At 51.6% G+C, this 115,343-nt stretch carries 98 protein-coding genes, 1 tRNA gene and 3 pseudogenes (2 of these 102 cut by a window edge); 56 read left to right on the top strand and 46 right to left on the bottom strand.

All coding sequences use genetic code 11. The annotated features are described in order from the left end of the window. Both FGL10_RS03450 and mltB read left to right on the top strand, forming a co-directional pair. Positions 1–717: pseudogene (locus FGL10_RS03450) on the top strand (acyl-CoA dehydrogenase family protein) (it extends 712 nt beyond the left edge of the window). Positions 718–862: 145 nt separating this feature from the next. Continuing rightward, a complete protein-coding gene (gene mltB, locus FGL10_RS03445; RefSeq protein ID WP_036469554.1) occupies positions 863–1,954 on the top strand; it encodes a lytic murein transglycosylase B in 1,092 nt (363 codons plus the stop codon). A 226-nt stretch (positions 1,955–2,180) separates the two neighbouring features. Here the strand turns inward: mltB and FGL10_RS03440 are convergent, their stop codons facing one another. After that, a complete protein-coding gene (locus FGL10_RS03440) occupies positions 2,181–4,178 on the bottom strand; it encodes a site-specific recombinase (RefSeq protein WP_495664075.1) in 1,998 nt (665 codons plus the stop codon). 297 nt (positions 4,179–4,475) lie between these two features. Here FGL10_RS03440 and FGL10_RS03435 point away from each other — a divergent pair, with 297 nt between their 5' ends. Next, positions 4,476–6,503 carry a BCCT family transporter gene (locus FGL10_RS03435; protein ID WP_036469551.1) on the top strand — a complete coding sequence of 676 codons (2,028 nt, stop codon included), beginning with the start codon at positions 4,476–4,478 and terminating at the stop codon, positions 6,501–6,503. Positions 6,504–6,592: 89 nt separating this feature from the next. On the opposite strand, the gene FGL10_RS03430 is transcribed toward FGL10_RS03435, so the two are convergent. From FGL10_RS03430 to FGL10_RS03410, 5 genes are all read right to left on the bottom strand, one after another. Continuing rightward, on the bottom strand, positions 6,593–8,146 hold the full coding sequence (locus FGL10_RS03430) for a fatty acid--CoA ligase (RefSeq protein WP_003708556.1): 1,554 nt from the start codon (positions 8,144–8,146) through the stop codon (positions 6,593–6,595). 204 nt (positions 8,147–8,350) lie between these two features. Continuing rightward, positions 8,351–9,541, bottom strand: a complete 1,191-nt coding sequence (locus FGL10_RS03425; protein ID WP_036475074.1) for an SGNH/GDSL hydrolase family protein — start codon at positions 9,539–9,541, stop codon at positions 8,351–8,353. Then, positions 9,538–10,524 carry a peptidoglycan O-acetyltransferase PatB gene (patB, locus tag FGL10_RS03420; RefSeq protein WP_036469570.1) on the bottom strand — a complete coding sequence of 329 codons (987 nt, stop codon included), beginning with the start codon at positions 10,522–10,524 and terminating at the stop codon, positions 9,538–9,540. The genes FGL10_RS03425 and patB overlap by 4 nt, the downstream gene beginning before the upstream one ends. A 10-nt stretch (positions 10,525–10,534) precedes the next feature. Then, positions 10,535–11,971 (bottom strand): MBOAT family O-acyltransferase, encoded by a 1,437-nt coding sequence (locus FGL10_RS03415; protein ID WP_003708548.1) that lies wholly within the window; start codon positions 11,969–11,971, stop codon positions 10,535–10,537. A 128-nt stretch (positions 11,972–12,099) separates the two neighbouring features. Next, entirely contained in the window at positions 12,100–13,257 is a 1,158-nt protein-coding gene (locus tag FGL10_RS03410) for a sugar transporter (RefSeq protein ID WP_036469548.1), read from the bottom strand. Between the two features lie 146 nt (positions 13,258–13,403). Here FGL10_RS03410 and FGL10_RS03400 point away from each other — a divergent pair, with 146 nt between their 5' ends. Next, positions 13,404–13,616 (top strand): heavy-metal-associated domain-containing protein, encoded by a 213-nt coding sequence (locus tag FGL10_RS03400; protein ID WP_002232550.1) that lies wholly within the window; start codon positions 13,404–13,406, stop codon positions 13,614–13,616. 90 nt (positions 13,617–13,706) lie between these two features. Here FGL10_RS03400 and FGL10_RS03395 read toward each other — a convergent pair whose 3' ends face one another. Then, positions 13,707–18,932, bottom strand: coding sequence for a RecQ family ATP-dependent DNA helicase (locus FGL10_RS03395; protein ID WP_003708543.1), 5,226 nt, complete (start codon positions 18,930–18,932; stop codon positions 13,707–13,709). Positions 18,933–19,233: 301 nt separating this feature from the next. Here FGL10_RS03395 and FGL10_RS03390 point away from each other — a divergent pair, with 301 nt between their 5' ends. The 8 genes from FGL10_RS03390 to FGL10_RS03355 all read left to right on the top strand — a co-directional run bounded on the left by FGL10_RS03390 (position 19,234) and on the right by FGL10_RS03355 (position 29,773). Then, the gene (locus FGL10_RS03390; protein WP_415087388.1) at positions 19,234–20,772 is read left to right on the top strand and encodes a methyltransferase regulatory domain-containing protein; all 1,539 of its coding nucleotides are present in this window, start codon (positions 19,234–19,236) and stop codon (positions 20,770–20,772) included. 81 nt (positions 20,773–20,853) lie between these two features. Further along, positions 20,854–21,960, top strand: a complete 1,107-nt coding sequence (locus tag FGL10_RS03385; RefSeq protein ID WP_003708539.1) for a hypothetical protein — start codon at positions 20,854–20,856, stop codon at positions 21,958–21,960. A 64-nt stretch (positions 21,961–22,024) separates the two neighbouring features. Then, positions 22,025–22,480 carry a low molecular weight protein-tyrosine-phosphatase gene (locus FGL10_RS03380; RefSeq protein ID WP_114936080.1) on the top strand — a complete coding sequence of 152 codons (456 nt, stop codon included), beginning with the start codon at positions 22,025–22,027 and terminating at the stop codon, positions 22,478–22,480. 229 nt (positions 22,481–22,709) lie between these two features. Then, a complete protein-coding gene (locus tag FGL10_RS03375) occupies positions 22,710–23,186 on the top strand; it encodes a Fur family transcriptional regulator (RefSeq protein ID WP_003708536.1) in 477 nt (158 codons plus the stop codon). Beyond that, entirely contained in the window at positions 23,174–24,100 is a 927-nt protein-coding gene (locus FGL10_RS03370) for a CobW family GTP-binding protein (protein ID WP_036469543.1), read from the top strand. The genes FGL10_RS03375 and FGL10_RS03370 overlap by 13 nt, the downstream gene beginning before the upstream one ends. Positions 24,101–24,163: 63 nt before the next feature. Then, a complete protein-coding gene (locus FGL10_RS03365) occupies positions 24,164–24,721 on the top strand; it encodes a peptidylprolyl isomerase (RefSeq protein ID WP_003708532.1) in 558 nt (185 codons plus the stop codon). A 237-nt stretch (positions 24,722–24,958) separates the two neighbouring features. After that, positions 24,959–26,821 carry a site-specific DNA-methyltransferase gene (locus FGL10_RS03360; RefSeq protein WP_415087387.1) on the top strand — a complete coding sequence of 621 codons (1,863 nt, stop codon included), beginning with the start codon at positions 24,959–24,961 and terminating at the stop codon, positions 26,819–26,821. Positions 26,822–26,833: 12 nt separating this feature from the next. Then, positions 26,834–29,773, top strand: coding sequence for a type III restriction-modification system endonuclease (locus FGL10_RS03355; RefSeq protein WP_003708527.1), 2,940 nt, complete (start codon positions 26,834–26,836; stop codon positions 29,771–29,773). A gap of 93 nt (positions 29,774–29,866) precedes the next feature. Here FGL10_RS03355 and ttcA read toward each other — a convergent pair whose 3' ends face one another. The 3 genes from ttcA to FGL10_RS03340 form a co-directional block, all read right to left on the bottom strand. Beyond that, positions 29,867–30,826, bottom strand: a complete 960-nt coding sequence (gene ttcA, locus FGL10_RS03350) for a tRNA 2-thiocytidine(32) synthetase TtcA (protein ID WP_003708525.1) — start codon at positions 30,824–30,826, stop codon at positions 29,867–29,869. Between the two features lie 92 nt (positions 30,827–30,918). Continuing rightward, positions 30,919–31,782: a CAF17-like 4Fe-4S cluster assembly/insertion protein YgfZ gene (gene ygfZ / locus FGL10_RS03345; protein WP_036469540.1), complete on the bottom strand. Its 864-nt coding sequence runs from the start codon at positions 31,780–31,782 to the stop codon at positions 30,919–30,921. A gap of 34 nt (positions 31,783–31,816) precedes the next feature. Continuing rightward, positions 31,817–32,179 carry a RidA family protein gene (locus FGL10_RS03340; RefSeq protein ID WP_036469538.1) on the bottom strand — a complete coding sequence of 121 codons (363 nt, stop codon included), beginning with the start codon at positions 32,177–32,179 and terminating at the stop codon, positions 31,817–31,819. Positions 32,180–32,253: 74 nt separating this feature from the next. Here FGL10_RS03340 and ybaK point away from each other — a divergent pair, with 74 nt between their 5' ends. From ybaK to FGL10_RS03325, 3 genes are read left to right on the top strand one after another with little or no spacing between them, the layout of a single operon-like run. Beyond that, positions 32,254–32,733 (top strand): Cys-tRNA(Pro) deacylase, encoded by a 480-nt coding sequence (gene ybaK / locus FGL10_RS03335; RefSeq protein ID WP_002246942.1) that lies wholly within the window; start codon positions 32,254–32,256, stop codon positions 32,731–32,733. 21 nt (positions 32,734–32,754) lie between these two features. Further along, entirely contained in the window at positions 32,755–33,447 is a 693-nt protein-coding gene (locus FGL10_RS03330) for a DUF4870 family protein (RefSeq protein WP_003708518.1), read from the top strand. Position 33,448: 1 nt separating this feature from the next. Then, positions 33,449–34,324 (top strand): DMT family transporter, encoded by an 876-nt coding sequence (locus FGL10_RS03325; protein WP_003708514.1) that lies wholly within the window; start codon positions 33,449–33,451, stop codon positions 34,322–34,324. 195 nt (positions 34,325–34,519) lie between these two features. Here FGL10_RS03325 and aspA read toward each other — a convergent pair whose 3' ends face one another. The 9 genes from aspA to leuC form a co-directional block, all read right to left on the bottom strand. Further along, positions 34,520–35,917 carry an aspartate ammonia-lyase gene (gene aspA / locus FGL10_RS03320; protein WP_003708512.1) on the bottom strand — a complete coding sequence of 466 codons (1,398 nt, stop codon included), beginning with the start codon at positions 35,915–35,917 and terminating at the stop codon, positions 34,520–34,522. Positions 35,918–35,992: 75 nt separating this feature from the next. Continuing rightward, a complete protein-coding gene (locus FGL10_RS12005) occupies positions 35,993–36,205 on the bottom strand; it encodes a hypothetical protein (RefSeq protein WP_003708510.1) in 213 nt (70 codons plus the stop codon). Between the two features lie 53 nt (positions 36,206–36,258). After that, complete coding sequence (locus tag FGL10_RS03310) at positions 36,259–36,822, bottom strand: YceI family protein (RefSeq protein WP_003708508.1); 564 nt, start codon at positions 36,820–36,822, stop codon at positions 36,259–36,261. A 162-nt stretch (positions 36,823–36,984) separates the two neighbouring features. After that, on the bottom strand, positions 36,985–38,055 hold the full coding sequence (gene leuB / locus FGL10_RS03305; RefSeq protein ID WP_003708506.1) for a 3-isopropylmalate dehydrogenase: 1,071 nt from the start codon (positions 38,053–38,055) through the stop codon (positions 36,985–36,987). Between the two features lie 33 nt (positions 38,056–38,088). Beyond that, complete coding sequence (locus FGL10_RS03300; RefSeq protein WP_003708504.1) at positions 38,089–38,820, bottom strand: NgoBV family restriction endonuclease; 732 nt, start codon at positions 38,818–38,820, stop codon at positions 38,089–38,091. 15 nt (positions 38,821–38,835) lie between these two features. After that, the gene (locus FGL10_RS03295) at positions 38,836–40,107 is read right to left on the bottom strand and encodes a DNA cytosine methyltransferase (protein WP_003708503.1); all 1,272 of its coding nucleotides are present in this window, start codon (positions 40,105–40,107) and stop codon (positions 38,836–38,838) included. Positions 40,108–40,280: 173 nt separating this feature from the next. Continuing rightward, complete coding sequence (leuD, locus tag FGL10_RS03290) at positions 40,281–40,922, bottom strand: 3-isopropylmalate dehydratase small subunit (protein ID WP_003708501.1); 642 nt, start codon at positions 40,920–40,922, stop codon at positions 40,281–40,283. Between the two features lie 61 nt (positions 40,923–40,983). Continuing rightward, positions 40,984–41,238, bottom strand: coding sequence for a hypothetical protein (locus tag FGL10_RS03285; protein WP_003708499.1), 255 nt, complete (start codon positions 41,236–41,238; stop codon positions 40,984–40,986). Between the two features lie 90 nt (positions 41,239–41,328). Further along, on the bottom strand, positions 41,329–42,738 hold the full coding sequence (gene leuC / locus FGL10_RS03280) for a 3-isopropylmalate dehydratase large subunit (protein WP_003708497.1): 1,410 nt from the start codon (positions 42,736–42,738) through the stop codon (positions 41,329–41,331). A gap of 259 nt (positions 42,739–42,997) precedes the next feature. Here leuC and gshA point away from each other — a divergent pair, with 259 nt between their 5' ends. From gshA to FGL10_RS03265, 3 genes are all read left to right on the top strand, one after another. Beyond that, on the top strand, positions 42,998–44,347 hold the full coding sequence (gene gshA, locus FGL10_RS03275; RefSeq protein WP_003708495.1) for a glutamate--cysteine ligase: 1,350 nt from the start codon (positions 42,998–43,000) through the stop codon (positions 44,345–44,347). Positions 44,348–44,433: 86 nt separating this feature from the next. Then, a complete protein-coding gene (gene radC, locus FGL10_RS03270; protein WP_003708494.1) occupies positions 44,434–45,111 on the top strand; it encodes a RadC family protein in 678 nt (225 codons plus the stop codon). Positions 45,112–45,183: 72 nt separating this feature from the next. Then, positions 45,184–45,909 carry an epoxyqueuosine reductase QueH gene (locus FGL10_RS03265; RefSeq protein WP_002222552.1) on the top strand — a complete coding sequence of 242 codons (726 nt, stop codon included), beginning with the start codon at positions 45,184–45,186 and terminating at the stop codon, positions 45,907–45,909. Positions 45,910–45,931: 22 nt separating this feature from the next. On the opposite strand, the gene FGL10_RS12755 is transcribed toward FGL10_RS03265, so the two are convergent. Next, positions 45,932–46,060, bottom strand: coding sequence for a hypothetical protein (locus FGL10_RS12755; RefSeq protein ID WP_258551580.1), 129 nt, complete (start codon positions 46,058–46,060; stop codon positions 45,932–45,934). 1 nt (position 46,061) lies between these two features. On the opposite strand from FGL10_RS12755, the gene FGL10_RS03260 reads away from it, so the two are divergent. From FGL10_RS03260 to FGL10_RS03250, 3 genes are read left to right on the top strand one after another with little or no spacing between them, the layout of a single operon-like run. After that, the gene (locus tag FGL10_RS03260) at positions 46,062–47,342 is read left to right on the top strand and encodes a CAP domain-containing protein (RefSeq protein WP_003708491.1); all 1,281 of its coding nucleotides are present in this window, start codon (positions 46,062–46,064) and stop codon (positions 47,340–47,342) included. Positions 47,343–47,346: 4 nt separating this feature from the next. Next, a complete protein-coding gene (gene hflX, locus FGL10_RS03255; RefSeq protein WP_036475071.1) occupies positions 47,347–48,525 on the top strand; it encodes a GTPase HflX in 1,179 nt (392 codons plus the stop codon). After that, positions 48,522–51,002, top strand: a complete 2,481-nt coding sequence (locus FGL10_RS03250) for a heavy metal translocating P-type ATPase (protein WP_036475069.1) — start codon at positions 48,522–48,524, stop codon at positions 51,000–51,002. Before hflX ends, FGL10_RS03250 begins: the two co-directional genes overlap by 4 nt. Before the next feature lie 661 nt (positions 51,003–51,663). Here FGL10_RS03250 and FGL10_RS03240 read toward each other — a convergent pair. From FGL10_RS03240 to FGL10_RS03220, 5 genes are all read right to left on the bottom strand, one after another. Further along, positions 51,664–52,440: a ferredoxin--NADP reductase gene (locus FGL10_RS03240; RefSeq protein ID WP_002213456.1), complete on the bottom strand. Its 777-nt coding sequence runs from the start codon at positions 52,438–52,440 to the stop codon at positions 51,664–51,666. Positions 52,441–52,627: 187 nt separating this feature from the next. Then, a complete protein-coding gene (locus FGL10_RS03235) occupies positions 52,628–53,422 on the bottom strand; it encodes a BUD32 family EKC/KEOPS complex subunit (RefSeq protein WP_138251420.1) in 795 nt (264 codons plus the stop codon). A 46-nt stretch (positions 53,423–53,468) separates the two neighbouring features. Continuing rightward, positions 53,469–54,878, bottom strand: coding sequence for a threonine synthase (gene thrC / locus FGL10_RS03230; RefSeq protein ID WP_036470031.1), 1,410 nt, complete (start codon positions 54,876–54,878; stop codon positions 53,469–53,471). A 72-nt stretch (positions 54,879–54,950) separates the two neighbouring features. After that, positions 54,951–55,322, bottom strand: a complete 372-nt coding sequence (locus FGL10_RS03225) for a hypothetical protein (RefSeq protein ID WP_003710052.1) — start codon at positions 55,320–55,322, stop codon at positions 54,951–54,953. 303 nt (positions 55,323–55,625) lie between these two features. After that, positions 55,626–58,406, bottom strand: coding sequence for an autotransporter outer membrane beta-barrel domain-containing protein (locus FGL10_RS03220; RefSeq protein ID WP_138251473.1), 2,781 nt, complete (start codon positions 58,404–58,406; stop codon positions 55,626–55,628). Between the two features lie 1,492 nt (positions 58,407–59,898). Between FGL10_RS03220 and FGL10_RS03200 the strand changes: the two genes are divergently transcribed. From FGL10_RS03200 to FGL10_RS03175, 6 genes are all read left to right on the top strand, one after another. Beyond that, positions 59,899–61,209: a replication-associated recombination protein A gene (locus FGL10_RS03200; RefSeq protein WP_003710047.1), complete on the top strand. Its 1,311-nt coding sequence runs from the start codon at positions 59,899–59,901 to the stop codon at positions 61,207–61,209. 113 nt (positions 61,210–61,322) lie between these two features. Further along, positions 61,323–64,328, top strand: coding sequence for a type I restriction endonuclease subunit R (locus FGL10_RS03195; protein ID WP_003710045.1), 3,006 nt, complete (start codon positions 61,323–61,325; stop codon positions 64,326–64,328). Positions 64,329–64,376: 48 nt separating this feature from the next. Further along, a complete protein-coding gene (locus tag FGL10_RS03190; RefSeq protein ID WP_003710042.1) occupies positions 64,377–65,366 on the top strand; it encodes a virulence RhuM family protein in 990 nt (329 codons plus the stop codon). A gap of 93 nt (positions 65,367–65,459) precedes the next feature. Then, on the top strand, positions 65,460–66,758 hold the full coding sequence (locus FGL10_RS12465; RefSeq protein WP_003710039.1) for a restriction endonuclease subunit S: 1,299 nt from the start codon (positions 65,460–65,462) through the stop codon (positions 66,756–66,758). 48 nt (positions 66,759–66,806) lie between these two features. Continuing rightward, positions 66,807–68,408: an HsdM family class I SAM-dependent methyltransferase gene (locus tag FGL10_RS03180; RefSeq protein WP_003710038.1), complete on the top strand. Its 1,602-nt coding sequence runs from the start codon at positions 66,807–66,809 to the stop codon at positions 68,406–68,408. Between the two features lie 31 nt (positions 68,409–68,439). After that, positions 68,440–68,556, top strand: coding sequence for an ABC transporter (locus tag FGL10_RS03175; protein ID WP_231844333.1), 117 nt, complete (start codon positions 68,440–68,442; stop codon positions 68,554–68,556). Between the two features lie 159 nt (positions 68,557–68,715). Here FGL10_RS03175 and ribBA read toward each other — a convergent pair whose 3' ends face one another. Both ribBA and FGL10_RS03165 read right to left on the bottom strand, forming a co-directional pair. Then, a complete protein-coding gene (gene ribBA, locus FGL10_RS03170) occupies positions 68,716–70,053 on the bottom strand; it encodes a bifunctional 3,4-dihydroxy-2-butanone-4-phosphate synthase/GTP cyclohydrolase II (protein ID WP_003710031.1) in 1,338 nt (445 codons plus the stop codon). A 216-nt stretch (positions 70,054–70,269) separates the two neighbouring features. Beyond that, positions 70,270–71,283, bottom strand: a complete 1,014-nt coding sequence (locus FGL10_RS03165; protein WP_003710028.1) for a glycosyltransferase — start codon at positions 71,281–71,283, stop codon at positions 70,270–70,272. 81 nt (positions 71,284–71,364) lie between these two features. Here FGL10_RS03165 and FGL10_RS13015 point away from each other — a divergent pair. Beyond that, positions 71,365–71,469 (top strand): annotated as a pseudogene (locus tag FGL10_RS13015) (IS5/IS1182 family transposase); the annotation flags it as partial. Positions 71,470–71,550: 81 nt separating this feature from the next. Here FGL10_RS13015 and ribA read toward each other — a convergent pair. Further along, entirely contained in the window at positions 71,551–72,144 is a 594-nt protein-coding gene (gene ribA / locus FGL10_RS03160; protein WP_036475066.1) for a GTP cyclohydrolase II, read from the bottom strand. Continuing rightward, the gene (locus FGL10_RS03155) at positions 72,137–72,811 is read right to left on the bottom strand and encodes a hypothetical protein (protein ID WP_003710021.1); all 675 of its coding nucleotides are present in this window, start codon (positions 72,809–72,811) and stop codon (positions 72,137–72,139) included. Before FGL10_RS03155 ends, ribA begins: the two co-directional genes overlap by 8 nt. Positions 72,812–72,958: 147 nt before the next feature. On the opposite strand from FGL10_RS03155, the gene FGL10_RS03150 reads away from it, so the two are divergent. The 4 genes from FGL10_RS03150 (at position 72,959) to FGL10_RS03135 (ending at position 78,125) form a co-directional block, all read left to right on the top strand. Further along, positions 72,959–73,043, top strand: a tRNA-Leu gene (locus FGL10_RS03150). 140 nt (positions 73,044–73,183) lie between these two features. Then, on the top strand, positions 73,184–73,336 hold the full coding sequence (locus FGL10_RS11995; RefSeq protein ID WP_169740410.1) for a hypothetical protein: 153 nt from the start codon (positions 73,184–73,186) through the stop codon (positions 73,334–73,336). A gap of 228 nt (positions 73,337–73,564) precedes the next feature. Then, positions 73,565–74,599: a phosphoribosylformylglycinamidine cyclo-ligase gene (purM, locus tag FGL10_RS03140; RefSeq protein WP_036470024.1), complete on the top strand. Its 1,035-nt coding sequence runs from the start codon at positions 73,565–73,567 to the stop codon at positions 74,597–74,599. Positions 74,600–74,774: 175 nt separating this feature from the next. Then, complete coding sequence (locus FGL10_RS03135; RefSeq protein WP_036470027.1) at positions 74,775–78,125, top strand: autotransporter family protein; 3,351 nt, start codon at positions 74,775–74,777, stop codon at positions 78,123–78,125. 139 nt (positions 78,126–78,264) lie between these two features. On the opposite strand, the gene FGL10_RS03130 is transcribed toward FGL10_RS03135, so the two are convergent. Further along, positions 78,265–78,921, bottom strand: coding sequence for a response regulator (locus tag FGL10_RS03130; protein ID WP_003710012.1), 657 nt, complete (start codon positions 78,919–78,921; stop codon positions 78,265–78,267). Continuing rightward, on the bottom strand, positions 78,918–80,690 hold the full coding sequence (locus tag FGL10_RS03125) for a histidine kinase (protein WP_003710008.1): 1,773 nt from the start codon (positions 80,688–80,690) through the stop codon (positions 78,918–78,920). Before FGL10_RS03125 ends, FGL10_RS03130 begins: the two co-directional genes overlap by 4 nt. A 208-nt stretch (positions 80,691–80,898) precedes the next feature. Here FGL10_RS03125 and FGL10_RS03120 point away from each other — a divergent pair, with 208 nt between their 5' ends. The 3 genes from FGL10_RS03120 (at position 80,899) to FGL10_RS03110 (ending at position 83,168) form a co-directional block, all read left to right on the top strand. Then, the gene (locus tag FGL10_RS03120; protein WP_003710006.1) at positions 80,899–81,513 is read left to right on the top strand and encodes a molybdenum cofactor guanylyltransferase; all 615 of its coding nucleotides are present in this window, start codon (positions 80,899–80,901) and stop codon (positions 81,511–81,513) included. A 166-nt stretch (positions 81,514–81,679) separates the two neighbouring features. Beyond that, positions 81,680–82,297: a riboflavin synthase gene (locus FGL10_RS03115; protein ID WP_003710002.1), complete on the top strand. Its 618-nt coding sequence runs from the start codon at positions 81,680–81,682 to the stop codon at positions 82,295–82,297. A gap of 7 nt (positions 82,298–82,304) precedes the next feature. Continuing rightward, positions 82,305–83,168 (top strand): ATP-binding protein, encoded by an 864-nt coding sequence (locus FGL10_RS03110; RefSeq protein ID WP_036470021.1) that lies wholly within the window; start codon positions 82,305–82,307, stop codon positions 83,166–83,168. Between the two features lie 12 nt (positions 83,169–83,180). Here FGL10_RS03110 and FGL10_RS03105 read toward each other — a convergent pair whose 3' ends face one another. Next, on the bottom strand, positions 83,181–83,615 hold the full coding sequence (locus FGL10_RS03105; protein ID WP_003714100.1) for a Spy/CpxP family protein refolding chaperone: 435 nt from the start codon (positions 83,613–83,615) through the stop codon (positions 83,181–83,183). Between the two features lie 147 nt (positions 83,616–83,762). Between FGL10_RS03105 and rpe the strand changes: the two genes are divergently transcribed. Beyond that, positions 83,763–84,446, top strand: coding sequence for a ribulose-phosphate 3-epimerase (gene rpe / locus FGL10_RS03100; RefSeq protein WP_003709996.1), 684 nt, complete (start codon positions 83,763–83,765; stop codon positions 84,444–84,446). A 212-nt stretch (positions 84,447–84,658) separates the two neighbouring features. On the opposite strand, the gene ruvB is transcribed toward rpe, so the two are convergent. From ruvB to FGL10_RS03080, 4 genes are all read right to left on the bottom strand, one after another. Beyond that, on the bottom strand, positions 84,659–85,690 hold the full coding sequence (gene ruvB / locus FGL10_RS03095; RefSeq protein ID WP_003714105.1) for a Holliday junction branch migration DNA helicase RuvB: 1,032 nt from the start codon (positions 85,688–85,690) through the stop codon (positions 84,659–84,661). Between the two features lie 81 nt (positions 85,691–85,771). Then, positions 85,772–86,080 carry a hypothetical protein gene (locus FGL10_RS03090; protein ID WP_036470016.1) on the bottom strand — a complete coding sequence of 103 codons (309 nt, stop codon included), beginning with the start codon at positions 86,078–86,080 and terminating at the stop codon, positions 85,772–85,774. Between the two features lie 118 nt (positions 86,081–86,198). Then, positions 86,199–87,452, bottom strand: a complete 1,254-nt coding sequence (locus tag FGL10_RS03085; RefSeq protein WP_003709986.1) for a multifunctional CCA addition/repair protein — start codon at positions 87,450–87,452, stop codon at positions 86,199–86,201. 79 nt (positions 87,453–87,531) lie between these two features. Further along, complete coding sequence (locus tag FGL10_RS03080) at positions 87,532–89,160, bottom strand: ABC-F family ATPase (protein ID WP_003709984.1); 1,629 nt, start codon at positions 89,158–89,160, stop codon at positions 87,532–87,534. Positions 89,161–89,310: 150 nt separating this feature from the next. Between FGL10_RS03080 and FGL10_RS03075 the strand changes: the two genes are divergently transcribed. The 3 genes from FGL10_RS03075 to recR all read left to right on the top strand — a co-directional run bounded on the left by FGL10_RS03075 (position 89,311) and on the right by recR (position 91,967). Continuing rightward, a complete protein-coding gene (locus FGL10_RS03075) occupies positions 89,311–89,664 on the top strand; it encodes an arsenate reductase (RefSeq protein WP_003709982.1) in 354 nt (117 codons plus the stop codon). 80 nt (positions 89,665–89,744) lie between these two features. Beyond that, on the top strand, positions 89,745–91,283 hold the full coding sequence (locus FGL10_RS03070; RefSeq protein WP_003709980.1) for a SurA N-terminal domain-containing protein: 1,539 nt from the start codon (positions 89,745–89,747) through the stop codon (positions 91,281–91,283). Positions 91,284–91,349: 66 nt separating this feature from the next. Continuing rightward, positions 91,350–91,967 (top strand): recombination mediator RecR, encoded by a 618-nt coding sequence (gene recR / locus FGL10_RS03065; RefSeq protein ID WP_002237005.1) that lies wholly within the window; start codon positions 91,350–91,352, stop codon positions 91,965–91,967. A 55-nt stretch (positions 91,968–92,022) separates the two neighbouring features. Here recR and FGL10_RS03060 read toward each other — a convergent pair whose 3' ends face one another. After that, positions 92,023–92,301 (bottom strand): hypothetical protein, encoded by a 279-nt coding sequence (locus FGL10_RS03060; protein WP_003709976.1) that lies wholly within the window; start codon positions 92,299–92,301, stop codon positions 92,023–92,025. Between the two features lie 204 nt (positions 92,302–92,505). Here FGL10_RS03060 and FGL10_RS03055 point away from each other — a divergent pair, with 204 nt between their 5' ends. The 3 genes from FGL10_RS03055 (at position 92,506) to recD (ending at position 96,253) form a co-directional block, all read left to right on the top strand. Continuing rightward, complete coding sequence (locus FGL10_RS03055) at positions 92,506–93,753, top strand: lipoprotein-releasing ABC transporter permease subunit (protein ID WP_003709971.1); 1,248 nt, start codon at positions 92,506–92,508, stop codon at positions 93,751–93,753. Further along, positions 93,746–94,441 carry a lipoprotein-releasing ABC transporter ATP-binding protein LolD gene (gene lolD, locus FGL10_RS03050; protein WP_003709970.1) on the top strand — a complete coding sequence of 232 codons (696 nt, stop codon included), beginning with the start codon at positions 93,746–93,748 and terminating at the stop codon, positions 94,439–94,441. The genes FGL10_RS03055 and lolD overlap by 8 nt, the downstream gene beginning before the upstream one ends. A gap of 66 nt (positions 94,442–94,507) precedes the next feature. Next, entirely contained in the window at positions 94,508–96,253 is a 1,746-nt protein-coding gene (recD, locus tag FGL10_RS03045; RefSeq protein WP_003709968.1) for an exodeoxyribonuclease V subunit alpha, read from the top strand. Between the two features lie 27 nt (positions 96,254–96,280). On the opposite strand, the gene FGL10_RS03040 is transcribed toward recD, so the two are convergent. Then, positions 96,281–97,384: a methyltransferase gene (locus FGL10_RS03040; protein WP_003709966.1), complete on the bottom strand. Its 1,104-nt coding sequence runs from the start codon at positions 97,382–97,384 to the stop codon at positions 96,281–96,283. Between the two features lie 483 nt (positions 97,385–97,867). Between FGL10_RS03040 and lon the strand changes: the two genes are divergently transcribed. Together lon and FGL10_RS03015 are read left to right on the top strand one after the other, a co-directional pair. After that, a complete protein-coding gene (gene lon / locus FGL10_RS03025) occupies positions 97,868–100,318 on the top strand; it encodes an endopeptidase La (RefSeq protein WP_036475062.1) in 2,451 nt (816 codons plus the stop codon). A 183-nt stretch (positions 100,319–100,501) separates the two neighbouring features. Further along, the gene (locus FGL10_RS03015; RefSeq protein WP_003710331.1) at positions 100,502–100,771 is read left to right on the top strand and encodes an HU family DNA-binding protein; all 270 of its coding nucleotides are present in this window, start codon (positions 100,502–100,504) and stop codon (positions 100,769–100,771) included. Between the two features lie 152 nt (positions 100,772–100,923). Here the strand turns inward: FGL10_RS03015 and FGL10_RS03010 are convergent, their stop codons facing one another. Beyond that, positions 100,924–101,358 (bottom strand): hypothetical protein, encoded by a 435-nt coding sequence (locus FGL10_RS03010; RefSeq protein ID WP_036475059.1) that lies wholly within the window; start codon positions 101,356–101,358, stop codon positions 100,924–100,926. Beyond that, positions 101,351–102,658, bottom strand: a complete 1,308-nt coding sequence (locus tag FGL10_RS03005) for a homoserine dehydrogenase (protein ID WP_003710328.1) — start codon at positions 102,656–102,658, stop codon at positions 101,351–101,353. The genes FGL10_RS03010 and FGL10_RS03005 overlap by 8 nt, the downstream gene beginning before the upstream one ends. A gap of 193 nt (positions 102,659–102,851) precedes the next feature. On the opposite strand from FGL10_RS03005, the gene FGL10_RS03000 reads away from it, so the two are divergent. From FGL10_RS03000 to FGL10_RS02975, 6 genes are all read left to right on the top strand, one after another. Further along, positions 102,852–103,223, top strand: a complete 372-nt coding sequence (locus FGL10_RS03000) for an Mth938-like domain-containing protein (RefSeq protein WP_003710326.1) — start codon at positions 102,852–102,854, stop codon at positions 103,221–103,223. A gap of 75 nt (positions 103,224–103,298) precedes the next feature. Beyond that, positions 103,299–105,221 carry an ATP-binding cassette domain-containing protein gene (locus FGL10_RS02995; protein ID WP_003710324.1) on the top strand — a complete coding sequence of 641 codons (1,923 nt, stop codon included), beginning with the start codon at positions 103,299–103,301 and terminating at the stop codon, positions 105,219–105,221. Next, entirely contained in the window at positions 105,133–105,627 is a 495-nt protein-coding gene (locus tag FGL10_RS02990) for a DUF4124 domain-containing protein (protein WP_232043720.1), read from the top strand. Before FGL10_RS02995 ends, FGL10_RS02990 begins: the two co-directional genes overlap by 89 nt. A gap of 52 nt (positions 105,628–105,679) precedes the next feature. Beyond that, a complete protein-coding gene (locus tag FGL10_RS02985) occupies positions 105,680–106,195 on the top strand; it encodes a hypothetical protein (RefSeq protein ID WP_003710320.1) in 516 nt (171 codons plus the stop codon). Positions 106,196–106,358: 163 nt separating this feature from the next. Further along, positions 106,359–106,613, top strand: a complete 255-nt coding sequence (locus tag FGL10_RS02980; RefSeq protein WP_036475053.1) for a hypothetical protein — start codon at positions 106,359–106,361, stop codon at positions 106,611–106,613. 81 nt (positions 106,614–106,694) lie between these two features. Then, positions 106,695–107,024, top strand: coding sequence for a hypothetical protein (locus tag FGL10_RS02975; protein ID WP_003710316.1), 330 nt, complete (start codon positions 106,695–106,697; stop codon positions 107,022–107,024). 20 nt (positions 107,025–107,044) lie between these two features. Here the strand turns inward: FGL10_RS02975 and FGL10_RS02970 are convergent. From FGL10_RS02970 to ung, 5 genes and pseudogenes are all read right to left on the bottom strand, one after another. Then, positions 107,045–107,251, bottom strand: a pseudogene (locus tag FGL10_RS02970) (M48 metallopeptidase family protein); the annotation flags it as partial. Continuing rightward, on the bottom strand, positions 107,233–107,712 hold the full coding sequence (locus FGL10_RS13105; RefSeq protein ID WP_003710312.1) for a type I restriction enzyme subunit R domain-containing protein: 480 nt from the start codon (positions 107,710–107,712) through the stop codon (positions 107,233–107,235). The pseudogene FGL10_RS02970 and the gene FGL10_RS13105, both read right to left, overlap by 19 nt. Continuing rightward, entirely contained in the window at positions 107,709–108,377 is a 669-nt protein-coding gene (locus FGL10_RS13100; RefSeq protein WP_003710310.1) for a type I restriction enzyme subunit R domain-containing protein, read from the bottom strand. Before FGL10_RS13100 ends, FGL10_RS13105 begins: the two co-directional genes overlap by 4 nt. Further along, positions 108,374–108,484, bottom strand: coding sequence for a type I restriction-modification system subunit M (locus tag FGL10_RS12455; protein WP_118783806.1), 111 nt, complete (start codon positions 108,482–108,484; stop codon positions 108,374–108,376). Before FGL10_RS12455 ends, FGL10_RS13100 begins: the two co-directional genes overlap by 4 nt. 74 nt (positions 108,485–108,558) lie before the next feature. Continuing rightward, the gene (gene ung / locus FGL10_RS02950; RefSeq protein WP_036475050.1) at positions 108,559–109,218 is read right to left on the bottom strand and encodes a uracil-DNA glycosylase; all 660 of its coding nucleotides are present in this window, start codon (positions 109,216–109,218) and stop codon (positions 108,559–108,561) included. A gap of 80 nt (positions 109,219–109,298) precedes the next feature. Between ung and FGL10_RS02945 the strand changes: the two genes are divergently transcribed. Further along, positions 109,299–109,706 (top strand): NfeD family protein, encoded by a 408-nt coding sequence (locus tag FGL10_RS02945; RefSeq protein WP_003710305.1) that lies wholly within the window; start codon positions 109,299–109,301, stop codon positions 109,704–109,706. A gap of 14 nt (positions 109,707–109,720) precedes the next feature. Beyond that, positions 109,721–110,668 (top strand): SPFH domain-containing protein, encoded by a 948-nt coding sequence (locus tag FGL10_RS02940; protein ID WP_003710304.1) that lies wholly within the window; start codon positions 109,721–109,723, stop codon positions 110,666–110,668. A 196-nt stretch (positions 110,669–110,864) separates the two neighbouring features. Here FGL10_RS02940 and FGL10_RS02930 read toward each other — a convergent pair whose 3' ends face one another. After that, positions 110,865–111,935, bottom strand: a complete 1,071-nt coding sequence (locus tag FGL10_RS02930; protein WP_002213526.1) for an AI-2E family transporter — start codon at positions 111,933–111,935, stop codon at positions 110,865–110,867. A gap of 184 nt (positions 111,936–112,119) precedes the next feature. Between FGL10_RS02930 and FGL10_RS02925 the strand changes: the two genes are divergently transcribed. The 4 genes from FGL10_RS02925 to FGL10_RS02910 all read left to right on the top strand — a co-directional run. Further along, complete coding sequence (locus FGL10_RS02925) at positions 112,120–112,395, top strand: HP0495 family protein (protein ID WP_003710298.1); 276 nt, start codon at positions 112,120–112,122, stop codon at positions 112,393–112,395. 1 nt (position 112,396) lies between these two features. Then, entirely contained in the window at positions 112,397–113,020 is a 624-nt protein-coding gene (lipB, locus tag FGL10_RS02920; protein ID WP_003710296.1) for a lipoyl(octanoyl) transferase LipB, read from the top strand. Beyond that, positions 113,013–113,996: a lipoyl synthase gene (lipA, locus tag FGL10_RS02915; protein WP_002240516.1), complete on the top strand. Its 984-nt coding sequence runs from the start codon at positions 113,013–113,015 to the stop codon at positions 113,994–113,996. The genes lipB and lipA overlap by 8 nt, the downstream gene beginning before the upstream one ends. A 78-nt stretch (positions 113,997–114,074) precedes the next feature. Continuing rightward, positions 114,075–115,343, top strand: partial view of a Tn7-like element transposition protein TnsE gene (locus FGL10_RS02910; protein WP_003710294.1) — the 5' portion only. The gene runs 465 nt beyond the window's last position; the window shows 1,269 of its 1,734 coding nt (coding positions 1–1,269); it begins with the start codon at positions 114,075–114,077; its stop codon lies off the right edge, out of view.

Raw genomic sequence — 115,343 nt, 5'->3', positions numbered from 1 at the left:
GCGTTCCAAAACATCTTTATCCGCAGCCGCCTGCAACTGGTCGGTATGACGCACGGCATCATGGAATACATCCTTGAAAACCTGAACCGATACGTCCGCAACGACATCAGATTCGTCGATTACGAACGCCGCGAAATCCAACGCCGCCATCAGGTTTCCGAAATCCTTTACCGCTACGTCTACCATTCCGTTTCGCCCGTCTCGCCTGTCGCCCATCAATTGATGGAGGCAAACATCGTCAAAACCCTCGCCACGGAATACACTTACGCCGCCGCGCAAATGTTGCAAAAACTCTTGGGCGCGAAAGGTTTTGAACGCGGACACACCGCCGGCAATATCGCCATCGACATCCGCCCCTTCACGATTTTTGAAGGCCCGAACGATATGCTTTATGCTGAAATTTACGACCAGTTCGTCCGCGCCACCGCCGAAGAAAAAGAAGCAGGCATTAAGTTGGACAAAAACCAAACCCTGCTCGACCGCCTGCAAACCGATGCCCGTTTTGCCGCCGTTGCCCGCGACTACACTTTGCCCGAAGACATCTGCAGCTTCCTGCAGGAACACACCCTGACCGACGCCTGCGCCCTGCAAAAAGTCTTCATCGGCAAAATCATCGCCCGACTCTTTGTCTTCGTACAGGCAGAACACGAAGACACCGCAGCCTTCCTGCTGAACGACATCCGCAAAGACATATTGGACTGCCGATATTGCGGATAGCGGACAAATGCGGCGGCAGGCGGACAATGCCGTCTGAAGGGGGAAAAGTGCTTTCAGACGGCATTTCAGGCGGATGCCGGATTTCACGCCGCGTCTTTTTGTTTTGCCGGCTTTCCCACTTACCCTATTTGTTCGGAACATATTTATGAAAAAGAGAAAAATACTGCTCCCGGTAATTTGTTTGGCGGCTTTGTCTGCCTGTACGGCGATGGAGACCCGCCCGCCCCGGGCAGATGAAGCCCAAGCCCCCCGCGCGGATGAAATGAAAAAAGAAAGCCGCCCCGCGTTTGACGCGGCAGCCGTACCGGTATCAGACAGCGGGTTTGCCGCCAATGCAAATGTCCGCCGTTTTGTGGACGATGAAGTCGGGAAAGGAGATTTTTCCCGGGCGGAATGGCAGGATTTTTTTGACAAAGCGGCTTACAAGGCGGACATCGTCAAGATTATGCACCGCCCCTCCACATCGCGTCCGTGGTATGTGTTCCGCACGGGAAATTCGGGCAGGGCGAAATTTCACGGCGCGCACCGGTTTTATGCGGAAAACCGCGCAGTTGTCGATGATGTGGCGCAAAAATACGGCGTGCCTGCCGAGCTTATCGTGGCGGTTATCGGGATTGAAACGAATTACGGCAAAAATACGGGCAGTTTCCGTGTGGCGGACGCATTGGCGACTTTAGGCTTTGATTACCCCCGCCGCGCCGGGTTCTTCCAAAAAGAATTGGTCGAGCTTTTAAAGCTGGCAAAAGAAGAGGGCGGCGATGTTTTCGCCTTTAAAGGCAGCTATGCGGGCGCAATGGGTATGCCGCAATTTATGCCTTCGAGCTACCGGAAATGGGCGGTGGATTATGACGGGGACGGACATCGGGACATATGGGGCAACGTCGGCGATGTCGCGGCATCGGTTGCCAATTATATGAAGCAGCACGGTTGGCGCACGGGCGGGAAAATACTGGTGTCTGCAACATTGGCGCCGGGTGCGGATGTTCAGGCAATCATTGGCGAAAAAACCGCCCTGACGCGGACGGTGGCGGATTTGAAGGCGTACGGCATCATCCCCGGCGAAGAGCTTGCAGATGATGAAAAGGCGGTTTTGTTCAAACTGGAAACCGCACCCGGCGTGTTTGAATATTATTTGGGCTTGAACAATTTTTATACGGTATGGCAGTACAACCACAGCCGGATGTATGTAACGGCGGTCAGGGACATTGCCAATTCGCTTGGCGGCCCGGGATTGTAATGTTTTTTATAGTGGATTAAATTTAAACCAGTACGGCGTTGCCTCGCCTTGCCGTACTATTTGTACTGTCTGCGGCTTCGTCGCCTTGTCCTGATTTTTGTTAATCCACTATACAATGCCGTCTGAACCAAGTTTCGGTTCAGACGGCATTTTTGCATCCTTTTATGGGGATTTTCCGCATCAGGGCGGTATTCGGGGCGAAGCCCGCTTCAGACGGCATTGCCGGTCAAGGCTTGTCCGAAGGAGGATGTCCCTGTTCTTTGGCGGGCGGGAGGAAAAGTATGCAGGGATTGCTTTTAATCTGATTCCAAAAACTCTTAATCAGATTGCGGATGCTGCCGATTTTCGTGCCGCGCGAGCGCAGGGCGACGAAGAGGGCGAGGCTGAAACTGACGCAGAGGTTGACCAAGCCGATGGCGAGGACGCTGAGAATGCCGAGTACGAATGTACCCAAGCCGACGTTGCCGCTGACGGCGGCATAGCCGAGGTTGGCGGAGGAAAAGGCGACGTGGCGGATGTCCAGCGGCAGCCCGAGGAGGTGTCCGAAATAGCCGGTCATACCTAAGAGCATCCCGAAGATGAAGTTGCCGACCAACGAGCCGTAGTGTTTGTGGATGTAGGCGGCGAGGACGCGGCGGGGCCCGGGGCGCATGATTTTACGCAGCAAGGGGTTGAAGGGCAGGCGTTGGCGCAGGTTGAGGTAGTCGGCGCGGTTGTCGAAGAAGCCTGCGATGATGCCGGAGCAGAACAGCCACAGGCCTGCAATGGCGGCATACCACAGCGTCGGGTAAGCGATGATGTCTATGGATTTGAACTGGTAGGCGGCGGTGTGTGCATCGAGTATGGGCAGCCGGTACAGATGGGCATAGCCGAACGATATGGCGCACGCCAAAAGGATGGCGATGGAAACGTTGCCGAAAACGGCGACACTTTGGGAACGGCATACGTCGATGAGGAGCTTGGCGAGTTTGTTGTCCACCGCTTTGCCGCCTTCGTTGAGATCGACCTGTTCGGCAAAGCTGGCGGCAGTCATCGCGGGCTGTTTGGTGGCGACGGTGCAGTGCAGCATATGGATGATCATAAAGCCGATGCCGTAGTTGAACCCAGCCGACAAGGAAGTCAGGAAGGGGCTGAGGCCGAGTGTGCCGATGCGGATTTTGAGCAGCGCCATCAGGGCGATGATGATGCCGCCGCCTGCCGCCGAGTAGAACATTTTGAAATATTCTTTGCGGTTGCGGGTGATGTAGTGTTCGCCGTGGTGGCTTTTGTTTTCGGTAATGCTGCGGGCGAGCATACGGATGCTGCTGCGGCGCAGGTGGCGGGTGCTGTATTGTTCGACTGCCGCGTAGATGAGGGAGTTCATCAGGGCGATGGTCAGGCGGTTGCTGTTGCCGGCACCGGTTTGGATGTCGGTGAGCAGCTTCAGACGGCCTACGGTCTGCCGGAGCCGTTCGAGCAGGTGGGCGACTTTGACCGACGAACCGGAGCCGGCGCCCGTCCCTTTGCGGCGCAAATAGTCAATCTGGCTGAAACATTGGTCGAACATCACTTCGAGGTGGGCGGTGTCGTAAGGCGCGGTGCCGTTGCGGTAGTGTTCGACCAGTTTGGCGGTTTCGCGTTGGAGGGCAACGAAGGAAGAATCGGCTTCCAGCAGGCGCGGGGCGATGCGGATGAGGTCGGGCTCGATGGCTTCGGATGCCGTCCAGACAGACAGCATTTCGATGGCGCGCAAACGCGCATCGGCAAGGCGGATGCCCGCCGTCTGCAATTTGGACGGCTCGGCGTGGCTCCGGATGAGTTCGTATAAAACCAGCCATTGGCGGATATTGAGCGTTTGCAGCCATTTGTCGTCGTTTTCGGAATGGAAAAGATAAAGGAAGACTTCGCCCAAGTTGGCAAAATCTTTATATGACGGGCTGAAGCGTTCGTATATGCGTATGCCCATTTCCCGGGCAAAGCTGTGGCGCGAGAAGATGCCGAGTTTGATAAGTGCCGGATAAATGTGTATTTGCGCGAGCCAGATGTAAAAACACCGGCTGAAGCGGGACAGTAATTCCCTGTCTTGTTTGAATGTGTCGATAATCAGGTCGAAACGTTCCCCCGCACATTTTTTGCCGCCACGGCGCAAAAATTTAATCAGTGCGTTGAGGACGTTGACAAAATCGGTATGTCCCAAGCTTTCCGAAAGCAGGGGGCGCAGGTTTTGAGGGGTAATTTTCTTCATATCAGCCATTGTACCGCATCGGCAATCCGGCGTTAAACGCCCCGATGGCGGGGAGGGCGCGCCTGCGGAAGGCGGCGCATTTTCCGCCGGTTTGAAATCAAACTATATTAATGATATAATAAATATCGATAAATCAATCTGATAGAATAATCCGTATTGATTTTTAATTTTTTCGATTATAACAATTTCGGCCGGTTTGTGCATTTCGTCATCCGGAAGCCGGTATTTTGCCGGCAGGTTTTGACCGCTTTGCCCGATGACCGGGTTTGTCTGTTTTTAACAAAGGAGTGAGAAGGTTTGTCCCTGTCTGAATTTATAGAACGCCGAACGTCATTTAATCCGATGGTTATTTTGACGACTTTGTTTTTTGTGTGTGTTTTGGTGGTATTGGTTTTAACCGTGCCGGATCAGGTGCAGATGTGGCTCGATCGGGCAAAAGAAGTCATTTTTACCGAGTTCAGCTGGTTTTATGTTTTAACGTTTTCCATTTTTCTGGGTTTCCTGCTGATACTCTCGGTCAGCAGTTTGGGAAACATCAGGCTCGGACGGGATGAAGATGTGCCGGAATTCGGCTTCCTGTCGTGGCTGGCGATGCTGTTTGCGGCCGGGATGGGCGTGGGTCTGATGTTTTTCGGCGTGGCAGAGCCGTTGATGCATTATTTTTCGGACATTACGGCCGGCACGCCGGAACACAGGCAGCAGCAGGCATTGCTGCACACGGTGTTCCATTGGGGCGTTCACGCTTGGTCGGTGTACGGTACGATTGCATTGGCTTTGGCTTATTTCGGTTTCCGCTACAAGCTGCCGCTTGCCCTGCGTTCTTGTTTTTACCCCCTGTTGAAAGAAAAAATTTCCGGAAGGTTCGGCGATGCCATTGATATTATGGCGTTGCTTGCTACTTTTTTCGGCATCATCACCACATTGGGGTTCGGGGCTTCGCAACTGGGCACCGGATTGCAGGAAATGGGCTGGATTGCCGAAAACAGCTTCAGCGTGCAGGTTTTGATTATCGCCGCCGTCATGTCCCTCGCCGTCGTTTCGGCAATATCCGGGGTGGGGAAGGGCGTGAAGGTGTTGAGCGAGTTGAACCTGGGCCTTGCGTTTTTGCTGCTGTTTTTTGTTTTGGCGGCGGGTCCCACCGTTTACCTGTTGTCGGCATTCGGCGACAACATAGGGAACTACCTCGAAAATCTGGTGCGCCTCAGTTTTAAAACTTATGCGTACGAACGGGAACACAAGCCGTGGTTTGAATCTTGGACGGTGCTTTATTGGGCGTGGTGGTGTTCTTGGGCGCCGTTTGTGGGTTTGTTTATCGCGCGCATTTCAAAGGGGCGCACCATCCGCGAGTTTGTCTTCGGGGTTTTGCTCATACCCGGCCTGTTCGGCGTTTTGTGGTTTACCGTCTTCGGCAATACGGCGATTTGGCTGAATGACGGGGTTGCGGGGGGAATGCTCGAAAAGATGACCTCCTCTCCGGAAACGCTGCTTTTTAAATTCTTTAATTACCTCCCTCTGCCCGAATTGACGAGCATCGTCAGCCTGCTGGTCATTTCTCTGTTTTTTGTAACTTCTGCCGATTCCGGGATTTATGTCCTGAACAATATTACCTCTCGGGACAAGGGCTTGAGTGCGCCACGGTGGCAGGCGGTTATGTGGGGCGTGCTGATGTCTGCCGTTGCCGTTTTGCTGATGCGCTCGGGCGGGCTAGGCAACCTGCAGTCTATGACCCTGATTGTTTCCCTGCCGTTTGCCCTGCTGATGCTGATAATGTGTTTCAGCCTGTGGAAAGGATTGAGTGCGGATAAGAAATATTTTGAGACCCGGGTTAACCCTACCAGTGTATTTTGGACGGGCGGCAAGTGGAAAGAACGGCTGGTGCAGATAATGAGCCAGACGCAGGAGCAGGATATTTTAAAATTCCTCAAACAGACTGCATCGCCCGCTATGCACGAGTTGCAACGGGAGCTTTCGGAAGAATACGGCTTGAGCGTCCGGGTCGATAAAATGTTTCATCGGGACGAGCCCGCAATCGAGTTCGTCATTCGGAAAGAGACGATGCGCGATTTTATGTACGGGATTAAATCTGTCGGGCAGGATGTATCCGACCAGTTGATTAACGACGACAACCTGCCGCATATCCGGCACCAGACAACTTACAAACCTTACGCTTATTTTTTCGACGGGCGCGTCGGGTACGATGTGCAGTATATGAACAAGGACGAGCTGATTGCCGACATTTTGAAAAATTACGAACGTTATTTGATGTTGTTGGATGATGTCGGTCAGGAACTGATGGCGCACGAGCAGGTGGAATTGGCAGAGTAAATGCCTTCCCTCCGGCGTTTGCCAAAAAAATGCGGTGAATCTGATTCAACGCATTTTTTTGCCGGACGGGGCTTCAGACGGCACGGCGTTCATTTGTTTCCTTCAAACTGCTCCTTCAGCACCCGTTTCAATACTTTGCCCGTAGCGTTGCGCGGCAGCGCGTCTTTAAAGTGGATCTGTTTGGGGATTTTGAAATTTGCCAGCACGGTACGCAGGTGGCGGCGGATTTCGTCCTCGCCCAAATCCATACCTTCCTTCAATTGGACGAAGGCGACGATTTCCTCGTCGGCATAACGGTCTTTCACGCCGATGACGGCGGCGGCTTCGACGGCATCGAGTTTGTAGATTTCTTCTTCGATTTCGCGCGGATAGACGTTTTGACCTTTGGAAATAATCAAATCTTTTTTGCGGTCGACGATAAAGATAAAGCCGTCTTCGTCTATGGTAACGAAATCGCCCGTTTTCAACCAGCCGTTGACGATGGTTTCATCGGTGGCGGCAGGCATATTGAGGTAGCCCCGCATCACCGAACCGCCCCTGACGATCAGTTCGCCCACTTCGCCGCGCGGCACTTCGACCAATTCTTCATCGACGGCTTTGACTTCCAAACCGGGCAGGGGGATGCCGACGCTGCGGGCTTTTTGCCGTTCGGGCGTATTGACGGCGACAACGGGCGAGGCTTCGCTCAGTCCGTAGCCTTCCAGCAATTTGGCGCGGGGGAACTTGGCTTTAAAATCGAGGATGGTTTGTTCCGCCAAAGGCGCGCCGCCGCTGATAAACAGGCGGATGCGGTTGAACCATCTGAAATACCAAGGGATTTTCGCCTTGCTCATCGCGGTGTAAATCGCGGGTACGCCCAAAAACACGGTCGCGCGTTTGAGCAGGGCCTGTTTCAAAACATTGGAAAAGGGGAAAACGGATTTGACCAAAATAATCGAACACGCCATATAAATCGGCAGCAGCACCATAGCCGTCAGCGTGAAGCTGTGGAACATCGGCAGGAAAACGATAAAGCGGTCGCGTTTGGAAATTTTAAAGATGCGTTCGATGCCGTTCAGGTTGGCGAACAGGTTGGCGTAACTGATTAGCGCGCCTTTGGGATGCCCCGTCGTGCCGGAGGTGTAGATGATGTGTGCCAAATCATCTATCCGGGGTTGGAGGCCCAAGTCGGGTTTTTCGGGGAAGCGGCGCACGTCTTCAAAAAAGGCATCGCCTTCCGCCATTTCGCCGTCCGGACGGCTTTGGCCCGTCCAAATGATTTTTTCGACGGGCGTTTGCGCCTTCAAGCCCGCCAATTCTTTTGACAGGCCGGCCGAGGCAAACAGGAAGCGCGCCTTGCAGTCGTTCAGGATATACGCGTATTCGCTGTTTTTCAAAAATGTGTTCATCGGTACGGCGACCGCGCCGATGGCGGACACGGCGAAATAGGCGGTAATAAATTCTGTGGAATTGGAAACCGCCAGCGCGACCGTGTCGCCAAACTTCACGCCGATATTTTGCAGATACGCCGCAACGGCTTCGGCTTCCTGCTTGAGCGCGCGGTAGGCGGTTTTTTCCTTGCCGTCGAACACTGCCGTACCGTTGCCGTTTTTGCGGCAGGCGGCGGCGAGCATTTCGTAGAAATTGGCATAAGTCCGGTTCATGAAACTTCCTTTATGGTTGCGGACGGCGAACGCCCTTATTTGAAAACAATATACCGTCTGAAAACGGAAGGCGGCAGTTTATCATCTTTGCCTTCAGACGGCATATCGAACGCCGCCTTTGCGCCGTATGCCGGTTGCGGATGAATCCGCCTTGCCCGGGCAAACCGTGCGCGGGGCGGCTATGCCGTCTGAAAGCCTTTTTGTTTACCGTTTCGGGGCGGCGCGGACGAGTTCTTCGAGGCTGTCGGCGAGCATTTCCGCCGACCGTTGGTAGCCTTTGGCGGAAAAGTGTACGCCGTCTTTGGCGGCCCATCCGTGGTTGAGCCAGTTTTTCATACTGCAAACGCCGCCCATCGCGTTTTGCCAAGACCAGAACATCGTCTGCCCCTGACGGGCGACGCGCCGCTGCATCTGTTGGACTTCGGTCAGGCGGGCGGGGCGCGTGCCGCATACGCCGAGCGTGTTTTTCAGGGATTCGGGCGCGCCGATGATGAGGATGCCGGCGGCAGGCAGGCTGTCGCGGATTTGGCGGACGGTATCCAGCCATTTTTGTTCGGTGTCGGCAATGTCGATATTGTTGTTGAAGGCTTCGTTGGTGCCGTAGGAAAGGATAACCAAATCGGCGCCGGTTTGAGCGAGGTCGTTCATACGGTCGGCACGCCATTTCGACCATTGGGACAATTGTGCGCCGTTGATGCCCATGGCGGAAACGGTAATGCCGCCGGCGGGATTTTCGATGTTGATGAAGCCGATGTCCCACGGCATTTCGGTCTGTATGGTCAGGGGCAGTGCCGCGCCCGTATCCAGTACCTGCCAGCCGCCGCCGTTGGCGGAGACGGTGTTGCCGTTGACGGTCAGGGTTTGTTCGGCAAGCAGGGGTTTGGCAAACAGGGAAACGCGCTGCTTGCCGGTCTTACCGTCCGATGCGGTCAGGGTCATGCTGCCGCCGCTGCCGGTGTGGGCGAGGATGCCGCCGAGCGGGAAGTCTCCGGTGTTGTTCCTGCTGGTGAGGCTTTGCCAGTTGCCGTTGTGCCGGACTGCCGCCATACGCTGCCCTTTGACGTTGGCGGGGTAAACCCAGCCTATGCCGCCGTCGCCCCAGGTTTTTTGCAGGCGTTTGCGCAGGCTGTCGGTAAAGAAGTCGCCGGCGGTATGCGAGTCGCCGATTTGCAGGATGCGGAAGGTCTCGCCGCTGCCTTGTGCGACGGATTGGAGTTTTTTCATCCAAGGCGAGGCGGCGGCGTTGCCGTAGTCGGTCAAGAGCCCGTTTGTATCGGTGTAGGGGGCGGACGGGGAAACGGTAACAGTGTCGAGGCTGACGGAGGCGACGGGCAGGGCGTTTGCCTGCGTGGCGGCGAACAGGGCGGAAAATGCGATGAGGTGTTTGGAATTCATGGCTGTGTACTTGATGGTTGCGTACTTGGTTCAAAAACGATTTTTTCCATTATTTTTGCCGCCAGCAGTTTTTGTCCTTCGGCGGTAAAGTGTATGCCGTCCTTGCTGCGGTAGCGGACGGGTTTGCCGTTGACGTTGACGGAGTCGGTGTAGCGGTCTTCCCCGCCGCTCAGGGTGTGCGCGGTGGGAATCAGGATGATTTTGCCTTCCAAGTGTTCCGAAAGCAGTTTGTCGAGGTAGCGCATCTGCCCGTCGAGCTTGGCTTTTTTCATGTAGGGTATGCCGAGCCAGACGACTTGGACGTGGTGCGCGCGGGCGGCTTCAAGGATGCGGTCGACGCGTTTCAGGTATTCTTGCGCCCATTCGTCGGAAGCGAATTTGAGGTATCGTTTGCCGACGGGGAAATCCCACGGGTCGTTCGGGCCGAGGAAGACGGCCAGCACGCTGATTTCGGGATGTTTTTTCAGGGTTTCTTCAACCGTTTTCGGCCAGTCGAAGAATGAGGGGTAGGACAGCCCCGTGCTTTGTTTGCTGAGGTTGACGGATTCGATGCCGTATTGCTGTTTCAGGCTTTTTTGCACGAAGGGGGCAACGCCCTGCATCAGCGAGTCGCCGGCGAAAAAGACTTTGTCGCCGGTTCGGACGGCGGCGGCTTCGGTGTCCTGTTTCCATTCTTGGATTTCGCCGGTTTGAGGGGCGGCTTCGGATGCGGCGGCTTCAGACGGCATATCTGCCGAACCGCCGTCTTGGGCCGTCGGCGGCGTTTCGCCGGACAGGAAGGCTTTGATGCCGTCTGAAAGGGCGTAGGCGTTTTCTTGCAACTCTGCACCGGTTTGCCACCATCCGTAGGCGGCAAGCGGTTCGAGCGGGCTGTTGCGGTGGTAGGTCTGCTGCCAGTAGGCGTTGATGGGGTTTTGGCTGAACCACACGGCAATCAGGGCAGACATCAGTATGGAGGCGAAAAGGGAAAGAAAGTTTTTCATGTCCAAACCCTTAAAAATTGGCATAAATAAAGCCGGGTATCCCCGAGGGGGCGAATACGATAATCAGCAGCAGGACGGCGGAAACGGGGATAAACCACAGCCACATCGGGATTTTTTCCAAACCTTTGACCGCGCCGTCGAAAGCGCGTTGCAGGTAAGGGTAGAGCAGCATCACGGATGCAAACGAGGCAAGCAGCAGCATATCCGCCCGTTGCGGCGCATTCCAGCCGCCGGCATTGGCAAAGAGGGCACTGAAAACCGCGCCGGCATCGTCGGGATTGGCGGTATTGAAGACGACGAAGGTCAGGCAGACGAAATGGAAAGTAACAAACCACGAGAGCGGCGCAAGGTATTTCAGACGGCATAGCGCGTCGCGCCCGAAATAGCGGTCGCCCGTGTTGAGCAGCACCAATGCCGTGCCGTGCAGCGCGCCCCAAATGAGGAAGTTCCAGCCGTAGCCGTGCCAGATGCCCGAGAGCACCATTGCCGCCATCAGGTTGAACTGTGTCCGCAAAAAGCCTTTTTTGCTGCCGCCCAAGGGGATGTAGATGTAGTCGCGTATCCAGGTGGAAAGGCTGATGTGCCATTTGTCCCAAAATGCGCGGATGTTTAAAGCACGAAGCGGTGCGGAGAAGTTTTTGGGCAGCCTAAAGCCCAGCAGCATTGCCATACCGATAACCAAATCGGAATATCCGGAAAAGTCTAAAAAGAGTTGGAAGGTATAGCCGTACACGCCGCCCAATACGCCCCAGCCGTCGAATTGGGCGGGATTTTCAAATACGGGCGATACCCAGTTTTCCGCCAGCATCCCCGCCAGCCACCATTTTTTGGCAATGCCCAGCAGAATCAGGGAAACGGCGAGTGCGGGGCGGACGGGTGAGCGCGGTTGGCGGGTACGGATTTGCGCCAATGCGCCCGCCTGCTCGCCGTCTGCGCTTTTGAATGCGGCGGCGCGGATAATCGGGCCGGAGGTAACGGTGGGAAAGAAACTCAGGTGCAGCAGCAGCTCGTGCCAGCTGAAACGCGCGGCGTGCGGGGCGCGGAAGCAGTAAACCAGGTAGGCGATCGACTGGAAGGTGTAATACGAAAGCCCCAGCGGCATCAGGATGTCGATTGCGCCGCCCTTACCCGCATATTGTGCAATCAGCGGACGGAAAAAGTCGAAATATTTGAAAAATCCCAAGACGGTCAGCGAGGCGGCAATGCCGAACCCCAGCCAGAAACGGCGCGTATTTTCGCGATCGGAACGGAGCAGTTCGCCCAAAAGGTACACGCAGGAGGAATAAAGGACGATGATTGCCGCAAATACGGGGCCGATATGGTAGAGCCAGCCCATACCGGCAGCCAAAAGCAGCAGGTTTTGGACGGACGGGTATTTCGCCCAGCCCCAGTAAATCGGCAGGAAGGCGAGAAAGAACAGTGCGAACTCGACAGACAGCAGCGGCATAAACCATCCTTGGAACAAAAAATAGGCGTTAAAACACGGCAAAGCCCGTTATTTTAAGCAGGGGCGGATATTTCTTCAATCAAAATGCCGTCTGAAGGGTGGGAGGGGCTTCAGACGGCATCGCGCGGTCAGGTTCGGATATGGCGGTTCAGGTTCAGGCACAGCCACAAACCTGCCGCCGATACCAGCATACCGGCGATGCCGATACGGGAAATGCCGGCATATTGCGTTACCAAATGCCCCAGCAGCGCGCCGCCGCCGATACCGACGTTGTAAAGTCCCGAATAAATCGAGTTGGCAAGGTCTGCGGCATCGGAGGCGAAATCCAAAACTTTAGAAACCATCCCCAAGCTGACGATCACAATCGCCGTCCCCCATACGAACACCAGCGCGTAAATGGCGGCAGGCAAATGCGCCAAAGGCAGCAAAAGCCCTGAGGACAAAGCGATGACTGATACCGCGCCCGCCAAAAATGCGCGCGGATGTTTGGCAAACCATTTGCCGAACAGGTACGACGCGGCAAAGCCCGCCAAGCCGTACAGCCCCAGCACCACCGTAACCTGCCGCGCGGAGAAACTGCCGATTTGGATGACGAAGGGCTCGATGTAGCTGTATGCGGTAAAGTGCGCCGTGATGACCAGTACCGTCATCGCATACAGCAACATCAGTTTTTTCCGTTTTAAAAGCAGGGGCAGGCTGCTTAAAGAACCGGCATTCACGCTCGGCAGGCGCGGCAGGCTTTTGGCAAGCACGGCCATCACCGCCGCCGCACACAAACCAATCAGCAAAAAACTCGCCTGCCAGCCCAAATATTGTCCGACCATACGCCCGAGCGGAATCCCCGCCACCATCGCCATTACCGTCCCCGTACTGAGCAGCCCCAATGCCTGATTTCCTTTTCCGACAGGGGCGATGCGTACCGCCAGCGAAGCCGTAATGGACCAGAACACCGCGTGCGTCAGCGCAATCCCCACGCGGCTTGCGAGCAGGATTTCAAAACGCCATGCGGCAAATGACAGGATGTGGCTGACGGTAAACAGCGCAAACAAAATCAACAACAGACCGCGCCTTTCCATATGGCGCGTCAGCAGCATCAGCGGCAGCGAAGTCAGCGCGACAATCCACGCATAAACCGTAATCATGATGCCTGTTTCGGTCGCCGTCATGCCGAAGCTTCGTCCGATGTCGCTCAAAAGCGCGATGGGGATGTATTCGGTCGTGTTGAAAATAAATGCGCCGATTGCCAAGGCAACGATGCTCAACCAGGGTTTTTGCGAAGCGTTCATTGTTGTTGTCCTGATGGAAATTGCCGCCATTATGCGCAAGCGTCCGTATTTTTTCAAACCGCCGCACCGTTTCCGCGTTTGCCTAAGTTCACGCTCCGACTTACAATAACGCCCGTCAGAATGCAGTACCAACGAAAGGAAAAATGATGGAAACCCTTATCCTCGACATCGGCGGCATGAGCTGCGGCGGCTGCGTCAAAAGCGTTACCCGGATACTGGAAAGCGTCAAAGGCGTGGCAAGCGTCGAAGTCAGCCTTGAAAACAAAAGTGCGACCGTCGGTTACGATCCCGCGCAAACCGATGCGGGGGCGTTGATTGAAGCCGTAGAAGACGGCGGCTATGATGCCGCGTTGAAATAAAGCGGCAAAAATGCCGTCTGAAGCCTTTGCGCTTCCCCGATGCCGTCTGAAGCACGCTCCGTGCCTTCAGACGGCATTTTTATGTAAGGTTTACGGTTTCTGAGGAATCATCAGTACGGGGATGACGACTGCCCATACCGGAATGTCTTCCCGATATTGTTCGAGATATTTTTTGCCGACATCTTCCAAATAGAAGACACCGACAGCGGCAACGGCGGCACGGGCATGTTTGGGGATTTTTTCTTTAAAATTCTTGGCGGTTTTGGCAACCGGTATATTGTTGGCGCAGAAAAGGTAATTGCCGCCGCCGTCTTCAATGATGTCCAGGCTGTCGCCGGTTTTCAACATTTTGGCAGCTTCGATGCGTTCGCCGATTTCCCCGTATGAAGGATTTTCGTTTTCTCGGGCGATGAAGCCGATATCCAACGCTCCTCCATAGTTGGAAAGCATCCTATATTCGACATTCAATTCAGGCAGTTCGGCAAAGGTGCGGCCTATGCGCTCTACGTCTTCGGGCAGCGCGTTTATCCAGGGATGGCGGGGTGAGTGGCAGATCAGCGTCAGCGTCTTTTTGGCACGGGTCATGGCGACATAATAGAGGCGGCGGTTTTCGTCGCTGCGCTCTTCCCAGCCGTCGTCCAGGATAAAGACGTGGTCGAACTCCAAACCTTTGGATGAATGCGCCGTTCCCAAGAATATGCCGTCTGAACGGCTGATTTTTTCGTTGCCGACATATTCGTACAGCCAGTTTTTCAGAAATGCCGCAGGATGTTGCGGTGCGGCAGTGTTTTCAGACGGCCGGGCAATGGGGAATTCGTTGAGGAAGTCGGCTTTAAGCTGTGCGAACCAGTTTTCCCATTTCTTGCCGCTGTGCCTGATTTCCTTCTCTATCAACCGACAGAAATCCGCCGAAGAAAGCATACCGTCCCCCGCCGTTTCGATGCCGTGCACCAGACGGACAAATTCGCGTGTTTTGCATAAAGACAGGTTTTGTTCGTTTGTCAGGAAGTAGGGGATGCTGTTTTGTTCGCACCATGCCTGCATGGGGTTGAGTGTGTCGTTGTTGCGGGCAAGGACGGCGATGCTGTTCCAAGAGATGTCCGCCAAATTCCGCAAACGCCGTATTTCCGCAATGACGGCTTGGGATTGGATGTTGAAGCGTCTTCTCCGGTTGAACTCGGGGTGCAGGCGGATGACGCGGACGCGGCCTTGGCGTTCGGGGTCGGTTTGCGTCCAAATGCCGCCGTCGGGGTCTTGTCGCCTTTCGGGATTGACGGCGATAGGGTGCAGGTTTTTCAGGCGGTCGGGCATTCCGCTTATCACGCGGTTGGCGGCGGCGATGATGTTTTGCGTGCTGCGGTAGTTGAAAGTCAGGAAATCGGGCGAATCCACGCCGTATTCTTCCTGAAAACGGCGGATGTATTCGTTGCTGCTGCCGTTGTAGGCAAAGATATTTTGGTCGTCGTCGCCGACTGCAAGAATGGTCAGCTTGTCTTCATCGTCGCGTTTCCTGCCTGCCAGCGCGGAAACCAGCCTGTAATGCCGTTCGCTGATGTCTTGGTACTCGTCTACAAGGATATAGCGGAATCCCGACATGATGCGTTCGCGCGCTTCGTCCCCATCGCCGCCGCCGATGCCGTCTGAAAGCATAGCGGTGGCGGCTTCACACCATTTTTCAAACTGTTCTTCGGTTTTCCGTTTCTCCTGTTCTCTGCTTTTGCCGTCGAAGCCTTTGCTGTCGAAACGTACGCCTAAAAGCCGCATTGCCATACCGTCGTAAGTCAGGACGGTAACGGCCCGGGCAAGGTTGCCGACCAGTCCGTGCAGGCGGCGTTTGACTTCCAGCGCGGCAAGCCGGGTAAAGGTCAGGACGATGATGGAGGATGCCGGAACGTGTTGGACGCGCAGAAGATAGGCGACACGATGGACGATGATGCGCGTTTTGCCGGAACCGGGGCCGGCAAGCACCAGGCGGTTCCTGCCGCTCTGATCGGTAACGACGGCTTTTTGCACGCTGTTCAGACCGTCCGTGACGGTATGGAGGGTATCCGGGGAGACGGGTTCTTCCAATTCTTTCAGCCTTCCTGAAAACCATTTGTCCTTAAATGATTTTTCATCCGTTTTAAAATAGTCGGCGACCAGGTTTAAGGCTTCGGTAATGTTTTTGAGCGCGCGTTCCGCATATTCGCGCATGACGTGGATTTGGAAACGTTTTTCCCCGTAAAACGTTTCCAAGGGGCGGTAGTCCGATTTGAGGTATTGCCGTTTGGATTCCAGCGCGTTCCGGTTGGGGACGATGGTCATCGCGTGGCGCAGGATGGTAATGCCGTGGTTCAGTTTGATGATGCCCAGTTTGTGCATGAACAGCAGCGCCTGCTTGAGCAGGGTTTCGCGGCGGTTTGCCGGAATCTGTACCGACAATTGCATATCGTCGGCAAGCTGCTGCACCATTTCGCCGATTCCGGTTTCTACGACGACATCTTTCCGCCGGACGCCCTCTGTTTTGCCGGCGAGGAAGGACAGGATGCGGGCGCAGATGTTGCGGCGCAAAAGGGCGGTTTCTTGAATATTTTCCCAGCTGTCATTGTTTTTGAAGCGGATTTTCAGGCAGCCGTTGCCGAAGTCGCGGATTTCAAAGCTGCCGTTTTTATTGGATTCGAGTGCGGATTTGTCGTCCGCAAAAGACAGGATGAGCTGCTTGATTTCGGCGGGCGTGCTTTCCAGTCCCGAATCGTGCATTTCATAGCAGACGGCATTGACGGCGAGATTTTGCCATATTCCTTGGTCGGCATCGGGAATTTCCGTTTTCAATATCTGCCAGAGTTTTTCTTCCCACCGGCTTATTTTTTCCAAAAGCCCCGACGATGGTTTGACGTTGTCGGTACGCAGGATGACGGTCATACGCGTATCGTTGGTCAATATGCCCATTTCTTCGAGGCTGTGCAGGTGTCCGCGCAATTCTTCCAAGCTGCATGCGGTCGCCTGTATCAGGTCGTCGGTACTGAGCGGCTTGTCATCCGGTGCGTTGAATACGATTTCGGCAATGGTCAGGTAGATTTCTTTGAGCCGTCGGGCGAACCGGCCTTTTTGAATCAGCTCCGAAGCCTGTTCCAGAGTCAGTTTGCCCGAGCGTGAAGGGAAGATTCTGGTGCGGTTTTCTTTGCGGTCGAGCAGTTCGGCACGTTCCAGCCAGGAAATGGCGGTTTTGATTTTGGTGTCCGATTGGCGGTCGTCCCTGTCGAAGCTCATATATTCTTCGCTGTCTTTGAGAATCTCGCCGCCGGTGGCGACGACTTCGCCGCAACCGTCCCTGCCGTGTGCAGCCGTGTTGAGCATGCCGATTTTGCGCCATACCGTTTTGAGGTCGCGCAATTCTATTTGCGACATTTTGCTGATGCCGAATTGGGTATCTACATCGCTTTTCTCATAAAGCAGGATGCATTTTGCCTCTTCGCGGTCCCGTCCGGCGCGCCCGGCCTCTTGAAGGTAGTTTTCCAGCGAACCGGTGATTTCGGCATGAATAACCAACCGTACATCAGGTTTGTCCACGCCCATGCCGAAGGCGTTGGTGGCGACGATGACGCGCAACCCGCCTTCGATAAAGCGGTTCTGTATGTCTGCTTTAGCATTGGTTTCCAGGCCTGCGTGGAAGTATTCGCACGCCCAGCCTTGTTTTTGGAGGTATTCGTTATAGTCTTCCGCACTTTTGCGCCTGCCGACGAAAACGACTGCGCCGCCCCTTTGATGGTCGAGTTCTCGGTGGAGCAGCTCGTCGATTTTTTGTTTTTTGATGCCGTCTGAAGCTTCGAAAACTTCGTAAGACAGGTTGTCGCGCGCGTTGTCGCCGATAAATTGCCTGAATTCTATGCCGGCCTGTTCGCGGAAATTATCGGTAATGTCGGCAAGTACGTCGGGTTTGGCGGTGGCGGTAAAGCAGCTTACCGGTGCGGTGCCGCCGTTTTTCCTGCCGTGTTCGGCGATGAATTTGACCGCATACAGGTAATCGGGTCGGAAATCGTGCCCCCATTTGGACAGGCAGTGTGCTTCATCGAATACCCAGCCGTTGATTTGACGTTGGGAAATGGCGGAAATGAAACTGTCGTTGCGGAACTGTTCGGGGGCGACCAGCAGGATGCCGATGTCGCCTAATGCGGTTTTGTCCAATATTTCGGCACGTTCGACCACTTCGACCAGGCCGTTGAGCATGGCGGCGCAGGTAATGTTTTTTCTGAGCATTCCGTCCAGCTGGTCTTTCATCAGCGACTGCAGGGGCGAAATGACGACGGTCAGCCCGCCGTTACGGTAATAGCGGTTGAGCGCGGGAACTTGATAACACAGGGATTTCCCGCCGCCAGTGGGCAGGACTGCCAGCGTGTGCAGACCTTTCATCCCCGACTGCACAATGGCGCGCTGCCCACCTTCGAAACCTTTGAAACGGCGGAATTCGGACAGTTTGAAATAACGCTGCAACTGGGCTTCGGGATTGAGCATGTCGGCGCAGTAGTTGCAGTTGCTGTCGCCGCAGTCGTGATCGCGCAATTCGGCAATCAGCCGGGCCGTTTCGGGAAAACGGCTCCGCACCCACGGGGCAAGCACGGAGTTGCCGCCGGAGACGTTCAGCCATGACAGGGCATAGGCAAGCGAAGGATAGATGTCGCGATTGTGGATGTCGGTTTTCATCAACTCCAGAAAACGTGTACGGCAGACTTTCAAACGCCCTTTTTCTTCGTTGTCCTGCATCATCATCCAAATAATGCGTATCAATCGGTTGGTATCCGGGTGTTCGGTACGTTCGGCGAGGGAGATGCCGTCTGAAAAACGATACGGCAGATGCATATCGGACAATGCCGTCCACAGGGTAAATTCATCGGGCCTTTCGGTTTTGATTTTGCCGAATGCGGCACACTGGTCCTGAAAAAGCTGCCAACAGGCGCGGCAGTCCGCCAACGGGGAGTTGAGTTCGGAAGAGATGATTTTGTAGTTTTTAATCAGACGGTGGTACGGGTTTTGCGGAAAGGCGAGCGGCGACAGCTTCAGCGTATCGATAACGGGCAATGAAAGCCACGCCCGGTCGGGCGCGGCTTTTTTCAAATACGGCAGGTCGTGTTCGAGGAGGTTGTGCCCCATCAGCCATTCCGCACCTTCCGCGAGGGGCTGCATTTCCGCCAATGCCTTCCTGAAACCTTCTTCATGGCGGAAGCTTCGTTCGAAGCCGAGGTCAAGGTCGGGCCGGTATGCACCGATTTTGAAGACGGTATCGGTTTTGGGGTTAATTTCCAAGTCGATGATTAAAACGGCAGGTACGGCAAAATCCATGGCGGTCGGGATACTGGCATAAAACGGTCAATATACCATAGTGTTGCGCCTTTATCCCTGATTTCGGCAAGATGCGGAGGGATGCGTCCGGACGTATGCGCATACCTTCAGACGGCATACTTGTTCGGAAGCCCGATAATTTCCGTGCGGTTGAAGTAGGCAGGCGAATTGGTTAAACTTGCAGGCATATTGTCTTTAGAGTGAACAAAATATGTCGGGCAAGAAGAAAAAAGCCGCTTCCGCGCGCCCCGTTATGGCGAAGAAAGCGCGGCAGGCGGTTGTCGGCAGTCCCGCCTCCCATATGGCGGAACCCCCGGAAATATCGGACATCAAAAATTCATATGATGATTTGATGTACGAATCTGGCGCGTTCCCTCAAACCGCCATCAATAATTTGGAGGCGCGCGCCCGCCTGATGGGTTTGCAGCCCGCGCCCGCCGCCAATGCCAAGGTCTTGGAACTGGGCTGTTCGATGGGCGGCAACATCATCACGCAGGCACTTTATTACCCGGATGCGGAATTTGTCGGTATCGACTTGTCCGGCAGGCAGGTTGCGCAGGGCAATGCCATCATTGAAAAAATGGGCTTGAAAAATGTTCGCCTGGAAGAAAAAGATATTTTGACCATCGATGAATCATTCGGGAAGTTCGACTATATCATCGTCCACGGCATTTGGTCGTGGGTGCCTGACGCAGTTAAAGACAAAATTTTTTCGATTTGCCGGAACAACCTGACGGAACACGGCATTGCCTATATTTCATACAATGTTTACCCCGGCTGGAAACGGCAGGAGCAGTTGCGCGAAATTATGTACTTTGCCGGCAGGGATGTGCTTGAAGAACCCTTGGAAGCGCGAACGCGGAAAGGCTTGGACGCGCTCAAGACGCTGGCGGAAATTTTGGAAAACGACAAGGGCTTGGGCGGCGGCGGCAAACTTCCGGCGATGCAAAAAATATTGAATCACAATACTTATTATGTCGCACACGAATATATGGAAATATTCAACGACCCGATTTACGTCAACGGCTTCATCGAATGGGCTAACCGTCACCGGCTGGCGTATATCGGGGATGCCGATTTGCACGCGTCTTTTGTTTCTTGGATGGCGGAGCATACGCGGGAGCGGATTCTGGCATTGGCAGGGGACGATTATATTGCCAAAGAATTTTACAGTGATATTTTATCCGACCGCCAATTCCGCCGTTCGCTTTTATGCCGTGAGGAAGTCGGGGACAATATCAGGCGTGATGAGTCGGTTGCAGTCGAAGTGATAGAAAGTTTGAATTTCCGCCCAGCAAGAGGGGAAACGATCAACTTTGATGAAAACGATACCCTGCTTTCGGGCATACGCGATGTGATGAAAACCGGAGAGCCGTTTAAAACGGAAGATGTTGCGGAAAACCTCGCCCGCCGATTTCCCGGTTTGACATTCGACCGTATGAAAATCAATTCCCAGCTTTTATTGCAAACCATTCTCGGGCGTTTTTCTGTTTCATCAGACAATACGGGCAAACCATTTTTTGAAGACCATAAAACCTATGTGCCGGCGCGTTTTACAGATTATGTCGCCGCCTTTGTGGAACACGGCGCGGAAGCGTTTGTCCGGCCTGCCAACCGTTACAACGAAAGCACCCCCTCATTCGGGTACGGGCATTTGTACATTATGCGGCAATTATCGCGGCCGACGAGCAAACAGGCATTGATTGAAACGGTTGCCGAAAACTTGAACATCGTCAGCACCACGCCCGACGGTTTGACATTCCATCCGCCTGCCGAAGTGTATGTGGAAGAAATATTGGCAGACTTGGCGGACAGGCATTTTCTCGTTTCGGCGGATTGACGGGCAAGGCTCGGCGGCAATCCGTCCGATATATTTTCAGACAGGAAAGACACACACTGCGAAAAGCGGTACACGACACATATGAACCAGACATTTACCTTGCCCGATACGCGCCCGTATCCCCAAAATCCGATTAAAAACCACCTGCTGCTCAATGCCTACCAGTTGGCGCATAATTCTTCCCAGGCTTCGCGCAAACTCTCGTCCGGCCAACTTCAAACCGAAATCAGGGGGATGCTTGAGCAAAACCACTATATCAACCTTTCCCTCGCGCTGACGATGTCGCCCGATGCCGGAACTTATGCCGCACTGCTTTCCAGTGTGAACGCGGTACTCGATTGCGAGAAAGAAGGCGAAGTGCAGTGGTTCGCCCTGCCGGTCGTGCTGGTGTCCGGCTGCAAGAAAGAACGGGCAATCGAGATGAAGCTGCCGACGGAGGCATTGTTTGCCTGCCTGCAAAACTATCCGCACCTGCGCGCGTTGACGCAAGAGACACAATGGCTGCCTTATCTTGTGCATTCGTCCGATTTAAGTGCGGTCGCGCCGGATGAGTGGTGGCGTGCCAAACAAAATACCGAAGCGGCGGCGCAACACTTACGCCGTTTCGCCCCGCGTCCTTTGCTGTTGCCCGAAGGACAGTCCGTCCACGTCGTTTACGCGCTGGGTTTCGGTAGCGGCAAGGTTCAGACGGCATTGGGTCAGAACCTTCTTCAGGCAGGCTTGCCCTTAATGCAGGTATGGCAGGAAAATCTTGCATCGGAAGGCGTTACGCTGTTTGCCAATCCGCTTTCCCCGGATTCTCCGGCACGCGCGCTTTCAGACGGCAGCCACACGCGCCAACGTATGGCGATGGATGTGTTTGCGGCAAACGCGATACGCGCCGTCCGTATGCAGAGTCCGCGCGTCGGCGTGGTCGTTGCGGCAAAGGCGGGCGGACAGATTCTATTCGGATTTAATGCGACCGATGGCGCGTTTGAAGTCGTGCCGCAGGTGTTTTCGTGGCAGCTTTCCTTTACCGACAACATCGCCGTTGTTCAGCAAAATTTTTTGGATTTAATGGCAGAATGCCGTGTAGAACACGTCTATCTGTTGCATAATCCCTTGGGCGAACAGGAAAACATCCCGAGCTATGCGGAAGCGTTAAAACGGGAAGGGCACAATCCGTTTTTCAGTACACAATACGATTGACCTGCCGATGCCGTCTGAAAGGGTTTCCGCTTCAGACGGCATCGCGTTGGAACAGGGCGCGGATATGAAAAAACCGAAAATCCTTTTTGTCTGCCTCGGCAACATCTGCCGTTCGCCGATGGCGGAATACATTTTGCGCCGCCGTGCCGCCGAAGTAGGGATTCCCCTCGAAACGGACAGCGCGGGGACATCGGGCTGGCACGACGGCGAGGATATGCACCGCGAGACGGCAAAGATATTGAAAAAACACGGTATCGATGCTTCAGGCTTTACCAGCCGCAAAATCCGCCAAAGCGATGCGGCGGCGTTTGACTACATTATCGCGATGGACGGCAAGAATTTGTCCGAATTGGAAAAAACCTTCGGCAGGCAGCCGGAAAAAATATTCAAGCTGACCGACCTGATACCCGAAAGCGGTTACGACCATGTCCCCGATCCGTGGTACACGGGTGATTTTGAAGAAACATACAGGCTTGCGGATGCGGGCTGTCGGGCATTGTTGGAAAAGATTTCAAAATAAAGCAATTGAATACAAACACAAATATATAGTGGATTAACAAAAACCAGTACGGCGTTGCCTCGCCTTAGCTCAAAGAGAACGATTCTCTAAGGTGCTGAAGCACCGAGTGAATCGGTTCCGTACTATCTGTACTGTCTGCGGCTTCGTCGCCTTGTCCTGATTTTTGTTAATCCACTATAAAACCGCCTCCTGCCGTATCGGTTGTTCAGACGGCATAAACAGGGAATTTATGAAAACAAACTTCAAACAGAAAATTATCGGACAGGCACGCAGCGAAGGCTTGCAGGTAACCGCTTTGCGCGAGCAGGTATTGGATATTGTCTTGCAGCAAAGCGGCGTGATTAAAGCCTACAACGTCTTGTCGCAGATGCAGCAGCAGAGCGAAGGCGCGGTTGCGCCGCCGACCGCCTACCGCGCCCTTGATTTTTGGGCGGAGCAGGGCGTTTTGCACAAAGTGGCGGCGGTCAACGGCTATATTTTGTGCAGTCACGCGCAGCACGAGTGCAACGACCATTGCCACGACCACGAAGAAGCCGAAGCGCACCACAGCGCGTTTATTTTGGTCTGCACCGAATGCGGCACGGCGGACGAGCAAACCCTCAGCCACGAGTGGGCGGCACTGCGCGCTGGCGTTGCCGAGAGCGGCTTCGCGCTGAAAGAAGAACACGTTGTTTTAACCGGGATTTGTAAAAAATGTCAGAAATGAAAAAAACCAAAGTCCACCTGATTTCAGGTTTTCTGGGAACAGGCAAAACCACCGCGCTCAAAAGCCTGATGGCGCAAAAAGACCCCAACGAAAAATGGGTCATCATCGTCAACGAGTTCGGCGAAATCGGCATTGACGGCGCTGTATTGAGCGACAACGGCATCCCTGTGGCAGAAATCGCCGGCGGCTGTTTGTGTTGCACCGCCGGCCCACAAATGGGCGTAACCGTGCAGAAAATGCTGCGCGACGCCAAGCCCGACCGCCTGATGATTGAAGCAAGCGGACTGGCGCACGCCGCCAGCGTCATTGACGAATTGAAAGCCAAACCGCTGGACAGCCTTCTGGAAATCGGCGCGGTCTTTACCGTCGTCGATCCGCGCCAGTTCATTAACCCCGATTACGCGCAACAGGCATTGTATAAAGACCAAATCGGCATTTGCGACGTATTGGCCGCCAGCAAAACCGATTTATGCACCCCCGAACAGCTTGCCGAATTTCACGACAAAGCGGCAAAACTGTTCCCGCCCAAGGCTAAAGTGGTCGAAGTCCGAAACGCGCAACTCGACATCCGGTGGCTCGATATTCCCGTCATCGAAAAATCACGCTACCGCCTCAAAGCCCTGCCGGACAACACGATGGGCTTCCAGTCGCAAGGTTTCACATTCCCCGCCGGACGCGATTTCGACGGCGAAAAATTGACCAACTTCTTCAACGACCTGCCCAAAATGACCGAAGGACTCGTCCGCGCCAAAGGCGTGTTTCAAGTATTGGGAACGTGGGTGTGGCTCAACTGGGTGGACGGGCAATGGGGCGCGAACCAAGTGTCTTGGCGGCGCGATTCGCGTTTTGAATTGATTGCCAAATCGTTTGATGCGGATTTAATCGAACAAAAGCTCAAAGACGCATTGGAATAGCGTTCACGCGCTTCAGACGGCATAGGAAATGAAAATGCCGTCTGAAGGCTTTAGGAGGACGGGATGAAACCCAAATTCAAAACCGTTTTAACCGCGCTGCTTTTGGCGGCTTCCCTGCCGGCTATGGCGGCAACCCGCGTCCTGATGGAAACCGATATGGGCAATATCCGTTTGGTTTTGGACGAATCCAAAGCCCCCAAAACCGTTGCCAATTTCGTGCGTTATGCCCGAAAAGGCTTTTACGACAATACGATTTTTCACCGCGTTATCGACGGTTTTGTTATCCAGGGCGGCGGATTTACCGAAGACTTGGTACAAAAGGCAAGCGATAAGGCCGTTGCCAACGAATCCGGCAACGGCTTGAAAAATACCGCCGGTACCATCGCCATGGCGCGGACGACAGACCCCGATTCCGCCACCGGCCAATTCTTTATCAATCTGGCGGACAACGCTTCGCTCAATTACAAAAACGGACAATACGGCTATACCGTTTTCGGCAGGGTCGAAAGCGGAATGGACACCGTTTCCAAAATCGCCCGCGTCAAAACCGCCACGCGCGGCTTTTATCAAAACGTACCCGTACAGCCCGTCAAAATCCGCCGCGTCCTTGTCGGGCAGTAACACGCAGACAGACGTTCAGACGGCGCCGCACGTTTCCCCAAAAACGCCGTCTGAAGTGAAAAAATATTTTAAAACAGACAGTTGATGTTGACAAATTCAAACCGAGGATTTTAAAATGCTGCCAAGCCAAGCCAAGCCAAGCCAAGCCAAGCCAAGCCAAGCCAAGCCAAGCCAAGCCAAGCCAAGCCAAGCCAAGCCCCTGATCTAATCGACACAGCTGGGGCGAACACCGAGGCAATCTACACTTCAGACGGCATTACCGCCAACTCTACCCAACTCGAACAGCTCAAAAAACTGTTTCCCGCCTGTTTTGACGCAGACGGAAATTTCCTTATCGACAGATTACAAGCCGAAATCGCGCCGCAGACCGACATCGGACGCGAATTTTACGAAATGAACTGGCTGGGCAAATCCTATGCCCGCCTGCTTCGCAACCTGCCGCCCGAAACCCTGATAAGTGAAGACAAGACGCACAACGCCAAGCCCGAAAATGCAGGCAGCCAAAACCTGCTGATTCGCGGCGACAATCTGGAAGTGTTGAAACACTTAAAAAACGCCTACGCAAACAGCGTGAAGATGATTTACATCGACCCGCCCTACAACACCGGCTCGGACGGCTTTGTCTATCAGGACGACCGCAAATTCACACCCGAAGAACTCGCCCGCCTGGCGAATATTGATGAAGACGAAGCCGCGCGGATTTTAGACTTCACCGACAAAGGCTCAAACTCGCACAGCGCGTGGCTGACCTTTATGTATCCGCGCCTGTATATCGCCCGCGAACTGTTAAAGGACGACGGCGTGATTTTTATCTCGATTGACGATAACGAAGCGGCGCAGTTGAAGTTGTTGTGTGATGAAGTGTTTGGGGAAGGGAATTTTGTAGAACAGATTATTTGGGAAAAGAAATTCAGCCCCCAAAATGATGCAAAATATTTTTCAGAAAATCACGATTATTTAATTTGTTACGCAAAAAATATTACTGAATTGGAAATCAAATTATTACCGCGTACAGAAGGAACAAATGCTCGTTATAAAAATATTGATAATGACCCACGCGGTGCTTGGACTTCGGGAGATTTATTGCGTAAAGATGTGCAACAAAGCGGAATTTATACAATTACAACGCCAAACGGTACACAATACAATCCACCCAGCGGTAGAAGCTGGCGTGTTTCGCAAACTAAATTTACCGAAATGGTTGCCGATAATCGCATTTGGTTTGGTGAAGACGGTAGAAATGTTCCTCGTATCAAACGCTTTTTAAGCGAAGTTCAAGATGGTACGAAAGCCATTTCAATTTGGAAATTTAATGAAGTTGGACACAATCAAGAAGCAAGCCAAGAATTGCGTAAATTATTTGATGGCGATAGTTATTTTGATACACCGAAGCCAATTCGTTTGATTGTACAAACATTGCGATTAACCACAAATTCAGACGACCTAATCCTAGACTTCTTCGCAGGCAGCGGCACGACCGCCCACGCCGTGATGCAGCTTAACGCCGAAGAACAAAACGGCAGCCGCCGCTATATCTGCGTGCAGCTGCCTGAAAAAACCGATGAAAAATCCGAAGCCCGTAAAGCAGGCTACCCGACCATCTTCGACATCACCAAAGCCCGCATAGAAAAGGCCGCCGCCAAAATCCGCGCCGAATATCCCGATTACACGGGCGATTCGGGCTTCAAAATCTTTCAAACGGCAGACAATTTCAGGCAGCATCCGGACAAGGATTTTTCGCCCGAACAACCGGATTTGCCGCTTAACGATGAATTAAGCGAAGAACAGCTGCAAACGCTTCTGACCACCTGGACGCTGTATGACGGGGCGGCACTGACCACGCCGGTTGAGCCTGTGCGGTTGGGCAGTTATACGGCGTATCTGTGCGAAAAACGGCTGTATCTGATGAATGCCGGTTTTACTTCCGCCGATTTGTTGGCGTTTATCCGCAAGCTGGACGACGATGCGGCTTTCAATCCCAACCGCGTGATTGTATTCGGCAGCAATATGGCAAGCGCCATGCAGCACGAACTTGACCAGGCGGTACGCGGTTATACCAATAAAAAAGAGATTGAGTTGAATGTGGTTATCAGGGTTTGACGGAGAAAGTTTATGAGTGGTTTTAATTACGAGAAAAACCAGCCGCACCAAATGCGGGCGGTTTCGGCGGTTTTGGGCGTGTTTGACGGGGCAACGCCCAAATATCGGGCGGCAGACGAAAATCCCGAACTTTTGTTTGCTGCAAAACAATACGCAGACAATATCCTGAAAGTGCAAAGCCAAAACGGCATAGACGGCCGATTCCCCGACCGTTCGGACGACCAAAATATCCTCGATATTTCCATGGAAACGGGCACGGGCAAAACCTATACCTACACACAAACCATGTTCGAGCTGCACCGTTGGCTGGGCGTGTTCAAATTTATCGTGGTCGTGCCGACTTTGTCCATTAAGGCGGGAACGCGGCAGTTTTTGCAAAGCAAGGCTTTGGCAGAGCATTTTGAACAGGATTTCGGCGGAGATTATGAAGGCGTGCGCCTGAAAACCTATGTGGTGGAAAGCACGAAAAAGAATAAGGGCAAAAAGTCCAATGCGCCCATAACGATCGAGCAATTTATCAAAGCGGAAAACAAAAAGGAAATCCATGTGCTGCTGATTAACGCGGGCATGGTTAATTCATCGTCCATGACCGATACGGGCGACAAGGCATTGAAGGATTTGTTTGACAATCCCGTTGATGCATTGGCCGCCGTGCGCCCGTTTGTGATTGTGGACGAACCGCATAAATTCCCGACCCGGGAGAGCGCGAAAACGTGGGGCAATATCAAACGCTTAAAACCGCAATATATTTTGCGCTACGGTGCGACATTTAACGATGAATATTACAACCTGCTTTACCGTTTGACGGCAGTAGGCGCGTTTAACGACGGGCTGGTCAAAGGCGTGCGCGTGTTTCAGGAAGAAATGCAGGGCGGCATGGATGCGGCGGTAAAACTGGTGTCGTCGGACGGCAAAGAAGCGAAATTTGAATTAAACGAAAAGGACAAAAAGCAGACGTTCAAACTGGCAAAAGGCGAAGATTTGGCGAAAATCCATCCCGCTGTTTCGGATTTGAAAATCGACAAAATGAATAAAACCGCGGTGGTGTTAAGCAACGGCTTGGAGTTGAAAACGGGTGCCGTCATCAACCCTTATTCCTATTCGCAAACGGTGCAGGACGCGATGATGCAGAGGGCGGTTGCCGAACATTTCAAGCTGGAACGCGCACTTTTGGCAGAACGCGCGCCACAGCCCAAAATCAAGCCGCTGACGCTGTTTTTTATTGATGATATTGCGGGCTACCGCAGCGGCAACGAGCTTTCAGGCAGCCTGAAAGATAAATTTGAAAGCTGGATCCGTGCGGAAGCGGCACGCCGCCTGAAAACGGAAAGCGACCCGTTTTACCGCGATTACCTGCAAAAGACGTTGGACGATGTATCCGCCTGCCACGGCGGTTATTTTTCCAAAGACAATACAGACAGCGACGATAGAATCGAGCAGGAAATCAATGAAATCCTGCACGATAAGGAAAAACTGCTGTCTTTGGACAACCCGCGCCGCTTTATTTTTTCCAAATGGACGCTGCGCGAAGGCTGGGACAATCCCAACGTTTTCCAGTTTTGCAAACTGCGTTCCAGCGGCAGCACGACTTCCAAGCTGCAAGAAGTCGGACGCGGCCTGCGCCTGCCGGTAAACGAGCTGATGGCGCGGGTGCGCGATGTGCCGTACAAGCTGAATTATTTTGTCGATAGCAGCGAAAAAGACTTTGTGAAGCAGCTTGTCGGCGAAATCAACGATAATTCTTTTCAGGAAGAAATCTCAAAAAAGTTTACCGAAGAGCTGAAACAAAAAATATTGCAAAAATACCCCGATATCAAACCGCTGATATTGGTAAACAAACTGTTTTCAGACGGCATCATTGACGACAATGAAAACTTTACCGAAGACGGCTATGACAAATTAAAAGCCGCCTATCCCGAAGCCTTCCCCAAAGGTTTGGACAAAGGCAAAGTCAGCAACGCCAAAGACGAGGGCAAAGACACCATCATCATGCGCGAAGGCAAATATGAAGAACTCAAAGCCTTGTGGGAGCTGATTCACCATAAAGCCGTTTTGCAGTACAAAATCAAGGATGAAGCCGAATTTGTCGATTTATTTACCGCCTATTTGCGTGAAAACGCCGCCAAATTCCCGCAGGCAGGCATACGCACGGCGGTAAACGAAGCTTATATCAACAACGGGCTTATGCTTTCCCGCCGCATAGACAGTATTGAAGGTGAAGATTTTATCCGTTTTAACACAATGACTTACCGTGAGTTTCTGGAAAAACTGGCACAAACGGCAAAAATCCGCATGCAGACTTTGCATCAGGCGTTTTACCGCGTCCGCGACGAACTGAACATTGGCGATTTTTTGAATATGCAGACCATCGCCCAAATCAAAAACGGCTTCAACCGGTTTTTGCTTCATCATTCCTTCCATAAATTCGAACTGGATTACCGGCTTGTCGGCAGCAAAATCCATCCGACCAAATTTACCGATAAAGACGGCAAACCGCGCGCGGTGAAAAAAGCAGATTTGGGCAGATTTGAAGATACGGAGCACCGGCCTGCCGCCGGCTATCTCTTCGGCGAGATTTTCTACGATTCGGATATAGAACATGAAAATGTCGCCAACAACCAAATTGAAGGCGTAACCGTATTCACCAAAATACCGAGAAACTCCATCAAAATCCCTGTTGCCGGCGGCGGCACGTATTCGCCCGACTTTGCCTATATCGTGAAAACCCAAAGCGGCGAGATTCTGAACTTTGTGATTGAAGCCAAAGGGACTGACGGGGCGGAAGATTTGCGAAAAAGCGAAGAGCGGAAAATCAAACATGCCGAAAAGCTGTTTGCCGAGATTTCCAAAGAAATCAAGGTGGTGTTCAAAACGCAGTTTGACGGCGAGAAGATAGCCGAACTGATCGGGCAAAATATGCCCGCAGGCGGGCATTCTGAAAACGGACACTGAGAAACAAATGTTTGGAAGCCGTCTGCTTCGGGCTTTTAAAATGCCGTCTGAAACGCCAAACGGGCTTCAGACGGCATTTTTGACGGCGGGGGGTTACGCGCCGCAGGTTTTCGGCTTGTTCGCCAGAATATTGATGACTTTGCGTTCGGCTTTTTGCGGCGCGATTTTGATTTCGCTTTCGTCTTCTTCGCTGCCGTCTGAAAAACGTTCGGGCATTTTTTCGCTGTCAAACGCCAAATCGCCGCCGTGTTTCAGGGTTTGACCGCGTTCCAATCCGACAAAGTCGAAGAGTTCGGTATCGGCAAGGTGGGAAGGGACGACGTTTTGCAGGGCGGAGAACATCGATTCGATGCGGCCGGGGAAGCGTTTGTCCCAATCGCGCAGCATATCGCCGATGACTTGGCGTTGCAGGTTGGGTTGCGAGCCGCAGAGGTTGCACGGGATGATGGGGAATTGTTTTAATTCGGCGTATTTGATTAAGTCTTTTTCTTTCACATAAGCCAAGGGGCGGATGACGATGTGTTCGCCGTTGTCGCTCACCAGCTTGGGCGGCATGGCTTTGAGTTTGCCGCCGTAAAACATATTCAGGAACATGGTGGCGAGGATGTCGTCGCGGTGGTGTCCCAAGGCGATTTTGGTGCAGCCTAATTCTTTTGCGGTGCGGTAGAGGATGCCGCGGCGCAGGCGGCTGCACAGCGAACAAGTCGTTTTGCCTTCGTCCAATACGCGTTTGACGGTGGAGTAGGTGTCTTCTTCGACGATTTTGTACGGCACGCCTATGCTTTCGAGATAGGTCGGCAATACTTCTTCGGGAAAGCCCGGCTGTTTTTGGTCGAGATTGACGGCAACCAGCTCGAAATCAATCGGCGCGCTGGCTTGGAGCCGGAGCAGGATGTCTAACAGGGCGTAGCTGTCTTTGCCGCCGGAGAGGCAGACCATGATTTTGTCGCCCGGCTCGATCATGTTGAAATCGTTAATCGCGTCGCCGACGGCGTGGCGCAGGCGTTTGCTGAGTTTGTTGTTTTCGAGTTCTTGTTTGGTTTTTTTGGACATAACGGTTTGGGCTTGAAAATTAGAAAGGCGGCATTGTAACCGATTGACGGGGCGGCAATGCCGTCTGAAGGGCTTCAGACGGCATCGGCGGCTTATTCTGCATTTTCGGTTTTAAAGAAGAGATGAACCGCTTTGAAGATACCGCCGTTTGGGACGGTCAGTTCTTTTTGCGCGGCGGAGAATTTAATCACGGCAAGGGCGGTAAAGTTTTCCGAATCTTGAACGCTGTCGAGTACGATGCCGACTTCTTCGCCGTCTGCCGTCAGCAGGATGCCCGCTTCGGCTGCCGAATTTCCCGACAATACCGCCAAGCCGCGTTTGACCTGACCGCGATATTGGGCGCGCGCGATGATTTCCTGTCCCGGATAGCAGCCTTTTTTGAAGTGTACGCCGCCGATGATGTGCTGGTTGAGCATTTGGGCGACGGCGGTTTCTTTGGTAGCCGCGCATATCCACGGATAACCGCTGCGGATTTCGTGCAGCCGCCACGCGCTTTCGGCGGCGGCATCGTAAGGCGGCAGGGCGTTTTTGGGGGCAATGTGCAAAATGCCCCGATGGGGCAGGACGACGGAACAGATGCCGTCTGAAACGCATTCGGCGGTAAAGGCGAGACTGGGTTCTTGCGCGGCAAGCGGTTCGGCGGATGCTGCCAATTCCGCGCCGACGGCGTAATCTTCAAGGATTTCAAAAACGACTTTGGCACGCAACACAAACATCCGCAGGCGTTTGATCGTTGCTTCAAGCAGGTCTTGCGCCATAATCAGCAGCAAATCGTCTCCACGGTTGACGACAATCATATTGGTGATGACGCGGCCTTTGGGCGTGTTGTAAGTCGCATAACACGCCTGCCCGGTCTGAAGATTATTGATGTCGTTGGAAAGCTGTCCGTGCAGGAAGGTTTGGCGGTCTTCGCCGCTGACGCGCGCCACGCCGAAAAAGGGCAGTAAGGTTTTCATCATTTGCGTACTCTGAAATATAAAGGAAATCTGTTTATGCAGTTGCCGCGTCTTTCTTCACGGCGGTTATTTTGATTTCGACACGCCACTCCGGACGGGCAAGCCGCGCTTCCACGCAGGCGCGGGCGGGCGTTCTGCCGGCGGCAACCCAAGCGTCCCACACGCCGTTCATTTCCGCATAGTCGCCCATATCGCGCAGATAGATGACCGCATCCAAAACGTGTGCCTTGTCCGAGCCGCATTCCGCCAGCCAGCGGTCGGTTTGGGCAAGCACGTCGGCAGTCTGTTCGGCAGCCGTTTCACCGTTTTCGGGAACCATGCCGGAGAGGAAAATCAAACCGCCCGCGCAAACCGCTTCGGAATAGCGGGGCGTTGTGCCGAAATATCGGATATCCATATCGGTTTCCTTCGATAAAGGGGATATATGGTAACATTGCGCTTGACCGATTTCCATGTTTTGCATGACGAAAAATGAGTAAACACACTTATCCGATAACACCTGCCGTACGCGTTTTGCGTGAAAACGGCATCGAATTTGAACCTTTTACCTATGCCTATGAGGAACACGGCGGCACGGCGCAGTTTGCGCGCCTGTTCGGCAAAGACGAACACTTAGTCATTAAAACCATTGTTTTACAAGATGAAAACGGCAAGGGGCTGATTGTCTTGATGCACGGCGACAAACAGATTTCAACCCGCAATCTGGCGCGGCATTTGGGTGCGAAACACATCGAACCCGCCACGCCCGCACAGGCAAACAAGTGGACGGGCTATCTGGTCGGCGGCACAACGCCGTTCGGCATCCGGACAAAATTGGATATTTACGTCGAACAGTCGGTGATGGATTTGGAAACCATCTATATCAACGGCGGAAAACGCGGGTTCATTATCGGCATCCGTCCCGGAGATTTAAATATTTTGAACCCGAAAACAATACAGGCGGCGGTTTGACGGGGAAGTATAAGGAACAATATGGACAAAGATTTGTATGCCGTATTGGGCGTGTCGCCGCAGGCGGGGGCGGACGAAATCAAACGCGCCTACCGCAAGCTGGCGATGAAATACCATCCCGACCGCAATCCGGGCAATCCGCAGGCGGAAGAAAAGTTCAAAGAAATCCAACGGGCTTACGATACGCTTTCCGACCTGTCGAAACGGACGCAATACGACTCGTCTTTCAGAGGGCATGATGAACGCGGGCGGCAAGAAGAGGCATTCCGCCGCGAACAGGCGCGCAGGGAGCAGTTTTACCGCGAACAGATGCGCCGCGAACAGGCGTTCAGACAGGCGTTTGAACGGCAGGCTTCACGTTCGCGCCATACTTACGAACCGTCCGGCGGCGGAAGCGGGCGCAACTATGTCCTCGCCGCCTACATCCTGTTCGGTTTGGGTGCGATCATGCAGTTCATGCCCATAGTCGGCGTGATTCTCGCCTATATGAAACGGAACAGTTTGGACAGTATTGTCTATGCCGCGCATACCGAATACCTGATTAAAACCTTTTGGCGCACATTTTGGCTTTATCTTTTGGGCGCGCTGACTGCCCGTTTCGGCATCGGCGTGCTGATTATTATTGCAACGACCGTCTGGTATTTCTACCGCATCATCGCCGGCTTTATCCGCTTCAACGACGGCAGGGCGGTCGCACCCGAGAAATGGATATAGTATGGTTTACCTGTTAATCAGCATCGTGTTCAGCGTGTCGGTTTCCATTTTGCTGAAAATGGCAAGGAAGAAAAAAATCGACATCGCGCAGGCGGTCGCCGTCAATTATGTGGTCGCGGTCATACTGACCCTGCTGGTATTGAAGCCGGATGTCGGCAATATCGGCGCATTTTTGCCGACGTGGTGGCTGTTTGCCGCTTTGGGCGTGTTGTTGCCGTCCGTATTCGTCATTATGGGCAAATCCGTAGAATCCGCCGGTATCGTCAAATCCGACGCGGCGCAGCGTTTATCGCTGTTTTTGCCGATTGTTGCCACCTTGACGCTGTTTGGCGAAAAACTCAGCGAAGGCAAACTGATCGGGCTGTGCCTCGCATTTGCCGCACTGTTCTGCCTGCTTTGGAAACACGGCGGCGGCAAAAAATCAGGCAGCGCGTGGCGGCAGGCGGCATTGCTGCTGGGCGTGTGGGCGGGTTACGGCATTATCGACATCCTGTTCAAACAGCTTGCCAAAAGCGGAACGGCATTTTCAGGCAACCTGCTGATTGCATTTGTGCTGGCGGGTGTGCTGATGTTTGCCTGCCTCTTTGCCAAATCGGTCAGATGGCGCGTTGAGAGTGTGGTCGGCGGCGTACTCTTGGGCGGTTTGAATTTTATGAATATCGTAACCTACATCACCGCGCACCAAATGATGAAGGACAATCCCACGCTGGTTTTTGCCGGTATGAATATCGGCGTGATTGTTTTGGGTACGCTTTCGGGCGCACTGTTTTTTAAGGAAAAAATCAGCACAATCAATACGGCGGGAATCGTGTTGGCACTGTGTTCCATCGCCTGCCTGTTTTATTGGGCGGAGGTCAAGGCACTATTCGGCATATAATCCGGCCGTGTCCGCATACCGCGCAAACGCGTTTTAAGTAATTGTTTTTTTGTCAATAAATTAGATTTTTGCCCGAATGGAAAAACCGGCTTTTCCCGGCAAACCGCCGGAATCGGACGGCGGTTAAAACAGCCTTGAACGCCAAAATGCCGTCTGAAGCAGCATCCCTGCTTCAGACGGCATTCTTCTGTAACCTTACAGATGAGGATTCATCAGGTTCTCGGGAGAGAGGATGCGGTTGAGTTCTTCCTCGCTCAACAGTCCGCGTTCCAAAACAACCTCGCGCACGCCTTTGCCGGTTTGGGCGCAAATTTTGCCGACCAAATCGCCGTTGTGGTGGCCGATGTACGGATTCAGATAAGTGACCAAACCGATGGAGTTGAAAACGTAACGTTCGCAGATTTCGCGGTTGACCGTAATGCCTTTGACACATTTGTCGGACAGGTTGACGGCGGCATTGCCCAAGAGGGAAATCGTTTCAAACATACATTGGGCGATGACCGGCTCCATTACGTTTAATTGCAACTGACCTGCTTCGGCGGCGAAAGTGATGGTGGTGTCGTTGCCGATGACTTTGAAGCAGACTTGGTTGACCACTTCGGGAATCACGGGATTGACTTTGGCAGGCATGATGGAAGAACCGGCCTGCAATTCGGGCAGGTTGATTTCTTTCAAGCCGGCACGCGGGCCGGAAGAGAGCAGGCGTAAGTCGTTGCAGATTTTGGAGAGTTTGACGGCTGTGCGTTTCAATGCGCCGTGTACCATCACATATGCGCCGCAGTCGGAGGTCGCTTCGATCAGGTTTTCAGTCAGTTTGCAAGGCAAGCCGCTGACTTCGGAAAGTTTCTCAACGACCAAAGCCGCATAGCCTTTAGGCGTATTCACGCCTGTACCGATTGCCGTTGCGCCCAAATTGACTTCTAAAAGCAGTTGGCGCGTGCGGTCGAGGTTGAGGATTTCCTCTTCCAACAACACTTGGAAAGATTGGAATTCTTGTCCTGCCGTCATCGGCACGGCATCTTGAAGCTGGGTGCGCCCCATTTTCAAAACGTCTTTGAATTCTTCGGCTTTGGCGGCAAAGGCGTTTTTCAATACGGTCAGTTTGTCGAGCAATTCGCCGATGCTGTAATACACGGCAAGGCGGAAGCCGGTAGGATAGGCATCGTTGGTGGATTGGCTGGCGTTGACATGATCCATCGGATTGACGATGTCGTAGCGGCCTTTTTCGTATCCCAAGGCTTCCAATGCGAGGTTGGCGATAACTTCGTTGGTATTCATGTTGACCGAAGTACCTGCGCCGCCCTGATACACATCGGACGGGAATTGGTCGAGGCAGCGGTTGTTTAACAAAACTTCGTCGCAGGCTTTTTCGATGGCAGCCGCGATTTCAGGCTTGATTGCGCCCAATTCGCCGTTTGCCTGTGCCGTCGCTTTTTTTACCATCACCATACTGCGGACAAACTGCGGCACGTCGGAAATTTTTTGTGTGGAAATTTTAAAGTTTTCAATGGCGCGCAGGGTGTGGATGCCCCAATATACTTCGGCGGGAATCTCGCGGTCGCCCAATAAGTCGTGTTCGGTACGGACAGTCATGTTTTTACCTTTGTAAGTCGGATAATTAATATTGAAAAAATGCGGTATCGGAAGGATAACGCATGAAGTCGAACACTATACCGGTCGGATGAAATTGTCCATATCGTATGCCGTCTGAAAACGGGAAACGTTGTTTTCGGGCGTTACTTTCCGGACTTTCCGGCAAGCTCTGCCGGCAGCCGAAACATAGCGCGGCGGATTGTATCTCACAGTATCAGGGCGGTAAGGGGATGATTGGGTCGGGCATATCGGCTTACGGTTGATGCGGCGGCTTGATGAAGACGGCACAAATGCCGTCTGAAGGGCGTTCAGACGGCATTTTTATTGACTCGTATCAAGATTTATTGTTTGGCTGCCTCGATTTGGATGTCGATGCGGACGCTTTTGCTCATACCGGCGTTAACGAGGTAGTCCACGCCCCATTTGGTGCGGTCGATGGTGGTGCTGAAGTCGCCGCCGCAAACTTCGGTTTTCAACATCGGGCTTTGGTAGCAGTTGAATTTTTCGGCTTTGAGTTTGACGGGGGCGGTTTTGCCGTGCATGGTCAGGTTGCCGTCAACGGAAACAAGTTTTTTGCCGTTGAAATTGAATTTGGTGGAAACGAAGCGGATGTTCGGATATTGGGCGGCATCGAAGATGTCGGCTGATTTCAGGTGGTCGGTAAAGTGTTGCGAACCGCTTTGCAGGTTGGCAACGGGGATAGTGATGTCGATTTTGCCGTCGCGTTTTGCTTGGTCGAACTCGACGGAACCGGTCAGACCGTAAAAACCGCCGACGTTGGTGCTGGTGTTGAAATGGTCGATGGCGAAACGGGCGTTGGCGTGATATTCGTCCACTTTGTAGGTGGCGGCGGAGGCAGTGCCGATGGCGGCTGCTGCGAGCGCGGCGATGATGATTTTTTTCATGATGATAATCCTTTGTGTGGGCCGATAAAGGCGTTTATCCTAACATAGGCGGGGATTTATGGCATTTCCTGCCGGTAAACGGTGGGTTTGCAGGCGGTTGACGAAAGGGGCTAGCGGAAAAGGGCGGATGAAAAAGCGCGGTGTGATCCGCGCTTTGTTTTTTTACAAGGCGGCGAGTACCGCGTCGCCCATTTCGGAACAGGAAACGAGTTTCGTGCCTTCTTCGTAAATATCGCCGGTACGCAAGCCCTGTTGCAGCACTTTTTGTACCGCGTTTTCGACTTGTTGCGCGCGCGCTTCGTCGTTGAGGCTGTAACGCAGCAACATTGCGAGCGAGAGGATGGTGGCAAGCGGGTTGGCTTTGTTTTGTCCGGCAATGTCGGGGGCGGAGCCGTGGGACGGTTCGTACAGGCCTTTGCCGTTTTCGTCCAGCGAGGCGGAGGGCAGCATACCGATGGAGCCGGTCAGCATAGAGGCTTCGTCCGATAAAATATCTCCGAAGATGTTGCCGGTGGCAATCACGTCAAATTGTTTGGGCGCGCGCACGAGCTGCATGGCGGCGTTATCAACGTACATATGGGAAAGCTCGACATCGGGATATTCTTTGCCGATTTCCTCAAAGATTTCGCGCCACAGTTCGGTGGTTTCCAAAACGTTGGCTTTGCCGACGGAGCAGACTTTTTTGCTGCGTTTTTGGGCGGATTGGAAGGCGACGTGGGCAATACGGCGGATTTCGCTTTCGCTGTATTTCATGGTGTTGTAGCCTTCGCGTTCGCCGTTTTCCAGAACGCGGATGCCGCGCGGTTCGCCGAAATAAATATCGCCGGTGAGTTCGCGCACAATCAAAATATCCAAACCCGCAACAATTTCAGGCTTGAGCGTGGAGGCGTTGGCTAGCTCGGGATATAAAACGGCAGGACGCAAATTGGCAAACAGGTTCAGGTCTTTGCGGATTGCCAACAAACCGCGCTCGGGGCGCAGCGGGCGGTCAAGATTGTCGTATTGCGGGCTGCCGACCGCGCCGAGCAGGACGGCATCGGCTTTACGGCAAAGGTTTTGCGTAAATTCGGGATAAGGATGGCCGTATTCGTCATAGGCTTCGCCGCCCAAAGGTGCGTATTCGTAGCCGGCATCCAAGCCTTGTTCGATAAGTTTGTCGAGTACACGGACGGTTTCTGCAACGATTTCAGGACCGATGCCGTCGCCTCGGAGGATGGCGATATGTTTGGTCATTTTAAGTTTCCTTATGGGTTGATGGTTGAAGGGTTATTTCTTTTTGTATTTATGTGCAATTTCGTGCCAACGGGGTATAGAAATCGATCGGTTGTAGTGTTTTTTATAGGCTTCCTCAAATTTCCTTTTCCATAAGGATGCGTTATGCCGTGTTGCCGGGTTTTGATAAACGGTTTCTTCAATTGCGGAAACAAAATCTTCCAAGCATTCAAACATAGGCATATTCTTTTTATTGATGCTGTACCAAACACCCGGGCGGATTTTATGCACCACGCCTTTTTTGACTTGAAGATTAATTGCCCATCCATCCATACTTCTGGTAATTTGCCATACTTTTTTAAGCCATAAATCCTTGATGGTTACATTGCCGTTGTCGTCCATATCGTAACCGAATATTAAATAATCTACATCCAGCATATAGGGCTTATGAATGATTTCATCAGAATACATTTTAAAATCTGCAATATCAAAACCCGGGCTGGCATTTCGGTTGAACGCCTTTACTTCCAACAATTCTCTGCTGCGGTCTTTTTTATTTAAAAAGAAATCGGGAGGCATTTGGGTATTGGTTGAAACATCAAATTCAATTTCCCTTTTTCTCAACCATCCGCCGAGCCATTCCTGAATGATGTTGCCGACAACATCTTTTTGTTTGACGATAATATCCACATCGCCCAAGAAAAATCTAATTTGACCATTAGCCGATAAGATTTTTTCTTCATCCAACAACTTATCAAATATTTGTTGTGCAGTAAGTTTTATCATTTTATCCCTGTCGGTTTATAAAGTATGCAGGAGTCTTTCGGATACCGCCTTAATCACAGGAACGGCAACGGTATTGCCCAATAAATCGTATTTGTCTTTTTTAGGAATATCAAACGAATAATCGTCCGGATAGCCGAATAAGCGCAAACCTTCTTTTCCGGTAAGTGTACGCAAACCGCCGTTATCAACGACGAAAAGGTGCTCCATATCCATTGCAACTAAGGTTGGCGCAACATCGTTTGGATCTAATATTTTATTGATTTCAAATGATTTTTTACCTGAAACAATATTGTAGCCTTTGGGCAGGGATTCGTCTTTGATTCTTTGCCCGCCAATTTTTTGTTTCGGATGCTCTAAAACCAAATAGCCTTTATCTGTCAGGCTGTCCAAAATATTTTGGAGATCGGGGTGTTTATAGAAAGTTGAAATTTGCGCTTTTGTCAAAGGCATCCCATCCATCCAATCGATACCGATTTCTGAAGCCCATTTTTTCTTCCTCCGTTCTTTTAGAAGGATATTTAACAATTGCTTCTCTTCTTCGGTTACTGCGCCTTTTAATTCAATATCCCAACTGTGGATATTGTTTTTCCCTCCCCGTTTGTCTTTTACTGATTTTCCGTACAGTTCGGACGGGGGAAATTTTTTTAGCAATTTTTTGATGAAAGGGCTGCTTTCGGTAGGCAGTCCCGATTCCAAAATATTTTTTAATTTCGGACTTGGAGTTGTTTCGAAAGATAAATCGGGTTTGGATTTCAAACTGCCTGTCAGATAAATGCGCTTCCTGTTTTGGGGAATGCCGAAATCTTTTGCATTTAAAACTTTCCAAGAAACATAGTAGCCCAATGCTTCCAAGGTTTCCAAAATAACGGTCAGGGTGCGCCCTATTTTTTGTGTCGGATCTTTTCTATCGTGTGTCACCAATCCTTCCACATTTTCCAAAATAAAACCTTTTGGTTTTTTTGCCTTTAAAATCCTTGCCACATCAAAGAAAAGCGTTCCACGCGTATCTTCAAAGCCCAATCTTTTTCCGGCGAAAGAAAAAGCCTGGCAAGGGAAGCCTGCCAACAGGATGTCAAAATCGGGAATATCTCCCGTTTCAATTTTCGTTATGTCTCCATACGGCACTTCATCAGGGTAGTTTTGCTTCAATACTTCCAAAGCTGCCGGTTTGATTTCTGAAGTAAAAACACATTTGCAAGCAACCGACTGTTTCCGACAGGCTTGTTCAAATCCTTTCCTGATGCCGCTCATTCCGGAAAATAAGTCAATAAATTTAATTTGTTGCATATTAAAAATCTAAAAATTTATTTGAAATGGAGAGTTGCATTATTGCATTAATTTAGAGTGTTGCTAAGCCCGCTTAAAAGATGAAAGCAATTTATCACCCCTCTGTTTGTATTAGCCGCAGCAATTATATGTTATCAGGAATGCCGTCTGAACGGCCTTCAGACGGCACAGGTTTAACCGTTAAACAGCCAAGGCTGGCTTTGGCGGCGTTTTTCTTCAAAGGCGTGAATTTCGTCAGCGTGTTGCAGGGTCAGGCCGATTTCGTCCAAGCCGTTGAGGAGGCAGTGTTTGCGGTGTTCGGTAATGTCGAATGTGAACGTTTCCCCGCTCGGTGTGGTCAGGGTTTGTTCGGCAAGGTCGATGGAGAGCCGGTAGCCTTCGTTGGCTTCGACTTCTTTGAAAAGCCGGTCAACCTGTTCTTCTGTCAAAACGATGGGCAAAAGCCCGTTTTTGTAGCAGTTGTTGAAGAAGATGTCGGCGAAGCTGGGGGCGATAATGGCGCGGAAGCCGTAGTCGTCCAATGCCCAAGGGGCGTGTTCGCGTGAAGAACCGCAACCGAAGTTTTTACGCGTCAACAGGATTTGCGCGCCTTGATAGCGCGGCTGGTTCAGGGAGAAATCCGGATTCAACGGGCGTTTGCTGTTGTCCATACCCGGTTCGCCGTGGTCGAGGTAACGCCATTCGTCAAAGGCATTGGGGCCGAAGCCGCTGCGTTTGATGGATTTCAAAAATTGTTTAGGAATGATGGCATCGGTATCGACGTTGCTGCGGTCGAGCGGGGCGACGATGGCGGTGATTTTGGTAAAGGCTTTCATGGGTTTGTGTCTTGTGCTGACGATGCCGTCTGAAACGGTTTCAGACGGCATCGCGAATCGGTTATTCGGTGGCGTTTTCGATTTTTTCGCCGAGATGGGAAATGCCGCGTCCGACGGCATTGCCGCCTTTTTTGACGGCTTCTTTGGTTTTGTCCCAGCCTTTTTCGACAGCGTTGCCGGTTTGTTCGGCGGCGCGTTCGGCGACGGCCTGTGTTTTGTCAAGATTGCGGGCGGTGTCTTGTTTCGCGCCCTGCCAAGTGCCGGCGCAGGCGGACAGGGCGAGGGCGGACATGGCGGTAATGAAAAGTTTGTTCATGGTTAAACTCCTTGATTTAAATATTAAAGGCGTTTCTGCCTTACGGGACGTATTTCAGACGGCATCAGCAGGAAGACCGCCTGAAAATACTTACGCCATCGTGCGGATGTCGGTAAAGCGGCCGGTAACGGCGGCAGCGGCTGCCATAGCGGGGCTGACGAGGTGGGTGCGTCCGCCGTTGCCTTGACGGCCTTCAAAATTGCGGTTAGAAGTAGAGGCGCAGCGTTGTCCCGGGGTCAGGCGGTCGGCATTCATCGCAAGGCACATCGAACAGCCCGGTTCGCGCCATTCAAAGCCGGCTTCGATGAAAATTTTGTCCAAGCCTTCTTTTTCGGCTTGTTCTTTAACCAAACCGGAGCCGGGGACAATCAACACGCGCTGCACGTTGGCGGCTTTTTTGCGGCCTTTGGCGATGGCGGCGGCTTCGCGCAAGTCTTCGATGCGGCTGTTGGTGCAAGAGCCGATGAATACGATGTCGACGGGGATTTCGTTTAATGGCGTACCGGCTTCCAAGCCCATATATTCGAGGGCGCGCTCCATACCGCTGCGTTTGACCGGATCGGTTTCTTCGGCAGGATTCGGCACTTTGCCGCCGATGTTTAAAACCATTTCGGGCGACGTGCCCCAAGTGACTTGCGGTTCGATGTCTTCGGCTTTGAAACGGTATTCTTTGTCGAATACCGCGCCTTCGTCAGACACCAGCGTGCGCCAGTATTCGACGGCTTTGTCCCACGCTTCGCCTTTGGGTGCGAAAGGTTTGCCTTTGACATAGTCGATGGTGGTTTGATCGACGGCGACCATACCGGAACGCGCGCCTGCCTCAATCGCCATATTGCACAGGGTCATCCTGCCTTCCATCGAAAGGCTGCGGATGGCTTCGCCGCCGAACTCGACGGCATAGCCCGTGCCGCCCGCCGTGCCGATTTGTCCGATGATGTAAAGTGCCACGTCTTTGGCGGTAACGCCCGCTTTTAATTTGCCTTCGACGGCAATCAGCATAGATTTGGATTTTTTCGCGGTAATGCACTGGGTCGCCATCGTGTGTTCGACTTCGGAAGTGCCGATACCGTGCGCCAATGCGCCGAATGCGCCGTGGGTGGAAGTGTGCGAGTCGCCGCAGACGACGGTCATACCGGGCAGGGTCGCGCCTTGTTCCGGACCCATAACGTGTACGATGCCTTGCCCTTTGTCCATAAACGGGAAGTAGGCGAGTGCGCCGAATGCTTTGATATTTTTGTCTAAAGTATCGACTTGCAGCTTGGAGATCGGGTCTTGGATGCCTTTGTCCCAGTCGCCGGTCGGGGTGTTGTGATCGGCGGTGGAAACGACGCTGTCGATGCGCCACAGCTTGCGCCCCGCCATTTTCAGGCCTTCAAACGCCTGCGGGCTGGTTACTTCGTGAACCAGATGGCGGTCGATGTAAAGCAGAACCGTGCCGTCTTCTTCTTCGCGGACGACGTGGCTGTTCCAAAGTTTGTCGTAGAGGGTTTGTGCGGTCATGATGTTGTTCTTTTGGATAAATGGTAATGCGGATTGGGCGGATTTTAGACGTATTCTTTATACCGCGCAACAGATTTTGTCTAATTTTTGAGTCGGTGTTATTTTGTAAACAATTTTAACAAAAAAATTAGACATATTGTCTATTTCAGTGAACAGTTATATCTAAAGAATGATTCGATATGAAAGAATACTTGTCGTCATTCTTTCAAAGGCATTATTATCTGTACCTTGTCAAAAAACACACAGAGGCAGACGAAAGATGAAATTACCGGTTATGTCGCCCGAACATTCGGCGCAACTTCAGGCGTTTGAGGCAAAAATCCTGTCCAATCACGCCAAAATCGAGGCGTGGTTCCGCACGCAGTGGAACGCGCACCGCCCGCCGTTTTACGGTTCGGTCGATATCCGCAACGCCGGTTACAAAATTTCGTCTATCGATATGAATTTGTTTCCGGGCGGCTTCAATAATCTGAATCCCAACTTTATCCCGCTGGCGGCGGTTGCCGCGCAAGATGCGGTGCAACGTGCCTGCGAAACGGCGAAATCCGTGTTGATTATTCCCGAAAACCACACGCGCAACACGTTCTACCTGCAAAACGTTTACGCCCTCGGCGAGATTTTGCGTTCGGCAGGGTATGAAGTGCGCTTGGGCAGCCTGAATCCTGAAGTGACTGAGCCAACCGAGTTTGAAACCGCATTGGGCGACAAAATCCTGCTTGAGCCTTTGTTGCGAACCCGCGAGCGCGTGCATCTTGCCGACGGCTTTTCGCCTTGCGTGGTTTTGTTGAACAACGACTTGTCCGCCGGCATTCCCGACATTCTCAAAGACATCAGCCAAACCGTTTTGCCTCCGTTGCACGGCGGTTGGACGACGCGCCGCAAAACCGATCATTTCGGCGCGTATAACCAAGTCGCCGCCGAATTTGCCAAGCTGATCGGCATCGACGAGTGGCAGATCAACCCGTATTTTGAAAAAATCGGCGGTTTGGACTTCCAAGTGCGGGAAGGCGAAGATGCGTTGGCAGAAGCGGTAGAACGCGTGCTGGCGAAAATCCAAGCCAAATACGACGAATTGGGTATTACCGACCAGCCTTTCGTGATTGTGAAAGCCGACGCAGGTACTTACGGTATGGGCGTGATGAGCGTCAAGTCCGCCGACGAAGTGCGCGGCTTGAATCGTAAAAACCGCAACAAAATGTCGAAGGTGAAAGAAGGTTTGGAAGTCAGCGAAGTGATTGTCCAAGAAGGTATTTATACTTATGAAACCTTAAACGGCGCGGTGTGCGAACCCGTCGTGTATATGATGGACCGCTTCGTCATCGGCGGCTTTTTCCGCGTACACGAAGGGCGCGGTGCGGACGAAAACCTCAACGCCGGCGGTATGGTGTTTGTTCCGCTGTCCAACAGCATTCCCACCGGCAACGGCGACAATTCGCAAGAAGCGCCCGAAGCCTGCAAGCGCGTATTCGAACAATGGGATTCACTCGGTATGCCGCGCTCCGAAAAAGACTGCGATGTGGACAACGAACACAACCGCCTCTATGTGTACGGCGTAATGGCGCGCCTGTCGCTTTTGGCGGCTTCAATCGAGTTGGAAGAAACGGCGTAAGACTGTTTTGAAATACAGATGCCGTCTGAAGCGGAAATCCGGTTCAGACGGCATTTCAAATACAAACGCAAACGAAAAGGGATGAGATGAGCATCAAGCAATGGCCGGAGGGGGAAAGGCCGAGGGAAAAGCTGTTGGAACGCGGGGCGGAGGCGTTGAGCGATGCCGAACTTTTGGCAATCCTTTTACGCGTCGGCACACGCGGAATGAGCGCGGTCGATTTGGCGCGCTACCTGTTGCAGGAGTTCGGCAGCTTGGGGAGGCTGATGAGCGCGGAGGTCGGCAAACTGTCGGCATATAAAGGAATGGGGACGGCGAGTTTCACACAGTTCGCCGTAGTCAGGGAAATCGGGCGGCGGATATTGGCGGAAGAATTGCAAGAAGAAATCACCTTATCCGATCCCGATACCGTTGCCGATTACCTGCGCTTTCATTTGGGACAGGAAAAAGTCGAAGTCAGCGTCGCGCTGCTCTTGAACCGCCAAAACCGGCTAATCGGTGTGCGTGAATTGTCCCGGGGGACGGTTGCGGAAAACACGATTTACATCCGCGAAATCGTCAAACTGGCTTTGGACGAGTATGCCGACAGCCTGATTATCGCGCACAACCATCCGGGCGGCTCGCCCGAACCTTCGCACGCAGACATCGCATTTACCCGACGGCTGGCACAGGCGATGTCGCTGGTCGATGTGTCGCTGCTCGACCATTTCATCGTTACCTCGCAAACCGTCTGCTCGTTCAGGCAGCTCGGACTGATGCCCTGACACCCTGTTTTACATCCGGCGGCTCTGATAAAATAGCCGCTTCGACCGTATCCGACAGATATTGTTAAGTTTATGGAAACACAAAACAAACCTACCGTTACCGACATTGACCGCCCCATACTCGTCCCGCCCGGCGGGCATAAAAAAGTTTTGCTGCATTCCTGCTGCGCCCCGTGCAGCGGCGAAGTGATGGAGGCTATGCTTGCCTCCGGCATCGACTACACCATTTATTTTTACAATCCCAATATCCATCCGCACAAAGAGTATATGCTCCGAAAAGAGGAAAACGTGCGCTTTGCGGAAAAGTTCGGCATCCCCTTCATCGACAAAGACGACGATTACGAAAACGACCGTAAAGAATGGTTTGCCAAAGCCAAAGGGATGGAATTCGAACCCGAACGCGGCATCCGCTGCACCATGTGTTTCGATATGCGTTTTGAAAAAGCGGCGCAATACGCGCACGAACACGGTTTTCCCGTCTTCACCAGTTCGCTGGGCATTTCACGCTGGAAAAATATGGCGCAAATCAACGACTGCGGCCGCCGTGCCGCCGCGCCTTACGATGATGTGGTGTATTGGGATTTCAACTGGCGCAAAGGCGGCGGCAGCGCGCGCATGATTGAAATCAGCAAACGTGAAAACTTCTACCAGCAGGAATATTGCGGCTGCGCCTATTCCTTGCGCGATTCCAACGCCCACCGCAAATCACAGGGCAGAATCCCCATCAAACTCGGCGTGTTGTATTACGGGGACGAGTCGACACAATACGAACCTGCACCCATTCGGGTGGACAAATAAACACCCGATGCCGTCTGAAGGTTCAGACGGCATCGGGTTCGGCATCGGCACGGGGAAAGGTTTGCCGGTTTGGCAATCGGCAAGCGGAAACCGCATTGACAAGTTTGCCGTTTTGATAAAACACCCCGTTGCCGCGTCGGGAGGGCGGCATTATGAAATCCCTTTCTATTTGGCTGCTCCTGTTGGGCTTGGCGGCAGGCGTTTTCTACCATATCCGAAACCAATCCCTGCCGGCGGGCGAACTTGTCTATCCGTCCGCACCGCAAATCAGGGGGCAGGGCGATGCGTTGCACTACCTCAACCTTATCCGCGCCCAAATCGGTTTGCACGCGCTGGCACACGCGCCGGTTTTGGAAAATTCCGCCCGCAGGCACGCACGCTATCTCACGCTTAATCCCGAAGACGGACACGGAGAATATCATGCCGAAAATCCTCATTATACCGCACAAAAGCTGACCGAACGCACACACCTTGCCGGTTATCTTTACAACGGCGTACATGAAAACATCAGCACGGAAGAGGAAGCCGCCGAATCGTCCGACAGCGATATCCGCACGCAGCAACGCCAAGTGGACGCTTTGATGAGCGCAATCTACCACCGCCTTTCGCTGCTTGACCGGCATACGGATGAGGCAGGAGCGGCATTTGTCAGGGAAAACAGTAAAACCGTTCTCGTATTCAATCAGGGCAACGGCAGCTTCGAGCGCGCCTGTGCCCGGGGAAGGCGGCAGCCGGAAGCAGGACGGAAATATTACCGCAACGCCTGCCATAACGGTGCGGTCGTTTATGCCGACGAAGTTACGCCCGCAACGGAATGGCTTTATACCGCCTATCCGGCCGGCAGCGGCGCACTGCCTTATTTTTACGGGGAGCGTCCCGACCCCGTGCCGGGATATGAAATGACGGGCAATCCTGCCAGCATTGATTTTTCCGAGGCGGCAGGCAAAATCGTGATGAAAGGTTTTAAGCTGTATCGGGGTAAAAACGAAATCCGTCCCGTCAAAATTTTAACCGCCGGCAACGACCCCAACGGCAGGCTGACGGCGTACCAATTCGCGCTTTTCCCGCTCAAACCTTTGGAATACGGCACGCTCTATACGGCAGTATTCGACTATGTCCGCAACGGACGGCGCGCGCAGGCGAAATGGCAGTTTAGAACCCGAAAACCCGATTACCCTTATTTTGAGGTAAACGGCGGCGAGACGCTTGCCGTCAGAAAAGGCGAAAAATATTTCATCCATTGGCGCGGACGCTGGTGTCTGGAAGCATGTACCCGTTATACCTACCGGCAGCGGCCCGGCAGCCGCCTGTCCATAGGCAGGCACGAGGCGGGCGGCATCGTCTTCAGCGTCGGCGGAATGGTGGGCAGCCGCATCACGCTTGCCCCGGAAGACAGCCAGGGACGCGGCGTAACTCTTTATTTACAGGATTGACAGTATGTCGGGCAAAACAGGACAGAACATTGCCGCACAGGCGCAACCGGAACGCGTTATGTTGGTGGGCGTGATGTTGGATCAGGAAGGAGCAGGCAGCAGTGCCGCCCGTTTGGGCGGGTTTCAGACGGCATTGGCGGAAGCCATCGAGCTGGTCAAAGCGGCGGGCGGCGATCCCGTCCTTGTGAAAACCGCCAAACGCGACCGCCCGCACACCGCGCTGTTTGTCGGCACGGGCAAGGCGGCGGAGCTGTCGGAAGCAGTTGCCGCAGACGGCATCGATTTGGTCGTATTCAACCACGAACTCACGCCCACGCAGGAGCGCAATTTGGAAAAAATCCTCCAATGCCGCGTGTTGGACAGGGTAGGGCTGATTTTGGCGATTTTTGCCCGCCGCGCCCGAACACAGGAAGGCAGGCTGCAAGTCGAGTTGGCGCAATTGAGCCATTTGGCGGGACGCTTGATACGCGGTTACGGACACCTGCAAAGCCAGCGCGGCGGCATCGGTATGAAAGGCCCCGGCGAAACCAAACTGGAAACCGACCGCCGATTGATCGCCCATAGGATCAACGCCTTGAAAAAACAGCTTGCCAACCTTAAAAAACAACGCGCGCTCCGCCGCAAACCGCGCGAGTCGGGCGGAATCAAAACTTTCGCATTAGCTGGTTATACCAATGCAGGCAAATCCACGTTGTTCAACCGCCTGACCAAGGCGGGCGCGTATGCCGAAAACCAGTTGTTTGCCACACTCGACACGACGGCGCGGCGGCTTTATATCCATCCGGAATGCAGCATCATCCTGACCGATACCGTGGGCTTTGTCAGCAATCTGCCGCACAAACTGATTTCTGCCTTTTCTGCTACCTTGGAAGAAACCGCGCAAGCCGATGTGCTGCTGCACGTCGTCGATGCCGCCGCCCCTGGTAAAGAACAGCAAATTGAAGATGTAGAAAGCGTCCTCAAGGAAATCAAGGCCGACCGCATCCCGTGTATCAGGGTGTACAACAAAACCGACCTGATGCCGTCTAAAGCCCGGCAGAGCGGCATTAAACGCGACAGCACGGGTAAAATCACCGCCGTTTACCTTTCCGCTGCGGAAAATACCGGCATCGGCGCATTGCGCGAAGCCATTGCCGAGTATTGTGCCGCCGCACCAAATACAGACGAAACCGAAACACTATGAAAAAAACCTGTTTCCACTGCGGACTGGACGTTCCCGAAAACCTGCATCTGACCGTCCGTTACGAAAACGAAGACCGCGAAACCTGCTGCGCCGGCTGTCAGCTGGTGGCGCAAAGCATTATTGACGCGGGCTTGGGCAGTTATTACAAACAACGCACCGCCGACGCGCAAAAAACCGAGCTGCCGCCCCAAGAAATCCTCGACCAAATCCGGCTCTACGATTTGCCCGAAGTCCAATCCGACTTTGTGGAAACCCACGGCGGCACGCGCGAGGCGGTTTTAATGCTGGGCGGCATCACCTGCGCCGCCTGCGTCTGGCTCATCGAGCAACGCCTGCTGCGTACGGACGGCATCGTCCGCATCGATTTGAATTACAGCACGCACCGCTGCCGCGTCGTCTGGGACGACAAAAAAATCCGCCTTTCCGACATTCTGTTGAAAATCCGGCAGACAGGCTACACCGCCGCACCCTATGACGCGCAAAAAATTGAAGCAGCCAACCAAAAAGAACGCAAACAATACATCGTCCGCCTCGCCGTTGCCGGACTGGGGATGATGCAGACGATGATGTTCGCGCTGCCGACCTACCTTTACGGCGGCGACATCGAACCCGATTTTTTGAAAATCCTCCATTGGGGCGGTTTTTTAATGGTGTTGCCCGTCGTATTCTATTGCGCCGTCCCATTTTATCAAGGCGCATTGCGCGACCTGAAAAACCGCCGCGCCGGTATGGACACGCCGATTGCCGCCGCCATCATTATGACCTTTGCCGCCGGCATTTACAGCCTCGCTACCAACGCAGGGCAGGGGATGTATTTTGAATCCATCGCCATGCTGCTGTTTTTCCTGCTGGGCGGACGCTTTATGGAACACATTGCCCGCCGCAAGGCAGGCGATGCCGCCGAAAGGCTGGTGAAACTGATACCCGCCTTCTGCCACCGGATGCCCGGCTATCCTGCCGTACAGGATGTCCGCGAAGCCGCCGTCGTCAAGCTCCAAGCAGGCGATGTAGTGCTGGTCAAACCCGGCGAAACCATCCCCGTTGACGGCACGGTGCTGGAAGGCGCAAGCACGGTTGACGAATCTATGCTGACCGGCGAGAGCCTGCCCGTCTCCAAAATGCCGTCTGAAAAAGTCACCGCCGGCACACTCAACACGCAAAGCCCCCTGATTATACGCACCGACCGTACCGGCGGCGGTACGCGCCTGTCGCACATCGTCCGCCTGCTCGACCGCGCCTTGGCACAAAAACCGCGCACTGCCGAGTTGGCGGAACAATACGCCTCGTCTTTTATATTCGGCGAACTCCTGCTTGCCGTCCCCGTCTTCATCGGCTGGACGCTGTACGCCGACGCGCATACCGCGCTTTGGATTACCGTTGCCCTGCTTGTCATTACCTGTCCGTGCGCCTTATCGCTTGCCACGCCGACCGCGCTGGCAGCTTCTACCGGTACGCTGGCGCGCGAAGGTATTTTAATCGGCGGAAAGCAGGCAATTGAAACCCTCGCCCAAACCACCGACATTATTTTCGACAAAACCGGCACGCTGACCCGGGGCAATCCCGCCGTCAGCGGTATCTCCTTGTTGGGCGGCACGGATAAAGCCTTTGCCCTTGCCGTGGCACAGGCTTTGGAACAACACTCCGAACACCCCCTTGCCCGCGCCATCCTCAACTGCCGTGTTTCAGGCGGCAGCGTTCCCGACATTGCCGTCAAACAACGCCTCAACCGCATCGGGGAAGGCGTGGGCGCGCAACTGACCGTCAACGGCGAAACACAAGTTTGGGCGTTGGGCAGGGCGGATTATGTCGCCGAAATCGCCGGCAAACCTCCGCAAGACGGACAGGCTTCGGAAAGCGGCAGCGCGGTTTACCTCGGCAGTCAAAGCGGTTTCCAAGCCGTGTTCTACCTGACCGACCCCTTGAAAGACAGCGCGGCGGAGGCGGTGCGGCAGTTGGCAGGCAAAAACCTGACCCTGCACATCCTCAGCGGCGACCGCGAGACCGCCGTTGCCGAAACTGCACGCGCCCTAGGTATCGCGCACTACCGTGCCCAAGCAATGCCGGAAGACAAGCTGGAATACGTCAAAGCCTTACAAAAAGAAGGGAAAAAAGTGCTGATGATAGGCGACGGCATCAACGACGCGCCCGTTTTGGCGCAGGCAGACGTATCTGCCGCCGCAGCCGGCGGGACGGATATTGCGAGGGACGGCGCGGACATTGTGTTATTGAACGAAGATTTGCGTACCGTCGCCCACCTGCTCGATCAGGCGCGGCGTACCCGCCATATCATCCGGCAAAACCTGATATGGGCGGGCGCGTACAACATCATCGCCGTACCGCTTGCCGTTTTGGGCTATGTCCAACCGTGGATAGCCGCACTGGGTATGAGCTTCAGTTCGCTGGCGGTTTTGGGCAATGCCTTGCGCCTTCACAAACGGGGGAAAATGCCGTCTGAAAAAATACCGTCCGAACAATGACGGACGGCGTTGCTTCAGATGTATAGTCGATTAAAACAAAAATGAGACGATGAAGGATCGTAAACTTAAAGTATGCATTGTTACCGCTCAAACACGTTGGCGTTTAAAATTTGAGATCGAATTGCTAGGTATTTGATTTTGATTTTATTAAATAAGAGATTATATTAATGTGGAAAAAAATTAAAAAGTGGATTTATGCGATAAATGGAATAATTATGTCAATATGGATTATTTTTTTCCCAAATACCGGCTCTGTGTATGATGGTGGCAGAACAACCATTTTCAATGAAAACCATCCTTTTCATTTTATTTTCTGCATAACATTTCTTATTGGGACAATTTTTCTTATATATCATGCATATAATGATAACTAATTTTTAACATCCTTATTGTTATATCACGATGAAATGACAATAAGGATGTTTTTCTGCTTTGGCTACTGCAGAACACCGTCATCAGTCTCGCGTAGGGGGGAATCCATATGCTTGGTTTTTTTTTATTTTCAAATACTAATGAAACGGATAGGTCTGGATTTCCGTCTGCGTGTGAATGACGGAAATGTGCATTTCTAATTTTTACCCGCTATAAAAAACCCGAATCCTGATTGGCAGGATTCGGGTTTTTTATCGCTGATACCGTTCAGACGGTATTTTCAAGCAGCTTATTGATCCACAAACGCACGCTCAATCAGGTAATCGCCGCGTACGCCTGTTTTCGGAGAGACGGTCAGACCGAAATCGTCTAGAACTTTGCAGGTGTCTTTCAGCATCGCGGGGCTGCCGCACAGCATCGCGCGGTCGTCTTGAGGATTGATTTTGGGCAGGCCGATGTCTTCAAACAATTTGCCGCTTACCATCAGGTCGGTCAGGCGGCCGTGGTGTTCAAATTCTTCGCGGGAAACAATCGGATAGTAAATCAGTTTTTCTTTAACCAAGTCGCCGAGGTATTCGTGTTCGGGCAATTCTTTGGTAAAGCGGTCGTAGTACGCCAAATCTTTTTTATAGCGCACGCCGTGTACGAGGATGATTTTTTCAAATTGCTCGTAAATTTCGGGGTCTTTGGTGATGCTCAAGAAAGGGGCGATGCCGGTACCGGTGCTCAACAGGTAAAGGTGTTTGCCCGGATTCAGGTCGCCGGCAACCAGAGTTCCGGTCGGTTTTTTGCTGATTAACACGTCGTCGCCGACTTTGAGGTGTTGCAGGCGGCTGGTCAGAGGGCCGTCTTGGACTTTAATGCTGAAAAATTCGAGGTGTTCTTCCCAGTTGGCGGAGGCGACGCTGTATGCGCGCATCAGCGGCTTGCCGTCCACCATCAGCCCGACCATAACGAATTGGCCGTTTTCAAAGCGCAACGATTCGTCGCGGGTGCAGGTAAAGGTAAAATATGCGTCTGTCCAGTGGTGTACGGACAATACTTTTTGGGTATTGAATGCTGCCATTTGGGTTTCCTGTCAGTAAAAGAAATGGATAGTGCTTGTTCGGGACGTGCGGCAGAGTGAAAATGTCTGCCCGATTCGGGATAAAGCCAAAATTCTAAACGAAACGGATGGTTGCGACAATGCTTGATGCGCGTTGGTTATATGCCGTCTGAAGGGCTTCAGACGGCATCGCTGGGCGGGCGGCGGCTTACGGCGGCATATCGGCAAGGGAAATCAGGGAAATCGAGGCTGCCAGCCTGAGCGTGTCCCGTCCCCAGCGGGGGTGTACCAGCCTGCGTATCGGGAGGATCGGTTTGACGGTGGCGGCAATCAGCTTTTGTATTTCGGCAGGCTGATCTGACAATACGCCGCCCCATTTTTCCGCAGCCGCTTCCAGCAGTCCGCCGTTTTTCAATATCAGCGCGGTCGAATGGATGTAGCAGAGCCAATCGCGGGCTTGGCATTGCGCGTGGGTCAGGACTTCGGAAGGGTCGTCTTCAAAATCCAAAAAGCTGATGTTTTTTCCGTCCGACATCATATTCCGCGCAAACGCCTGACTGAGGAACTGCTGTTTTTTATGCACGCGTGTAATGGCTTCCAAACCGGCAAGCCAAGCGTCCGCCTTTCCGGCCTCGGCTTCTTGGCGGATTTGCGTATCGAGCGGGATGCCTTCCAAATTGCCGAACATAAGGGCATTTTTCCGGACGGCGAGCAATTCGGGAACGGCTATCCCCGCCGAGCGCAATTCGTACAGGCGTTTCGACTCGGTTGCAATGGCAGGCTCGCCGCCGAGGCTGGGAACCGGCTTCAACACCCCCAGTTTCAAATATCGGGCAACCATACCGAGCAGCGCGTAACGCCACCGCGCATTGTGCCTGCCTGCTTTGCGTACCCATACCTTTGTTCCGTCGGCAAGCAGGTGGGGGGCGATGGCTGCTTCCTGTTTTGCCGCCAATTCGTCCAACAGTATGGAAAAACGGGTTTCCTGCATAGGTAAGGTCATTTTCTTTCAATCTTAAGCTCGGACGGAATGCCGCCCATACGGAACATCAGGCAAGGGTTTGTTCGATGATGCCTTTTACCGCATCCGCACTGTTCGGCACGGTTTGCACGCGCTGCGGCAATTTTTCCAAACCTTCCAGCGCGGCGGGGCGCGGAATGGCGACATCGCCGACGGCTTCGCGTATGGTCGCATCGAATTTCGCAGCCAACGCGGTTTCCAAACAAACCACCGTTTCCCCTTCTTCGCGCACTTCGCGGGCGACTTTTACGCCGTCGGCAGTATGCGGGTCGATGAGTTCTTGGTTTTGCTCGTAAACCTGTTTGATGGTGGCAAGGCGGTCAGCGTGGGTGGATTTGCCGGAAGTAAAGCCGTATTTGCCGCCGACTTTGTCCAAGGCAAACCGCAGGTCAAAGCCTTTGCCTGCAGCTACTTCCGCCCAAAGCGTATTGATTTCCTGAGGATCGCGATCCATCAGGTCGAACACGAAACGCTCGAAGTTGGACGCTTTGGAAATGTCCATCGACGGGCTGGAGGTAACATAAGTATGCGCGCTGTTGCGCGGGCGGTATGCACCGGTTTTGAAAAACTCGTCCAACACATCGTTTTCATTGGTCGCGACAATCAGGCGGCGGATAGGCAAACCCATCTGTTTGGCGATGTGTCCCGCGCAAACGTTGCCGAAGTTGCCGCTCGGCACGCAGAAGCTGACTTGCTCGTCATTGCTTTGTGTCGCTTTGAAATAGCCCGCAAAGTAATAAACCACTTGTGCGACGATGCGTCCCCAGTTGATCGAATTGACCGTACCGATGTGGTATTTTTCCTTGAACGCGGCATCGTTCTGCACCGCCTTCACAATATCCTGACAGTCGTCAAACATCCCCTTCACGGCGATATTGTGGATATTCCCATCTTGCAGGCTGTACATCTGCGCACGTTGGAACGCGCTCATTTTGCCATCGGGCGACAGCATAAATACGTTTACGCCCTTTTTGCCGCGCAAGGCATATTCCGCAGCCGAACCCGTATCACCGCTGGTCGCGCCCAAGATATTGAGTTTTTTGCCTTCTTTGTTTAAAACATATTCAAACGCATTGCCCAAAAATTGCATTGCCATATCTTTGAACGCCAGCGTCGGGCCGTTGGACAAGGCTTGGATTTTGATGCCGTCTGAAAGCGTGCGGACGGGGGTGATTTCCTTAGTACCGAACGCCGCTTCCGTGTAAGTACGGTTCAGAATATCGCGCAAATCGTCCTCCGGAATATCCGTAACGAACAGGCGCATAATTTCAAACGCCAATTCGGGATAAGACAAACCGCGCCATTTGTCCAAGGTTTCGCGCCCGATTTGCGGATAATGTTCCGGCAGCATCAGACCGCCGTCGGGTGCAAGCCCCATCAATAAAACTTCGCTGAACGGTTTGTGTGCGGTTTCGCCGCGCGTGCTGATATATTTCATGATTTTTCTCGTCTGTCGAAATTGCAGGAAAACGGCTTCAGACGGCATCTACCTCATGCCGTCTGAAGAAGGTTAGCGGTACAGGCGTTTGAAGCAGGCGGAAACCGTTTTGGCGGTAACGGCGGTAATTGCCTGATTTCGCGTGGACTGGTTCAGCATCTGCATCACATCGTTGCCGGTCAGCTGGTTGGGTGCTTCTTCGGTAGCGCAGCCGCAAATCTTGTTTTCCCACTCCGCCTGTTTTTCGGCACTCATCGCCAGCGCGGTCAAACGCCATTCGCTGCGTTTGTCCAATTCCGCACGGCATTGGCTCCCGACCGCCATTTTGACGATGCTGCCGCCCATACCCGTGCCGCCGTCTAAGCTGCCGAATGTGTTGCCGCCGCCGACGGCGCAGCCGCCGAGTAAGATTGCCATCGGCAAAATAGACAAGGTGTTATTCATCTTAATTCCTTTTCGGTTGAAACCCCGCCGTTTTATGGCGATAGGATCTGATTAGCCGCCCCGTTCGGGATAACGCGCAGGGCGGCGTTTTATGCGCCGTTCCGAGTGTTGGAGCAAACCGTTTGAATATCCGGTTGAATCCGGCGACATTATACTTCAATCGGGAAAATAAAAAATCCCGCCGCCGTCATTTTGCCTGTTTGCGAAAATGCCGTCTGAAAGCGGTTCAGACGGCATTTCATTGTGGTTTATCCTAGAGACTTGAATGGATTTAACCTATTGTTGCGATAAGGTTTCAATCATTCAGTCAAACTGATGGGAAATAGATAAGCGGATGTTGTACGATCCTTTTTTCCCGCCGGAAAACTCTTTTTCCGCATCGGCAAAGACATTCGTTTTTTTGCCTGTCCGCGCATTGTAGCCCAATCCGGCGGAATACCAAGTCCCCCTCGTATTCCATTTTTGAGCATAATTGCTGTTGCCTTCAAATGCCTTAAAGGAACGGCTGCCCAAAAATTCATGAAGGATATTGCCTTTGATATAGAAAAGTTTTTTGCCTTCGTCAAATTTTCTCACGACATCCAAACCCAAACGGCCTATCAGGCTGTTTACGTGGCTTAAGTTGACATTTATACCATTGTCGAGCCGGTAGCCCGCACCTCTCAAATAGGAATATTGCAACTGTACTTGCGGTGTAATCCGCCACAATTTATCGTCATCCAAAAATTTACGGCGGCCGTATTCGGTACTGATAGAGAATAGGGTGTTGCTATATTTTCCCTCGCCCCATAATTGCCCCATATGATTTCGTGCAATCACACGGTTACGCAGTTTTCCTATTTTTAATACATTGTCGATATACCCTGTTTCGTCTCCTTCTTTATCTATGTATTGGGTAGTATTGTACAGAGCCAATTCATATTTCCTGATTTTGCCCTTGCCAAACGTATTCCATAATGATGTCCTGCCGTGGCCGTAGTCGAAACTTATGCCCCATTTACGTTTTTTCTCCTGCTCGTTGAGGCTGAAGCGGTCATATCCGATTTCAAAATCGTTGTTATGAAACCTAAACGCATTGGATTGAATCAAACGGGTATGCGTCAGCCTTATCCAATCGCCTTCTTTTTTATCCAACGTTGAAAAAGCCCGCTCCCCTTCGCGTTTGGTATAAGTATCCAAAGTGAACGCATAATGTGCGGTTGAGTCGAACATATCATTGATATTTTTGACATTTCGACCGGGATTGCCCGTAGTTTGTTTGACTAAATAGACATTTTTTCTATGCTCGCTACCATACATCGCATCCACATCTGTGTTACCTGCTTTTTCAGCAGTCATTGTTTCACCATTAAATCTGCGATTGTAATCTTCGTTATTGCTTGGGTCAGTTTTATGGTCAGAATATTCAACCGTTAAAGCCTGCTCTAAAAGATGTGTATCATCAATATATTTCTTACCGTTCACAAATTCATTTTTTGAGTCTGTTACCGTAGCGAAACGCAAACGTTCGCCGTAATTCATACTGTCGAGCACTTCGGACAGATTTTTGACGACGACTTCTTGCGGAGTAGACGTTCCTTTTTTCACATAGAGCATATCGCTGTGAATGCCGTCTTTATTCAGATGCATCAAGAATTTATTGGCACCCGCCAATTCGCCGATATGTAAGGCGCGTCCGCTCGTTTTGCTGTTGCTGTCAAAATCAACCGTACCTTCGCCACTCAATTTATCCAGCCAACTTTGACCTGTCATCGTCCATAATGCGTCTTTGGCTAAATTAAGGTTAATTGTGCCTGCGTTTTTGCTGTCTAGTTCATTAACATATTTTTTAAATAAATCTTTATGTTTGGAATCGGTTAAGCCGCTAAAATTATCCAAACGTCCTGCTAAACGGCTGTTTGGTGTGAAGTCTAATTCCACTTTACCCTTATTTACCGCCAAGACATCGCCAGTCAAACGCATAACATTATCATCTGAATTATCTAACGGCGTAATGGAAACACTGCCGCCATCCGATACAGTTGCCCCATCAATACTGCTGTTGCCTTTGTACCTTAAATTAATCAGGCTGTCATTCTCGGCAATATTTGCCACGTTTACCACGGTGGAATGAATCGTTATCCGTCCGTCTATGCTTACTTCACTTTTGTCTAATGACCAAATGGCGGGATGACCCGCACGAATTGTATTGCTCGCGCCGGTTAAGGCTATTTTTGCACTATTGCTAGCATGAATTCCTAAGCTTTTTGAACTAATCTGGTTTGTACGGCTTGCCCGAATGTTTTGACTTCCACCTTTTCCCACTAAGGCAACCGCGTCGCTTTCAATAATATTATCCTTCCCATCTACATTTATTGAACCTCCGGCTTCAGAATACAGCCCAACTTGGGTGCTTTTTACCTCATTTTTATCTTTTGAAGACAAATTGACCGTACTTGTTGCACCGTAGGCATACACGCCAAATTCCGCATCTGATAATGTGTTTTTATTTTCGGCAGTCAAATCCACCTTTGCCTTGTTGTAGGCAAAAACATTATATTTCGGGTTTGAAATCGCATTATTTTTACCCTCGAGGACGATTGAGGAGTCGCTTGAACGCAAACCGCTTATTCCGCCTTGTACGATATTATCGTTCTTCGCAGACAATTCGACTTTTGCCTTATTCCGAGAATAAATGCTGTTATGGTCAAATCCCCCATTTAATGCTTTAGACTTTTCACTGATTTCACTCTTAACGATATTATTCTCGCCAACCAGTTTGACCAGCGATTTGTCGCCATAGGAAAAGATGCCGTTGGAACCTCGTTTGCTTTGATAAGATGGTGTCTCCGTTAATACTTTGGATTTGTTTACATAATCCGCATCCGCATCGCCGGATTTCATGGTAACAATATTATCGCCGCCGGCTTCCAGTATGATTTTGTTTCCGTCATCCCTTGTTCCGGGCCTTGCCCCCGTTCTGTTAATCAGAGTCGAAATACCGTCGCTGCTGTATGCGGCATTTTCCACGGTAATTTTATTGTTTTCTTTCGCCTTGAGGGTAATCGTGGCATTTCCGTGAGCGGTAATCCCTTCTTGGTTCATCGGATTGCCTCCTACTTCAACGATATTGTTTGCCGCATCCAAAACCACATCGCTGTCAGTCGTGGATTGAACCCCTATCCTGTATAGTTCTTTCGAAGCATTGGGGTATTGTTTTTTCAAAGCATCGATTAAAGCCGTACCGGTATCCGGATTTTTAACCCGGACAATATTATCCCCTTCGGCTTCGAGCGTCGCTTTTGCAGAATGCGACGCGATAATGCCTTTTACGGAGGCGTGGTTTTTTACATTTAAATCAACTTCATTATTTCCCTTGACCGCTTTGAGCTTGATGGTGCTGATGCCGTCAAGGGAAGGTTCGGTAGTATTGTTTGGTTGATTATTGACGAAAATGCCCGTCGTGTGTCCGGAATAGGGGGATTTTGAATCGAGACCTTCTACCCCCAATCCCAAGCCGTCGCCCTCAGTGGTGATGGATATTTTATTGTTATTCCCCGTTAATACGGTATTGGATTTAAAAGCCGTTTCAATACCCCTTAAAAAACTTGTACTCTCAACATTTCCTGTCGGCATAGTGTCGGCAAGTTCCCCTTTAATCGCAATCACATTATCGCCGTCTTCGGCAGTCAGATGAACATCGGTATTGCGGAGGTTGTGAATACCGTAATGGCGTGTGTCTTTATGAACGTTAACGTTCATATTGAACAAATTACCTGTTTTTGAATGAAAGGATATGCTGCCTTTGTCATTTTTTTCATCGGGGGGGGTGATAGTGTTGACATACCGCACTAAGGCACTATTGTTTGTCGGTATTTTTTTTCCACTGGCTGCATCTTGTACCCCATCAACATCGGGAATATTCAAATCAAATTGAATTTTTCCTTTGGCATCCAAATGGATATTTCCGGAATAGGGCTTCACGTCAACAGATTGGAGGTTATTTTTAAATAGAATGTCATTATTGCTTTTAAGTAATAGCTCCGGTTTGTATTTTAGATCTTTGTCTGCAAAAGATTGGATGCCGTAAATTCCATTTACCGTTAAATTTCCATTATCATTTTTACCAGTGGTAATGAGTTCTAATTTTCTAAAGTTTTTACCTTTTTCCCAATAAGGTAAAATGTAGTTTTTTACAGTGATTTTTTCATCTTTAAAGGTTATAAGACTATCATCGTCTCTTTGCGGATCAGGAAATAAAGACACCCATTGCATCTCTTGGATATTAGTATATTCATAGGCTTCCGCCTCAAAACATAATGCCGATTGAATCAACAAAGCAATGGTAGATAAAGCGAATTTTCTATTTTGTTTCATCAAAGTCTCCTTAATGTTTAATTGAAACTCTGATTTGGGTATTGTTATGACGGTGCGGAATCTGTCTCCGTGCCGGATATATCTGTGTGAAGTCTCTCGTCTTTTTCAGTATGCGCCTAATATCGGCTTAGTGCAAACGGCGGGGCGGTATCCGTATGCGGCACGCCGCCTTTCCCTGCCGTATAATCATATTGTTTGAAAACCTGTTGACGGAGCCGTTATGACCGATTTGTTTGTCCGAGAACCCGACGCGCCGCTTGCCGAACGATTGCGTCCGCATACGCTTGACGACGTGGTGGGGCAGGAACACCTCATCGGCGAAGGTAAACCTTTGCGCGTGGCGGTGGAGGGCGGCAAGCCGCATTCTATGTTGCTGTGGGGGCCGCCGGGCGTGGGCAAGACGACGTTGGCGCGGATTTTGGCGCAGAGTTTCAATGCCCAGTTTCTGCCGGTTTCCGCCGTGTTTTCCGGCGTAAAGGATATACGCGGGGCAATCGATAAAGCCGAAATCGCCTTGCAGCAGGGACGCGCGACGATTTTGTTTGTCGATGAAGTCCACCGCTTCAACAAGGCGCAGCAGGACGCGTTTTTGCCTTATGTGGAAAACGGTTTGCTGACCTTTATCGGTGCGACGACGGAAAATCCGTCGTTTGAAGTGAATCCCGCGCTGTTGAGCCGCGCGCAGGTGTATGTTTTGCAGCCCTTGTCTTCAGACGGCCTCAAGAAGCTGATTGCCAAAGTGTCGGCGTTGCCCGAATACCGAAATTTCACGATTGAAGCGGACGCGCAGGAGCTGCTCGTCAATACCGCCGACGGCGATGCGCGCAGGTTGTTGAATCTGTTGGAACAACTTTTACGCGCCGTCGACACGCGCCGTCTGAAAAACTTAACCACCGAATTTCTCGCCGACAGTCTCGGGGCGCAAATCCGCCGTTTCGACAAAGGCGGCGAGAGTTTCTACAACCAAATCTCCGCCCTGCACAAATCCGTGCGCGGTTCGCATCCGAACGCCGCGCTGTATTGGTTCTGCCGTATGCTCGACGGCGGCACCGACCCGCGCTACCTCGCCCGCCGCATCGTGCGTATCGCTTGGGAAGACATCGGGCTTGCCGACCCGCGTGCCTTTCAAATCGCCAACGATGCCGCCGCCACCTTTGAACGCTTAGGCTCGCCCGAAGGCGAACTCGCTTTGGCGCAAGCGGTGTTGTATCTTGCCGCCGCCGCAAAATCCAACGCGGGCTACAAGGCATACAACCAAATGCGCCGCTTCGTCAAAGAAAACACCAGCGACGAAGTGCCCGTCCACCTGCGCAACGCCCCGACCAAGTTAATGAAGGAATTGGGCTACGGACGCGAATACCGCTACGCCCACGACGAACCGAACGCCTACGCCGCCGGCGAAAGCTATATGCCCGACGGCTTGGACGAACCCGATTTCTACCAACCCGTCCCGCGCGGGCTGGAAATCAAAATCGGCGAAAAGCTGGAATGGTTGAAATCGTTGGACGAAGAAGCATTAAAGGCAAAATGAAGCAATGCCGTCTGAAGCAGAACAGTATGGCAAAGCCGGTACGCCGAAAAGGCGTATCGGGTTTTTCAGGTGTTATAATCCGTTTCAATAAATTTTGATGAATCATTACGTTTATGTCCCAAACTCACAACGAAAATTCCCGCGTCAAAATCCCCGCCGTTTTGCACCTGATGCGCTTGGGCTACGACTACCTCTCGCTCAAAAACGAAAATTGGGATAAACCAACCAACATCTTTCCCAAAATCTTTATAGAAAGCCTCTGCCGCATCAATCCCGATTTGTCGCCGGACGATGCACGCCGTTTGCTGACCGACATACGCTTAGAACTGGACAACGAAGACTTGGGGCAAAAGTTTTACGAACGCCTTACCAATCAATCCGGCGGCAAGAAACTGATCGACTTCCAAAATTTTGATAACAACAGCTTCCACGTTGTAACCGAATTGCCCTGTATCAACGGCGATGAAGAATTCCGCCCCGACATTACCCTGCTGGTAAACGGCATGCCTTTGGTTTTTATCGAAGTCAAAAAGCCCAACAACAAAGGCGGAATCGGCGAAGAGCGGGAGCGCATGGGCAAACGTGCGAAAAATTCCAAATTTCGCCGTTTCATCAACATCACCCAATTCATGATTTTTTCCAACAACATGGAATACGACGACGGCGCAACCGAACCGGCACAAGGCGCGTTTTACGCTTCGTCTGCTTACGGTAAGCCCGTGTTTAACTACTTCCGCGAAGAACATAAATTAAATCTTGCCGAATTATTGAACACGCTTTCAGACGGCCTCGAAAACAACGTCCTGCAAGACAACAACCTGCCCGTTATCAAACACAGCCCCGAATTTATCAGCAATAAATCGCCCGATACGCCGACCAACCGCATCCTGACTTCGCTGCTTTGCCGCGAACGTCTTTCTTTTCTTCTGCAACACGGGCTGACTTACGTCAAAGCAAGTCAAGGCTTGGTGCAAAAACACATCATGCGGTATCCGCAGCTATTTGCCACTCTCACCATTGAAAAACATTTGGCAAACGGCGGCAAAAAAGGCGTGATTTGGCACACCCAAGGCTCTGGCAAAACCGCGCTTGCCTATTACAACACCCGCTACCTGACCCACTATTATGCCAAACAGGGCATCGTGCCGAAATTCTATTTCATCGTGGACAGGCTTGATTTATTGAAACAGGCGCAGCGCGAATTTACTGCCCGCGATTTAGTCGTCCATACCATCGACAGCCGCGAAGCCTTTGCTGCCGACATCAAATCCGCCCAAACTTTGCACAACCACGCAGGCAAAGCGGAAATCACTGTTGTTAATATCCAAAAATTCCAAGACGACCCCGATGTCGTCGCTCGTAACGACTACGACCTCGCCATTCAGCGCGTCTATTTTCTCGACGAAGTACACCGCAGCTACAACCCCAAAGGCTCATTTCTTGCCAACCTTAATCAGTCCGACGTAAACGCCGTCAAAATCGGGCTGACCGGCACGCCGCTTATCGGCGTAACCGCAGGCAACGTCAACACCCGCGAACTCTTCGGCGACTACATCCACAAATACTATTACAACGCCTCCATTGCCGACGGCTACACCCTGCGCCTGATACGCGAAGAAATCGGCAGCCGATACAAGGCGCAATTACAAGAAGCACTGGCGCAACTTGAAATCGAAAAAGGCAGCTTTGACCGCAAAGAAATCTACGCCCATCCGCACTTCGTCCACCCGATGCTTGACTACATCTTGGACGACTTCGCCAAATTCAGAAAAACTAACCAAGATGACAGCCTCGGCGCTATGGTTGTTTGCGACAGCGCGGAACAGGCACGTCAGCTTTTTGACCATTTTCAGATAGCCTCAGACCATAATTTCACCGCCGCGCTGATATTGCACGACGTCGGCACTAAGGACGAACGCGACCAATGGGTTAAAGATTTCAAAGCGGGCAAAATCGACATCTTGTTTGTGTACAACATGCTTTTGACCGGCTTTGACGCGCCGCGCCTGAAAAAGCTCTATTTGGGCAGACTGATAAAAGCCCATAACCTTTTACAAACCCTGACCCGCGTCAACCGCACCTACAAATCTTACCGCTACGGCTATGTTGTCGATTTTGCCGACATCGAGCGCGAATTTGACAAAACCAACCGCGCCTATTGGGACGAACTTTCCAACGAATTGGGCGACGAAATCGGCAGCTACAGCCGGCTTTTCAAAACCGCCGAAGAAATCGAACAGGAAATTGCCGACATTAAAAACGCCCTGTTTGATTTCGATACCGAAAACGCCGAAGAATTTTGCAGCCAAATTAGCCAAATAGCAGACAAAAAACAGCTGCTCGCCCTAAAAAAAGCCCTGCAAACCGCCAAAGAGCTGTACAACGTCCTGCGCCTGCAAGGCAGCCACGAATTTCTCGCCCATCTCGATTTTGACAAACTCAATCTTTTGTACCGCGAAACCGCCGCGCGTTTGGAGACCTTAAACCTTGCCGAAAAACTACAGCAAGGCGACACCGCCCATTTGCTCAATGAAGCGCTGGAAGATGTTTACTTCCAATTCGTCAAAATCAGCGAGGCGGAACTCAAACTTGCCGACGATTTGAAAGACATCATGCGCAAAGTCCGCGAAGGTCTGGCGGGCAACTTCGATCAAGAAGACCCCGAATACATCAGCCTGCGCGAAGAACTGGAACGCATCTTCAAGAAAAAGAACCTCGCCGAAGTCGGGCAAGAAGAAATGCAGGCAAACATCGCCATACTCGAAACCGTCTATGCCAAAATCAAAGAGCTGAACCGCCAAAACGACCTCTTGCGGCACAAATACGGCGGCGACGCCAAATATGCCCGCATCCACAAACGCCTGCGCGAAAACCCCGCCCTCTACGGCGACAAACTCAAAGTCTTCAATGCGCTAAACGGCGTAAAAACCGATGCCGACCAAAAAGTGCTGGATATGGAGCAAATTTTGGATAACCAAAATTACTTCGAAAAACAAATGCAGGGCATCGTATTAAAACGCTTTAGAACGGAACAGCAATTTCCCGTTCAACCCGCAGACATCCAAGCCATCAACCGCCTGTTGGTGCGGGAATATTTAAAAGAAAGTGGGCGGATTTGAGGAGTAGATTTTCAGGCTGCCTTAACCATTTATAAATACAGGAAAGCTATGCACAACAACGACATCATCATCTACACCACGGAAGACGGACTATCCGAATTTACCCTGCGCGAGCTTGACGACGAACTATGGCTTACCCAAAAAGAAATTGCCGAACTCTACCAAACCAGCAAACAAAACATCGGTAAACACATCAAAGCCATATTTGCAGAACAAGAACTGGACGATTCAGTTGTAAACTTTCAGTTTACAACTGCTGCAGATGGCAAGAACTACCGCATGGGGCTTTATCCCCTCTCCCTAATCATCGCCGTCGGCTACCGCGTCCGCTCCACACGCGGTACACAATTCCGCCAATGGGCGACACGGACATTGGGCGAATACATCAGCAAAGGCTTCGTATTAAACGACGACCGGCTGAAAAACCCGCCTGTCGGGACAAACCGTGCCGAAGATCAGTTTGAACAGTTGCTCAACCGCATCAGGGACATCCGCAGCAGCGAACGGCGGATGTATCTGCGCGTGCGCGAAATATTCGCCATGGCGGCGGATTACCAGCCCAGCTTCAAAGAAACCACCCGGTTTTTCAAAATCATACAAAACAAACTTCATTACGCCTGCACCCGTCATACCGCCCCTGAAATTATTTACCAAAGGGCGGATGCGTGGAAACCCAATATGGGTCTGACCCATTGGCGGGGCAAAGAAATCGCCAAAGCCGATGTAACCGTTGCCAAAAATTACCTGAACGAGGCAGAAATCGACGCCCTCAACCGCATCGTTTCCATGTGGCTGGATTTTGCCGAAGACCAAGCAAGCATGAAAAAACAGATATTCCTGCAAGACTGGGCGGAAAAACTGGATGCCTTCCTCACCTTCAATGACCGCCAAGTCTTACAAACGGCAGGGACAATCAGCAAAACGCAGGCAGACGAAAAAGCCCGCATCGAATACGAAAAATTTGCCGCCGCACGCAGACTGGAAAAAGAACAGGAAGGCGAACGCTATATTGCCGAACTGCTGAACCTGAAAAAATAGCAGGCATCGATGCAGGCTGCTTAAAAAAGTGCGGTCGGATTTTGAAATGTTTTTTCAGACGGCCTTTGAAGAGTTTTTAGAGATACAGTTGAGATGAAACGACAAATTAAAATTGGTGAAATCGCAGAAATAAATGCTAATTCCCTCACTCAAAAAGACATGTTTCAAGAAATCATGTATTTGGATACTGGCAATATTACTCGAAATGAAATAGACAATATCCAAATTTTGAACATCACTATGGACAAAATCCCTAGCCGTGCAAAACGAAAGGTAAAAGATAAAACAATTATCTATTCAACAGTTCGCCCCAATCAAGAGCATTACGGTTTCTTGGAAAACCCTAGTGATAATTTCATTGTGTCAACAGGATTTAGTACAATTGATGTTTATGATGACAATACAGATGAAAAATTTATTTACTATTTATTGACTCAAAAGCATGTCACTGATTATTTACATACAATTGGTGAAAACAGTGTTTCATCATATCCATCAATAAATCCTGATGATATTGCAAATCTAAAATTCACAGTTCCCTACCTCAAAACCCAACAATCCATCGCCGCCGTCCTATCCGCTTTAGACAAAAAAATCGCCCTGAACAAACAAATCAACGCGCGCTTGGAAGAGATGGCGAAAACCCTTTACGACTATTGGTTTGTGCAGTTTGACTTCCCCGACGCCAACGGTAAGTCTTACAAATCCTCAGGCGGCGAAATGGTGTTTGACGAAACCTTGAAACGGAAAATTCCGAAGGGGTGGGAGGTGAAGCAAATATCTCATTGGATAAAAGCCGACAAATCAGGTGATTGGGGGAAAGAACAGCAAGAGGGAAATTATACGGTAAAAGTGAATTGTGTTCGTGGTGCAGATATTAATGCAATAAATTCACAGGGAAATATTGAAGCCCCAATCCGTTTCATTTTGGCAAAAAATGAACATAAATTGTTGTCGCCTTTTGATTTTGTTGTTGAGATTTCAGGCGGAAGTCCTACACAATCAACAGGAAGACTTGCTCCAATCAGCCAATATGTTTTAGACCGTTTTGATTTGCCTTTAATTTGTTCTAATTTCTGTAAGGCTATTTCCCTAAAAGATACAAGCTATTTTTATCAATTTGCCTTTATGTGGAGTGATATTTATAAGAATAATATTTTATTTGGCTGGGAAGGGAAAACTAGTGGTATCAAAAACTTGTTGTTTGATAATTTTGTAAATGGTTATTTTGAGTGTTTCCCTCCAAAGGAAATAGCAGAACAATTTTTTAAAATTATAGATAAAAATCACCAAGAACAACAATTACTGCTAAAACAAAACCACCAACTAACCCAACTACGCGATTTCCTACTGCCTATGCTGATGAACGGGCAGGTATCCGTGGCGGAATAATCCGGATTCAAGAATCCGACCGATGTGATAAAAAGAACGAGATAAAAAATGACCGAACAACACTTTACCGAACAAACCAAAGCCCTGATTGACAGCTTAAAAACCATTTGCGCCCACTGTGGTTTGGGCAATGACGGCAACGAATTTAAAATCATCAGTCAGGCGTTTTTGTATAAATTCCTAAACGACAAATACGATTTCGAAGTGAAACAAATTCGCAAAGAAAAGCCCGACGAGCCAATCGAGTTCGTCAATATGGATATTGAGGGAAAAACGGCCGTTTTGAAACCTGAGCATTCCATCAAGTATTTGTCCGAGCGACAAAACGGCGCGGACTTTGCCAAACTCTTTGACGATACGCTCACCGATATTGCCGCCTGTAATGCGGAACTGTTTTCGGTGAAAACCGAAGGCGGGGCGAAAATCGTCTTGTTCGAGCGTATCAGTCAATATATTACGGACGAAGGCCGCCGCGACGATTTCTGCCGCGCGCTGATTTCCAAGCTGGCGGGTTTTAGTTTCGAGGCGATTTTTGCGCAAAAATTCGATTTTTTCGCCACGATTTTTGAGTACCTGATTAAAGACTACAACAGCAATTCGGGCGGCAAATACGCCGAATACTACACGCCGCACGCGGTGGCGCGGATTATGGCGGATATTTTGGTGCCGGAAGAGGTACGCGGGCAAATCCGCAGTGTGGACGTTTACGACCCGTCGGCCGGTTCAGGAACGCTGTTGATGAACGTCGCCCATGCCATCGGCGAAGACAAATGTATGATTTATACGCAGGATATTTCGCAAAAATCGTCCAATCTTTTGCGGCTGAATCTGATTTTGAATAATCTGGTGCATTCGCTGAATAATGTGGTTCAAGGCAATACGATTTTGTCGCCTGCTCATAAAGACGCTTCAGGCCGTCTGAAAAAATTTGATTTCATTGTTTCCAATCCGCCGTTTAAATTGGATTTCAGCGATTTCCGCGACCAACTGGAAGGCGAGGAAAACCGCGAACGCTTTTTTGCCGGTATCCCGAAAATCAAGGCAAAAGATACGGATAAGATGGAAATCTACCAGCTTTTTATCCAGCATATCTTGTTTAGCCTGAAAGAAAACGGCAAAGCGGCGATTGTGTTGCCGACGGGCTTTATCACCGCCCAATCGGGTATCGACAAAAAAATCCGCGAATATCTGGTAGAAAACAAAATGCTCGCCGGCGTGGTTTCCATGCCTTCCAATATTTTCGCCACCACGGGAACCAACGTTTCCATCCTGTTTATCGATAAAGCCAATAAAGACAACGTGGTATTAATCGACGCATCGGGCTTGGGTAAAAAAATCAAAGACGGCAAAAACCAAAAAACCGTACTTTCCCGCGAAGAAGAACAAAAAATCTGCAATACTTTCACGCACAAACAGGCTGTGGAAGATTTCAGCGTGGTGGTCGGCTACGATGAAATCAAAGCCAAAAACTACAGCCTGTCGGCGGGGCAGTATTTCGAGGTAAAGATTGATTATGTGGATATTTCCGCCGAGGAATTCGAGCAGAAAATGGCGGGATTTTCGGCGGATTTGGACAAGCTCTTCGCTGAATCTGCCGAATTGGAAAAAGAGATTAAGGATAGGCTGGCGATGTTGAAATTCAATTCATAAATACCGATGAATGAAACCGGTCAAACTTAAAATGCCGTCTGAAAGCCTTTCAGACGGCATTTTGTTTGGTTTGGAAAATACTTATGCCGTTATTTCCCCGAAAGAGAGAATCCAAAAAACCAAAGCCACAGGAATTTATCGGAAATGACAAAAACCCGACGAACCGGATTCCCGCCTGCGCGGGAATGACGAATTAGAAGTTACCCGAAATTTGAAAAAACAAAATCCAACCCAACAGACCGGGTTTTCGTTTGCACGGAAATAATGCAATAAATAAAGAAAATATAAAGTATTTGAATTTACTATATTATTTTTCCGCTTCTTCAAAACTGACGACTTCCAAACCGAAGCCGGTCAGACCCGTGAAAGATGAGGGCTGCCCGAGGACGCGCAGTTTTTTGACGTTGAGGCCGGCGAGGATTTGCGCGCCTATGCCGTAGCTTTTGCTGTCCCATTTGTAGGCTTGGTTTGCGCCTTTAGGCAGGGTGCGGTCGAGCAGGGATGCGCCGTCTTCGGTGCGGTGCAGAAGGATGACGACGCCGCTTTCTGCCTGTTGGACGCGCTCGAGTGCTTTGGGCAATGACCATGAATGGCGCGGGTTGGCTTGAATGAAGTCCATCACGCTGAAGGGTTCGTGGACGCGGACGAGGGTTTCGGTGTCGGCGGAGGGTGTGCCTTTGACGAGGGCGAGGTGGGTTTCGCCGGAGAGTTTGTCGACGTAAACGTGTTGCTGGAACTCGCCCCACGGGGTTTGTACGGGCGCGTCGCCCATATCTTCGAGCAGGCTTTCGGTACGGCTGCGGTATTCGATGAGGTCGGCAATCGTGCCGATTTTGAGCTTGTGTTCTTCGGCAAACTTCATCAGTTCGGGCATACGCGCCATCGTGCCGTCGTCGTTGATGATTTCGCAGATGACGGCGGCGGGAATCAATCCGTTCATTTGCGCTAAATCGACACCGGCTTCGGTGTGTCCGGCGCGGACGAGTACGCCGCCTTTTTGCGCGCGAAGCGGGAAGATGTGGCCGGGTTGGACGATGTCTTCGGGTTTGGCGGTCGGGGAAACGGCGGTTTGAATGGTCAGGGCGCGGTCGGCGGCGGAAATGCCGGTGGTAATGCCGTGTGCGGCTTCGATGGAGACGGTAAAGTTGGTGCCGTATTGCGCGCCGTTTTTCTGGGTCATCATCGGCAGTCCGAGTTTTTCGACCATTTCGCCCGCCATCGGCAGGCAGACCAGGCCGCGCGCGTGTTTAATCATAAAGTTGACGGCTTCGGGGGTGACGAATTGCGCCGCCATCAGCAGGTCGCCTTCGTTTTCGCGGTCTTCGGCATCGGTGATGATGACCATTTTGCCGGCTTTGATGTCGGCCAGGATTTCGGGGATGGGGGAGATGTGGGACATAGTGCGCCTTTCTTGATGGTCGGTTTGTGCGGCGGGGTTTGCCCGATCCAGCCACATAGCGGGCATATTCGCCGCCTGTTCGATTTTTCTGGCTTTTTTCTCGCCGAAGGATTTGTTTTTTAAAAGGGCGGAGAGTTCGCCCGTATTGAGGCAGACGGCTTCGGCAAAACGGGTTTGCAAACCGCCGTAATGTTTTTCTATCCACTGCCGCAGGTTGCGGCGGCGCAGGTCGGCTGTGTCAGTCATTGTTTTTCCCTTTGCGGAAACCGAATGTAGCGGATTGTAATCTCGTATTTACCAAAAGGCAAATCTGTTTTACCTGCCGGATTGTTTGCCTTTTGGTAAACCGATGCCGTCTGAAGCCTGATTCGGGGCTTCAGACGGCATTGCCGCAATCCTTGCCGGCCGGGGGCTGTTTGTCCCAACTTCCCGCACACTTCTGATTTGGGGTTTGCCGGAAGGTTATTCCGAAAAAAATTTCTGATAAACAGCCTTGATTGCCGGGTACAGCATAGGCGGTACGAGCAGGCGCAATATCGGCAATCCTATGATGAATGCGGTCTTCCCGATAAAAATCGGATGCATCGTCTTCGCGCCGAATATCTTTCTGCATTTTTCTTTAAATGAAAAATATTTCCGGTAGATGAGGATAATGTTTTTGGAAAAATAAAGCCTTACCAATATAGACCTCAGATAGCCGATATTGTCGAAGACAAATTTTTGCAAACCGCCGTAGATGGGGGAATTTTTGTTTTCGACTAAAAAATCCACACCCCGGTCGAGATGCGTCAGCACATCGCTGAAATTTTTGTATTTGACGTTGTGGCTGATAGAGTTGCCGAGAACGCGGTACTGGTAAAAAGGGTTATCGTAAAAGGCAAAAGTCTTGATAAAACGCGCCAATTGCAAACTGTACGGGAAATCCTCGTGAATGTATCCTTTTGGGAAAAACAGATTGTTTTTAATGATGATTTCCCGCCTGACAATCTTTGTCCACGCGTTGGCGATATAGTACCGCCCCTCCACCAGCGTTTCAAAATGGCGGACAAAATCATTATCCGAAAAGTCCGCCCCTTTGGGGATGTCGCGGTAATTGAAGGACGAGGGATGCAGGATCAAATCAACCTTTTTGTCTGCAAGTTGTTGTAAATCAAAGAGAATCCCCCCCCCCGCGTTTTTTGAACGGTTGGTATCGGCCCAATAATCGTCGCTGTCCAAAAAGATTAGGTAATCGCCTTTTGCCGCCCGGATACCGGCGTTGCGGGCATCCGACAGCCCGCCGTTTTCTTGATGAATCACTTTTATATGCGGATATTTGCCTGTATATTCGTCGCAAATCTTCCCGCAGCCGTCCGGCGAACCGTCATCGACCAAAATCATTTCATAATCGGCAAAATTTTCGGCAAGCACGGAATCCACGCAGCAGCGGAGGTATTTTTCCACATTGTAAATAGGGACGATGATGGAGAAAATCATAAATATCAATCCATTATATTAAGATGTTTGCGCGTATGCCTCAAACCCGCACCCGCAATGCGTTTGCATCCGCACCCTGTAACTTTATATAGTGGATTAACAAAAATCAGGACAAGGCGACGAAGCCGCAGACAGTACAAATAGTACGGCAAGGCAACGCTGTACTGGTTTAAATTTAATCCACTATAAAACTTATTGCTTTATCAAGGTATGGGAAACCTGTTTCCCGAAAGGCGGCGCAGGATGCCCGTTCCCTGCATCTTTGCCTTATTCCGGCATCAGATGTCCCAGCTTGTCTGCTTTGGTTTGGAGATAACGCTCGTTTTCCAGATTTTCCCCGACGTGCAGGGGGATGCGTTCGACCACGTTAATCCCCGCATCTTTCAGGGTTTGGATTTTTTCGGGGTTGTTGGTCAGCAGTTTGACCGAGCGGATGCCCAGATATTCGTAGATAGATTGCGCCAAACGGAAATCGCGGGCATCGACGGGCAGACCGAGTGCCACGTTCGCCTCAACCGTATCCATACCCTGATCCTGCAAATGATAGGCGCGGATTTTGTTAATCAGCCCGATGCCGCGCCCTTCCTGACGCAGATAGACGATGATGCCGCGCCCCTCTGCCTGTACCGCTTTCATTGCCGCTTCCAGTTGCGGCCCGCAGTCGCATTTTTTTGAAAACAGCGCGTCGCCCGTCAGGCATTCGGAGTGGATGCGCGTCAGAACCGGATTGCTGTCTGAAAAATCACCGACGGTCAGCGCGACGTGTTCCTGCCCGTTTGCTTCTTCAAAACCGTGCATCGTAAATACGCCCCATTCGGTCGGTAGGCGGCACGAAGCGACATAGTTTAATAATTCAGACATTTTCATCTCCTTCTGCGGCAGTGATGCCCAAAAGCTGCTTCAAAGGTTCGGACAACGCCAGCGCCAATGCAATCCATTCCGCCTGCGCCGCCTCGTCCGCACAACCGGCTTTTTCAAATTCGACGTGAACCACGCCCAGCACGCCGCCGCTCTCCGTACAAACGGGAATGGAAAGTTGCGCTGCCGAATGCCGGTTGCGTTCGCCGGACAGCTCGCCCAATGCCAGCCAACGGCCTACATCCGAAGCAATATTCATCCAACCGCTTTGAGCGCAACGGCAGGCAAGCGAAACATCGGCAACATTTTCATCCGGATTCCATATGTTTTCCAAACCTTCTCCCTGTTGGGACAGGCAAACCAGCCGAAAGGCGGCGTTTTCAGACGGCATCAGGGCATAAACGGCTGCGGCGCGCACGCCTTCGCAGCGCGAGAATACCGAATCCAGAGCCATAAAAAGCCGTTTCAGACCATCTTCGCGACCATCATCGCACGGCAGGTAATCGGCAAGTTTCCAATCTTCATAATTGCGCCACAAAACCGAACGGTCTATCGAAGCCATCCCCATATCCATCACCGCCTTCACGGTCAGATACGCCGTCCGTACCTCGTCTGGCGGCAGCTTTAAACCTTGGGTTAGTAGAAAATCTTTAATCAAAGCAGCAGGCATACTCAAATCCCGTCAATAAAATAAAACCGCCGGATGCCGATGCGGGGCGGGCGAAGGGCGGATTTTACCGCTGCAAAGCATAAGCCTCAACTATCGCGCCCAAAGCCTTGCAGAAACAGGCAAAATCGGTATAATTGCCCAACTTGCGCGGACGTGGCGAAATTGGTAGACGCACCAGATTTAGGTTCTGGCGCCGAGAGGTGTGAGAGTTCGAGTCTCTCCGTCCGCACCAATAAAAATATATGAATCATATTGTTAATGCTTATTGGGACAATTCGGTGGCACAAAACATAAGCCGTCTGCTTTTCAGCGGGCGGCTTTTTATCTGCCTATGTGTTTCAACACACAAAACGGCACATAAAGCACCGCCATTTGTTCCGCACCGAATCGGAAGCGGGTGCTTCCGTCCCGCAATCAGATTTTTCCGGTCCGGATGCCGGGGTTTCAACCGGAAAGAAGAAAATATTGATTTTGATGATCGCATCAAAAAAACCCTTCCGCCCGTCCGCCAAAAGAAATGGTTAAGAAAAGTAATGCGTCTTTTGATGGAACGCAATATATAAGGAATTAAAGGAGAGGGTAGGCAGATTTTTGTCCGTTAATCCTGCAGACGAATCCGCCAAACCCGACACGCACAGGCATATGGAGAATTGTTTACAATATCGTCTAAAAATCCAAACCGGCAAACGCGAAATAAGGTAGAATACGCCCCGTTATTTTTACCGTCCAATCCCCATTTACCAAGGAAAAATGATGAGTACTTCATTGAGTTACCGCGATGCAGGTGTCGATATCGACGCAGGCGACCAACTGGTCGAAAACATCAAACCGTTTGCCAAACGCACGATGCGCCCGGAAGTATTGGGGGATTTGGGCGGTTTTGGCGCATTGGTCGAAATCGGCAAGAAATATAAAAACCCCGTATTGGTCAGCGGTACGGATGGAGTAGGAACCAAACTCAAACTTGCCTTCGATTGGGATAAACACGATACGGTGGGCATTGACCTTGTTGCAATGAGTGTCAACGATATTTTGGTTCAAGGAGCTGAGCCATTGTTTTTCTTGGATTATTTTGCCTGCGGTAAATTGGATGTTCCGCGCGCGACCGATGTCATCAAAGGCATTGCACAAGGTTGCGAAGAATCCGGTTGCGCCCTGATTGGCGGGGAAACTGCCGAAATGCCGGGCATGTATCCCGTTGGCGAATACGATTTGGCGGGTTTTGCCGTCGGCGTGGTGGAAAAAGAGAATGTCATTACCGGCCGCAGCATCGGCGCGGGCGATGTGGTATTGGGTTTGGCTTCCAACGGCGCACATTCAAACGGCTATTCCCTTATCCGTAAAATCATCGAACGCGACAATCCCGATCTGGATGCCGAGTTTGATAATGGCAAAACCTTGCGTGAGGCCGTTATTGCGCCGACCCGTCTGTATGTGAAACCGATTCTTGCCGCTTTGGAAAAATTTACCATTAAAGGTATGGCGCACATTACCGGCGGCGGCATTACTGAAAACGTGCCGCGCGTGTTGCCTGAAAACACGGTTGCACAAATCGATGCCGAATCGTGGGAATTGCCCAAGCTCTTCCAATGGCTTCAAAAGGCGGGCAATGTGGAAACCCAAGAAATGTATCGAACCTTTAACTGCGGTATCGGTATGGTCGTCATCGTTGCTGCCGAAGATGCCGATGCGGTTCGGTCATTCCTGAGCGGGCAGGGCGAGACAGTTTACCGTTTGGGTTGTATCCGAGAGCGTCAAGGGAACGAGCATCAAACCCAAGTTGCCTGACTTCCAAGCATCAAATGCCGTCTGAACCTGTTTCAGACGGCATTTTCATTATGCTAGCATTTTTTTGCTTGCCATATTCGGGGGGGGGGGTAAACTCTTAATAAAGTTAATCCTTATTAAAATAATTGACATTAATTTTTACTTATCTTTATGTTCTGAAATTACGGGCCTCCTTATGAAACCATTTCCCTATCACAAAACGCTTTTGAGCATTTTGATTTCTTCTCTTTCCGCAACAGCTTTTTCAGCTGAATATACCAGTATTAATGAAAATAAACAAATTTCAGGTGAAACGCCTATTGGCCACGAAGTTACCGATGCTACAAACACCGTTACCGGTGATGTAAATATCACGGTTACGCCTGCAAATCCTTCAATACATACTTATCCAAAAGCCATTATCATTCGTAGCGATCGCAGCGAAGAAATTCAAGGAAAAACCAATATTGCTGTTACTTTAGCCAGTGAAGGAAATCCTAATAAGTCCCCAGATTCCAACGCCGCTTATGGCATTGCGGTTGGGTATGATCATAAGGGTGGTGGTAAAAATGAGACTGTTTTAACATTAAAAGATGATGCAACAATTACAGTAGATAATACCCCGGGTACTATTCTTGGTTCTATGAGCTATAGCGGTGCCACAGCTAACACCGGTCATCAACTTTCAGGGATTAGGATCTATCGAAAATCATCCGATTATTCAACCCCTATTTTAAATTCTGAAAAATTATTAACCATTGACGTTGAAGATAAATCAACCGCAAAAATTGGCGATTATTTAGTGGGTATTTACATTGCAGGTGATGGTGCTGAAGCCAATTTAAAAGACAGCAATATCACTGTAAAAGCAAATGGTAAACATTCCGCAGCACTGAAAATTGGTAAACCTGAATTACCTAACGTAGATAAATCTGATGATTACAAAGGTGCGGCAATCAACTCGACAGGCAATATGGTGCTTGATACTTCAGAAACAAAAGATTCAGCTACGGTGCGCTTATTCGGCACAAAATCCCGTTTAATCGCAGATAGTGAAACCAGTACAGGAACAATCAAGTCGGGTAATTCCGCTATTGTATTTGATACGCAAGACTATGAAACGAGAGTAACTTATCGTGGTTTCGTTTTTCCGATTAGTGATGACGTATCTCGTAACGAACCAAACAAAGATCAAGAAGTGCGCTTAAATAATACCAAAATTTCAACCACTTCTGAAAATGCCTCATTGATTGTCGCGGATGCCAAGAATGTAACCAGCCTTGCCGTACAGGTTGCAGGAAGCAAAGTCGCCAACTGGTTTAACACTGGGGAATTTGTTGCTGAAAATGCAAAATTCCTATTAAAAGGTGATCAATCTGAAGCAAGGGCGGCAAACAAAGGTTGGTTGGCTGAAACAAAATTAGCAAAAACCAAAGCCTCAGATCTCACTTTTACGCTGGATAATAAAGCCAAAGCGATTGGCTTGACGCATCAGCATTCCAGGGCGGGCTTAAGCTCTAAGCTTAATGTTGTCGTTGATCATAACGCAACTTGGGAATTGGCACCGAAAGCCGATGAAGCTGTCCAACGTGCGACCGCTTATGATGTGAATCTTGCCAATGGTGGGGTACTGGATGCTTCAAAAAATGCAACTGGGGCAGGCACCGACTATAAAATTCAATTGGTACATAATCACAGCAATTCAAGCATCAGTAAAACAATTACCGATGGAACTATTACCGTTCCCGAAGGATTGTTATTTAACGCAGCCGGTACGCTCATCAAGCCTGATGGGACAGAAAAACCATTTAATTTAAGACTCCCTATTACAGACGGCGTGCTAAAAATTGCGAACGGGACAATAGAATACACATCGGATATTGGAACGATAAAACTGACAAAGGCAAAGTTTAACCTTGAAAAAGGCACATCATTAACAACGCCCGAAGGGACTACGTTGTTATCAAGCGGCACGCTGACCCTATCTAATACAGGCATTTCTTTATCGGGTACAACTTCTGTATTTGAAAAGGGAACATTCACCAACGGCGGTATTATTACCCTCGCGAATCAATCCTATGCAGACAAACTGACCATTGAAGGAAATTATGTCGGCAATAATGGCGTGTTAGAAGTAAACACCAAATGGGATACCCCGGGCGATTATTCCGGCGCACATTCAGAATCGGATTTATTAACGATTACAGGTGATGCCTCCGGTAATACGACTGTTAAAGCCGTTAAAACAGATGGTACTGAAAATGTTATTGATGGCTCAATCGGCGAACTTGCCGATCGCTACAAACGTAGTGTCCCTGTTATTAAAGTTTTAGGCGATGACAAAGGAACAGCAAACGGTGAAATAAATTCTACGGATGCAGCTAAACCTTACGCTTACAATACACGTTCAACCTTTACTGGTACAGCAAAAACCACAGGGGCAGGGGAATTACAATTAGTTTCTCATAAAGATGACAAAGGTGTAACAGAATACTTCTGGACGTTAACCACTCCAAATCAAGATAAAACCATCATCACGCCAAGCGCACCGGCTTATACGCTCGTTCCGCGTCAAAACTTGGAATCAGGCTATGCGATGCTGGATACGCTTCACCAACGCCGTGGCGAAAATCAAACCCTTTCTTGGGATAAACAAGGCAGTTATTGGCAAGATGTGGAAAAACAATCTTGGGGACGTGTGATTGGCAAACACCTTAAACTTGATGGCAAAGAACGCTTTGGTTTAAAAACCAATATGTATGGTTTCCAAGTGGGGCACGACTTTGATGTTAAAACCAAACAAGATGATGAGGGCAAACTCACTCGTCGTTTTACTGGCTTGTATTTCGGCGCGTTACGTTCTCACAGCAAATTCTATGATGAATACCGCGCGAAAAACGGTGTCGTGATTGCAGATAAATTAACTTCTCGCGTAAAAACTACCGCACTTAATCTTGGTGTAACTGACACACGTTACAATGAAAATGGCACTTACATTGACTGGGTGGGACAACTCTCTTGGTTAAATAACCGTTATTCATCCGTTGATGGCACACAAGCGAAAAATCACGGATGGGGTGCTGCCCTTTCAGTGGAAACTGGTCGTCCTTACGCCTTAGGTAAAGATAAAACCAACAACGGAGATAGCTGGATTTTAGAGCCGCAAGCACAACTTATTGCTCAATACTTGCGCTTAGGCAACTTTAACGACGGCACTCGTTCCGTTTCGCAAAAAGGTTATGGCTTGCGTGGTCGTGTTGGTTTCCGTTTGGCATATAACAAACCAAATGATAAACAACGCACTCGCACCTATTATTTCATCGGTAATATTTGGCACGATTTTAAAGCAACTGGCAATGCATTAATTGGTCGTGACAAATTAACCGAGAAATTTGACCGCACTTGGTGGGAATTAGGCTTAGGCTCTCAATTCTCATTAAGTGAAAACACTTACCTTTATGCGGATGCCCGTTGCGAAAAATCATTCGATAGCAACAAACATCACGGCTGCCAAGGCACAGTGGGGATGAAATATTCTTGGAAATAAACCGCCCAAGCCATCCCGTCCGGGTTGGCGGCGGTAATGATGCACTTAAAGGGACGGCACACCGGATGCCGTCCCTTATATATGCACCCCGTCAAAGGGGCGCATTGCTTTTATTCCTTGCCCGATGCCGTCTGAACGCCTATTCCAATACGGGTTGGGGGACGTTGTGCCGGATGGCGTAAACGGCGGCCTGCACCCGGCTGCTGAGGTTGAGTTTGCGGAGTAGGTTTTGAACGTGGACTTTGACGGTGGATTCGGCAAGGTTGAGGTGGCGTGCAATGATTTTATTGCTGTGTCCTGCGGCAAGGTAACCCAGGATTTCCATCTCTCGGGGGGTGAGGGAGGAAAGTGTCTGAGTTCCTTGTGCGGGCTGGGGGGAAATCAGGCTTTTGACGAGTTTGGCAGTCATCTCGGGAGAGAATACATTATCGCCGTCGGCGGCTTTGCGTATGCTTTCGAGCAGAAAGTCGGCGTTAATGTTTTTCAGCAGGTAGCCGCGCGCGCCGATGCGCATACATTCGGTCAAATCGTCGCTGTCTTCGGAAACGGTCAGCATAATGACTGCCTGTTGCGGATTGATGCTGATGATTTGGGAAAGTGCTTCGCGTCCGTTCATACCGGGCATATCCAAGTCAAGCAGGACGACATCGGGTTGGAGCCGGTTGATCATTTTAATGCCCGAGAGGCCGTCTGCGGCTTCGCCGATGACCTCAAAATCATGTTGGCGCGACAAAAGTGCCTTGATGCCGCTGCGGAAAAGGGTATGGTCGTCTATCAGGATAATTTTAATGGTCATTTCAAGCTTTCTTCAGATACACCCGCCAATGAGACGGTGGTTCCCTGTTGGGGTTGGGAATAGATTTTCAATACGGCGCGGATACGTTTGGCCCGCTCCTGCATGATATGCAGTCCGACATGGCTGCCCGATGGTTCTCCAATGTTTTCCGTGTCGAAACCCTGTCCGTTGTCTTGAATGGTCATTGTAAAACTTCCATCCTGTTTGAGCAGTCTGAATTTGATATGGGTGGCACGGGCGTGTTTTCGGATGTTGGAAAGGCTTTCCTGCAGGATAAAAATCATTTGGAGCTGCGCTTCCTGAGGCGGCAGGAACGAACCGTTTTCCCAAGCGGTTTCGACCGTTATCCCGGTTTGTTGCGTAAAGCGGGCGAATAGGTCGGCAACGGCTTCGGGAAATTCTTTATTGCTGATTTTGGTACGGAAATTGAGCAGCAGTTCGCGGACATCTTCATAACATTCCTGTACGCCTGTTTTGATGAAGCCGATGTTTTCTGCGGCTTCTTCTTTTTTCCCTTCGGCAAAGGCACTCTCCAACATTTGTACTTGCAGGTTTAGGAAGGTTAATGCCTGTGCGATGCTGTCGTGCAGCCCTTGGGCAATCAGGCTGCGTTCCTGCAACACGGCAAGCAGGCGTTTTTCCTCTTCGCGCTTCGCGCCGGCAAGCGATACGCCCAATTGGCGGATCAGGGTTTGGAGCAGGATGCGGTCGTTTGGATTCAGGGAAACGCCGTCTGAAAAAACAAGGGAAAGCACCCCGAGTTTTTCGTTTTGATATTCGATGGGGAAGGTTTCGTTATGATGTTTTTCCAAAGGGGGCTGCGTTACGCCGTATTCCGCCGTATGGGCGGAAACGCCGGCATCGGGGTCGTTTTCCATACAGATGCTGCCGGAGTGCGCGCCGACGGCGGACGTAATGCGCTTCAGAAACTGTTCGGCAGCCTCTTGCAGGGTATAAGACTGATGCAGGTCGCGTATGGTCCGGTACAGCAGGGTCAGGTTGTGGTTTTGTTTTTCAAGGCTGCGGGTCTGCTCGGCAACCTGTCCTTCCAAATCATCGTATAAAGTTTTCAGCCTGAGCGCCATTTGGTTGAAACACCGCCCGACCTGTTTGAATTCCGGCGTACCGCCTTCGGGAACGGGAATATCGAAACACCTCCGTCCGATGCGTTCCGCACCTTCCCTTAACGCCTGCAGCGGTCGGATAACCCAAATCTGGTGCCAAAACAGCATCAGTACGGACGACACCAGCGTCATCAGCATAATGACCCATTGAAAACGCCTGAGCCACCACGTGTTTTTTTCGTTGGCATTTTCCAATGCCTGCAAAAACAATTCGATATTGCCGGCAAAGCGGTAAAGCTCGATTTGCGTGGGGCGGCGGTATGCCTGCAACGGGGGGAGGATGTTGGCCTGCCAGTCGATAATCAGCATAGACTGTATCAAATCGTAGGCAAGGGGGGTACCGGAAGGGATGAGCGGATGGATGGCATCGCTTTGGGAAATGCGTTTCAGGCTTTTTTCAAATTCGGCAATCTGATTGTCGATTTGCGCGCGGGGCGAACCCTCGCCCGCCATATAGGCAAGCCGGTATGCCTGCATCCTCAAGTTTCCGGCTTCTTCGATGACGGAGGCGGCATTTTCCAGACGCAAAGAGAGCAGCAGCGTTAAAACGACAGACAGTGCCGCCAAACCGACCCACAAGCCGGTCAGGAGTTTCAGGCGCAGGGAAAGGGAGATGCCGTCTGAAAATCGGGTTGGCAGTATCATATTCGGAGGAAAGTCGTTTTAAACGGTGCAAACAATATCATTCTTTGGAATTAGAAACAACTGCTCAGAAAGGACAGGTTAAGGAAAACTCAAGCCGCAACGCTTTCAGTGTTAAATCACGTTATGATAAAATTCAGATAACATGAATTTATACGGCGCCGTTTTCAAACGCGCTTCTAAAATATCGGAAACGTCAGACTGAAAAACTATGAAAACCTCAAACTTTCCCCAAAGCCCGCCCGCATTAAAAACTTTCGCATTGATTTTGGCAGGCGGCCTCGCCGACCGTATGGGCGGGGAAGACAAAGGGCTGGCCCTTTTGGATGGCAGGCCGCTGATTGACCACGTTATCGGTAAAATCAGGCCGCAGGTCGGCCATATCGCCATCAGTACCAACCGGAACTTGGAAGAATACGCCCGCCGCAGCCCCCACATTTTTCCCGATGCCCGGCAGTGGCGGCATTTCGGCCCGCTTTCGGCCTTGTGTACCGCAGCCAACGATTTGCAGCTGGCGGCGGCCGATTGGCTGTTGATTGTGCCTTGCGATATGCCGTACCTGCCGGACGATTTGGTGGCTAGGTTTGAAACCGTGTCGAAACGCACACCGCTGTGCAACGCGTTTTATGTGGAAACGCCGGTAACGATGCACTACAACATTATGTACATCCGCCCGCAGATTCTGCAAAGCGCGATTCCCTATCTGTTTTCGGGGATGAAAACATTGAGGAGCTGGTTGCAGCAGCAAAGGGCGCGGCCGGTCAGATTCGAATTTGACGGGCATTTTACCGACTTGAACACGCAAACCGATTTGCAGGAGGGATAAGGGCAAGCCCGCCGGCCGGCGCGGTGCGTAAAGGAAAGCCAAAGCCGTACCGGGCGATTTCTGCCCGAACCGGAGGCAAAATGCCGTCTGAAGGCGTTTCAGACGGCATTTTTCGCGGAGAAATGCTACAATTTGCACCATTTTACCGACACAGGAAAACAGGATTATGTTTACAGGCATTGTTCAAGGCTTGGGCAAACTGATCAAGATTGACCGGCTCTCGCCGGCATTCCACACCTATACCGTCGAGCTTCCGCCGAAAGCGGCAGAAAACCTGCAACGCGGCGCATCGGTCGCCAATAACGGCTGCTGCCTGACGATTACTGAAATCGAAGGAAACCGCGTCAGCTTCGATTTGATGGCAGAAACATTGGCAAAAACCAATTTGGGACTGCTGAAGGAAGGCGATTGCGTCAACATCGAGCGGGCGGCGCGTTTCGGCGACGAAATCGGCGGACACCTGATGAGCGGACACGTTATGGCAACCGTGCCCATTGTCGAAATCGAACGGGACGGGTACAACCGCACGGTTTGGTTTGCACTCCCGCACGAACTCAAACCCTATATCCTGACCAAAGGATTTGTCGGTTTGGACGGTTGCAGCCTGACTATCGGCGAAGTCGGAAACACGCGTTTTTGCGTGCATCTGATTCCGGAAACCCTGGAGCGGACGCTTTTCGGCAGCAGGCAAACCGGCGACCGGATCAATATCGAAATCGATCCGAACACACAGGCAACCGTGGACACGGTCGAACGCCTGATGGCGCAAAGATATGCAAAGTGAGGTAGAGATGGAATTGAACGAATTTCTCGACAAAGCCTGTTCCGTTTTACGGCGGTTGGATGCCGTACTTCCGCCGGAACCCGGGCATACGGATTGGAACGCCTTAGCATTCCGTTGGCAGAGCGCGGGTAAAAAAGGGTTTTTGGAGCACTTGCCCGATCCGCACACCTTCCCCTTGGCAAGGCTGGCGGGAGTCGGCAGGCAGACCGGTTTGCTGGTACGCAATACCGAACAATTCATTGCCGGCCGGCCGGCGAACAACGTATTGATGAGCGGCGCACGGGGGACGGGCAAGTCATCGCTTGCCAAAGCATTGCTGCACGAATACGCGGATAAGGGCTTGCGCCTGATCGAAGTCGATAAAAGCGATTTGATCGGCCTGCCGTATCTGTTGACGCTTTTGAAGGAACGCCCGGAAAAATTCATTGTGTTTTGCGACGATTTGTCATTTGAAAGCGGCGACGAAACCTATAAGGCATTGAAAACCGCGTTAGACGGCGGTTTGTCGCAGCGTTGCGCCAACGTTTTGGTTTACGCGACTTCCAACAGACGGCATCTGATGCCCGAATATTTGGATGAAAATGCAGGTACGACAGGCGTGCGCGGAGAAATCCATCAGAAAGAAGCGGTGGAAGAAAAAATATCCCTGTCCGACCGATTCGGATTGTGGCTCAGTTTTTATCCGTTCGATCAAAACGATTATCTGGCGGCGGTGCAAAATTGGCTGGAAGATTTCGGCGTGCCGTATGATGAAACCGCACGGATGGCGGCATTGCAGTGGGCGCAGACGCGGGGCAGCCGTTCGGGACGTTCCGCGTGGCAGTTTGCCTGCGACTGGGCGGGCAGGCTGCCGGAACAACGGGCGTTGTGAGCGTTTCGGGGATTATTTGAGGCAGGAAGAAAGCCACATTTGCTGCTGTTGAGGTGTGAGGATATGGAAGAACCGGTGTTGGATTTCCAACTCGTCCACCGCAAAATCCATACCGGACAAATAGCGGCTTTCGACATAATCGCGTGCCTCGTTCCGATTAAAAACATCCGAAGAAATGATTTCGACGACAGAGCGGCGGCGGCTGTGTTCGGAATGCATAACCTTTAACCGCGCCCTGTCGCCCGCCATTTTGAAGGCGGCGCGGATTTTACGCAGCTCATTGTGCTGCCCCTGGGTCAGCCCGAGCCGGCGTATGTCGCAGTTCGCTTGAAAATCGTTCGGGGGGATATAAGCCTCAGCGGCGTGGGAAAGCTGGCAGGAAAGCAAAGCTACCCCTAAAAAAGAGGCGGCAGGCTTGGCAAAACGGCTGGGAACAGGCAGTGGCACGGCTTTTCCTTTAATCCGGATATTTCGGACAATATACTTGATTGCCGTGTGAAAGATGGTATTATGGCAGTTAACTTTTGTTAATAATGCTGTTTCGCGCACTTTCCCGCTTTGTGATTGCCCCATAAAGGCATTAAAGGAAAAAATATGACCGCCTACCGTATCGCACCCAGTATTTTGTCGGCAGACTTTGCCCGCCTCGGAGAAGAGGTGGCAAATGTCATTTCGGCAGGTGCGGATTTGATTCATTTTGATGTGATGGACAACCATTATGTGCCGAACCTGACCTTCGGCCCTATGGTTTGCGCGGCGTTGAAGCCTTATGCAAGCGTGCCGATCGATGTGCATCTGATGGTCGAACCCGTTGACGATCTGATCCAATCGTTTGCCAAAGCAGGGGCATCAATCATCACGTTCCATCCGGAGGCAAGCCGCCATATCGACCGCAGTTTGAGCCTGATTCGTGATATGGGCTGCCAGGCCGGGCTGGTATTGAATCCGGCAACGCCCGTATATCTGTTGGAAAACGTATTGGACAGGCTGGATATGGTCTTGCTGATGTCGGTCAACCCCGGGTTCGGCGGTCAGGGATTTATTCTGCATACCCTTGAAAAAATCCGCCGGGTGCGGGCGATGCTGGATGCTTACGAAGCGCAAAGCGGTCGGCACATCGCCATCGAAGTAGACGGCGGCATCAAAACCGACAATATTGCCGCCGTTGCGGCGGCGGGCGCAGATACTTTTGTGGCAGGTTCGGCAATTTTCGGCAAACCGGATTACAAAGCGGTAATCGATGCGATGAGGGTTGAATTGGAACAGGCGGCAGGCTGAACCCATACCGGACTTGTGAGATAAAAACCGTGTGCCTGTCGTCGATCGGTTTCAGCCGTTTGTCAGGAGGAGCCGGTTATTTTCATTGGGGCGAAAACCCGTCCTGCCGGATAAAAAGTTTTCTGCCAAGAGGTGAAACCGATGCCGATACCGGTGCCAACCCCTGATAAAAATGCCGTCTGAAACTTAGCTCTGTTTCAGACGGCATTGCGTTATTCCCCGACGGGCAGCCCGAAATGCAGGTAGGCGCGTTCGGTCGCCATTCTGCCGCGCGGGGTGCGTTGCAGGAAGCCTTGTTGGATGAGGTAGGGTTCGATAACGTCTTCGATGGTGTCCGTAGATTCGCCGATGGCGGCGGCAACGTTGTCCAAACCGACGGGGCCGCCGCCGAATTTGTGCAAAACGGCTTCGAGGAATTTCCTGTCCATCACGTCCAGCCCCTGCGCGTCCACATCCAGCATACTTAAAGCGGCATCGGCGATACCGCCGTCGATCGTGCCGTTGTTTTTCACATCGGCAAAATCGCGCACGCGGCGCAACAGGCGGTTGGCGATGCGCGGCGTGCCTCGGCTGCGTTTGGCGATTTCTTCCGCGCCTTCTTCGGACATATCGAGTTGCAGGAGTTGTGCCGAACGGCTGACGATGGTGGCGAGGTCGCGGTTTTCGTAAAACTCAAGGCGGGAGACGATGCCGAAGCGGTCGCGCAACGGATTGGTCAGCATACCGGCGCGGGTGGTCGCGCCGACGAGCGTGAAGGGCGGCAGGTCGATTTTGACGGAACGGGCGGCGGGTCCTTCGCCTATCATAATGTCGAGCCGGTAGTCTTCGAGCGCGGGATAGAGGATTTCTTCGACAACGGGGCTGAGGCGGTGGATTTCGTCGATAAACAATACGTCGTGCGGATCAAGATTGGTCAAAAGGGCGGCGAGGTCGCCGGCGCGTTCGAGGACGGGGCCGCTGGTTTGGCGCAAATTTACGCCCAATTCTTTGGCGATGATGTGCGCCAGTGTGGTTTTACCCAGCCCAGGCGGGCCGAAGAGCAGGACGTGGTCGAGCGCTTCGCCGCGCTTTTTGGCGGCTTGGATGAAGATGGCGAGTTGCTCTTTGGCTTTATGCTGCCCGATGTAGTCGTCCAGTGTTTTGGGACGGAGGGCGCGTTCGAGCAGTTCTTCCTGTGCGGAAGCGGTTTGGGCGGCAACAATGCGTTGCGGTTGCGCGGCGGTCAGGTTGTCGGTTTGCAGCATAGTGTTCCCTTTGTCGGGTATGCCGTCTGAACGGTCGGCGGCGTTTCAGACGGCATTGAAAAGATAACGGTCAAAAGCGTTTTACCCGCGCGTCTCGCGCCAAACGAGATAGTCGCGCAGGGGCGGCATAGGCGGGTTGATGCAGTGTGGGCAGATGCCGGTGGTGTCTTCGTCGTCGCTGTCGATGTGGTAGGCGTTGGGGTCGAAGCGCACCTGCTGCATCACCGCCTGCGCCAATGCCTGCGCCTGAACGACATCAAAGGCGAATTTTTCGAGGATTTCGTTCAACAGGCGGATTTCGCCCTCGCTGAATTCCGCACTGTGTTTGAGGATGAGGCGTTGGTAATCTTCGTTGTTGATTTTAGGCAATAAATCGGTTTTCAGGGTCATGATTTTATGTTGGGGCGGGATGGCTGAAGCGTGAATTATAGCGAATATGGCGGCGGCTGTTTTAAAGCTTGGATCGGGTATCGTCCTCAAAACTTTAAAAGTGGCTGCATTGGGCGTTTTAATGTTTTTCTGTTTTGTCTTGCGCCGCCCGGAACGCTTTTTGCAGCGGGGCGATTTGTGCCAGCCGCGCCCGGTCGATTTGTTCGGCGATAAGGTGCGCTTTTCCATGCGCCCGGCATTCGGCGGCGATTTTGCCCGAATCCGCCTGATTGGCGACTTCGAGCAGGGCGAGCCAGTGCGCGCGCTGGGGGTAGGGCGTGTGTTCTCGGTTCAGACGGCCTTGCGTATCGGCAATGCAGACGTTCAATGCCGTCTGAAAACGCTCGGGACGGCGGAAGGCATCGGTTTTTTTCAAAACGTTCAGAATGGTTCGGCTTTTAAGCTGTCCGACTTGGTGGAAAATAATGTGCCAACGGCAGACAAGTTCGGCAAGCTCGGCGCAATATTTCGGCGCACGCAGCCGCCGATTGACTTCGCGCACGGGTTCGACACCGTTGATGTCGTGTCCGTAGTGGCGCGGCAGGATGTCGGGCGGCGTTTTGGCTTTGCCCAAGTCGTGCAGCAGGGCGGCATAGCGTTCGGGCAGGCTCAAACCCATATCGGCAGCGCGTTGCAGCGTCATCAGGGTATGGATGCCGCTGTCGATTTCGGGATGGTAGTCGGCGCGTTGCGGCACGCCGAAGAGGGCGTCGACTTCGGGCAGCAAGACTTTGAGCGCGCCGCATTCGCGCAACACTTCAATCATTTTGCGCGGATTTTTTTCCATCAAACCTTTCGCCAACTCCTGCCAGACGCGTTCGGCGACCAAAGCGTCCGCTTCGCCGTTTTCCACCATCTGCCGCATCAGCTTCATGGTTTCTTCGGCGATTTCAAAACCGTAGCGCGCGGCAAAACGGGCGGTACGCAGGATGCGGACGGGGTCTTCGGCAAAGGCGGGTGAGACGTGGCGCAAAATGCCTGCCGCCAAATCCCGTTGTCCGCCGAAAGGGTCGATGATGAGGCCGTCTGAATCCTGAGCCATCGCGTTGATGGTCAGGTCGCGGCGCATCAAGTCCTGCTCCAGCGTAACATCTTTGTCGGCGTGGAAACTGAAACCGGCATAGCCCTTGGCGGTTTTGCGTTCGGTGCGGGCGAGGGCGTATTCTTCGTGCGTTTCGGGATGAAGGAATACGGGAAAATCTTTGCCGACAGGCCAGAAGCCTTGCGCCAGCATGGTTTGCGCGTCTGCACCGACGACCACCCAATCGCGGTCTTTGACGGGCAAGCCTAAAAGATAATCGCGGACGGCGCCGCCGACGAGGTAAGTCTGCATATGCTTTGTGTTTTAAAGTTATCAAGAATGCCGTCTGAAGCGGCTTCAGACGGCATTGTTCCAATCGGCGGGGTTGCGCTTACGCCACGCCTTTTTTCTCCAAATAGCTTTCGTAATCGCCCAGGTAATGTTCGTAACCGCCCTTGCCGTCCAGTTCGATAATCTGCGTGGCGAGCGAGGAGACGAACTGGCGGTCGTGGGAGACGAAAATCAGCGTGCCCTTATATTTTTCCAACGCCATATTCAAGGATTCGATGCTTTCCATATCCATATGGTTGGTCGGTTCGTCCATCACCAAAACATTGGGTTTCAACAGCAGCAGTTTGCCGTAAAGCATACGGCCTTTTTCGCCACCGGAAAGAACCTTTACTTTTTTCACGACATCGTTGCTGCCGAAGAGCAAGCGGCCCAAAGTGCCCCGGATGACTTGTTCGTCGTCGCCTTCCTGCCCCCATTGGCGCATCCATTCGCTCAAATCCATATCGACATCGAAGTCGTTTTCGTGATCTTGCGGATAGTAGCCGACGCTGGCTTTTTCCGCCCATTTGATGCTGCCTTCGTCCGGCAACAGGCCGTCTGAATATTCGGGGTTGTACGCGCCGGCCAAGAGTTTCAGCAAGGTAGATTTACCTGCGCCGTTCGGGCCGATGATGGCGAGACGTTGTCCCGCTTCGAGAATGAAGTTCAGGTTTTTAAACAACTGGGTTTCAAAGCGTTTCGCCAGTTTTTCCACTTCCACAGCCTGACGGTGCAGCTTGGCTTTTTCGTCGGCTTCAAAACGGATATACGGGTTTTGACGGGTAGACGGTTTGACTTCGACCATCTCCGATTTGATTTTGTCGGCCTGTTTCAGACGGCTGGTCGCCTGACGGGCTTTGGATTTGTTGGCACTGAACCGAGCCACAAATTCTTGCAATTCCTGCAATTTTTCCTTCGCCTTGGCATTGTCTTTCAGGGCGCGCTCGCGCGATTGGGCGGAAGCGAGCATATAGTCGTCGTAGTTGCCCGGATAGATGGTGATGGTGTTGTAGTCCAAATCCGCCATGTGGGTGCAGACTTCGTTCAAGAAGTGGCGGTCGTGCGAGATGATAATCATCGTGGAATCATATTGGTTTAACACGCCTTCCAGCCAGCGGATGGTGTTGATGTCCAAGTTATTGGTTGGTTCGTCAAGCAACAACACATCGGGTTTGGAGAACAGGGCTTGCGCCAGCAATACGCGCAGCTTGAAGCCTGGTGCGACTTCCGCCATTTTCGCATTGTGCAAATCTTCGGAAATGCCCACGCCGCTCAACAGTTCGGCGGCGCGTGCTTCGGCGGTGTAGCCGTCGTATTCGGCGAACTTGGCTTCCAGTTCGGCGGCTTTCATGTAGTCGTCTTCGGTGGCTTCGGGATTGGCGTAAATCGTGTCGCGTTCGGTCATCGCCGCCCACATTTCGGTATGCCCCATCATCACTACGTCCAGCACGCGCATGTCTTCGTAGGCAAACTGGTCTTGGCGCAATTTACCCAAACGCACGCCGTTTTCAATCGCCACTTCGCCGGCCGTCTGTTCCAAATCGCCGCCGAGGATTTTCATGAAGGTGGATTTGCCCGAGCCGTTCGCGCCGATCAAGCCGTAGCGGTTGCCTTCGCCAAATTTGACGGATACGTTTTCAAACAGCGGCTTCGCGCCGAACTGCATGGTAATGCCGTTGGTAGAAATCATTACTGGTAAAACCTTATATTGGACAATAGATTAAATTTGTTGAATTTTCGGATTGTAACATAACCCCCTTGCCGTCTGAAACAGACGGGCAAATTTTCAGACACTTATAGTAAAATATCCGTTTTATTATTTCAGGCAAAAGGTTTCCAAATGATAATCCTTCACGGCATCCCCAATTGCGACACGGTCAAAAAAGCCAAAAACAGGCTTGCCGGATACGGCTTGGAGTTTGAATTTCGGGACTTCAAAAAACGGATGCCGTCTGAAGCGGAAATCTGCTCGTGGCTGGAACAAGTGCCTTTGGAAACCCTGCTCAACAAACGCGGGACAAGCTGGCGCAAACTCGATGCCGAGACACAGCAAAAAGCCCTGTCCTCGACGGCGGAGGCCGTCAAACTGATGTCCGAAATGCCGAGCCTGATCAAGCGTCCCGTATTGGAGTGCGGCGGCAGGGTTTACGCCGGCTTCAGCGAAGAATCTTATCGGGAGATATTCAAACCTTAACCTTCGTGCAGACGCGTATAAAAACCGTTACAATACGCCGCTTGAATTTCCCGATTCCATTCCATATTCCGATTTAAAATATGTTCCATTCCATCGAAAAATACAAAACGCCCGCCCAAGTCCTTTTGGGGCTGATCGCATTAACCTTCGTCGGCTTCGGGGTCAGCACGGCATCCCGTCCGGGTGCCGACTACATCGTCCAAGTGGGCGACGAAAAAATCAGCGAGCAGTCGCTTAACGCCGCCGTCCAAAACGAACAGGCGGACGGCGGCAGCCCTTCGCGCGACGCGGTGTTCCAATCCCTGCTGCAACGCGCCTACCTGAAACAGGGTGCGAAGCTGATGGGCATTTCCGTTTCTTCCGAACAAATCAAGCAAATTATCGTAGACGATCCTAATTTTCACGATGCGGGCGGCAAATTCGACCACGCGCTTTTAAACCGCTACCTGTCGCAACGCCATATGTCTGAAGACCAGTTTGTCGAGGAAATCCGCGATCAGTTTGCCTTACAGAATTTGGTAAACCTCGTCCAAAACGGCGTATTGGTCGGCGACGCGCAGGCGGAACAGCTGATCAGGCTGACCCAGGTCAACCGCACCATCCGTTCGCACACTTTCAACCCCGACGAATTCATCGCCCAAGTCAAAGTGTCTGAAGCCGATTTGCAGAAATTTTATAATGCGAACAAAAAAGACTACCTGCTTCCCCAAGCGGTCAAATTGGAATATGTCGCATTGAATCTGAAAGACTTTGCAGACAAACAGGCCGTCAGCGAAACAGAAGTGAAAAATGCGTATGAAGAGCGCGTGGCGCGTTTGCCGGCAAATGAAGCCAAACCTTCTTTCGAGCAGGAAAAAGCCGCCGTTGAGAACGAATTGAAAATGAAAAAGGCGGTTGCCGACTTCAATAAGGCAAAAGAAAAGCTGGGCGATGACGCGTTCAACCATCCTTCCTCGCTTGACGAAGCCGCCAAAAACAGCGGTTTGAAAGTCGAAACCCAAGAAACTTGGCTGAGCAGGCAGGACGCGCAAATGTCCGGTATGCCCGAAAACCTGATCAATGCCGTATTCAGCGACGACGTATTGAAGAAAAAACACAATTCCGAAGTGCTGACCATCAACAGCGAAACCGCGTGGGTCGTCCGTGCCAAAGAAGTCCGCGAAGAGAAAACCCTACCGTTTGCCGAAGCCAAAGATGCGGTGCGTCAGGCTTATATCCGTACCGAAGCCGCCAAACTTGCCGAAAACAAGGCAAAAGAAGTGCTTACCCAACTGAACGGCGGCAAGGCAGTTGACGTGAAATGGTCGGAAGTGTCCGTTTTGGGCGCGCAGCAGGCAAGGCAGTCTATGCCGCCCGAGGCTTATGCGGAACTGCTGAAAGCAAAACCGGCAAACGGCAAACCCGCCTATGTCAGGCTGACCGGCCTGCCGGCTCCCGTGATTGTCGAGGTGCAGGCAGTCACGCCGCCCGATGATGCCACCGCGCGCATCCCGCTTGCAAAACAGGCTTTGGCGCAACAGCAGTCTGCCAATACCTTCGACCTGCTGATACGTTATTTCAACGGCAAAATCAAACAGACCAAAGGAGCGCAATCGGTCGACAACGGCGACGGTCAGTAATTGACACTTTTGTTGACAACATAACGGTCGGAATATTCCGGCCGTTTTCCCATACGGCGGAATATGATGAGCCACAAAAAACAAGATGCCTTCCAAGGATTGATCGACGCGCTGAAGGTTTTACCCAACGTCGGGCCGAAATCGGCACAACGGATAGCGTATCATTTGCTCCAACACAAGCGCAAAGAGGCTGAAAAACTGGTGGATGCCTTGCAGACGGCATTGAAGCAGGTCGATCATTGCGCGAGGTGCAACACGTTTTGCGAAGGCGGATTGTGCGATATTTGTGCCGATGAAACACGCGACGGGCGGCGGCTGATGGTGGTGCATATGCCTGCCGACGTGTCGAATATGGAAGCGGCAAATTGCCACGACGGGCTGTATTTCGTCCTGATGGGGCAAATCAATACGGCACTGGGAATGGACGTATCGGCCATCGCATTGGACAGGCTGGCGCAACGGCTGGGCGGCGGGGAAGTCGAAGAAATCATTATTGCAACCGCTTTTACCGCAGAAGGCAATGCGACGGCGTATGTCCTGTCCGAGTTTTTTAAAAACCTGCCTTACAAAGTCAGCAGGCTGTCGCAGGGCATCCCCTTGGGCGGCGAATTGGAATATGTCGATGCGGGAACGCTGGCGCAGGCGGTGTACGAACGCCGCCTGATTAAAGAAGGCGGGGCGTAACGCCGCCAATGCAAAATGCCGTCTGAAGCCTTCAGACGGCATTTTTCCGGACGGTTTACTTGCAGTTGAGCCCTTGAATCTGCAACGCGCCTCCGTTGCCGACTTTGAACACGCACTGCGTCGCGCTGCTGCCGGAAACGGTAATGCTGCCGCTGCCGCCGTTCAGGCTGACGGGTTCTTTAACGCCCATACCGACTGCCGTTGCCGCCAGCTTTTGCGCGTCGGCTTCGGAATAAGGCGTGTTGTTGGCATCGATTTTGATTTCTTTGGCGTAGGCAGCCGCAGCGGCGGATAAGGCGATGGCGCACAAAGCAAAAGCAGTTCGGATATTCATTGTTTTCCTCAAGAAACGGTTTTTCTGAAGGAAAGGATAGGGCAGTTTGACGCGTTGTGCAAGTTTTCCGCCCGCTCTGCCGCCCCGTCCCCCGCACTCGGGCGTTCGGACACTGCCGGGGTTTTACGGTACAATAAACTTTTGCCGCCGCCCCCAAACCGCCGTCCGGGGCGGCACGTTTGCAGACATTTTTAAGGTAGCGTTATGTTTTCTCTAGAGGCTTGGATAGGCTTGAGGTATCTCAGGGCGAAAAAGCGCAACGGCTTTATGTCGTTTATTACGATGGTTTCGATTGCCGGAATCGCCTTGGGCGTAACCGCGCTGATTGTTGTCTTGTCGGTTATGAACGGCTTTCAGAAAGAAATACGCGGGCAGCTCCTGAATGTCGCGCCGCACGCCGAAATCGGCTATATCGACAATACGGGTACGGATTGGCGCAACCTGCTTCGGTTTACCGAAAACCGCAAAGGTATTTTGGCTGCCGCTCCCTATGTTTCCAATCAGGCTCTGCTGGCAAACGCGGGCGAAATCAGGGGCGTGCAGATGCGCGGCATTTTGCCGTCTGAAGAGCGCAAAGTGGTGGAATACGGCGACAAAATGCCGGCAGGCAAGTTTGAAGACCTGATTCCGGGCGAGTTTGACATTATCCTCGGTGTCGGTTTGGCTGAGGCACTGGGTGTCGAAGTCGGCAATAAAGTTACCGTTATCACGCCGGAGGGCAACGTTACCCCCGCCGGAGTCGTACCGAGGTTGAAACAGTTTAACGTGGTCGGGCTGGTTAAGACGGGCGTTTACGAAGTGGACAACTCATTGGCGATGACGCATATCCAAGACGCGCGCGTACTGTACCGCTTGGATAAGGAAGTTGCGGGGCTGCGGCTGAAACTCGCCGATCCGCAAAATGCCCCTGCCTTGACGGCAACACTGATTCCGGAGGCGCAAAGGGATACGGTTTGGGTACGTGATTGGACGTACAGCAACCGCAGCTATTTTGAGGCGGTCGAGTTGGAAAAACGGATGATGTTCATCATCCTGACGCTGATTATCGCCGTGGCGGCGTTCAACCTTGTCTCTTCCTTGGTGATGGCGGTTACGGAAAAGCAGGCGGACATCGCGATTTTGCGGACTTTGGGTCTTTCCCCTGCCGGCGTGATGAAGATTTTTATGGTGCAGGGCGCGTTTTCAGGCTTTTTCGGTACACTGGCGGGCGTAGTCTGCGGCGTGCTTTTGGGTTGGAACGTCGGCAGGGTCGTGGCGTTTTTTGAAAACCTGCTCGGTGTCCACCTCATCAATTCGCAGGTTTATTTTATCGACTACCTGCCCAGTGATGTCGATATGGGCGACGTTGCCCTGATTGCCTGCATTTCCTTGGGACTGTCTTTCGTTGCCACGCTCTACCCGAGCCGGCGCGCGTCAAAAACCCAACCGGCGGAGGCTTTGCGTTATGAGTGAGTTGATTTTGAAATGCGAAGGCGTGGGCAAACGCTATCGGGACGGCGGTTTGGACGTTCGGGTGCTGCACGGCTTGGATTTGGAAATCCGCGCGGGGGAAAGCACCGGCATCATCGGTTCTTCGGGCAGCGGCAAATCGACGCTGCTGCATATTTTGGGCGGGCTGGATATGCCGTCTGAAGGCAGGGTGCTGCTGATGGGCGAGGATTTGCGTGCCTTAAACCAGCGGCGTTTGGGCGATTTGCGCAACCGCCATCTCGGTTTCGTGTACCAGTTCCACCATCTTCTGCCTGAATTTTCGGCACTGGAAAACGTGATGATGCCGCTTCTGATTGGCAAAAAAAACCGTGAAGAAGCTGCGGAGGCGGCAATGGCGATGCTGGAAAAGGTCGGACTGAAACACCGTTCGACGCACCGCGCAGGCGAACTTTCAGGCGGCGAACGCCAGCGTGCCGCCATTGCACGCGCCTTGGTTACGCAACCAAAATGCCTGCTTGCCGACGAACCGACCGGCAATCTCGACCGTGCGAACGCCAGGAATGTTTTGGATATGATGCTGGAACTGAAAACAGAATTGGGAACGGGGCTGGTGGTCGTAACGCACGACGACGAACTCGCCGGCCGCTTCGGGCGCGTGATGGTCATGAAGGACGGCAGCCTGCACCCCAAACAGGGCGCAAACGCCTAAACAGCCGAAACAACACGCGCCGTCTGAAGCCCCGCGCCTTCAGACGGCATTTGGATAAGGAATACGATGGAACGGCAGACAGATGAATTTGCCCAAGCGGCGGCAAGGGCGGCAATCCGTTTTTTGGAACACTATGCGGGTTCTGGCGACGAAGTGCTTGCAAACTGTACCGAACGCCTGTTTCAGGCATTGCAGAACGGTCATTCGTTTATCCGTTTGAGCGGTGGCGAGGCTGACGCGCTGTCGGCACTCGCACCCGTGGTCGGAACATCCGCCGCGCCTTTGATTTTGGAAGGCAGAAGGCTGTTTTTGGGCAGGATGTGGCAGTTGGAATACGATTTGGCTGCCGAGATAAAACGCTTGGCGGCAGCCGGCACATCCGCCCCCGACGCGGCAGGTGTGCGGCAAAACCTCGCAAAATGGTTTCAAGGCACGGGCGGCGAAGGGCAGCGCGATGCCGCCGCCTTGGCACTGTTGCAGTCTTTTATGGTGATTACCGGCGGACCCGGGACGGGTAAAACGACGACGGTTGCCAAACTGCTGGCACTGATTTGCGGTGAAGACGAAAATCTTCCCAACATCGCGCTTGCCGCACCGACGGGCAAAGCAGCGGCACATATGGCACGCGCGCTGCACCGTGCAATCAACAGTTTTGACGCGCCCGAGACCGTCCGCCGCCATCTGCTTAAATTGGAAGGGCAAACCGTCCACCGCCTGCTGAAGCTGCGCCCACCCAAAATGCAGCCGGCGTTCAACCCTGTTTACCCGCTGCCGTTTGACGTATTGGTTATCGATGAAGCCTCTATGCTGGATACGGCATTGATGTTGCAACTTTTAAAGGCGGTCAAAACCGGCGCGCGCGTGATTCTGCTGGGGGATGAAAACCAGCTTCCGTCCGTCGGAATCGGGGCGGTGCTGTCCGTTTTGTCGCAAAAAACCGTTTTGGACGGAGAAACGCACCAAAGGCTGGCCGGCTTTCTTCTGGAACACGGTTTCAGCGTCAGCGCAAATCCGCCCGTGTTGGCGCAAAACACCGCCCATCTGTCGTTCAGCCACCGCTTCGGCGACAACAGCGGCATCGGCTGCCTTGCCCGTGCCGCCGTATCGGGCGATGAGGGGGCGTGGGCATTGTTTGACCGGTTTCCGGACGAACTGGAACATTCGGAATGCAGTCCGAACGCCCAAGTCGAAAGATTGTACCGAGCGCACAAAGCCTATTGGCAGGCGGTAAAAGACGGCAATATCGAAGCCGCATACGCGGGCATTTCGGATATCGTGGTTCTGGCAGCTTGGCGGCAGGATGCGGAAGACTTCAACGAAGCCTATTGCCGCCATGTACGCCGCAAAATGAACATACCGGAACATTTGGCATATTTTGCCGGAGAGCCGATTATGATCAGGCAGAACGACTACGCGCTTGAGCTGTTCAACGGCGACATCGGACTGATTATGGAAGATGTCGGACGACAGGGCAGTCTTGCCGCCTATTTCCCCGATACGAACGGATTTAAAAAGGTTGCGGTAAGCTGCCTGCCCGATTTCGAACCCGCTTTCGCGCTGACCGTCCACAAAAGCCAAGGTTCGGAATATCGTGAAGTTTGGCTGCTGCCGCCCTCCGCCGGCAGTTCGGACGACGCGGACGACGCGCTTTCGGGCTTGAGCAGAGGGCTGCTTTACACAGCCATTACCCGCGCGAGGGAAAAGTTCGTATTTTTCGGCGGGGAAGAAGCCTTCCGGCAAGCCGCCGCCACCGTCAAAGCGCGTCAGACGGCATTGGGCAGTATGCTTGGGCGGGTATTTTCACAAGAATAATCCGCCCGAATGCCGCGCCGCCGCCCCTTATGCCTTTTTCAAAAGGTATAGGAAAGTGGTTTCCCGGGTTCGCGCAAAAGCAAGCGGATCGCTCGGATTCGCGGCTTTTTTGTGCTTCGGCTTGGTTTTCATCATATCGGCAACACGCAAACCCGCCCGGATAAATGCCTTTTCCAAAAAATCGGCAGGACGCAGCCCCAAATGCTCTGCAAGGTCGGAAATAATCAGGCGGATTTCGCCGTCGGGATTCAGATGTTTCGGCGCATCCCTTAAAAACGCGGCCAACATCGCAGAATCGGGGTCATATAATGCGGATTCGACGGCGGAAGTCGGCTTGGCGGGCAGCCACGGCGGGTTGCAGACAATCAAATCGGCACGCATATCGGGGAACATATCGGTTTCCCGTATTTCAACCTGTTTTTCCAAACCCAGCCGGGCGATATTGGCCCGGGCGCAGGCAACCGCCCTCGGATTGGTGTCCGTCCCTATTACGGAAGGAATCCCCTGTTTTGCCAATATCGCGGCAAGCACGCCCGAACCCGTCCCGATGTCCAATGCCGTCTGAAACCCTGTTGACGGCGCTTGGGCGAGCAAATCGAGATATTCGCCGCGCAAGGGCGAAAATACGCCGAAAGGGACATATATCCGCCCGCCGGCTTGGGAAACGGCAACGCCCTTTTTATGCCATTCGTGCGCACCTATAAATCCAAGCAGCAGGTTGAGCGGGAGAAAAAAAGGCTTGACGTTAGGCTTGCCGTACACATCCGACAGGGCAGCGCATATATCGGGCGCGCGTTTGTTGTCCAACACAAAACCGGGGCGGATTTCAACGGCAAGCATATTCAGAATACGGCTCTGTTGCGCCTGCTTCATACGGTGGGCGTGGAAAAGGGCGGCGATATCCGCATCGGAACGGACGGCGGCAGGTTTGCGGACCGTCTTCTTCATTGCCGAAAGCACCTGTTTCGCATTGTGGAAATCGCCCTGCCAGACAGTTGCAATATTTTGATGGGCGGCTTTCAAAACAGCGTCCGCGCCGCACTCCCGGACACAAACCCGGCCTTTGGGCGGCTTTTGCACACTTTCGTTGCGCCATTCGGCCCCGTCGTCCGGAAAAATAAAATGAGACATAAAATCTCCGCGTGTAAATGATGATGGAACGATTCCCGACGAAACCGGCCTACCGGCTTTCCCATCGGTTTGCCCCTGCGGCTCAAACAATCAATAATCCCTTATGCCCGCCGCCATACAGGGGAATTGACCGCCTTATCCGATGTTCCGAAACAGGGCGGCAACCGGGAAACACCGATCCGCACCCGATGCCGTCTGAAGCATCCGGGGCTTCAGACGGCATTTTATCCGAATCCCCGACCTTACAAATATAGTGGATTAACAAAAATCAGGACAAGGCGACGAAGCCGCAGACAGTACAAATAGTACGGAACCGATTCACTTGGTGCTTGAGCACCTTAGAGAATCGTTCTCTTTGAGCTAAGGCGAGGCAACGCCGTACCGGTTTTTGTTAATCCACTATAAAGCGCGTATGCTTGAAATAATACCTTCAACCCCAATGTACGCGAAAATCGGCAATCTGTCAGACACAAGAGAGTACCTATGACACAAAAAGAAAAGCATTTTGAGGAATATGCCGCCCTGGCAACCCTTCCTTTGCGGGATGTCGTCGTTTACCCGCATATGGTTCTGCCGCTGTTTGTCGGCAGGGAGAAATCCATCGCCGCGCTGGAAAACGCCATTACCCGCGAGGAATCGGTTTTCCTGTTGGCGCAAACCGATGCCGCAGTGGAAAACCCCGCAGCCGCCGACCTGTATCAGACCGGTACCGTCGCACAAGTCTTACAGGTATTGAAACTGCCGGACGGCACGGTAAAAGTGCTGGTCGAAGGGCTGTATCGCGGACGCGTCCTGACCATTGAAGACACAGGCGGGCTGTTCGTTTCCCATATAGAGGCGGTCGTGGAAGAAGACACGGGCGGCAATACCGACCTCGAAGCCGTGCGCCGCACCCTGTTGGCGCAGTTTGAACAATACGCCAAACTCAATAAAAAAATCCCTGCCGAAATCATCGGCAGCATCAACGGCATTGCCGAAAACAGCCGGCTAACCGATACGGTCGCGGCGCATTTGCAGTTGAAACTGGCGCAACGCCAACAGATTTTGGAAATTCCCGAAATCGGCAAACGGATGGAATTCCTGCTGGCACAGCTGGAATCCGAACTCGACATCATGCAGGCCGAAAAACGCATACGCGGACGCGTCAAACGCCAAATGGAAAAATCCCAACGCGAATATTATCTGAACGAACAGATTAAAGCGATACACAAAGAACTGGGCGAAGAAGACGAAAACGGCGAACTGGATGCCTTGGAAGCAGATATCAAAAAGGCGGGTATGACCAAAGAAGCGGAAGAAAAATGCCTGTCCGAACTGAAAAAGCTCAAAATAATGCCGCCGATGTCTGCGGAATCCACCGTCGTACGCAACTACATCGACACTTTGCTCGAGCTGCCGTGGAAGAAAAAATCCCGCGTCAGCAAAGACATCGCCAAAGCCGGACTGGTGCTGGATACCGACCACTACGGCTTGGAAAAAGTCAAAGAACGGATTTTGGAATACCTCGCCGTCCAAAAACGTATGGACAAACTCAAAGGCCCGATTCTGTGCCTGGTCGGTCCTCCGGGCGTGGGCAAAACCTCTTTGGGCGAATCCATCGCCAAAGCAACGGGGCGGAAATATGTCCGCATGGCTTTGGGCGGCGTGCGCGACGAAAGCGAAATCCGGGGACACCGCCGCACCTATATCGGCTCTATGCCCGGTAAGATTTTGCAGAATATGGCAAAAGCCGGCGTGAAAAACCCCTTGTTCCTGCTCGACGAAATCGACAAATTGGGCAACGACTTCCGGGGCGATCCCGCCAGCGCGCTGCTTGAAGTGCTCGATCCCGAACAAAACAACAAGTTTGCCGATCATTATGCGGAAGTGGATTACGACTTGAGCGATGTGATGTTTATCGCCACATCCAATAGTTTGAATATTCCGACTCCGTTGCTCGACCGTATGGAAATCATCCGCCTGTCCGGCTATACCGAAGATGAAAAAATCAATATTGCGATGCAGTATCTCGTGCCGAAGCAAATGAAACGCAACGGCGTGAAAGAAAGCGAATTAATCGTCGAAGAAAGCGCGGTGCGCGATATTATCCGTTATTACACCCGTGAAGCCGGTGTGCGTTCGCTCGACCGCGAAATTGCCAAAATCTGCCGCAAAGTGGTGATGCAGATTACCTTGGACGAAGACGCAAAAACCAAAAAAACCGGAAAAGCCAAGCCTAAGGCGGTTAAAGTCAATGAGAAAAACCTGCACGACTATTTGGGCGTGCGCCGCTTCGATTACGGCGTTGCCGAAAGCGAAAACCGCATCGGGCAGGTTACCGGTTTGGCGTGGACGGAAGTCGGCGGCGAATTGCTGACCGTCGAGGCTGCGGCCTTGCCGGGCAAAGGCGTGATTCAGTGTACCGGCCAGTTGGGCGATGTGATGAAAGAATCCGTGTCCGCAGCGTGGTCGGTTGTCCGTTCCCGTGCGGAATCAGTGGGTTTGGCTCCTGATTTTTACGAGAAAAAAGACATCCACATCCACGTTCCCGAAGGCGCGACGCCGAAAGACGGTCCGAGTGCGGGTATTGCGATGACCTTGGCGGCGGTATCTGCCTTTACCAAAATCCCGGTACGCGCCGATGTGGCGATGACGGGCGAAATTACCCTGCGCGGCGAAGTTTTGCCCATCGGCGGTTTGAAGGAAAAACTGTTGGCAGCCTTGCGCGGCGGCATCAAACACGTCCTGATTCCGAAAGACAACGTCAAAGACTTGGAAGAAATCCCTGAAAACGTGAAAACCGGCCTGGCCATCCATCCGGTCAAATGGATAGACGAAGTCCTCGCTTTGGGCTTGGAAAGCCCGCCGACACCCCGGGTTGCGCCTTTCAGTGCCGAAGGAGTGCCGCTTGAAGCCGCCAAGCCTAAGTCAAGGGCGAAAGCGGCCAAACACTGATTTTGTAAAAAATGTGTTGCAAAAGATGCGGGTTTGCCCTGAAAGCCCGTAAAATAGGGCAATTCCGTATTTTCTGCTTGACACGGTATTTTCAGAATTGCTATAAAGCGCAAAGGTACTCAAAAGTACGAAGCCCCGAATATTCGGGCATTTCATCATTTTTTAGATAAGAAGGGACTGATTGTGAACAAGTCTGAATTGATTGAAGCGATTGCTCAAGAAGCCGGCATTTCCAAAGCCGCCGCACAAAAAGCTTTGGATGCCACTACCAACGCCGTAACCGACGCGCTGAAAAAAGGCGACACGGTGACTTTGGTCGGTTTCGGTACTTTCTACGTCGGCGAACGTGCGGAACGCCAAGGCCGCAATCCCAAAACCGGCGAGCCTCTGACCATTGCCGCAGCCAAAACGCCTAAATTCCGTGCAGGTAAAGCATTGAAAGACGCACTGTAAATTGTTTGTCTTTGATAAAAAGCCGATTTTTGAAGAATCGGCTTTTTGTTTGCCCCGCCGAATCCGGATGAGGGTCTGTCTGTCGGATTCTGATGGAAAAATGCCGTCTGAAATGCTTTTCCCGCGTTCAGACGGCATCCCGGTCCGGCAGTTCAATCGGCTTTCAAATCCGCGACACACTGTTTGTCGCGCGCTTCAAAGGCATTTGCGCCGCCGAGCAGGTCAAGCTGTTCTTGTGCGCCGAGTTTGCCGAAGGAGCTAATCTGTTTCTCGCTCAACCTGTCCAAAGGCCGTTCCCACATACATTTACAGTAATCGACGGCGAGGCGGGTATTGTTTGAATCCAAACCGCGTGCTTTCAAATCGTTCTGCCATTTTTCGGCAAACGGAATATTCTTCACGCAAGATTCGACAATTTTCTGCTTTGCCTGCGGTTTGGACATCGCGCATTGGGAGAGCAGGGCGGTTGAAGCGAGCAACGCCAAAATGACCCACGCCCAAATGCGGATGGTGCGGATTTTGGCTTTTGCTTTTTTGCGCGCGGCAACCTGCTCTTCCGTCGGCATTTCGTGTTTCGGCTCAGTCATGCAGGCTTTCCATTCGGATCATCGTAACCGGCTTATCGACACAAACCAAGGCTTCGATGCCCGCGATTGCCGACTTGATGCGCTTCTCGACCGTGCTGTGGGTCAGAATCACGATTTCGGCGGTGGTTTGATCGATCACGCCTTTTTGGATTAAGGCTTCGATAGACACGTTTTCTTTTGCCAGAAGCGCGGCGATTTGCCCCAGCGTACCCGGTTCGTCTTTGGCTTGGACGCGCAGGTAGTAGCTGCTGGTGATTTCGTCCATAGGCAGAATGTTTTGCGCTTGGACTTGCGCGGGTTGGAACGCCAGATGCGGTACGCGGTGGCCGGTATCGGCTTCAATCAGGCGGGCGATGTCGATGATGTCGGCAACCACGGCGGAAGCGGTCGGCAATGCGCCCGCGCCCGCGCCGTAATATAAGGTTTCGCCGACCATATCGGCGTTGACGCGCACGGCGTTCATCACGCCGTCGACGTTTGCCAAGAGACGGCTTTCGGGAATCAGGGTAGGGTGGACGCGCAATTCGATGCCTTTGCCGGTTTTGCGGGTGATGCCCAGAAGTTTGATGCGGTAGCCGAATTCTTCGGCGTATTTGATGTCGCGGCTGTCGAGTTTGCTGATGCCTTCGAGATAGCAGGCGGAGAAGTTCATCGGCGTACCGAATGCCAGCGCGCTCATAATGGTGATTTTATGGCCTGCGTCGTTGCCTTCGATGTCGAAGGTGGGGTCGGCCTCGGCGTAGCCCAATGCCTGTGCTTCTTTCAATACGTCGGCAAACGCGCTGCCTTTTTCGCGCATTTCGGAGAGGATGAAGTTGCTGGTGCCGTTGATGATGCCGGCGATGGATTTAATCCTGTTTGCCGCCAAACCTTCGCGCAGGGCTTTGATAATCGGAATACCGCCCGCTACTGCGGCTTCAAATTGGACGATGACGTTTTGTTTTTCCGCCAGCGGGAAGATTTCGTTGCCGTATTCGGCGAGCAGTTTTTTGTTGGCGGTAACGATGTGTTTGCCGTTTTCAATGGCTTTCAACACCGCGTCTTTGGCGATGCCCGTGCCGCCGAACAATTCGACGACGACATCCACGTCTTCGCGCGCAACCAGTTCGAACGGATCTTTGACAAAGGCTGCGGACGGGCAGGTTTGGCGGGCTTTTTCTTCGCTCAAGTCGCATACGGCAGAAATACGGATTTCGCGTCCCAAACGGCGGCTGATTTCCGCCGCATTGCCCTGCAACACGGCAGCCGTGCCGCCGCCGACCGTACCCAAACCTAAAAGACCGATGTTTACTGGCTTCATTGTGCCTCCTTGCAAGCCGATTGAATGTGAATATAAAAGACGAAAATATCTGCCGCCGATATAATGGTGCCGCACTTTGAATCAAATGCCGTCTGAAACCGGCAGGCGGGTCAGATGAAATCTGCCCATCCTACATTAATTTGTCTGATTTTGCACCCCTTGCGGGGCAGATGATGCGGCAACGGGATAAAAAATGTTGTTTGAAGAAAATCCGATAGACGGACAATTTGCGGAATATGGCTTCGGCGCGGGTGAAATCCGGCTGTCCGGCAGGCATTTCAATAAGCCTGTGCTGCTGCGGCAAGGTTCGGCAGAGCCATCGATATGCCGGTCATTGTCCGATTTGATGCCGGATAATCTGTTATCTGATGTCAAAGCGGATGACTATCCGGAAATATTGATTATCGGGACGGGGGCGGTACAGAAGTTTATCCGTCCCAAAATTATGGCGGATTTTTCCCGAATCGGAATCGGCGTGGAATGTATGAATACCGATTCGGCATTCAGGACACTGGTTTTCCTGCACTCGGAAGGGCGCAGGGTTTGGGCGTGGCTTCAGCCGTAAATTTCCTGTTTCAGACGGCATCGGAACTGACTTTCAGGTAGAATACAGCCCTTTTCCGCCCAATGATGCTTCGTTATGATTGAAATCAAAAACCTCACCCTGCAACGCGGTTTGAAAGTCCTGCTCGACAAAGCCAACGCCACCGTCAATCCCTGCCAGCGCGTCGGTTTGATCGGTAAAAACGGGACGGGCAAATCCAGCCTGTTTGCCTTAATCAAGGGCGAAATCACCCAGGACGGCGGCGATATCTCGATTCCGAAAAACTGGCGGATTTCCTCCGTTTCCCAAGAAACGCCCGACTTGGATATTTCCGCATCGGACTACGTTTTGCAGGGCGATACCGAGTTGCAGGCTTTTCAGACGGCATTGGCGCAGGCGGAAGCGCAAAACGACGGTATGAAACAGGCGGAATATCACGCCAAATTGGAAGAAATCGACGCTTATACCGCTCCGGCGCGTGCGGCAAAATTGTTGGACGGGCTGGGTTTTTCGCAAGAAGAACACAGCCGCCCCGTCAAATCCTTTTCCGGCGGCTGGCGGATGCGCCTGAATCTTGCGCAAGCGCTGATTTGCCGTGCCGATTTGCTGCTTTTGGACGAACCGACCAACCACTTGGATTTGGAAACCGTCTTGTGGCTGGAAAATCATCTTGCTTCTTTACCCTGCACGCAAATCATCATTTCCCACGACCGCGATTTCCTCAATGCGGCTACCACCCAAACCATCGAATTGTCCCAGCAAAAGCTCACGCAATACGGCGGCAATTACGATTTTTACCAAAACGAACGCGCGCAACGTCTGGCGCAACAACAAGCCGCCTATGTCAAACAGCAGGCGCAAATCAAACATCTGCAATCCTTTATCGACCGCTTCAAAGCCAAAGCCACCAAAGCCGTTCAAGCGCAAAGCCGCATGAAGGCGTTGGCGAAGCTCGAACGCATCGCCCCCGCGCATCTGGACAGCGAGTTTTCCTTTGAGTTTTACAATCCCGAGCATCTGCCCAATCCTTTGCTGAAGCTGGAACACGCAGATTTGGGTTACGAAGGCAAAACTGTTTTGCACGACATTACCCTGTCGCTGGAAAGCGGCGCGCGCTATGGTTTATTGGGTGTCAACGGCAGCGGTAAATCTACGTTTATCAAAGCCTTGGCGGGCAAAATCGATTTGCTCTCCGGCAGCATCGTCCGTTCCGAAAAACTCAATATCGGCTATTTTGCCCAACACCAGCTCGACACCATCCGCGCCGACCAAAGCCCTGTTTGGCACATTCAGCAGCTTTCGCCCGAAGTGCGTGAACAAGAAATCCGCAACTTTTTAGGCGGCTTCAATTTTGTCGGCGATATGGCGTTGCAGAAAACCGAACCTTTTTCCGGCGGTGAAAAAGCCCGCCTCGCCCTTGCCATGATTATCTGGCAAAAGCCGAACCTGCTGCTCCTTGACGAGCCGACCAACCATTTGGATTTGGATATGCGCCACGCCCTGACGCTCGCACTGCAAAGTTTCCAAGGCGCATTAATCGTCGTTTCGCACGACCGCAGCCTGCTTGAAGCCACGACCGACAGTTTCCTCTTGATAGACAAAGGCCGTCTGAAAAACTTTGACGGCGATTTGAACGACTACCGCCAATGGCGTTTGGCACAGGAAAACGCCGCAGCCGCACCAGCCGCTTCCGCACAAAGCCAAAGCCGCAAAGACACCAAGCGCATCGAAGCACAAATCCGCCAAGAAAAAGCCCGACGCGGCAAGCCGATACAGCAGAAAATCGACCGTGCCGAAAAAGAAATGGCGCAGCTTTCCGACGTTCAGACGGCCTGTGAAACATTTTTGGCACAAGAAGACGCTTACCTTGAAGCAAACAAAGAAAAATTGCAAAACACCTTATCCCAGCTGGCAAAAGTCAAAACACAACTTGCCCAAATCGAAGAGGTTTGGCTGGCTTGCCAAGAAGAATTGGAACAGATTGAAACTGAAATCGAGAGACAGTTTGCCGGGCAATAAAGAAGCGCGGGCAGGGTGCTTATCTTTGTCTGCCAAGAACGGTATAATCTGCACCTTACCATCGCCTTTTTACTTTACCGGTATGAAAACCAGACTTTTTGCCGCCTTCATCTTCCTGTCCTTTGCCGGTACGGCAGCGCAAGCCTCCGTATATAATTGCAGCTCAAATGGCAAAAGCGTATATACATCAGACCCGTCAGGATCGTGTACCGGCGCGGACTTACCTAAAATCAGCAGCCATCAGGGAGGCGGATACCGCCTGAAAATAAAAAAACTCAGTCAAGAAACCCAAATACACACGGAAAACAAAAAGAAAAGCAAAAAACCTGCCGGGAAAAAGAACAGGCAGGCTGCCAAAGCCCCGAAAGAAAATCAAAAGGAAACAAGCGGAAAGAAAAGCCCGTAAAATGCCAAAAAACCCTTAAAAATCAAATCATCACCTGAGTATCAAACACATTATGAAATCAAAACTCCCCTTAATCCTAATCAACCTTTCCCTAATTTCAACCCCATTGGGCGCAAATGCGGCCAAAATCTATACCTGCACAATCAACGGAGAAACCGTTTACACCACCAAGCCGTCTAAAAGCTGCCACTCAACCGATTTGCCCCCGATCGGCAACTACAGCAGCGAACGTTATATCCCGCCCCAAACGTCCGAACCGGCACCATCACCGTCAAACAACGGATCGGCCGTCAAATATAAAACCCCGGTCAAAACAGTATCCAAACCGGCAAAATCCAATACGCCGCAGCCCCAACAAGCACCCGTAAACAACAGCAGGCGCGCCATTCTCGAAGCAGAATTGAGTAACGAACGCAAAGCCCTGAGCGAAGCCCAAAAAATGCTATCGCAAGCACGTTTGGCAAAAGGCGGCAACATCAACCACCAAGAAATAAACACATTACAAAGCAATGTGTTGGACAGACAGCAAAACATCCAAGCCCTGCAAAGGGAACTGGGGCGTATGTAAGCCTTTTAACCTATGCCTGACCGATGAGAATGTGAAGGACGCACAAAAGCCGGAGAATGTCCTAAAGCAATACAACAAGATTCCCGCATAAAAATAATCCGCCCTTCATCCAAGTTCGTAAAAATAGATGAAGACGGAAGAATTACGATAGGTAGCTGCTGATATGAAAAAAGCCCTGAAATGGATTTCTACCATTATTATTTTTACCATCTTGACATTTTCCATATTTATTTATGGGTATCAAAGAGGAAAAGAAGACGGCATCAAATACGCCGAAATTAAAAATGAGAAAGATGATAAACAAACCCTTTGCTTGCAATCAATATGGGAATTTAACGATGAATGCAACGAAAAAGAATCTGATTCTATTCATTATATAGACATCCCCGAAAGCAATCCCAAAGACATAAAACAATAAGGAGCATATGCTCAAATAGAGAGCCTTTGCAAAAATCTGTATCATTAAATTACAGGTTTTCACAAAGGCTTTGATTTTATTATGCTTTCACAATCTCAATGGCTGGATGCCGTCAAAGGGCGGTTACGGGTGCGTTCCGATTACGCGCTTTCCAAAAGATGGGCGGTTACACCGTCAGAAGTGTCCCAATACCGGCGCAACCGGCTTAGGTTTCCTTTTGCCGTCGTCTTGGATATTGCCGACGTGATGGGTATAGATCCGATTGAAATTATTGCAGGTTTGGAATATAGGCGTTGCAGGGAAAGGGACAGGGAGCGCGTAAAAAGGGCGTATTTCAAAGCCCATTGCGCCCATTTTGTCTATCCGAACAATCCGGGCTTTTTCCACCGTAAAAAACGATTCTTCGGCTAGTTCGCATAATGTATATTATGTTAAATTATATTATTGTGCAAACGCGGTTGCGCCATAAAACGGGCATTGTGACGGCGTTCGAGCAAATGGATCAGTTCGTGGACGACGACGTATTCCAAGCATTCCGGCGGTTTTTTTGCGAGTTCCAGATTCAACCAAATGCCGGCAGTGCCGGTATTGCAACTGCCCCAAAGGGTTTTCATTTTTTTCACGCCGAAACGCTTGGCGGGATTAATTTTGCTGCCGCCCGATAAAACGCCAGGCGTTTGCCCTGATATTCGGTTTGCAGGTTGATTTTATCGTCCGCGCCGCAAAAATAGGCTTTGTACTCGGGAAAAGTTTTCGGCACCGGTACGTTTTCCGCCATCATCTGCACCGCTTCCCAAGCCGTTTCCAAATCTTCTTTTGCCGTGCTCAGGCGGTCTTTAACCGGCCCTTCCACATCGGCAGGCTCGTAGCCTCCAAAGGCTTCTCGGGTGAAATCTTTAAACGCCTTTTCCAAGGATTTGAACAAATCCCGATAATCCACCACATAACCGTAAGTCTTCGACTCGCCGTCCAAACGGCTCACCCGGCAAATGGCTTGGAAAAGGTTATGGTCTGCCATTTTTTTGTCGATATAGAGATAAGTTGCCGAAGGCGCATCAAAGCCTGTTAATAATTTATCCACCACAATCAACAGCTTCATTTGTGCGGGCTGCCCGATAAAGCGTTTTTTACATCAATTTCAAATTGTTCCGCCATAACCGCCGCTTTGTCTTCGCCCACCCGGTAATAATCGGCAATCATCTTGCGATAGGTTTCATATTTGAACAGCTCTTCATTTTGCGCTTGGGTGGAAACCGCATTTTTGGCAGCCCGGGCATCAGGCTTGAAGCTGCTTACAATCGCCACCTTGTTTTTCAAGCCGCTTTGAGCAAACAGTTCATAACACTGGCACGCCTGATAGACGCTGGCGCAGACCAAAATCGCATTGCCGCTGCCGTCTGAAAGCCGGGGCTTGGTTTCCATATCCAGCAAAAAATCGTCCGCGATTTTTTCCAGGCGGTTTTTAGACGGCAGCAATTTCTGCATTGTTCCCCAACGTTGTTTGAGTTGGGTTTTGGCAATATCGGTCATACCGCGCGTTTTGGCTTCAAACCAATCATCGACACACTTGCGGAAAGACAGGGACTGCCCAATATCGCGCGCTTCATAAAGCAAATCCAACACCACGCCGTCCTTAACCGCTTCGTTAAACTTATAGGTATGGATAAAGCCGCCGAATACCTCGACAGACTGTTTTTTGTCCGTTTTCAGAAGCGGCGTACCGGTAAAGCCGACAAATATCGCATCGGGCAACAGGGATTTCATCGCTTCGTGCAGTTTGCCCGATTGGGTGCGGTGGCATCCATACCGCCGCGCAATTCGTCGCAGCCCGCCCAAAGCGATGCGTAAAGCTGGTTTTTTTTGATTGCCATAAGGTTTGCCCGATAAACAAAAATTACAGATTGGGCGCGATTTTAACACGCCGGCGGCAACGGCTATATCGGCATTACAGCTTCCAGTTTATCGGTTCGATACCGTGCCGGCCCAAATAGCTGTTTGCCTGTGAAAAATGGCGGCAGCCGAAAAAACCGCGATATGCCGACAGAGGAGACGGATGCGGCGCGGTCAATATCAAATGGTTTTGACTGTCTATCAGTTTCCTTTTTTGTTGTGCATACCCACCCCACAGCATAAAGACAAGATGCTTGCGGTGTGTCGCAAGCTGCCTGATGACGGTATCGGTAAAGCGTTCCCAGCCTAAAAGGGCGTGCGAATGCGCCTGTCCTTCGCGTACGGTCAAAACCGTGTTCAGAAGCAATACGCCCTGCTCCGCCCACGCTGTCAGACAGCCGTGCGCGGGAATGGAAAAGCCTTCGATGTCGGTTTCCAACTCCTTGTAGATATTGAGTAAAGACGGCGGTATGCGGATACCCTGCCGGACGGAAAATGCCAAACCGTGCGCCTGCCCTGCCCCGTGATACGGGTCTTGTCCGAGAATAACGACTTTGACCCGGTCGAACGCTGTCAGGCGGAATGCGTTGAACACATCTGTCTCCGGCGGATAGATGATTTGTCCCGACAAACGTTCCTGCCGGACCGCATTTAAAATTTCCTGAAAATACGGCTGCTGTTTTTCGCCGCCGAGTGCATCGTGCCAAGTGTCCATATCTGCCCTATCCTTTCAAATTCGGCTATACTGCTGATATCGCGTGATTTTGTCAAACGACACGCTTTGTGGGGAAATGTATGACTGTATGGTTTGTTGCTGCTGTTGCCGTCTTAATCATCGAATTATTGACGGGAACGGTTTATCTTTTGGTTGTCAGCGCGGCTTTGGCGGGTTCGGGCATTATCTACGGACTGACCGGCAGCACGCCTGCCGCCGTCTTGGCCGCCGCCCTACTTTCCGCGCTGGGTATTTGGTTCGTACACGCCAAAACCGCCGGGGGAAAAGTTGAAACGGATTCATATCAGGATTTGGATGCCGGGCAATATGCCGAAATTCTCCGGCACACAGGCGGCAACCGTTACGAAGTTTTTTATCGCGGTACGCACTGGCAGGCGCAAAATACGGGACAGGATGTGTTTGAACCGGGAACGCGCGCTCTAATCGTCCGCAAGGAAGGTAACCTTCTTATTATCACACACCCTTAACACTCGGAGGAATTATGGAATTTTTCATTATCTTGTTGGCAGCCGTTGCCGTTTTCGGCTTCAAATCCTTTGTCGTCATCCCACAACAGGAAGTCCACGTTGTCGAAAGGCTGGGGCGTTTCCATCGCGCCCTGACGGCCGGTTTGAATATTTTGATTCCCTTTATCGACCGCGTCGCCTACCGTCATTCGCTGAAAGAAATCCCTTTAGACGTACCCAGCCAAGTCTGCATCACGCGCGACAATACGCAGCTGACTGTTGACGGCATCATCTATTTCCAAGTAACCGACCCCAAACTCGCCTCATACGGTTCGAGCAACTACATTATGGCGATTACCCAGCTTGCCCAAACGACGCTGCGTTCCGTTATCGGGCGTATGGAGTTGGACAAAACGTTTGAAGAACGCGACGAAATCAACAGCACTGTTGTTGCGGCTTTGGACGAGGCGGCCGGGGCTTGGGGCGTGAAGGTTTTGCGTTATGAGATTAAAGACTTGGTGCCGCCGCAAGAGATTTTGCGTGCGATGCAGGCGCAAATTACCGCCGAACGCGAAAAACGCGCCCGTATCGCCGAATCCGAAGGCCGTAAAATCGAACAAATCAACCTTGCCAGTGGTCAGCGCGAAGCCGAAATCCAACAATCCGAAGGCGAGGCTCAGGCTGCGGTCAATGCGTCAAATGCCGAGAAAATCGCCCGCATCAACCGTGCCAAAGGTGAAGCGGAATCCTTGCGCCTTGTTGCCGAAGCCAATGCCGAAGCCATCCGTCAAATTGCCGCCGCCCTTCAAACCCAAGGCGGCGCGGATGCGGTCAATCTGAAGATTGCGGAACAATACGTCGCTGCGTTCAACAATCTTGCCAAAGAAAGCAATACGCTGATTATGCCCGCCAATGTTGCCGACATCGGCAGCCTGATTTCTGCCGGTATGAAAATTATCGACAGCAGCAAAACCGCCAAATAAGCCGTGATGAAAATGCCGTCTGAAGTCCAGTTTTCGGGGTTCAGACGGCATTTTTATTTAAACCCGGGCAAGGTTGTATTCCGCTTCAAATATAGTGGATTAACAAAAACCAGTACGGCGTTGCCCTATTTGTACTGTCTGCGGCTTCGTCGCCTTGTCCTGATTTTTGTTAATCCACTATATGTTTCGGAACCGCCTACCTGCCCCGGTAAAAACTGCCGGCAAAATATTTCTGCACGCCCTCGCGAAGCAAGACCAAGGTTACGGCGGCCAAAGGCAATCCGGCCAACATTCCGACAAAGCCCATCAGCTGCCCGAACGCCATCAGCGAAAAGATAACCCAAAACGGCGACAGGCCGATACGGTCTCCCACGATTTTCGGCGTAATGAAAAAACTTTCGAGAAACTGTCCTACGGCAAAAACCGCCCAAACAGCCAAGATGCCGTTCCACGAACCGAACTGGAGCAAGGCGGCGACGGTTGCCAGCAGCAGTCCTGTAAACGCGCCCAAATAGGGAACAAAAACCAAAATACCGGCAACCATACCGATTGCAAACCCCGAATCCAGCCCGACCAGCACCAACCCCAAGCCGTAAACCAAACCCATAATCAGCATCACCAAAAGCTGCCCGCGCAAAAATTCGCCCAATACCTCGTTCAAATTGCCTGTAATGCGCGTATAAGCACCGGCAAAACGCCTCGGAACCAGTTTGGCAATGCCGCACGACCACCGCTGCCAATCCAGCAGGAAATAGTAAAGCAGCAAGGGAAGCAGCAGCAGGTTGCCGATACTGCTGACAATATTGCCGCCCTGCCTCATCAAAACGGGAAACCACGCCTTAAGCGCGTTGCTCAACTCTCCCGTATGCGCCTGAAGCCACGCAATAATAGATGCCTGATCGATTTCCACATATCCGCCGATTGTATTTTTCAACCACGGCAGCAGCGTGTTCTGCATAAAACCGATTAATTGGGGCAGGCGCGATGCCAAATTGTTGAACTGCCCGACCAGCATAGGGACGATAATCAACAATAATGCCAACAACAAAATCAAGGAAAACACCATCACAGACATCGAAGCGGATGCACGGTTCAAACCCTTTTTCTGCAACCATTCGACCAAAGGGTCCAATACATACGCCAGCACCGCCGCAACCGCAAACGGAGTCAAAGTATCGCCGAGCGCGAAAACCAGCCAAACCAAGGCGGCAAACGCCGCACCGGCACCCATCCACGGCTTGATGCCCCGCCCTTTCCTCCGATACATAAAAACCACCCTTCTAAAAATAATATTGCGCGCCAGTATAGCAGAACCGCCGCGCCGTCAAAAAAGCCTCCGCCTTCCCGATAGCCTGTTATCGCGGTTTAGGCTAAAATAACGCACATCCGATGCCGTCTGAAAGGCAAACCCGCCTTCAGACGGCATACCGTACACGACAAGGCAGCACATCATGACCGAACAAAAAAACAAAACATCCCTCATCGACTTTCCCTGCACCTTCCCATTGAAAGTGATGGGCGCGGTGCATCCCGAGTTCGAGCAGGCGGTATTGGACACCGTCCGCCTTCACGCCCCTGAAACGCAGGCGCACCACATCACCACGCGTCCGAGCAGCAAAGGCAACTATACCGGCGCCACCGTTCAGGTAAAGGTTGAAAACCAAGAACAATTGGACAACATCTACCGCGCGCTGACTTCGCACGAACTGGTCAAAGTGGTACTTTGAGATGAAAATCATACACAAAGGTTTGGTCGAATATCTGCCGACTTTCGAGGCGATGAAAACCTTTAATGCCGGACGGAATGCCGACACCGAAGACGAACTGTGGGTTGTCGAGCACCCCCCCGTGTTCACACAAGGATTGGCGGGCAAACCCGAACACCTGCTGATCCGCGACGACATCCCCGTCATCCAGATTGACCGGGGCGGACAGATTACCTATCACGGGCCCGGGCAATTGGTCGTTTATACGATGATTGATTTCAAACGGCGCAAAACCAGTGTGAGAAACATCGTTTCCGCGCTTGAAAACAGCATCATCGCCACATTGGCGGAATACGGCATCGAAGCGGCGGCAGACCCCAAACGCCCCGGCGTTTACGTCGGCGAACGCAAAATCGCCTCACTGGGGCTGCGTATCAAAAACGGCTCCGTCTATCACGGGCTTGCGCTCAACGTCAATATGGATTTAAGTCCGTTTACCCATATCAACCCCTGCGGTTATGCAGGTATGGAAATGACGCAGATTGCCGACCTCGTCTGCCCCTGTCCCACTTTGGACGAAGTTGCCGCCAAACTCACCGCACACCTTGAAACACAACTCACACCGAAAGCAGACAACAATGAGTGAAATCAAAACCGACGACCCCAAACGCGGCATCAAACTCAGAGGCGCGGACAAAACCGCCCGCATCCCCATCAAAGTCGTCCCCCTTCAGGAAAAATTGAAAAAGCCCGAATGGATACGCGCCAAACTTCCATCGCGCAAATTCTTTGAAATCAAAGACATTTTGCGCGAACAAAAAATGCACACCGTTTGCGAGGAAGCCTCCTGCCCCAACATCGGCGAATGCTTCAGCAAAGGCACGGCGACCTTCATGATTATGGGCGACATCTGCACCCGCCGCTGCCCGTTCTGCGACGTGGGACACGGCCGCCCCAATATGCTCGACCCCGACGAACCGAAAAACCTCGCCGAATCCGTCAAAGCCATGAACCTGCGTTACGTCGTCATCACCTCCGTCGACCGCGACGACCTGCGCGACGGCGGCGCCCAACACTTCGCCGACTGCATCAAAGCCATCCGCGAGACCAGTCCGAACACCAAAATCGAAATCCTCGTCCCCGACTTCCGAGGCCGCTTGGACATCGCACTGAAAATCCTTGCCGAAACCCCGCCCGACGTGATGAACCACAACCTGGAAACCCATCCCAGCCTGTATAAAAAAGCCCGTCCCGGTGCCAATTATCAACATTCTTTAGACTTATTAAAACGTTATAAAGAAATGATGCCGCATATTCCCACAAAATCCGGCATTATGGTCGGCTTGGGCGAAACAGACGAAGACGTGCGCGAAATTATGCGCGATATGCGGGCGCACAATATCGAAATGATTACCATCGGGCAATACCTCCAACCTTCAGACGGCCACCTGCCCGTCTTGCGCTACGTTACGCCCGAGCAGTTCAAAATCTTTGAAAAAGAAGCATACGAACTGGGCTTCAGCAATGCCGCCATCGGCGCGATGGTGCGTTCCAGCTACCACGCCGACGAACAGGCTGCCGAAGCCTTACGCGAAAGCCACGGCGGTTGCGGGCATCATTAATGTGTGTGAATTCTGACGCTATTTGAGACTGAACTACGCTATTTGCGACTTTATAACGCTAAGTTCGACTGGGCAAATATGGATCAACAACCAGTTATTGAAATTGCCGAATTCCCACATGATAATAAATTGTGGCGAATTGATGGGTTAGGGAAGATTTTTTCCCAATTGAAAAATAACAATAACCTGTTTATTGAAGTCTATTTACGCCCAGTTAACTTTCACGATAATTCTGTATATAACTTTGCTAAATTTGATAGTTCTGGTAGAGAAATTCCAGAATATAATCAATTGAAAAAGATTCCTGTTAATATAGGCTTGCTTCCTATTTTAAGAGTGGGATCTCTTTGGATAAAAGGAAAACTTCAAAACAATAATGCAGTTACAGATATAGCCACTCTTAAAAATATTGAAATAAATGCAAATACAGTAGAAATAATTAATAGCAATTACAAAATAAAATATTTAGATTCAAGCGGAAGAGAACAAGAGTGCAAACTATTGTTGCAGAAAAATTTTGCAACGGATGCAAAAGTACCTTTTTCTTGCTTCAAAATTCAAAATGAAAATTACAAAAATGGAATAATTATTCCAGTAATAGAAATTATCCGTTTTTACTATGCCTGTTCAACTAGACTAGCTCATTTAACATTTTCTAATCCAGAAGAAATTACAAAAATTTCATATGCGATAGATAATGAAACAGATAAGGTAGTCATTAAATTACCACAGCAATATACAGATCAAGAGGCCTTTATTTTAGCAAGAATATTGACTTCAGATATTGCATTGCCTGGATTCTTTCAGATTAAAAACTCCCTAATAAAAATAGGAGTTAACAAACAACCAACTACATTATTATCTACCAATTTCCCATTTATCAATCCAACCAATTTAATGGTTCGCGGTATTAAAATTGTTGATAGATTCTTAGTTACGGAGATTTGTTCTTGTTCGGCTCCTTTTCCCAATATTTCTGTTGATAGGAATAATGACAATCGAAAGGGAGATAAAAAAACAGATATACCTGATGATAAAAAGAAAGAATATCGAAGAGAGGGACAAACTCCCAGTCTCAAGGGAAATTCCACTATTCAAAATCAATATGAATCAGTCAATTGCGTATCAACATTACAATTTAACTTAAACATAAATTGCTTTTCAGATTTGATCGGTAAAAAGATTGAAAAACCCCAAAAGCCCTTTAATGAATACAAAGCACAGAAACTTGCCATAAATGAAAAAATTAATGTAACTAGCTTAGGAGTGGATTTAGGTACATGGAGCCAAACTACAATTGCACCTGCGTCCATTAGCACTTTTAATACCCAATCCGAAAAACAAAAT

The sequence above is a fragment of the Neisseria lactamica genome (assembly GCF_901482445.1).
In the GTDB taxonomy this organism is placed as follows: domain Bacteria; phylum Pseudomonadota; class Gammaproteobacteria; order Burkholderiales; family Neisseriaceae; genus Neisseria; species Neisseria lactamica.
The sequence above is the reverse complement of the archived record's forward strand: the minus strand, read 5'-3'. Positions and strand labels throughout refer to the sequence as shown.

What these genes read in the sequence shown, in the direction of transcription:
- FGL10_RS03085 (WP_003709986.1), bottom strand. Translation starts at nt 87,452, where the DNA reads ATGCAGACTTACCTCGTCGGCGGCGCCGTCCGCGATTATCTTTTAGGC.
- mltB (WP_036469554.1), top strand. Translation starts at nt 863, where the DNA reads ATGAAAAAGAGAAAAATACTGCTCCCGGTAATTTGTTTGGCGGCTTTG.
- FGL10_RS02975 (WP_003710316.1), top strand. Translation starts at nt 106,695, where the DNA reads ATGCTTTCACAATCTCAATGGCTGGATGCCGTCAAAGGGCGGTTACGG.
- FGL10_RS03125 (WP_003710008.1), bottom strand. Translation starts at nt 80,690, where the DNA reads ATGATACTGCCAACCCGATTTTCAGACGGCATCTCCCTTTCCCTGCGC.
- FGL10_RS12755 (WP_258551580.1), bottom strand. Translation starts at nt 46,060, where the DNA reads ATGCCGCCCTCCCGACGCGGCAACGGGGTGTTTTATCAAAACGGCAAA.
- FGL10_RS03440 (WP_495664075.1), bottom strand. Translation starts at nt 4,178, where the DNA reads ATGAAGAAAATTACCCCTCAAAACCTGCGCCCCCTGCTTTCGGAAAGC.
- FGL10_RS03180 (WP_003710038.1), top strand. Translation starts at nt 66,807, where the DNA reads ATGACCGAACAACACTTTACCGAACAAACCAAAGCCCTGATTGACAGC.
- FGL10_RS03240 (WP_002213456.1), bottom strand. Translation starts at nt 52,440, where the DNA reads ATGGCAGCATTCAATACCCAAAAAGTATTGTCCGTACACCACTGGACA.
- FGL10_RS03200 (WP_003710047.1), top strand. Translation starts at nt 59,899, where the DNA reads ATGACCGATTTGTTTGTCCGAGAACCCGACGCGCCGCTTGCCGAACGA.
- FGL10_RS03070 (WP_003709980.1), top strand. Translation starts at nt 89,745, where the DNA reads ATGTTCCATTCCATCGAAAAATACAAAACGCCCGCCCAAGTCCTTTTG.
- FGL10_RS03395 (WP_003708543.1), bottom strand. Translation starts at nt 18,932, where the DNA reads ATGGATTTTGCCGTACCTGCCGTTTTAATCATCGACTTGGAAATTAAC.
- FGL10_RS03040 (WP_003709966.1), bottom strand. Translation starts at nt 97,384, where the DNA reads ATGTCTCATTTTATTTTTCCGGACGACGGGGCCGAATGGCGCAACGAA.
- FGL10_RS03310 (WP_003708508.1), bottom strand. Translation starts at nt 36,822, where the DNA reads ATGAAAAAAATCATCATCGCCGCGCTCGCAGCAGCCGCCATCGGCACT.
- FGL10_RS03265 (WP_002222552.1), top strand. Translation starts at nt 45,184, where the DNA reads ATGGAAACACAAAACAAACCTACCGTTACCGACATTGACCGCCCCATA.
- ung (WP_036475050.1), bottom strand. Translation starts at nt 109,218, where the DNA reads ATGGACACTTGGCACGATGCACTCGGCGGCGAAAAACAGCAGCCGTAT.
- FGL10_RS03225 (WP_003710052.1), bottom strand. Translation starts at nt 55,322, where the DNA reads ATGAATAACACCTTGTCTATTTTGCCGATGGCAATCTTACTCGGCGGC.
- radC (WP_003708494.1), top strand. Translation starts at nt 44,434, where the DNA reads ATGAGCATCAAGCAATGGCCGGAGGGGGAAAGGCCGAGGGAAAAGCTG.
- FGL10_RS03340 (WP_036469538.1), bottom strand. Translation starts at nt 32,179, where the DNA reads ATGGATATCCGATATTTCGGCACAACGCCCCGCTATTCCGAAGCGGTT.
- FGL10_RS03080 (WP_003709984.1), bottom strand. Translation starts at nt 89,160, where the DNA reads ATGATTTCTACCAACGGCATTACCATGCAGTTCGGCGCGAAGCCGCTG.
- FGL10_RS03115 (WP_003710002.1), top strand. Translation starts at nt 81,680, where the DNA reads ATGTTTACAGGCATTGTTCAAGGCTTGGGCAAACTGATCAAGATTGAC.
- leuC (WP_003708497.1), bottom strand. Translation starts at nt 42,738, where the DNA reads ATGACCGCACAAACCCTCTACGACAAACTTTGGAACAGCCACGTCGTC.
- FGL10_RS03425 (WP_036475074.1), bottom strand. Translation starts at nt 9,541, where the DNA reads ATGAATTCCAAACACCTCATCGCATTTTCCGCCCTGTTCGCCGCCACG.
- FGL10_RS02940 (WP_003710304.1), top strand. Translation starts at nt 109,721, where the DNA reads ATGGAATTTTTCATTATCTTGTTGGCAGCCGTTGCCGTTTTCGGCTTC.
- lipB (WP_003710296.1), top strand. Translation starts at nt 112,397, where the DNA reads ATGAAAATCATACACAAAGGTTTGGTCGAATATCTGCCGACTTTCGAG.
- FGL10_RS13100 (WP_003710310.1), bottom strand. Translation starts at nt 108,377, where the DNA reads ATGAAATCCCTGTTGCCCGATGCGATATTTGTCGGCTTTACCGGTACG.
- FGL10_RS03380 (WP_114936080.1), top strand. Translation starts at nt 22,025, where the DNA reads ATGAAAAAACCGAAAATCCTTTTTGTCTGCCTCGGCAACATCTGCCGT.
- gshA (WP_003708495.1), top strand. Translation starts at nt 42,998, where the DNA reads ATGAAATTACCGGTTATGTCGCCCGAACATTCGGCGCAACTTCAGGCG.
- FGL10_RS02925 (WP_003710298.1), top strand. Translation starts at nt 112,120, where the DNA reads ATGACCGAACAAAAAAACAAAACATCCCTCATCGACTTTCCCTGCACC.
- FGL10_RS12465 (WP_003710039.1), top strand. Translation starts at nt 65,460, where the DNA reads ATGAAACGACAAATTAAAATTGGTGAAATCGCAGAAATAAATGCTAAT.
- ruvB (WP_003714105.1), bottom strand. Translation starts at nt 85,690, where the DNA reads ATGCTGCAAACCGACAACCTGACCGCCGCGCAACCGCAACGCATTGTT.
- purM (WP_036470024.1), top strand. Translation starts at nt 73,565, where the DNA reads ATGAGTACTTCATTGAGTTACCGCGATGCAGGTGTCGATATCGACGCA.
- FGL10_RS03365 (WP_003708532.1), top strand. Translation starts at nt 24,164, where the DNA reads ATGAAACCCAAATTCAAAACCGTTTTAACCGCGCTGCTTTTGGCGGCT.
- FGL10_RS03415 (WP_003708548.1), bottom strand. Translation starts at nt 11,971, where the DNA reads ATGCCGCTGCTGTCTGTCGAGTTCGCACTGTTCTTTCTCGCCTTCCTG.
- FGL10_RS03135 (WP_036470027.1), top strand. Translation starts at nt 74,775, where the DNA reads ATGAAACCATTTCCCTATCACAAAACGCTTTTGAGCATTTTGATTTCT.
- FGL10_RS12455 (WP_118783806.1), bottom strand. Translation starts at nt 108,484, where the DNA reads ATGGCAATCAAAAAAAACCAGCTTTACGCATCGCTTTGGGCGGGCTGC.
- FGL10_RS03110 (WP_036470021.1), top strand. Translation starts at nt 82,305, where the DNA reads ATGGAATTGAACGAATTTCTCGACAAAGCCTGTTCCGTTTTACGGCGG.
- ribBA (WP_003710031.1), bottom strand. Translation starts at nt 70,053, where the DNA reads ATGACTGACACAGCCGACCTGCGCCGCCGCAACCTGCGGCAGTGGATA.
- FGL10_RS02985 (WP_003710320.1), top strand. Translation starts at nt 105,680, where the DNA reads ATGAAATCAAAACTCCCCTTAATCCTAATCAACCTTTCCCTAATTTCA.
- lipA (WP_002240516.1), top strand. Translation starts at nt 113,013, where the DNA reads ATGAGTGAAATCAAAACCGACGACCCCAAACGCGGCATCAAACTCAGA.
- FGL10_RS03325 (WP_003708514.1), top strand. Translation starts at nt 33,449, where the DNA reads ATGGTTTACCTGTTAATCAGCATCGTGTTCAGCGTGTCGGTTTCCATT.
- FGL10_RS03090 (WP_036470016.1), bottom strand. Translation starts at nt 86,080, where the DNA reads ATGACCCTGAAAACCGATTTATTGCCTAAAATCAACAACGAAGATTAC.
- ybaK (WP_002246942.1), top strand. Translation starts at nt 32,254, where the DNA reads ATGAGTAAACACACTTATCCGATAACACCTGCCGTACGCGTTTTGCGT.
- FGL10_RS03235 (WP_138251420.1), bottom strand. Translation starts at nt 53,422, where the DNA reads ATGACCTTACCTATGCAGGAAACCCGTTTTTCCATACTGTTGGACGAA.
- recR (WP_002237005.1), top strand. Translation starts at nt 91,350, where the DNA reads ATGAGCCACAAAAAACAAGATGCCTTCCAAGGATTGATCGACGCGCTG.
- FGL10_RS03330 (WP_003708518.1), top strand. Translation starts at nt 32,755, where the DNA reads ATGGACAAAGATTTGTATGCCGTATTGGGCGTGTCGCCGCAGGCGGGG.
- patB (WP_036469570.1), bottom strand. Translation starts at nt 10,524, where the DNA reads ATGAAAAACTTTCTTTCCCTTTTCGCCTCCATACTGATGTCTGCCCTG.
- FGL10_RS03120 (WP_003710006.1), top strand. Translation starts at nt 80,899, where the DNA reads ATGAAAACCTCAAACTTTCCCCAAAGCCCGCCCGCATTAAAAACTTTC.
- FGL10_RS02930 (WP_002213526.1), bottom strand. Translation starts at nt 111,935, where the DNA reads ATGTATCGGAGGAAAGGGCGGGGCATCAAGCCGTGGATGGGTGCCGGT.
- FGL10_RS03055 (WP_003709971.1), top strand. Translation starts at nt 92,506, where the DNA reads ATGTTTTCTCTAGAGGCTTGGATAGGCTTGAGGTATCTCAGGGCGAAA.
- FGL10_RS02980 (WP_036475053.1), top strand. Translation starts at nt 106,359, where the DNA reads ATGAAAAAAGCCCTGAAATGGATTTCTACCATTATTATTTTTACCATC.
- ttcA (WP_003708525.1), bottom strand. Translation starts at nt 30,826, where the DNA reads ATGTCCAAAAAAACCAAACAAGAACTCGAAAACAACAAACTCAGCAAA.
- FGL10_RS02945 (WP_003710305.1), top strand. Translation starts at nt 109,299, where the DNA reads ATGACTGTATGGTTTGTTGCTGCTGTTGCCGTCTTAATCATCGAATTA.
- FGL10_RS03220 (WP_138251473.1), bottom strand. Translation starts at nt 58,406, where the DNA reads ATGAACCAAGAAGGGATTACCGCTCACGGAAATGCCACGATTACCCTC.
- FGL10_RS03410 (WP_036469548.1), bottom strand. Translation starts at nt 13,257, where the DNA reads ATGAACGCTTCGCAAAAACCCTGGTTGAGCATCGTTGCCTTGGCAATC.
- ygfZ (WP_036469540.1), bottom strand. Translation starts at nt 31,782, where the DNA reads ATGAAAACCTTACTGCCCTTTTTCGGCGTGGCGCGCGTCAGCGGCGAA.
- recD (WP_003709968.1), top strand. Translation starts at nt 94,508, where the DNA reads ATGGAACGGCAGACAGATGAATTTGCCCAAGCGGCGGCAAGGGCGGCA.
- FGL10_RS03060 (WP_003709976.1), bottom strand. Translation starts at nt 92,301, where the DNA reads ATGAATATCCGAACTGCTTTTGCTTTGTGCGCCATCGCCTTATCCGCC.
- FGL10_RS03300 (WP_003708504.1), bottom strand. Translation starts at nt 38,820, where the DNA reads ATGATAAAACTTACTGCACAACAAATATTTGATAAGTTGTTGGATGAA.
- FGL10_RS03430 (WP_003708556.1), bottom strand. Translation starts at nt 8,146, where the DNA reads ATGAACCGGACTTATGCCAATTTCTACGAAATGCTCGCCGCCGCCTGC.
- FGL10_RS03260 (WP_003708491.1), top strand. Translation starts at nt 46,062, where the DNA reads ATGAAATCCCTTTCTATTTGGCTGCTCCTGTTGGGCTTGGCGGCAGGC.
- FGL10_RS03375 (WP_003708536.1), top strand. Translation starts at nt 22,710, where the DNA reads ATGAAAACAAACTTCAAACAGAAAATTATCGGACAGGCACGCAGCGAA.
- FGL10_RS03355 (WP_003708527.1), top strand. Translation starts at nt 26,834, where the DNA reads ATGAGTGGTTTTAATTACGAGAAAAACCAGCCGCACCAAATGCGGGCG.
- ribA (WP_036475066.1), bottom strand. Translation starts at nt 72,144, where the DNA reads ATGTCTGAATTATTAAACTATGTCGCTTCGTGCCGCCTACCGACCGAA.
- thrC (WP_036470031.1), bottom strand. Translation starts at nt 54,878, where the DNA reads ATGAAATATATCAGCACGCGCGGCGAAACCGCACACAAACCGTTCAGC.
- leuB (WP_003708506.1), bottom strand. Translation starts at nt 38,055, where the DNA reads ATGACCAAACATATCGCCATCCTCCGAGGCGACGGCATCGGTCCTGAA.
- FGL10_RS13105 (WP_003710312.1), bottom strand. Translation starts at nt 107,712, where the DNA reads ATGAAGCTGTTGATTGTGGTGGATAAATTATTAACAGGCTTTGATGCG.
- FGL10_RS03010 (WP_036475059.1), bottom strand. Translation starts at nt 101,358, where the DNA reads ATGACTGAGCCGAAACACGAAATGCCGACGGAAGAGCAGGTTGCCGCG.
- FGL10_RS03165 (WP_003710028.1), bottom strand. Translation starts at nt 71,283, where the DNA reads ATGATTTTCTCCATCATCGTCCCTATTTACAATGTGGAAAAATACCTC.
- lolD (WP_003709970.1), top strand. Translation starts at nt 93,746, where the DNA reads ATGAGTGAGTTGATTTTGAAATGCGAAGGCGTGGGCAAACGCTATCGG.
- FGL10_RS03000 (WP_003710326.1), top strand. Translation starts at nt 102,852, where the DNA reads ATGTTGTTTGAAGAAAATCCGATAGACGGACAATTTGCGGAATATGGC.
- FGL10_RS03285 (WP_003708499.1), bottom strand. Translation starts at nt 41,238, where the DNA reads ATGAACAAACTTTTCATTACCGCCATGTCCGCCCTCGCCCTGTCCGCC.
- FGL10_RS03075 (WP_003709982.1), top strand. Translation starts at nt 89,311, where the DNA reads ATGATAATCCTTCACGGCATCCCCAATTGCGACACGGTCAAAAAAGCC.
- FGL10_RS03295 (WP_003708503.1), bottom strand. Translation starts at nt 40,107, where the DNA reads ATGCAACAAATTAAATTTATTGACTTATTTTCCGGAATGAGCGGCATC.
- lon (WP_036475062.1), top strand. Translation starts at nt 97,868, where the DNA reads ATGACACAAAAAGAAAAGCATTTTGAGGAATATGCCGCCCTGGCAACC.
- FGL10_RS03250 (WP_036475069.1), top strand. Translation starts at nt 48,522, where the DNA reads ATGAAAAAAACCTGTTTCCACTGCGGACTGGACGTTCCCGAAAACCTG.
- aspA (WP_003708512.1), bottom strand. Translation starts at nt 35,917, where the DNA reads ATGACTGTCCGTACCGAACACGACTTATTGGGCGACCGCGAGATTCCC.
- FGL10_RS03390 (WP_415087388.1), top strand. Translation starts at nt 19,234, where the DNA reads ATGGCGGAACCCCCGGAAATATCGGACATCAAAAATTCATATGATGAT.
- FGL10_RS03195 (WP_003710045.1), top strand. Translation starts at nt 61,323, where the DNA reads ATGTCCCAAACTCACAACGAAAATTCCCGCGTCAAAATCCCCGCCGTT.
- FGL10_RS03155 (WP_003710021.1), bottom strand. Translation starts at nt 72,811, where the DNA reads ATGCCTGCTGCTTTGATTAAAGATTTTCTACTAACCCAAGGTTTAAAG.
- FGL10_RS03400 (WP_002232550.1), top strand. Translation starts at nt 13,404, where the DNA reads ATGGAAACCCTTATCCTCGACATCGGCGGCATGAGCTGCGGCGGCTGC.
- leuD (WP_003708501.1), bottom strand. Translation starts at nt 40,922, where the DNA reads ATGAAAGCCTTTACCAAAATCACCGCCATCGTCGCCCCGCTCGACCGC.
- FGL10_RS03190 (WP_003710042.1), top strand. Translation starts at nt 64,377, where the DNA reads ATGCACAACAACGACATCATCATCTACACCACGGAAGACGGACTATCC.
- FGL10_RS03005 (WP_003710328.1), bottom strand. Translation starts at nt 102,658, where the DNA reads ATGAAGCCAGTAAACATCGGTCTTTTAGGTTTGGGTACGGTCGGCGGC.
- FGL10_RS02995 (WP_003710324.1), top strand. Translation starts at nt 103,299, where the DNA reads ATGATTGAAATCAAAAACCTCACCCTGCAACGCGGTTTGAAAGTCCTG.
- FGL10_RS03130 (WP_003710012.1), bottom strand. Translation starts at nt 78,921, where the DNA reads ATGACCATTAAAATTATCCTGATAGACGACCATACCCTTTTCCGCAGC.
- hflX (WP_036475071.1), top strand. Translation starts at nt 47,347, where the DNA reads ATGTCGGGCAAAACAGGACAGAACATTGCCGCACAGGCGCAACCGGAA.
- FGL10_RS03385 (WP_003708539.1), top strand. Translation starts at nt 20,854, where the DNA reads ATGAACCAGACATTTACCTTGCCCGATACGCGCCCGTATCCCCAAAAT.
- rpe (WP_003709996.1), top strand. Translation starts at nt 83,763, where the DNA reads ATGACCGCCTACCGTATCGCACCCAGTATTTTGTCGGCAGACTTTGCC.
- FGL10_RS03175 (WP_231844333.1), top strand. Translation starts at nt 68,440, where the DNA reads ATGCCGTCTGAAAGCCTTTCAGACGGCATTTTGTTTGGTTTGGAAAAT.
- FGL10_RS03370 (WP_036469543.1), top strand. Translation starts at nt 23,174, where the DNA reads ATGTCAGAAATGAAAAAAACCAAAGTCCACCTGATTTCAGGTTTTCTG.